This window comes from Escherichia sp. E1V33, from assembly GCF_004211955.1.
Classification (GTDB): domain Bacteria; phylum Pseudomonadota; class Gammaproteobacteria; order Enterobacterales; family Enterobacteriaceae; genus Escherichia.
Genome location: NZ_RHJI01000011.1, coordinates 115,344 through 201,177 on the forward strand (window position 1 = coordinate 115,344; position 85,834 = coordinate 201,177).

At 51.2% G+C, this 85,834-nt stretch carries 89 protein-coding genes, 1 other RNA gene and 3 pseudogenes (1 of these 93 running past the window's edge); 37 read left to right on the forward strand and 56 right to left on the reverse strand.

What is annotated here, in order from left to right; translation table 11 throughout:
- Together D9742_RS12025 and D9742_RS12030 are read right to left on the reverse strand one after the other, a co-directional pair.
- Nucleotides 1-455 carry the 5' portion of a U32 family peptidase gene (locus D9742_RS12025; RefSeq protein ID WP_130237044.1) on the reverse strand. 424 nt of this gene lie to the left of the window's left edge, so only the first 455 of its 879 coding nucleotides appear in the window; its start codon is at nt 453-455; its stop codon lies off the left edge, out of view.
- Between the two features lie 8 nt (nt 456-463).
- Nucleotides 464-1,459, reverse strand: a complete 996-nt coding sequence (locus tag D9742_RS12030) for a peptidase U32 family protein (RefSeq protein ID WP_001309783.1) — start codon at nt 1,457-1,459, stop codon at nt 464-466.
- A gap of 208 nt (nt 1,460-1,667) precedes the next feature.
- Here D9742_RS12030 and D9742_RS12035 point away from each other — a divergent pair, with 208 nt between their 5' ends.
- Nucleotides 1,668-2,192 (forward strand): SCP2 domain-containing protein, encoded by a 525-nt coding sequence (locus D9742_RS12035; protein WP_046081285.1) that lies wholly within the window; start codon nt 1,668-1,670, stop codon nt 2,190-2,192.
- On the forward strand, nt 2,186-2,689 hold the full coding sequence (locus D9742_RS12040) for an N-acetyltransferase (RefSeq protein WP_000908553.1): 504 nt from the start codon (nt 2,186-2,188) through the stop codon (nt 2,687-2,689). The genes D9742_RS12035 and D9742_RS12040 overlap by 7 nt, the downstream gene beginning before the upstream one ends.
- Here D9742_RS12040 and yhbQ read toward each other — a convergent pair.
- Nucleotides 2,676-2,978 (reverse strand): DNA damage response exodeoxyribonuclease YhbQ, encoded by a 303-nt coding sequence (yhbQ, locus tag D9742_RS12045; protein WP_130237045.1) that lies wholly within the window; start codon nt 2,976-2,978, stop codon nt 2,676-2,678. The genes D9742_RS12040 and yhbQ overlap by 14 nt on opposite strands.
- A 50-nt stretch (nt 2,979-3,028) precedes the next feature.
- On the opposite strand from yhbQ, the gene D9742_RS12050 reads away from it, so the two are divergent.
- A complete protein-coding gene (locus tag D9742_RS12050) occupies nt 3,029-3,472 on the forward strand; it encodes a YhbP family protein (protein WP_130237046.1) in 444 nt (147 codons plus the stop codon).
- Here the strand turns inward: D9742_RS12050 and yhbO are convergent.
- The gene (gene yhbO / locus D9742_RS12055) at nt 3,452-3,970 is read right to left on the reverse strand and encodes a protein/nucleic acid deglycase (RefSeq protein ID WP_050867444.1); all 519 of its coding nucleotides are present in this window, start codon (nt 3,968-3,970) and stop codon (nt 3,452-3,454) included. The genes D9742_RS12050 and yhbO overlap by 21 nt on opposite strands.
- A 127-nt stretch (nt 3,971-4,097) precedes the next feature.
- Between yhbO and D9742_RS12060 the strand changes: the two genes are divergently transcribed.
- Together D9742_RS12060 and D9742_RS12065 are read left to right on the forward strand one after the other, a co-directional pair.
- Entirely contained in the window at nt 4,098-4,733 is a 636-nt protein-coding gene (locus tag D9742_RS12060; protein ID WP_130237047.1) for an NAD(P)H-binding protein, read from the forward strand.
- A gap of 72 nt (nt 4,734-4,805) precedes the next feature.
- Nucleotides 4,806-5,846, forward strand: a complete 1,041-nt coding sequence (locus tag D9742_RS12065) for a permease (protein WP_130237048.1) — start codon at nt 4,806-4,808, stop codon at nt 5,844-5,846.
- Between the two features lie 113 nt (nt 5,847-5,959).
- Here D9742_RS12065 and dolP read toward each other — a convergent pair whose 3' ends face one another.
- From dolP to lpoA, 4 genes are read right to left on the reverse strand one after another with little or no spacing between them, the layout of a single operon-like run.
- The gene (gene dolP, locus D9742_RS12070) at nt 5,960-6,535 is read right to left on the reverse strand and encodes a division/outer membrane stress-associated lipid-binding lipoprotein (protein WP_000646037.1); all 576 of its coding nucleotides are present in this window, start codon (nt 6,533-6,535) and stop codon (nt 5,960-5,962) included.
- Between the two features lie 9 nt (nt 6,536-6,544).
- Nucleotides 6,545-7,135: a DnaA initiator-associating protein DiaA gene (gene diaA / locus D9742_RS12075; protein ID WP_001158034.1), complete on the reverse strand. Its 591-nt coding sequence runs from the start codon at nt 7,133-7,135 to the stop codon at nt 6,545-6,547.
- A 19-nt stretch (nt 7,136-7,154) separates the two neighbouring features.
- Nucleotides 7,155-7,550, reverse strand: coding sequence for a YraN family protein (locus D9742_RS12080; protein WP_064529549.1), 396 nt, complete (start codon nt 7,548-7,550; stop codon nt 7,155-7,157).
- Nucleotides 7,508-9,544 (reverse strand): penicillin-binding protein activator LpoA, encoded by a 2,037-nt coding sequence (gene lpoA, locus D9742_RS12085; RefSeq protein WP_130237049.1) that lies wholly within the window; start codon nt 9,542-9,544, stop codon nt 7,508-7,510. The genes D9742_RS12080 and lpoA overlap by 43 nt, the downstream gene beginning before the upstream one ends.
- Nucleotides 9,545-9,608: 64 nt before the next feature.
- Here lpoA and rsmI point away from each other — a divergent pair, with 64 nt between their 5' ends.
- Nucleotides 9,609-10,472, forward strand: coding sequence for a 16S rRNA (cytidine(1402)-2'-O)-methyltransferase (gene rsmI, locus D9742_RS12090; protein WP_130237050.1), 864 nt, complete (start codon nt 9,609-9,611; stop codon nt 10,470-10,472).
- Nucleotides 10,473-10,521: 49 nt separating this feature from the next.
- Here rsmI and D9742_RS12095 read toward each other — a convergent pair whose 3' ends face one another.
- The 12 genes from D9742_RS12095 to kbaZ form a co-directional block, all read right to left on the reverse strand.
- Entirely contained in the window at nt 10,522-11,289 is a 768-nt protein-coding gene (locus tag D9742_RS12095; RefSeq protein ID WP_130237051.1) for a galactosamine-6-phosphate isomerase, read from the reverse strand.
- Nucleotides 11,290-12,081: a PTS galactosamine transporter subunit IID gene (agaD, locus tag D9742_RS12100; RefSeq protein ID WP_130204630.1), complete on the reverse strand. Its 792-nt coding sequence runs from the start codon at nt 12,079-12,081 to the stop codon at nt 11,290-11,292.
- The gene (agaC, locus tag D9742_RS12105) at nt 12,071-12,874 is read right to left on the reverse strand and encodes a PTS galactosamine transporter subunit IIC (RefSeq protein WP_000544489.1); all 804 of its coding nucleotides are present in this window, start codon (nt 12,872-12,874) and stop codon (nt 12,071-12,073) included. Before agaC ends, agaD begins: the two co-directional genes overlap by 11 nt.
- Before the next feature lie 38 nt (nt 12,875-12,912).
- Nucleotides 12,913-13,389 carry a PTS galactosamine transporter subunit IIB gene (gene agaB / locus D9742_RS12110; protein ID WP_130237052.1) on the reverse strand — a complete coding sequence of 159 codons (477 nt, stop codon included), beginning with the start codon at nt 13,387-13,389 and terminating at the stop codon, nt 12,913-12,915.
- Nucleotides 13,390-13,555: 166 nt separating this feature from the next.
- Nucleotides 13,556-14,416 (reverse strand): tagatose-bisphosphate aldolase subunit KbaY, encoded by an 861-nt coding sequence (gene kbaY / locus D9742_RS12115; RefSeq protein WP_113417123.1) that lies wholly within the window; start codon nt 14,414-14,416, stop codon nt 13,556-13,558.
- Nucleotides 14,417-14,428: 12 nt separating this feature from the next.
- On the reverse strand, nt 14,429-15,583 hold the full coding sequence (locus D9742_RS12120; protein WP_130237053.1) for an AgaS family sugar isomerase: 1,155 nt from the start codon (nt 15,581-15,583) through the stop codon (nt 14,429-14,431).
- Nucleotides 15,584-15,933: 350 nt separating this feature from the next.
- Nucleotides 15,934-17,067, reverse strand: a complete 1,134-nt coding sequence (nagA, locus tag D9742_RS12125) for an N-acetylglucosamine-6-phosphate deacetylase (protein ID WP_130237054.1) — start codon at nt 17,065-17,067, stop codon at nt 15,934-15,936.
- A complete protein-coding gene (gene agaF, locus D9742_RS12130; protein WP_000948824.1) occupies nt 17,064-17,498 on the reverse strand; it encodes a PTS galactosamine/N-acetylgalactosamine transporter subunit IIA in 435 nt (144 codons plus the stop codon). The genes nagA and agaF overlap by 4 nt, the downstream gene beginning before the upstream one ends.
- A gap of 17 nt (nt 17,499-17,515) precedes the next feature.
- Entirely contained in the window at nt 17,516-18,394 is an 879-nt protein-coding gene (agaE, locus tag D9742_RS12135) for a PTS N-acetylgalactosamine transporter subunit IID (protein WP_001295548.1), read from the reverse strand.
- Nucleotides 18,384-19,163 carry a PTS N-acetylgalactosamine transporter subunit IIC gene (gene agaW / locus D9742_RS12140; protein ID WP_000406214.1) on the reverse strand — a complete coding sequence of 260 codons (780 nt, stop codon included), beginning with the start codon at nt 19,161-19,163 and terminating at the stop codon, nt 18,384-18,386. Before agaW ends, agaE begins: the two co-directional genes overlap by 11 nt.
- A gap of 10 nt (nt 19,164-19,173) precedes the next feature.
- Nucleotides 19,174-19,647, reverse strand: coding sequence for a PTS N-acetylgalactosamine transporter subunit IIB (gene agaV, locus D9742_RS12145; RefSeq protein ID WP_001295547.1), 474 nt, complete (start codon nt 19,645-19,647; stop codon nt 19,174-19,176).
- Between the two features lie 22 nt (nt 19,648-19,669).
- Nucleotides 19,670-20,950 (reverse strand): tagatose-bisphosphate aldolase subunit KbaZ, encoded by a 1,281-nt coding sequence (gene kbaZ / locus D9742_RS12150; protein ID WP_130237055.1) that lies wholly within the window; start codon nt 20,948-20,950, stop codon nt 19,670-19,672.
- A gap of 248 nt (nt 20,951-21,198) precedes the next feature.
- Between kbaZ and agaR the strand changes: the two genes are divergently transcribed.
- Nucleotides 21,199-22,008, forward strand: a complete 810-nt coding sequence (gene agaR / locus D9742_RS12155) for an aga operon transcriptional regulator AgaR (RefSeq protein ID WP_000072187.1) — start codon at nt 21,199-21,201, stop codon at nt 22,006-22,008.
- Nucleotides 22,009-22,062: 54 nt separating this feature from the next.
- Here agaR and yhaV read toward each other — a convergent pair whose 3' ends face one another.
- The 3 genes from yhaV to garD all read right to left on the reverse strand — a co-directional run bounded on the left by yhaV (nt 22,063) and on the right by garD (nt 24,582).
- Nucleotides 22,063-22,527 (reverse strand): type II toxin-antitoxin system ribonuclease toxin YhaV, encoded by a 465-nt coding sequence (gene yhaV, locus D9742_RS12160; RefSeq protein ID WP_000347255.1) that lies wholly within the window; start codon nt 22,525-22,527, stop codon nt 22,063-22,065.
- The gene (gene prlF / locus D9742_RS12165) at nt 22,527-22,862 is read right to left on the reverse strand and encodes a type II toxin-antitoxin system antitoxin PrlF (RefSeq protein ID WP_130237056.1); all 336 of its coding nucleotides are present in this window, start codon (nt 22,860-22,862) and stop codon (nt 22,527-22,529) included. The genes yhaV and prlF overlap by 1 nt, the downstream gene beginning before the upstream one ends.
- Nucleotides 22,863-23,010: 148 nt before the next feature.
- A complete protein-coding gene (garD, locus tag D9742_RS12170) occupies nt 23,011-24,582 on the reverse strand; it encodes a galactarate dehydratase (RefSeq protein ID WP_001273756.1) in 1,572 nt (523 codons plus the stop codon).
- A gap of 374 nt (nt 24,583-24,956) precedes the next feature.
- On the opposite strand from garD, the gene garP reads away from it, so the two are divergent.
- From garP to rnpB, 5 genes are all read left to right on the forward strand, one after another.
- On the forward strand, nt 24,957-26,291 hold the full coding sequence (gene garP / locus D9742_RS12175) for a galactarate/glucarate/glycerate transporter GarP (protein WP_000599633.1): 1,335 nt from the start codon (nt 24,957-24,959) through the stop codon (nt 26,289-26,291).
- A 15-nt stretch (nt 26,292-26,306) separates the two neighbouring features.
- The gene (garL, locus tag D9742_RS12180; RefSeq protein WP_130237057.1) at nt 26,307-27,077 is read left to right on the forward strand and encodes a 2-dehydro-3-deoxyglucarate aldolase; all 771 of its coding nucleotides are present in this window, start codon (nt 26,307-26,309) and stop codon (nt 27,075-27,077) included.
- A 29-nt stretch (nt 27,078-27,106) separates the two neighbouring features.
- The gene (gene garR / locus D9742_RS12185; protein ID WP_130237058.1) at nt 27,107-28,000 is read left to right on the forward strand and encodes a 2-hydroxy-3-oxopropionate reductase; all 894 of its coding nucleotides are present in this window, start codon (nt 27,107-27,109) and stop codon (nt 27,998-28,000) included.
- A gap of 93 nt (nt 28,001-28,093) precedes the next feature.
- On the forward strand, nt 28,094-29,239 hold the full coding sequence (gene garK / locus D9742_RS12190) for a glycerate 2-kinase (RefSeq protein WP_130237059.1): 1,146 nt from the start codon (nt 28,094-28,096) through the stop codon (nt 29,237-29,239).
- A 32-nt stretch (nt 29,240-29,271) separates the two neighbouring features.
- Nucleotides 29,272-29,648, forward strand: an RNA gene (gene rnpB / locus D9742_RS12195) — RNase P RNA component class A.
- A 231-nt stretch (nt 29,649-29,879) separates the two neighbouring features.
- On the opposite strand, the gene tdcR is transcribed toward rnpB, so the two are convergent.
- Nucleotides 29,880-30,116, reverse strand: coding sequence for a transcriptional activator TdcR (tdcR, locus tag D9742_RS12200; RefSeq protein WP_240780493.1), 237 nt, complete (start codon nt 30,114-30,116; stop codon nt 29,880-29,882).
- A gap of 314 nt (nt 30,117-30,430) precedes the next feature.
- On the opposite strand from tdcR, the gene tdcA reads away from it, so the two are divergent.
- The 9 genes from tdcA to cyuA all read left to right on the forward strand — a co-directional run bounded on the left by tdcA (nt 30,431) and on the right by cyuA (nt 42,154).
- Nucleotides 30,431-31,369, forward strand: a complete 939-nt coding sequence (gene tdcA / locus D9742_RS12205) for a transcriptional regulator TdcA (protein ID WP_064529857.1) — start codon at nt 30,431-30,433, stop codon at nt 31,367-31,369.
- A 96-nt stretch (nt 31,370-31,465) separates the two neighbouring features.
- Nucleotides 31,466-32,455, forward strand: a complete 990-nt coding sequence (tdcB, locus tag D9742_RS12210) for a bifunctional threonine ammonia-lyase/L-serine ammonia-lyase TdcB (RefSeq protein ID WP_130237060.1) — start codon at nt 31,466-31,468, stop codon at nt 32,453-32,455.
- Between the two features lie 21 nt (nt 32,456-32,476).
- Complete coding sequence (gene tdcC / locus D9742_RS12215) at nt 32,477-33,808, forward strand: threonine/serine transporter TdcC (RefSeq protein ID WP_000107721.1); 1,332 nt, start codon at nt 32,477-32,479, stop codon at nt 33,806-33,808.
- Between the two features lie 25 nt (nt 33,809-33,833).
- Nucleotides 33,834-35,042 carry a propionate kinase gene (gene tdcD / locus D9742_RS12220; protein ID WP_130237061.1) on the forward strand — a complete coding sequence of 403 codons (1,209 nt, stop codon included), beginning with the start codon at nt 33,834-33,836 and terminating at the stop codon, nt 35,040-35,042.
- 33 nt (nt 35,043-35,075) lie between these two features.
- Nucleotides 35,076-37,370 carry a 2-ketobutyrate formate-lyase/pyruvate formate-lyase gene (tdcE, locus tag D9742_RS12225; protein ID WP_130237062.1) on the forward strand — a complete coding sequence of 765 codons (2,295 nt, stop codon included), beginning with the start codon at nt 35,076-35,078 and terminating at the stop codon, nt 37,368-37,370.
- A 13-nt stretch (nt 37,371-37,383) separates the two neighbouring features.
- A complete protein-coding gene (locus D9742_RS12230; protein ID WP_064529572.1) occupies nt 37,384-37,773 on the forward strand; it encodes an enamine/imine deaminase in 390 nt (129 codons plus the stop codon).
- 69 nt (nt 37,774-37,842) lie between these two features.
- Complete coding sequence (gene tdcG, locus D9742_RS12235; protein ID WP_130237063.1) at nt 37,843-39,207, forward strand: L-serine ammonia-lyase; 1,365 nt, start codon at nt 37,843-37,845, stop codon at nt 39,205-39,207.
- A 277-nt stretch (nt 39,208-39,484) separates the two neighbouring features.
- Nucleotides 39,485-40,816, forward strand: a complete 1,332-nt coding sequence (locus D9742_RS12240) for an amino acid permease (RefSeq protein WP_130237064.1) — start codon at nt 39,485-39,487, stop codon at nt 40,814-40,816.
- A 27-nt stretch (nt 40,817-40,843) separates the two neighbouring features.
- Nucleotides 40,844-42,154 carry a cysteine desulfidase gene (cyuA, locus tag D9742_RS12245; protein ID WP_130237065.1) on the forward strand — a complete coding sequence of 437 codons (1,311 nt, stop codon included), beginning with the start codon at nt 40,844-40,846 and terminating at the stop codon, nt 42,152-42,154.
- Between the two features lie 120 nt (nt 42,155-42,274).
- Here the strand turns inward: cyuA and yhaL are convergent, their stop codons facing one another.
- The gene (gene yhaL / locus D9742_RS12250; protein ID WP_130237093.1) at nt 42,275-42,439 is read right to left on the reverse strand and encodes a protein YhaL; all 165 of its coding nucleotides are present in this window, start codon (nt 42,437-42,439) and stop codon (nt 42,275-42,277) included.
- Between the two features lie 21 nt (nt 42,440-42,460).
- Complete coding sequence (locus D9742_RS12255; RefSeq protein WP_130237066.1) at nt 42,461-43,162, reverse strand: pirin family protein; 702 nt, start codon at nt 43,160-43,162, stop codon at nt 42,461-42,463.
- A 104-nt stretch (nt 43,163-43,266) separates the two neighbouring features.
- Between D9742_RS12255 and yhaJ the strand changes: the two genes are divergently transcribed.
- Nucleotides 43,267-44,163, forward strand: coding sequence for a DNA-binding transcriptional regulator YhaJ (gene yhaJ, locus D9742_RS12260; protein ID WP_130237067.1), 897 nt, complete (start codon nt 43,267-43,269; stop codon nt 44,161-44,163).
- Nucleotides 44,164-44,214: 51 nt separating this feature from the next.
- On the opposite strand, the pseudogene D9742_RS23670 reads toward yhaJ, so the two are convergent.
- The 13 genes and pseudogenes from D9742_RS23670 to exuT all read right to left on the reverse strand — a co-directional run.
- Nucleotides 44,215-44,313 (reverse strand): annotated as a pseudogene (locus D9742_RS23670) (hypothetical protein); the annotation flags it as partial.
- A gap of 57 nt (nt 44,314-44,370) precedes the next feature.
- A complete protein-coding gene (locus D9742_RS12265) occupies nt 44,371-44,739 on the reverse strand; it encodes a DUF805 domain-containing protein (RefSeq protein WP_130237068.1) in 369 nt (122 codons plus the stop codon).
- A gap of 282 nt (nt 44,740-45,021) precedes the next feature.
- The gene (gene yqjG, locus D9742_RS12270; RefSeq protein ID WP_130237069.1) at nt 45,022-46,008 is read right to left on the reverse strand and encodes a glutathionyl-hydroquinone reductase YqjG; all 987 of its coding nucleotides are present in this window, start codon (nt 46,006-46,008) and stop codon (nt 45,022-45,024) included.
- Between the two features lie 68 nt (nt 46,009-46,076).
- Nucleotides 46,077-46,175 (reverse strand): annotated as a pseudogene (locus D9742_RS23675) (hypothetical protein); the annotation flags it as partial.
- 78 nt (nt 46,176-46,253) lie between these two features.
- On the reverse strand, nt 46,254-46,646 hold the full coding sequence (locus D9742_RS12275) for a DoxX family protein (protein ID WP_000732240.1): 393 nt from the start codon (nt 46,644-46,646) through the stop codon (nt 46,254-46,256).
- Between the two features lie 186 nt (nt 46,647-46,832).
- Nucleotides 46,833-47,132, reverse strand: coding sequence for a YqjK-like family protein (locus D9742_RS12280; protein WP_130210382.1), 300 nt, complete (start codon nt 47,130-47,132; stop codon nt 46,833-46,835).
- The gene (locus D9742_RS12285) at nt 47,122-47,526 is read right to left on the reverse strand and encodes a phage holin family protein (RefSeq protein WP_130210384.1); all 405 of its coding nucleotides are present in this window, start codon (nt 47,524-47,526) and stop codon (nt 47,122-47,124) included. Before D9742_RS12285 ends, D9742_RS12280 begins: the two co-directional genes overlap by 11 nt.
- A gap of 2 nt (nt 47,527-47,528) precedes the next feature.
- Complete coding sequence (locus D9742_RS12290) at nt 47,529-47,834, reverse strand: YqjD family protein (protein ID WP_064529583.1); 306 nt, start codon at nt 47,832-47,834, stop codon at nt 47,529-47,531.
- A 37-nt stretch (nt 47,835-47,871) separates the two neighbouring features.
- Entirely contained in the window at nt 47,872-48,240 is a 369-nt protein-coding gene (yqjC, locus tag D9742_RS12295; RefSeq protein WP_130210388.1) for a DUF1090 family protein YqjC, read from the reverse strand.
- 146 nt (nt 48,241-48,386) lie between these two features.
- A complete protein-coding gene (mzrA, locus tag D9742_RS12300; protein WP_130237070.1) occupies nt 48,387-48,770 on the reverse strand; it encodes an EnvZ/OmpR regulon moderator MzrA in 384 nt (127 codons plus the stop codon).
- Between the two features lie 3 nt (nt 48,771-48,773).
- Complete coding sequence (gene yqjA, locus D9742_RS12305; RefSeq protein ID WP_064529586.1) at nt 48,774-49,436, reverse strand: DedA family general envelope maintenance protein YqjA; 663 nt, start codon at nt 49,434-49,436, stop codon at nt 48,774-48,776.
- 344 nt (nt 49,437-49,780) lie between these two features.
- Nucleotides 49,781-50,557, reverse strand: coding sequence for a transcriptional regulator ExuR (exuR, locus tag D9742_RS12310; protein ID WP_130237071.1), 777 nt, complete (start codon nt 50,555-50,557; stop codon nt 49,781-49,783).
- A gap of 129 nt (nt 50,558-50,686) precedes the next feature.
- Entirely contained in the window at nt 50,687-51,985 is a 1,299-nt protein-coding gene (exuT, locus tag D9742_RS12315) for a hexuronate transporter ExuT (protein ID WP_001226463.1), read from the reverse strand.
- Nucleotides 51,986-52,467: 482 nt separating this feature from the next.
- Between exuT and uxaC the strand changes: the two genes are divergently transcribed.
- The 3 genes from uxaC to D9742_RS12330 all read left to right on the forward strand — a co-directional run bounded on the left by uxaC (nt 52,468) and on the right by D9742_RS12330 (nt 56,016).
- Complete coding sequence (gene uxaC / locus D9742_RS12320) at nt 52,468-53,880, forward strand: glucuronate isomerase (RefSeq protein WP_130237072.1); 1,413 nt, start codon at nt 52,468-52,470, stop codon at nt 53,878-53,880.
- 14 nt (nt 53,881-53,894) lie between these two features.
- Nucleotides 53,895-55,382 (forward strand): altronate dehydratase, encoded by a 1,488-nt coding sequence (uxaA, locus tag D9742_RS12325; RefSeq protein WP_130237073.1) that lies wholly within the window; start codon nt 53,895-53,897, stop codon nt 55,380-55,382.
- Nucleotides 55,383-55,464: 82 nt separating this feature from the next.
- The gene (locus D9742_RS12330; RefSeq protein ID WP_000128138.1) at nt 55,465-56,016 is read left to right on the forward strand and encodes a YgjV family protein; all 552 of its coding nucleotides are present in this window, start codon (nt 55,465-55,467) and stop codon (nt 56,014-56,016) included.
- Between the two features lie 3 nt (nt 56,017-56,019).
- Here D9742_RS12330 and sstT read toward each other — a convergent pair whose 3' ends face one another.
- The 5 genes from sstT to D9742_RS12355 form a co-directional block, all read right to left on the reverse strand.
- Entirely contained in the window at nt 56,020-57,264 is a 1,245-nt protein-coding gene (gene sstT, locus D9742_RS12335; protein ID WP_130237074.1) for a serine/threonine transporter SstT, read from the reverse strand.
- 397 nt (nt 57,265-57,661) lie between these two features.
- Nucleotides 57,662-58,627, reverse strand: coding sequence for a TerC family membrane protein Alx (alx, locus tag D9742_RS12340; protein WP_001098820.1), 966 nt, complete (start codon nt 58,625-58,627; stop codon nt 57,662-57,664).
- 282 nt (nt 58,628-58,909) lie between these two features.
- Nucleotides 58,910-59,896 carry a Gfo/Idh/MocA family oxidoreductase gene (locus D9742_RS12345; protein WP_130237075.1) on the reverse strand — a complete coding sequence of 329 codons (987 nt, stop codon included), beginning with the start codon at nt 59,894-59,896 and terminating at the stop codon, nt 58,910-58,912.
- Between the two features lie 78 nt (nt 59,897-59,974).
- Nucleotides 59,975-60,667 (reverse strand): vancomycin high temperature exclusion protein, encoded by a 693-nt coding sequence (locus D9742_RS12350; protein WP_075330404.1) that lies wholly within the window; start codon nt 60,665-60,667, stop codon nt 59,975-59,977.
- Nucleotides 60,668-60,743: 76 nt separating this feature from the next.
- Nucleotides 60,744-61,247 carry a M48 family metallopeptidase gene (locus D9742_RS12355; protein WP_130237076.1) on the reverse strand — a complete coding sequence of 168 codons (504 nt, stop codon included), beginning with the start codon at nt 61,245-61,247 and terminating at the stop codon, nt 60,744-60,746.
- Between the two features lie 84 nt (nt 61,248-61,331).
- Between D9742_RS12355 and rlmG the strand changes: the two genes are divergently transcribed.
- The 3 genes from rlmG to higA all read left to right on the forward strand — a co-directional run bounded on the left by rlmG (nt 61,332) and on the right by higA (nt 63,480).
- Complete coding sequence (rlmG, locus tag D9742_RS12360) at nt 61,332-62,468, forward strand: 23S rRNA (guanine(1835)-N(2))-methyltransferase RlmG (protein WP_000018704.1); 1,137 nt, start codon at nt 61,332-61,334, stop codon at nt 62,466-62,468.
- 284 nt (nt 62,469-62,752) lie between these two features.
- The gene (gene higB / locus D9742_RS12365; protein WP_000550189.1) at nt 62,753-63,067 is read left to right on the forward strand and encodes a type II toxin-antitoxin system toxin HigB; all 315 of its coding nucleotides are present in this window, start codon (nt 62,753-62,755) and stop codon (nt 63,065-63,067) included.
- Entirely contained in the window at nt 63,064-63,480 is a 417-nt protein-coding gene (higA, locus tag D9742_RS12370) for a type II toxin-antitoxin system antitoxin HigA (protein ID WP_000560266.1), read from the forward strand. Before higB ends, higA begins: the two co-directional genes overlap by 4 nt.
- A gap of 44 nt (nt 63,481-63,524) precedes the next feature.
- Here higA and fadH read toward each other — a convergent pair whose 3' ends face one another.
- From fadH to ebgR, 7 genes are all read right to left on the reverse strand, one after another.
- Nucleotides 63,525-65,543, reverse strand: a complete 2,019-nt coding sequence (gene fadH / locus D9742_RS12375; protein ID WP_130237077.1) for an NADPH-dependent 2,4-dienoyl-CoA reductase — start codon at nt 65,541-65,543, stop codon at nt 63,525-63,527.
- A gap of 524 nt (nt 65,544-66,067) precedes the next feature.
- Nucleotides 66,068-68,419: an alpha-glucosidase gene (gene ygjK, locus D9742_RS12380; protein ID WP_130237078.1), complete on the reverse strand. Its 2,352-nt coding sequence runs from the start codon at nt 68,417-68,419 to the stop codon at nt 66,068-66,070.
- 16 nt (nt 68,420-68,435) lie between these two features.
- Nucleotides 68,436-69,506, reverse strand: coding sequence for a protein YgjJ (gene ygjJ / locus D9742_RS12385; RefSeq protein WP_000767654.1), 1,071 nt, complete (start codon nt 69,504-69,506; stop codon nt 68,436-68,438).
- Nucleotides 69,507-69,639: 133 nt separating this feature from the next.
- Nucleotides 69,640-71,073, reverse strand: coding sequence for an amino acid permease (locus D9742_RS12390; RefSeq protein WP_021577980.1), 1,434 nt, complete (start codon nt 71,071-71,073; stop codon nt 69,640-69,642).
- A 62-nt stretch (nt 71,074-71,135) separates the two neighbouring features.
- Nucleotides 71,136-71,585, reverse strand: a complete 450-nt coding sequence (locus D9742_RS12395; protein WP_001219954.1) for a beta-galactosidase subunit beta — start codon at nt 71,583-71,585, stop codon at nt 71,136-71,138.
- Nucleotides 71,582-74,674, reverse strand: coding sequence for a beta-galactosidase subunit alpha (ebgA, locus tag D9742_RS12400; RefSeq protein WP_130237079.1), 3,093 nt, complete (start codon nt 74,672-74,674; stop codon nt 71,582-71,584). Before ebgA ends, D9742_RS12395 begins: the two co-directional genes overlap by 4 nt.
- 183 nt (nt 74,675-74,857) lie before the next feature.
- The gene (ebgR, locus tag D9742_RS12405) at nt 74,858-75,841 is read right to left on the reverse strand and encodes a transcriptional regulator EbgR (protein ID WP_130237080.1); all 984 of its coding nucleotides are present in this window, start codon (nt 75,839-75,841) and stop codon (nt 74,858-74,860) included.
- Nucleotides 75,842-76,059: 218 nt separating this feature from the next.
- On the opposite strand from ebgR, the gene D9742_RS12410 reads away from it, so the two are divergent.
- Nucleotides 76,060-76,392, forward strand: a complete 333-nt coding sequence (locus D9742_RS12410) for a tRNA-binding protein (RefSeq protein ID WP_000450588.1) — start codon at nt 76,060-76,062, stop codon at nt 76,390-76,392.
- Nucleotides 76,393-76,433: 41 nt separating this feature from the next.
- Here the strand turns inward: D9742_RS12410 and ygjG are convergent, their stop codons facing one another.
- Complete coding sequence (ygjG, locus tag D9742_RS12415; RefSeq protein ID WP_001297164.1) at nt 76,434-77,813, reverse strand: putrescine aminotransferase; 1,380 nt, start codon at nt 77,811-77,813, stop codon at nt 76,434-76,436.
- A 417-nt stretch (nt 77,814-78,230) separates the two neighbouring features.
- Here ygjG and aer point away from each other — a divergent pair, with 417 nt between their 5' ends.
- Entirely contained in the window at nt 78,231-79,751 is a 1,521-nt protein-coding gene (gene aer, locus D9742_RS12420; RefSeq protein WP_130237082.1) for an aerotaxis sensor receptor Aer, read from the forward strand.
- 153 nt (nt 79,752-79,904) lie between these two features.
- Here the strand turns inward: aer and nfeR are convergent, their stop codons facing one another.
- The gene (gene nfeR / locus D9742_RS12425) at nt 79,905-80,528 is read right to left on the reverse strand and encodes a DNA-binding transcriptional regulator NfeR (RefSeq protein WP_021577978.1); all 624 of its coding nucleotides are present in this window, start codon (nt 80,526-80,528) and stop codon (nt 79,905-79,907) included.
- A gap of 276 nt (nt 80,529-80,804) precedes the next feature.
- Between nfeR and nfeF the strand changes: the two genes are divergently transcribed.
- Nucleotides 80,805-81,569, forward strand: coding sequence for an NADPH-dependent ferric chelate reductase NfeF (nfeF, locus tag D9742_RS12430; RefSeq protein WP_130237083.1), 765 nt, complete (start codon nt 80,805-80,807; stop codon nt 81,567-81,569).
- Between the two features lie 219 nt (nt 81,570-81,788).
- On the opposite strand, the gene D9742_RS12435 is transcribed toward nfeF, so the two are convergent.
- From D9742_RS12435 to D9742_RS12445, 3 genes are read right to left on the reverse strand one after another with little or no spacing between them, the layout of a single operon-like run.
- Complete coding sequence (locus D9742_RS12435) at nt 81,789-82,802, reverse strand: tyrosine-type recombinase/integrase (protein WP_130237084.1); 1,014 nt, start codon at nt 82,800-82,802, stop codon at nt 81,789-81,791.
- Nucleotides 82,803-82,807: 5 nt separating this feature from the next.
- Nucleotides 82,808-83,356 (reverse strand): hypothetical protein, encoded by a 549-nt coding sequence (locus D9742_RS12440; RefSeq protein WP_130237085.1) that lies wholly within the window; start codon nt 83,354-83,356, stop codon nt 82,808-82,810.
- A gap of 24 nt (nt 83,357-83,380) precedes the next feature.
- Nucleotides 83,381-83,995 (reverse strand): phage repressor protein CI, encoded by a 615-nt coding sequence (locus D9742_RS12445; protein ID WP_130237086.1) that lies wholly within the window; start codon nt 83,993-83,995, stop codon nt 83,381-83,383.
- A 100-nt stretch (nt 83,996-84,095) separates the two neighbouring features.
- On the opposite strand from D9742_RS12445, the gene D9742_RS12450 reads away from it, so the two are divergent.
- From D9742_RS12450 to D9742_RS12470, 6 genes and pseudogenes are all read left to right on the forward strand, one after another.
- Nucleotides 84,096-84,332 (forward strand): hypothetical protein, encoded by a 237-nt coding sequence (locus D9742_RS12450; RefSeq protein ID WP_063069726.1) that lies wholly within the window; start codon nt 84,096-84,098, stop codon nt 84,330-84,332.
- Between the two features lie 34 nt (nt 84,333-84,366).
- Nucleotides 84,367-84,876 carry a phage regulatory CII family protein gene (locus tag D9742_RS12455; RefSeq protein WP_130237087.1) on the forward strand — a complete coding sequence of 170 codons (510 nt, stop codon included), beginning with the start codon at nt 84,367-84,369 and terminating at the stop codon, nt 84,874-84,876.
- Between the two features lie 7 nt (nt 84,877-84,883).
- Nucleotides 84,884-85,039 (forward strand): annotated as a pseudogene (locus tag D9742_RS23435) (phage filamentation protein Fil family protein); the annotation flags it as partial.
- 11 nt (nt 85,040-85,050) lie between these two features.
- Nucleotides 85,051-85,275, forward strand: a complete 225-nt coding sequence (locus D9742_RS23790; RefSeq protein WP_346477267.1) for a hypothetical protein — start codon at nt 85,051-85,053, stop codon at nt 85,273-85,275.
- A gap of 22 nt (nt 85,276-85,297) precedes the next feature.
- Entirely contained in the window at nt 85,298-85,639 is a 342-nt protein-coding gene (locus tag D9742_RS12465) for a DUF5347 domain-containing protein (protein WP_130237089.1), read from the forward strand.
- A 67-nt stretch (nt 85,640-85,706) separates the two neighbouring features.
- A partial coding sequence (locus tag D9742_RS12470; RefSeq protein WP_130237090.1) for a DUF2732 family protein occupies nt 85,707-85,834 on the forward strand: 128 nt, incomplete at its 3' end.

Sequence of the window (85,834 nt, forward strand, 5' to 3'; positions counted from 1 at the left end):
TGGGTAAGCAGATTCACCAGCCAGTCGCGGGAAAGTTCCACCGGCATACACCAGCGCATCATGCCTTGTTTGAGCAATATTTTCAGCGTCACCGCGTTGTAGCAGTTCAGCGCGTGCCCGGCGACGAACGGCAGTTTGCGTTCAGCGCACATATTCACCACGCCGAGATCGCTGGCTTCAATCAGAAACTCACCGTTCTCAACATAGCGTTTCAGTTCGCCCAGTTCGGAGGATGCCTGCACCAGCGCCAGCGTGGAGAGCACAATCTGCTTGCCACTTCCGGCGAGCGATTTTGCCATCTCCAGCCAGTCGCCAACTTTGGTTGCCCGACGCTTGCTGCATACCGCTTCACCAAGATAAATCACGTCGGCGCTGCTGGCGGCGGCCTGCTGATAAAATTCTTCCAGCGTCTCTTTTGGCCAGTACCACAGCACCGGTCCTAAGGAATATTTCATTGCTTTTCTCACTGCCATTTACGGTGATACGCGCCAAGGGTGGTCTGCGTGCCTTCGGACATCGACCCGAGCGTCTCCATCCACGCGCTTTGCGGTACGAAGTTTTGCGGATCGGCCTTACAACGGTCGATAGCCTGACGCCAGACTTTCGCCACCTGGCTGACATACGCCGGGCTACGCTGGCGGCCTTCAATTTTCACCGAAGCAATATTCGCCGCCATTAGCTCAGGCAGCAGTTCCAGGGTATTGAGACTGGTTGGTTCTTCCAGCGCGTGATAGCGCTCACCGTCCACCAGATAACGCCCTTTACACAGCGTCGGATAACCTGCGTTTTCGCCGTCCTGATAACGGTCGATCAGCACTTCGTTCAGGCGGGATTCCAGCCCCTGCGGCGTTTGTTGCCAGCGCACGAAACGGGCCGGAGAACACGCGCCCACGGTGTTGGGCGACTCACCTGTCAGATACGACGACAGATAGCAACGGCCTTCCGACATAATGCACAAGCTGCCGAAAGCGAACACTTCCAGCGGTACAGGGGTAACCCGTGCCAACTGTTTCACCTGATGAATCGACAACACGCGCGGCAGCACCACGCGGGCAACGTCAAAATGGCGATGATAAAAGTGAATCGCCTCTTCATTGGTCGCCGAAGCCTGCACTGACACATGACGCTCAATATGCGGGTATCGCTCGGCGGCGTATTCCAGCATGGCGAGGTCGGCGAGGATCAGCGCGTCGGCACCCAGTTGTGCCGCCATATCCACGGCACGCTGCCAGCGGGCGTAACCGTCCGGGTGCGCAAAAGTGTTAATTGCGATGTGAAGTTTGCGGCGATGTTGATGGACAAAACTCACCGCTTCCTGCAATTTTTTCTCGGTAAAGTTAAGGCCGGCGAAGTGACGGGCGTTGGTATCATCTTTTAGCCCGATATAAACAGCATCTGCGCCGTTTTCGATGGCCGCCTTAAGCGCCGGGAGATTTCCGGCAGGGCAGAGCAGCTCCATAATTTTTCCTGAAGGTTGCGCAGTCAAAGCGCAAAAATGTTAACGAACTGGGATTTTAGTTAACCTTGCTGCGACAATTTTTGATTTAAGGCAGTTAAAGTTGTATTGGTGGTAGCAGCAATTTCATATGGAATTGTTGATTTATACCGCTATGTTATTTTTCCAATATGGCAAAATAGGATGATTGTTGAAACAGGGAGTAAAACTCGTGTTGGATAAACTGCGTTCCCGCATTGTGCATTTGGGGCCATCTCTGTTGAGTGTACCGGTAAAACTGACGCCATTTGCGCTAAAACGCCAGGTTCTTGAGCAGGTCTTAAGCTGGCAATTCCGTCAGGCGCTGGACGATGGCGAGCTGGAGTTCCTTGAAGGCCGTTGGTTAAGTATTCATGTGCGTGATATTGACCTGCAATGGTTTACCTCGGTGGTGAATGGCAAACTGGTCGTTAGCCAGAACGCGCAAGCTGATGTGAGTTTTAGTGCCGACGCCAGCGATCTGCTGATGATTGCGGCGCGTAAACAGGATCCGGACACGCTCTTCTTCCAGCGTCGGCTGATGATTGAAGGCGATACGGAACTGGGGCTGTATGTAAAAAACCTGATGGACGCCATTGAGCTGGAGCAAATGCCGAAAGCCTTACGCATGATGCTGCTGCAACTGGCGGATTTTGTTGAGGCGGGAATGAAAACCGCGCCTGAAACCAAACAGACATCGGTAGGTGAACCATGCTAATTCGAGTAGAAATTCCCATTGATGCGCCGGGTATTGATGCCCTGCTGCGTCGTTCATTCGAAAGCGATGCGGAAGCGAAGCTGGTTCACGATCTGCGTGAAGATGGCTTTCTGACGCTGGGGCTGGTGGCGACAGATGACGAAGGTCAGGTCATTGGCTATGTGGCATTCAGTCCGGTTGATGTGCAGGGTGAAGACCTGCAATGGGTCGGCATGGCACCGCTGGCGGTAGATGAAAAATACCGTGGACAGGGGCTGGCACGCCAACTGGTCTATGAAGGACTCGATTCGCTTAATGAGTTCGGCTATGCCGCAGTGGTGACGCTGGGCGATCCGGCGCTGTACAGTCGTTTTGGCTTTGAACTGGCGGCGCATCACGATCTGCGTTGCCGCTGGCCGGGAACTGAAAGCGCCTTCCAGGTACATCGTTTAGCGGATGACGCGCTGAACGGCGTAACCGGGCTGGTTGAGTATCACGATCACTTCAATCGCTTTTAATCTCCTGGGTTTGCAGACTGCTTAACAGCTCTGCAAACCCTGCGCCTTCCGCTACCAGACGCTCTTTTTGCCGTTTGGTCAGTTGCTTAACGCGATATTCCGCCCGTAGTGCCAGCGAACGGTCGCCCACTGGTGCGGAAAACGCCAGCGTCAGTTCACCTTTTCCACGTAGTGCTTTCGCCCCTTTGCCGCTCTGATGTTGTTGATAGCGGCGTTCGACATCCGTGGTGATCCCGGTATAAAGCTTATTGTCGGCGGTACGGATCAAGTAAAGAAACCAGGGTGTCATCGTCTGCGTCACATGTTAAGGTCAGGCCCACAGTATAAAAGAGAACAGCAATGGAAACACTTACTGCCATCAGCCGTTGGCTGGCAAAACAACATGTTGTCACCTGGTGTGTGCAGCAGGAAGGGGAACTCTGGTGCGCTAATGCCTTTTATCTTTTTGATGCACAGAAAGTCGCCTTCTACATTTTGACGGAAGAAAAAACGCGTCACGCGCAGATGAGTGGGCCGCAGGCGGCAGTTGCCGGAACGGTAAACGGTCAGCCGAAAACGGTAGCATTAATTCGCGGCGTGCAGTTTAAAGGTGAGCTCCGCAGGCTGGAAGGTGAGGAAAGCGACCTTGCGCGCAAGGCGTATAATCGTCGCTTTCCGGTTGCCAGAATGCTGTCGGCGCCGGTGTGGGAAATCCGGCTAGATGAAATCAAATTCACCGACAACACGCTGGGCTTTGGTAAAAAAATGATTTGGCTACGCGACTCAGGCACCGAGCAGGCGTAACGCCTCGCGGTTAAACGCTGGCAGATCGTCCGGTGTGCGGCTGGTAACCAGCTGATCTTTATCAACCACGACCTCCTGATCGTAAAATTCCGCGTCCGCATTTTTAACATCAATAATAATCGGTTTTACTGCGGTCAGTTTGCGCCCCCGAATCACATCGGCGCTGATCAGCAGCTGCGGACCGTGACAGATGGCGAAAACAGGTTTGCCGCTATTCACAAAATCACGGGTAAAGGTGACAAAACGGTTGTCGCCACGCAGATAATCCGGTGAATGACCGCCCGGTAGCAACAGGGCATCAAACTCCGCTGGCGTCACTTCATCGATGGATTTATCGATGGTCACGCTGGCTTCTCCTTTTTTGCCTTTCACCGTTTTACCCGCTTGTTTTTCAATGGTAATCACTTCGTGTCCGGCTTTACGGAACTCGTCTGCGGGTGAAGTAAATTCTGAATCCTCAAATTCATCAGTGATTAAAACGGCAATTTTCTTACTCATGCTTCCTCCGCGTTGTTGCATTGGATGAGGCGAATTTCCCACAATCGGGGATAATTACCTCATGGTCTATTAAGCCTGGTGCATGAGCCGTGGAGCGCAAGGCAGACAATTCTGTAAAGGAGCGAAGATGAGTCAGGTACTGATTACAGGTGCAACGGGGCTGGTGGGCGGTCACCTGCTGCGGATGTTGCTTAACGAACCGAAAGTTAACGCCATTGCTGCGCCGACGCGACGTCCGTTGGGCGATATGCCCGGGGTGTTCAATCCCCATGATCCGCAACTGACCGACGCGCTGGCGCAGGTCACCGATCCCATCGACATTGTGTTTTGTTGTCTTGGCACCACGCGGCGGGAGGCAGGGAGTAAAGAGGCGTTTATTCATGCCGATTACACGCTGGTAGTGGACACCGCATTAACCGGGCTGCGGCTCGGTGCGCAGCATATGCTGGTGGTCAGTGCTATGGGGGCTAATGCCCACTCGCCGTTTTTCTATAACCGCGTCAAAGGGGAGATGGAAGAAGCATTAATTGCCCAGAACTGGCCGAAATTGACCATCGCTCGCCCGTCGATGTTGCTGGGTGATCGAAGCAAACAGCGGATGAACGAAACGCTTTTTGCGCCGCTGTTCCGTTTACTGCCAGGAAACTGGAGATCCATTGATGCGAGAGACGTGGCGCGGGTCATGCTGGCAGAGGCGATGCGGCCTGAGCATGAAGGCGTGACGATTTTAAGCTCTTCAGAATTACGCAAAAGAGCTGAATAATTATTCCCAAGAATTGATAGTGGGCGTAACATTCACGCGCTCAATTATCATAACTTATTCCTGGGGAATGCTATGACTGGTCAGTCTTCATCTCAGGCGGCAACGCCCATTCAGTGGTGGAAACCCGCGCTTTTCTTTCTCGTTGTCATTGCCGGACTCTGGTATGTGAAATGGCAACCTTACTACGGCAAAGCGTTTACTGCAGCCGAAACCCACAGTATCGGTAAATCTATCCTTGCGCAGGCGGATGCTAATCCGTGGCAAGCGGCGTTGGATTACGCGATGATCTATTTCCTCGCGGTATGGAAAGCGGCAGTGCTGGGGGTGATCCTCGGTTCGTTGATTCAGGTGCTGATCCCACGCGACTGGCTGCTACGCACGCTTGGGCAGTCGCGCTTTCGCGGCACGCTGCTGGGAACGCTGTTTTCGCTGCCTGGCATGATGTGTACCTGCTGTGCGGCTCCGGTCGCGGCGGGGATGCGTCGCCAACAGGTATCGATGGGCGGCGCGCTGGCATTCTGGATGGGGAATCCGTTGTTAAACCCGGCGACGCTGGTGTTTATGGGGTTTGTCCTCGGCTGGGGTTTTGCGGCGATTCGTCTGGTGGCCGGGCTGGTGATGGTGTTGCTGATTGCGACGCTGGTGCAAAAATGGGTGCGTGAAACACCGCAAACGCAGGCACCGGTCGAAATTGACATACCGGAAGCACAGGGCGGTTTTTTTAGCCGCTGGGGCAGGGCGCTATGGACGCTTTTCTGGAGTACGATCCCGGTTTACATCCTTGCAGTACTGGTGTTGGGTGCCGCTCGCGTCTGGTTATTCCCCCATGCCGATGGTGCTGTCGATAACAGCCTGATGTGGGTGGTGGCGATGGCGGTAGCAGGATGCTTGTTTGTCATTCCCACAGCAGCAGAAATTCCGATTGTACAAACGATGATGCTGGCAGGTATGGGAACTGCTCCGGCGCTGGCATTGTTGATGACGCTTCCTGCTGTAAGTTTGCCGTCACTGATTATGCTGCGCAAAGCATTTCCGGCGAATGCCTTATGGCTGACAGGGGCGATGGTGGCAGTATCTGGTGTGATTGTCGGCGGGCTGGCGCTGTTGGTTTGATTTGAGTGAAAACATGTCGGATGCGGCGTAAACGCCTTATCCGACCTACGGTTTGCATCGTTGTAGGCCTGATAAGACGCGGCAAGCGTCGCATCAGGCATTACAAGGTGCTGCTATTTAATAAACGTAAACGCTGTGGTCACACGCTTTACGCCGCTTACCCGGCTGGCAATATCTGCCGCCGCTTTCGCTTCACGTTCAGTCACCAGCCCCATCAGGAACACTTCACCATTTTCGGTGGTCACTTTCACGTTGGACGATTTCACCAGATCGCTGGTTAAGAGCTGCGAACGTACTTTGGTGGTGATCCACGTATCGTTAGACGCTTCGCCCAGACCAATCGGCTGGCCCTGACGAATCTCGTTATATACTTCATTCGCGCCGTCTACGCCCATTGCAATCTGTTTTGCACGAGCCGAAAGCTCAGAGTTTGGTGACTGCCCAACCAGCAGCACCTTGCCCTGATAGGCCGTTACATTAATGCGCGCTTCTTTCTTAATCTGTTCGTCTTTTGACAATGCGCTGTTCACGCGCACTTCCAGGGTACCATCGTCCACCTGGGTGCCGACACTGCGAGGGTCAGTTGCGGCTTTGGTACCCACAGCAGCAGTACCCACTACGGCCGCAGCAACGCAACCTTGCAACAGCAGCGCGGAAATAAGGACTGCGATTGGCGATAATGCCTTCATGTATTCTCCTTAATCATCCTGGTGAGGGAAAAGCGTGTTATCGATCAGATCGCACAAACAATTTACCGTCAGCATATGCATTTCCTGAATGCGAGCACTGCGATGCGAAGGGATGCGAATTTCTACATCCTGTGGCCCTAACAAACCTGCAAGTTCACCACCATCATAGCCGGTCAATGCCACAATGGTCATATCACGCGTAACGGCGGCTTCAACTGCTTTAACAATATCGCGGCTGTTGCCACGAGTAGAAATGGCTAACAATACGTCTCCCGCATGCCCCAGCGCCCGTACCTGTTTTGCATACACTTCATCATGTAAGCGATCGTTGGCAATCGCCGTTAAGACAACATTATCAGTATTTAGTGCAATGGCAGGTAAGCTGGGCCGCTCCGTTTCGAAACGGTTGATCATGCTGGCAGCAAAATGCTGTGCGTTGGCAGCGGAGGTTCCATTACCACAACAGAGGATTTTGTTGCCATTGAGCAGAGACTGAACCAGCGTCATGGCTGCACGGGAGATGGCATCCGGAAGCGCCTCTGCTGCCGCAATTTGAGTTTGAATGCTTTCAGTGAAGCAAGCTTTAATTCTTTCTTGCACGCTAATCCTTAAACCTTAATTATGAGTGGTCATTAAAGGCATCCTTAATCCACTCAACCTCATTCCCGGTGAAGGCTACCACATCGAACCGGCAATCCACAGTATCAAAACTCCCATTATGACGCGCGAGCCACAAGCGGGCAGTCTGTAATAATTTGTGTTGTTTGCTGCGGGTCACACTGGCTGCCGCGCCGCCGTAAAGGGCAGAGCGGCGGTAGCGCACTTCGACAAAAACGGTAGTCTGGCCTTCACGCATTATCAGATCGATCTCGCCGCCACGCTCGTTCACGTTAGCGGCGACAAACCGCAGTCCTTTGCCTTCCAGCCAGCGACGCGCTTGTGCTTCCCATGCGTCGCCGGTCTGTTTAGTGGTTAACTGGCGGGGACTACCTGACCTTGTTGGTACTGTAGCCATGATAACTTCCTGTTAATCACGCAATCCGGGTTAGCCGTCAGGCTTCCGGTATTACCGTTGATTTCAAAACCCTGAACCTGGCGCATTTGTGAGAAATGATTTGCCAGCGACCATGCATCAACACCCATTGCATACATGCGAGCCAGCGAATAATCGTTATTCACTGCGCTTAGTGCCTGCTGCATTAACGGTAGATTACCGCCTGCCAACATCGGGATCTCGCTGTACTGTAATCCTTCCATCTCAAGTCGGAAATCAGGTCCTGCGGAGCCTTGTGCACTGCGGGAACTGGCGTACAGCGTTGCGCCGCTATGGCTGCCGTTACGCATGGCGATCATCGGTTTGACGAAAGCGATTTCGCCCGGCGTTGCCACAATGTACACCGCATCGACACGACCACCATTGTTGGTGAACTGGTCATCGGTTGGCGTGGTTTGCAGCGTTGGATTGTTGGTCGTCATGCCGGAGTCGGTTGTCGCTCTGGGAGTGATCGGGCTACCCGTTAAAGCAATACCAGAACCGCCGTTCACACCCGCGCGTAATTCGCTGGTGGAGCCAAATTTTTGTTGCAGAACGGTGCCGCCACCCAATTTCTGCCACTCTTGCGCGAAGGCGTTTGCTACGCGATCGCCAAGCGAACTGCGCGGGATCAGCACCAGCGGCGCCTGTTTCCCATGGTCACGAATATGACGTGCCGCATCGCGCGCTTCATCTTCCGGCGATAGCGCGAAGTAACAGATATTAGCGCGGTTTTCGATATTTTCCGGCTGATTCAGCGCCAGTACGTTCAGTGGCGTGTTGCTCTTCAGCAACTCCTCAACGTTATTTTTCAGCAGCGGACCGACCACAATGCTCGCGCCGTCCTGCTGAACCTGGCTTAAGATCTGGCTAAGCGGTTGTGATGAGGTATCGTAGATTTTCAGTTCTGCGGATGGATTCGCTGGCGCGCTTACCGCCGCAGTACTTGCCGCAGGGGCGCTTACAGGCACCGGCTGCGCTGCGGTTTCTTCACCCGTTAGATCGCTAACCGAGGCTTGTGCCGGGCTGGCAACGCCATCCACGGTTTGTGGCTGGGGTTGTTCTGCTACGTCAGCGGCAGGCGCGGTAGCTACCTGGGCCGCCACTGGCTGAGTGCCAATGTTTTTCGCCGCTTCAAAGCCTTGCTGAATTGTGCGACCAAATACCGCAGCCTGACCATTCAACGGCAGCAGCAGGGCGATTTTATTGGTTGACGCTGGTTTGAAAGCTTTTACGTTTACCAACTGCGTTGGCAGCATTTTCGCGCCCGGGTTGTTCGGATAACGTTTTTGCCAGTCGGCGATCCCGGCTTTCATCATGTTGGGATCGTTACGGTTATCAAACCAGACGCGTTGCAGATCCAGCCAGCCTTGCAGGATATTTTCGTCGGCGTTAATCACCAGCGTATTCGCCTGCTGTTGGGTCATGGACGATAGCGCCTGCCAGGTAGCGTCAATATTCTGTTGCTTTTCCTTCGCGCCGAGCAGAGGTTCCTGGGCGACTAACGCACGCAGTAATTCAATGGAAGGACGTCCCTGGCTGGCATCGATTTTCGCCTGCCAGTAGCGCGCCTGCTGATTTTGTTCTAAATCGGTCGGCGTGATTTTTGCCAACAAGGTCTGTGCGCCAGTAAAATCTTTTTGCGCCAGCTTGATTTCTACCGCCAGTAGCGTTTTCTCGCGACGCTGGGCATCGTTTAGTTCTTGCGGCAGCTGATTAAACAACTCCACCGCTTGCCCGGTTTTGCCTTCTTTCACCAGTGCACGAATGGCGAGTAATTGCCAGTTGATCCTGGTATCATCAGAGCTTTGCTGCATCTGTTGTAGATAAAAGGCAGAATCAGCCTGCGCCGTGCCCTGCATATAAGCAGTGGACTGATCGGGAGTATGGGTGCCACAACCGGCGAAAATCAGGGCGGCCAGAACAACAGGCAGACAACGCGCGGCTTTCAAACGAGAAAATGTTGAGGGTACCATAATGTATCCAGTGATATTTTTTTTACGCAATGCTCAATATTAAATCGGCAATACGGACGACACAATGAAACAACACCAATCGGCGGATAATTCTCAAGGCCAGCTCTATATTGTACCTACGCCAATCGGTAATCTGGCGGATATCACCCAGCGTGCGCTGGAGGTATTGCAGGCCGTTGATCTGATTGCCGCCGAGGATACCCGTCATACCGGTTTACTGCTGCAACATTTTGGCATAAACGCCCGGTTGTTCGCGCTTCATGACCATAATGAACAACAAAAAGCCGAAACGCTGCTGGCGAAGTTACAGGAAGGGCAAAACATTGCACTGGTTTCCGATGCCGGGACGCCGCTGATAAACGACCCTGGCTACCATCTGGTGCGTACCTGCCGTGAAGCGGGGATTCGCGTGGTGCCACTACCGGGGCCGTGTGCTGCCATCACTGCGTTAAGCGCCGCGGGTTTACCATCAGATCGTTTTTGTTATGAAGGCTTCCTGCCTGCCAAATCAAAAGGCCGCCGCGATGCGTTGAAAGCCATTGAAGCGGAGCCGCGCACGCTGATTTTTTATGAATCGACCCACCGTCTGTTAGATAGCCTGGAAGATATCGTTGCGGTATTAGGCGAATCGCGCTATGTGGTTCTGGCGCGTGAGCTAACCAAAACCTGGGAAACCATTCACGGCGCGCCCGTTGGCGAGCTGCTGGCGTGGGTCAAAGAAGATGAAAACCGTCGCAAAGGCGAAATGGTGCTGATTGTCGAAGGCCATAAAGCGCAGGAAGATGACCTGCCTGCTGATGCCCTGCGCACGCTGACGCTGCTACAGGCAGAACTGCCGCTGAAAAAAGCGGCGGCGCTGGCCGCAGAAATTCACGGCGTGAAGAAAAATGCGCTGTATAAGTATGCGCTGGAACAGCAGGGAGAGTGATTACAGGCGTTGCAGCAGGAATAGCGCTGCAACGCCTGTACCAGGCGAGTTAACGACGACACATTTCATCAATCACACATGTGAAATGGTTATGCAGCCATAAAAATGAAGCCGGGATAGCGGTAGAGACTTTAGCCGTGAGAAAACGTTCTGTCGCATCCTGCTTTCCTTCGCCAGTCACCAGTAACAAAACCTCGCGGGCATTGAGAATATCCTTCAGGCCTAAGGTGATCCCACGAGTCACGGGGCGACCCGCGGTTTTTAACATCTCATGTTGCTGTGTTCTGGCATCAAGTTGACTGATATGGCAGGCCGGTTGCAGGTTTTCTCCCGGTTCGTTCAGCCCAAGATGACCGTTTTTCCCCAATCCGAGAACGCATAAATCCAGACCGCCTTTGCGCGCAATCAGGTTCGTTACCCGTTCGCACTCTGTCTCATTTATCTCTTCGGAGCGAAAGCTGATGAGCTGGTCTTCACGTAGCCCCAGCGGCTGCACGATATGCTGTTGCAGAAAAGTTTCGCAGGTACCAGGCATCGTTAATGGCAGATCCACCCATTCGTCGAGCTTCACGAAGGTGAGCTGGCTGACATCAACCTGCTGCTGGTGGATTTTTTCTACCAGATAATGATACGTCAGTAATGGCGTGGCTCCGGTCGCCAGGCAAATCACGGCATCCGGTTTGCTACGGATCACAGCCAATAAATATTCGCTGGCTCGTTCACTTAACGCCGTATAGTGTTCAACTTGCTGAAGGGTTTGCACAGGATGAAATTCCTTAAGTAAAGAGGCACCGCCAGACGCAGTGCCTCGTTCCATTTACAAAATGCCGAATGCGGAACAAACAATAGAGAGCACAAAAGTCACGCCGATTAACAGCACCGGATGCGCTTTTTTCACCCGCAGGAAGTAATACATCAGCAGGGTGTAGGCCATCGGTAAAATGTTCGGGAAGACTTTATCGAAGAAATCCTGTTGCAGCGCGACGCTGTGGGTACTGTCGATGGCAAACGATGTCACCACGTTAATATGCACATACGAAGCGATCAGCCCGCCAATTACCGTGATCCCGAGGATGGTTGCCGAACGGGCGATCATCTGCGAGTTCTCTCGCACTTTATCGATCGCCTTCACGCCGACCGAATAACCCACGTGGGTCCAGCCGACGCGGAGGAAAAAGATAATCAGGTACACGGCGAAGAACAGAATCGGCCCCAGCAGGTTTCCCTGGCTGGCAAATGATGAGCAAATTCCCGCCATAATCGGCAACAAAGTAAACCAGAAAATCGCATCGCCAATCCCGGCGATTGGGCCAAACAGCGCCACTTTCAGACCTTTAATGGTGTCGCGGTTTTCGCCTTTCTCCTCCATCGAAATTAACAATCCCATCAGGAATCCGACCAGATTCGGGTGGGTATTAATAAATTCGAGGTTATCTTTCATCGCCGCGCTTAAGCCCGGTTTGTCGTCCTTATAAATCTTTTTCAGGATCGGCAACATCGCCCAGGTAAAACCGCCCGCCTGCATCCTTTCGTAGTTAAAGCTCGCTTGCAGCAGCGACGAACGAAAGCCCAGACGGGTGATATCTTTTTTACTGATTTCAGATCCCATTGCTGTAGTCCTCTTCTTCATTTTTACTGGCAACGGGCTGCGGTTGCGCTTGCTGCCGGGATTTCGCATTGAAAAACTCATACACCGCAAAGCCTGCGCCCAGTACGGCAACCGGCAACAGGTTGCTGACCTGGATGTAGCAAACAAACAGGAAACCGGCGATCAGGTAAGGGATATATTGCGCTTTGAACATTACACGCAGCAGCAAGCCAAAACCAACGGCAGGCAGAATACCGCCAGCCACTTCAAAGCCGTGGGTCAACCAGGCGGGCATCGCTTTCACCAGCGCCTGCATCGCCCCTTGTGCCAGGTAAGTACAGAGGAAAGCAATCACCGCATACGCTGAAGCGACGATGAGCATCGTTGTCCAGTTAAGTCGGGAAAACGCTGCCGTATCCGCTTCTTTCGCGCATTTATCGGCTTTGGTCATAAATAATGAGAAAGCAGAATAGAAGAACAGAATGACGTACTGCATTAACAAACTAAACGGTAGGCCAAGACCAATTGCCGTTTTGGCATCAACGCCCGTAGACCATGCAATGACGGTGGTCATCAGACCCGCCATAATAGGGTTGGGCGGCTGAACACCACCTGCAGGGGTTAATCCGGCGAAAGCCAACTCTGTCAGACCACCGGTAATTAAGCCAGTCTGAATATCACCGAGAATAGCGCCAGTTAGGGTACAAACTATTATCGGGCGGAATAAAAATAAGGCTTCCAGCCAAAAATCAATCCCCAGAACGAAAACTAACGCCGCCAGGGATAATCCCTGAAGTAGGGTTATTTCATGCATTTTTATTACCTCAAACCAATATTAAGGCGATTTTAGATTTAGTCAGGGATTTGTTCTTTTTGATCTCCAGGGACGTCCTGAATGAAAACATTCACGCCACGTTGTTTAATAAAACGTAAGTCCGCGAGATCCTGGTCATCGACATAAACTTTACTGCTGATTTGCTTTTTCCCTTCCGAGAAATGCATATTGCCGACGTTGACATCTTTCAGGTCAATGCCACCTTCTACCAATTTACGTACCGTTTGTGGCGTACGGCAAATCAGGAAGATCTTCTGATGCGGTGCAGCTTTGCCGATGACGTTAATGGTTTTTTCGATAGTAAAGAAACGAATGCCAAAGCCGTAGGTTTCTGCGGTAATACCCATTAATTTCTGTTGAATATCATCGTTAGCGACAACATCATCCACGACTACCAGCAGATTCGCACCGATGGTGGATGTCCAGGTCACGCCAACCTGACCGTGAACCAGACGGTTATCAATACGGGTTAAGAGAATATTTAGACTGCTCATTGTGTAATCCTCACCATAAAGTTGAATAATATAATTTTTTTAAATATATTATTGTTGCGATATTGTACTGATGTATTTATTAAGGTTTAGTCATCTCCTTTTCCATTAAGGCACTCCCCGATATTAATCGGGAAGTACATTGGGATAAATCATAAAAAACTAATGATTACGCGGAAATTCGATTCGCTGAACCACAGACATTAATTTTATTTCTGACGACTTCTTTCATCGCATCCATACCGACGCGCATATAATAACGAGGATCATTACCCTGCGGATTTTCCGCGAACCAGGCTTTTACCGCGCCGGCGAAGGCTATTTTTAATTCTGTGGCAACGTTCACTTTTGTGACGCCAAGTTCAATAGTGCGACGGACAAATTCATCCGGAACATCGCTGGCACCATGTAGCACCAGAGGAACATCCACCACTTCACGAATTTCCGCCAGCCGCTGGAAATCAATCTTCGGCGTTTTGCTGTATAAGCCGTGCGCCGTACCAATCGCTACCGCCAGGCTGTCGACGCCAGTCAGTTCGACAAAGCGTTTAGCTTCTTGTGGATCGGTCAGGAATGCACTTTCGACGTCAACGCTCATGTCATCTTCAACACCGCCCAGGCGGCCCAGTTCTGCTTCCACGCTGCAATCCTGTGAGTGGCAGAAGTCAACAACCGATTTCACCAGCTTCACGTTCTCGGCAAACGGGAAGTGGCTGCCGTCGATCATTGCACTGCGCACACCTGCGTGGACTTTACGGCGAATATCATCCAGCGATTCGTGGTGGTCGAGATGCAGCGCCAGTGGCATGTTGTAGGTTGTGGAATAGGCGCTGCACAGGGCGTAGATCTCTTCCAGCGCGATATGTTTAAAGGTCCCCGGCGTTCCGGCGAGGATCACCGGCGATCGCATTTCACTGCACACTTCGAGGATCGCCTGGATCGTCTCGGCGTTATGAATGTTAAAAGCAGGCACCGCGTAGCCATTGGCCTGGGCGTCCTGTAACAGATATTTAGTGGAGATAATGCTCATAATGCGATCCTCTTATGCCTGCCACGGATGAATGATTACGCCTTGCACCACGCGGTTAACGGTGCCACTGGCTGATGGGGTATCCGGCGTATTGCCCATGTGCAGCGACTGCATCAGTGCAAACGTCTGGGCGTACATCAGGAAGCAAAATGCCTGCTCAACGTCGATAAAGTGACGTGACGGTGGCAGGATAATATGTGGACCGGCAGCGACGATGTCGCTGCTTTCCGCGGCGATGGCGATTACACGCATTGCCTGGTTGTCACGGCGAAGTTCAGCCAGCAGATCAAGATCATACTGACGGGTGTAAGGGTGGCTGGAGACAAATACCACCACCAGTGTTTCGTTATCGACCAGCGATTTTGGTCCATGACGGAATCCGGTTGGAGAATCATAAAAGGACGCCAGTTTACCCGCCGTCAGTTCCAGCACTTTCAGCGCCGACTCGCGTGCTGCGCCCTGTAAGCCACCGCTGCCGAGATAAACGATCCGTTTCCACGGTGCGTAACCAAACACACCTTCGCTGAAATCGCCCAGTGAGGTCAGGATCGCCAGGCAACGATCCGCCACGTCGCGGAAGGTTTGGCTGTTGATCGTCTCAGGTACGAAAACCGCGAGGCAGCTGGCCATCATGGTGGTAATGCTGCTGGTCATCGCAAAGCCGCGATCGTGCGTTTCTGCGGGCATCAGCAGGGCAAACGCGTTGTCGCTGTTGATCGCGTTTTGGTAAAGAGCGCCCGCTTCGTTGCAGGTGATCGGCAGGTGATAGCACTCGGGTACAAATTGATTTGCCAGTTCTACGGCAGCGACGCTTTCCGGGCTGTTGCCGGATCGACCGAAGGAGATCAACAGCAGCGGATGAGCTGGGTTCAGGTAGTCCATTGGATTGGTGACCAGATCGGTGGTTGGTACAGCGCTGAAGTTTTTACCGGTATGGCTGGCGAGCCACGGTGCGATGATGTCACCGATAAATGCTGAGGTTCCGGCTCCGGTCAGGATGATCCGCAGATTCTCTTTGCGCAGTAACGGTTCAAGGAAGTTATTGAGCGCGGAACGTAGCGCGTCGATGTTGGTGAGTGAACGGATCCATGCGCGAGGCTGATGGCGGATCTCTTCTTCAGTCCATGTACCGGTTGCGGCGGCAGCAGGGGTGTAATTTTCTGGCATAACTCAATCCTTAGTCTGATGAACTTGACGTCGGGCGTTGTCGCTTTCACTTGCCTTTCGTTTCATTTCACTTGGTGATGTCTTTCGTTGATTAAAATCTATAGAAAAGAAACCGAAAGTTCAATGGAGAAAAATGAAATAAAACGAAATCTGTGATCATTGAAAGAAAAGACAAGGGAAGATTAAAGAATTGCGTAATGACATCGCTATGTTCACCGATTGCCGGATGCGGCGTATCGTAGGTCGGATAAGACGCGTTAGCGTCGCATTCGACACCGCTGCACAGATCAAAAAGAAAGAAAAAGAAAGGCCTTACGGGGGAAGTGAAGGCCCAATAAAGGAGCAAACTATCAAAACGAAGCTAATTGACCCTGAATCCAGATTTGTTGCACATGCAGCCCGCTATCCAGCGCAACGACGCTGGCGCGTTTGCCCGGTTTAAGCGATCCCAGAACACCATCAACACCCAGCATTCGCGCCGGATGCAGCGATGCCATATGAATGGCTTCCGCAGGCGTTACGCCCGTCAACTCGACCATGTTGCGCACTGCCGCATCAACAGACAGCGTACTGCCCGCCAGCCCACCGGACGCGGTACGGACAACGCCACCGTGCATCTGCACTTCTTCGCCACATAACGTATAGCGACCATCCGGCATCCCGGCTGCTTGCATCGCGTCGGTGATCAGCACGATTCTCTCTTCCGCACAGCAACAACACAGCGACATCGCCGCCGGATGTACATGATGACCATCGGCTATCAGTTCCAGCCAGGCGCGCTTGTCCGTTAATCCCGCGCCAACCATTCCCGGTTCGCGATGATGTAAACCTGTCATCCCGTTATAGCAATGCACCAGGCCGTCGGCACCAGCATCAAACGCGGCGCGAGTTTGTTGCCAGGTCGCCGCGCTATGCCCCAGCATCACTCGTACATTTTGCCGTTTAAGATGGCGGATGGCCTGCAATGCCCTTTCTTTTTCCGGTGCCAGCGCTACCACGCGTAAGGTGTGCTGAGAAACGGCAATCAATTGATCCAGCTCGGCAATTTCCAGCTCGCGGAACAGCTCTGGGGGATGCGCGCCTTTATTCTGCGGCGTGAAGTACGGTCCTTCGAGATAACTCCCCAGCACTTGCGCACCAGGTCCGCCGCGTTGGCAACGTTGCGCAATACGTTTCAGCGCCGCATGAATGGTATTAAGCGGCGCGGTTACGGTAGTCGGCAACCAACTGCCGACACCTTCGCGTGCCTTGTGCATTGCCAGCTTGTCGAGCACATCCGGCGCGTCATCCATTACATCAACGCCCGCACCACCATGTACATGGGTGTCGATGTAAGCGGGGCAGAGCAGTTCCGCATCGCGTTCAGTCACGCCCACTGGAATCGGTTCGATTGCTACGATTACACCGTCAGTAATGCGCAGCTGATGATCATCAAGCCAGCCCTCTTCAGTCAGCAGCCTTCTGGCGCGCAGAACTTGTGTCATATTCCTTCCTCGACCGGACATTCCTCATGGCAGCGGCCTAACTCGTCCACCAGACTGGTCAGCCCACGGTGCCCACACTCCAGTGCCTGTACACGGAATTCTTCACCGCTTAACCCTTCGCGCTCCAGCACCATCTCCAGTAGCAGTTGCAAATTGGTGCCGGTGATCACTTCACAGCCCGGTTTTTGCATCGCCAGCGTTGAAGCTACGCGAAACGGCGTGCCGCCCAGCAAATCCGTCAGAAAAACAATGCCGTCTTCACAATCCAGTTGGGCGATGGCCTCTTCAAGCTGCGATGTAAGCAGCGCGGTGCTTGAGGTTTCCGGAAAATCGATGGCGATAAACTGCGATTGCTCACCGAGAATTTGCTTCATTGCTTTTTCCATGCCGCTGGCAAACCCGCCATGCCCTGTCAAAATAATACTTAACATCTAATACCTCATTGTATTTAAAGGAAATGGCAGAATTTACCGACGATGCCGAGAACCACGGTAACCGCAATCAGGCGTAGCGGACTCCAGCCGCGACGTACCAGCCAGAACATGGTCAGGGTATAGACCAGCGGTAAGAAGGCAGGCATCAGTTTGTCAATAACATCAGCCTGTAACTTAACCACTGCGTCGCCCGCTGTGATTTCCAGCGTGGTGCTTAAACGAACATAGGTTGCCACCAGCGCACCGATTACCGTCATCCCAACGATAGACGCAGCATGGCCGACTTTTTTGGTATTCGCTTTAATGAGTGGAATCGCCGCCACGCCCATGCGGTAAGCATAATGCGCCAGACCAAAACGCAGCCCCAGGTGTACCACGTTGAACAGCACAATAAAGACGACTGCACCAAGAATGGAGCCTTGCAATGCCAGACTGGCTCCAATCCCGCCACAAATCGGCAGTAGCGTTAGCCAGAACATTGCATCGCCAATCCCGCCGAGCGGCGCACCGACGGCAATTTTGGTGCTCTGAATACTGTTAACGTCCTGCTTAGAACGCTCCATCGCAAGGATAATGCCGATAACAAATGTCACCAGAAACGGATGGGTATTGAAGAAACCCATATGCCCCTTCATGGCGCGCGCCAGGTCGCGTTTATTAGTGTGGATCTTTTTCAGAGCAGGCAGCAGACCGTACAACCAGCCGGAAGCCTGCATACGTTCGTAGTTAAAAGACGCTTGTAACAGCATGGAACGCCAGGCGACGCGGTTGATATCTTTTTTCGTCAGCTCCGCGCCAATGCTCTGATCTTCGTATACGTTTTCATTGACGCCAGTCAGCAATGTTTCTTCGTTTTCACTGACGTTCGGCAGGGTGGTTTGATTAGATGCCATCTTCAAATTCCTCTTTCTGTGCCGCAGGTTGAGTCGGTTCAGGAGATTTACGCAGCAGGTCGATCAGCGCCATAGCCAGCGCGGCGGCAGCAATAGCCAGCACCGGTAACTTGAGCCAGGCGGCGGCAACGAAGCCCAGGATGAAGTAGGGGATGTAGACGTTTTTCATCATGATTTTCAGCAGTACGGCAAAACCGATTGCTGGCATGATGCCGCCCGCGACGCCGAGGCCGTCGATTAATCGTTGCGGCAAGACATCAATGATGGTTTTTGCATGTTCCGCACCGAAGTAGATAGGCAGGAAAGCGCAGAGAAAATAGAAAGTGCCGAGTGCCAGCAGTGCCAGATAGTTCACGCGTTCAATGCCGCGAGTATCGGCGTTCTCCGCCATCCGGTCGCAGCGGGACATCACGCCAGACATCACCGAGAACAGGAAGGTAATCCCCATCTGTACTGCAACAGCGAAAGGTACGGCGACACCGACCGCGACATCGGGTTTCACGCCAGTAGTAATGGCAAACGCCGTGCCGACGATAGTACCGATAATCACGTTAGGCGGCTGTGCGCCCGCCAGCGGGGCCAGCCCCATCCACACCAGTTCCAGCGTACCGCCGGTTAAAATACCGGTATGCAGATCGCCAAGTACCAGCCCGACTAACGGGCCGAGGACCACCGGGCGGTGCATATGGGTTAAGCCGTTAAACATATCCAGGCCAGCGATAAAGGCGATAATGCCCAACGCGAATGCCTGCAACAGACTGATTTCCATGATGAATCCCTCAAAGTAATTTAAAGAGGTCCACAGCAGGCTCTGTCGGGACGCCCTGAACGAAGCATTCCACCCCAGCGGCTTTCAGGTCGTTAAATGCTGCGATATCGCCCGCATCCACAGAAACCGTTTTGGCGATTTGTTGCTTGCCATTGGCGTAGTGCATATTGCCAACGTTAATGCGATTCACCGGAACGCCACCTTTCACCAGCGTCAGGAAATCGGCAGGTGTTTTACATACCAGCAGGATTTTCTGTCGATCGGCGGCGCGATGAATGTTGTCGATAACTTTTTGCAGCGTCCAGAAACGTACGGCGATCCCTTCTGCCAGTACCATTTCCATCAGGTTTTGTTGTACCGGATCTTCGGCAACCTCATCGTTGGCTACCAGCACCAGATTTGCCCCCGCAAATCCGACCCACTGAACGCCGACCTGACCGTGAATCAAGCGTTCATCAATCCGGCTTAAAACAATATTTGGCATAGCGTGTTCCTCTTTGTTTTGCTTATTGGCCTTCACAGGCTGTGTGGTACTGCGCCAGGATGTCCTGAATATGGTTGATAATGAGTTCCCGTGGCGTTGGCTGCAGCTCGCCGGAGCGAACTTTCACGTACTGCAATGGCAGATACTGGCTGATCAGCGGCAGCGGAATTGGTGAATCCGCCAGATTACGTACCAGATGAGCGAAAGCGTCATCAATCTGGCTGTCCGGCCAGTAATAGCGCACGCGATCCGAGTAGCTATAACCACGCGCCAGACGACGCGCGTTGCCGTCACCGTGGTAGTGGCTTTGCCAGTATTCCGGGCGGTCGAGCATCACGTTTTCCAGCACCTGACGCAGACCAGAACAGGCTTTTGCTGGCACCAGTTCTTCTTCAATCGCTGCCAGAGAGAACAGAGCTTCACGCAGGGCGAAGGTCAGCGCTGGGCCAACTTTCAGAATGGCAAAGTGGTCAATCACCAGCTGGCGCAGCGATTGCGGCGTTTGATAATCGGTAGAGTGCGCTTCGAAAATCAGCGTTTCGTAGTTTTCGACCATCTGGCTTAAGGCGGTCGCTTTGGCGGGCTGATAATCAATAACGTTGGTGTGATCGAATTCGACGCCGGGTTGAACCACCAGGGCAATGATGCGTGGCCAGATGGCATTCAGACCCTGCTTTTCAAAGGCGTGACGATGGGCTTCCAGCGTGGCGCGGGCGGCATCCGGCGTGGTGACCGCCAGCTCGCTTAAGGTTTCATGCGCGCCGCCAGGCACCGGAACTTCGGTGCCTATGACATACACCAGATCGGCCTCGCCAAAATGTTCACGGCAGGTTTCTTCCGCCACTTTCGCCAGACGAGCGGCGCGTTCGGCAACGATGCCATCAGTTAAGGGAACCGGATCGTCCTGACAGGACATGCTGCAATCAAGGTGAATTTTTTTGAATCCTGCCGCGACGTAGCTTTTAATCAAATCATCGGCATTGGCCATCGCCTGAGCGGCAGGCAGGTTTTGCCAGCGGTTTGGCCCCAGATGGTCGCCACCCAGAATCAACGCGTCCTGTGGGAAATTCAGCGAGTCAGCAAGCTGGCAAACAAAGCCGCGAAAATCGGCGGGCGTCATTCCGGTATAACCGCCGAACTGGTCCACCTGATTGGACGTCGCTTCAATCAGTAGCGGAGTTTGGTTTGCACAGGCGTAGCGGATTGCAGCTTCCAGCACCAGCGGATGTGCGGAACAAACGGCATAAATCCCATTTGTTTTGCCCTCTTTATGCTGTCTCACCATTTCTGTCAGATGTTTCACTTTCCTCTCCAGTTTAGATTACTGCAACTTTAATCTTTCGTTTTGTTTCAATTGATACTGCGACATGGTGAGATAAAAATAAAACGAAAGATAATAGTTTTCTGATCTGATTCACAAAAGAAACATAATGAAAGCCACTGAAACGAGAGTAGCTTGCGCCAATGGGCAAGGTGGGCTTGCATTTGCTTAATAGAAAGGCGTTAATAGGCAAAACGAAATGAAACGAAAGTTTTACGAAAGGACTTACTATGAGTAATACCGACGCTTCAGGTGAGAAGCGAGTGACAGGCACCAGCGAGCGACGAGAACAGATCATTCAGCGTCTGCGACAGCAAGGGAGTGTGCAGGTTAACGATCTGTCGGCATTGTATGGCGTATCTACTGTGACGATCCGCAATGATCTGGCGTTTCTGGAAAAGCAGGGGATCGCTGTGCGTGCCTATGGTGGCGCGTTGATCTGCGATAGCACGACGCCGTCAGTCGAGCCATCAGTGGAAGATAAAAGCGCACTGAACACCGCGATGAAACGCAGCGTTGCGAAAGCTGCCGTTGAGTTGATTCAGCCAGGTCATCGGGTGATCCTCGATTCCGGGACCACCACTTTTGAGATTGCCCGTCTGATGCGCAAGCACACTGACGTAATTGCGATGACCAACGGTATGAACGTGGCTAATGCGTTGCTGGAAGCGGAAGGCGTTGAGCTGCTGATGACCGGCGGGCATTTGCGCCGTCAGTCGCAATCTTTTTACGGCGATCAGGCTGAGCAATCGCTGCAAAATTACCACTTCGATATGCTGTTTCTTGGTGTAGATGCGATCGATCTGGAGCGCGGCGTCAGCACGCATAATGAAGATGAAGCCCGTTTAAACCGCCGGATGTGCGAAGTTGCGGAACGGATCATCGTGGTCACCGATTCCAGTAAATTCAATCGTTCCAGTTTACATAAGATCATTGATACTCAACGTATCGACATGATCATTGTTGATGAAGGCATTCCTGCGGATAGCCTGGAAGGGCTGCGAAAAGCTGGGGTTGAAGTGATTCTGGTCGGGGAGTGAGAAAGGGTGCCCGCTGGTCAACACGAATGCGTTCGGCGGGCATTGTGAACACCATCAATGGGTTTCTTCTGTCTCTCGGGTGAGGGTTTCCCAGTCGGCAGGAGGATGTCCTCTTTTTAACATTTTACTGAATACGGTATAGGCATCTGTTTTTTTACCGTAGGTGCGCAGCGTGTTTTCATCGTTCATCCATCCCAGAATGATGACTTTCTCTTTTTCACTGTAACGAAAGAAGAGACGATAGCGACCAGCACCAAATTTTACCCGTGACCAGTCTTTATTTTTCCCAGAGCCTAACGACTTGCCATGACGGAATGCCGGTGATGATGGATTGACCGTGATATGCTCCTCAATCACTTTATGGACCACCGCCAATAACTTTGTGGCAGCTTTTCTCTGATAATTTTCAGGATCTTTTCCCTTTAATGCCTCGACTTCGGCAACTAAAGCATCGTAGGTTTCCTGAAAACAGGGATGAGCATATAGCGCCCAACCATTAACCCTTTGTGGAAAATCCATTATTCGTCGTCGCCAATCTCATCGTCAATGTTGACGTCCATGCCAGCGACAAGTTTCTTTCCTTGTTGAGTGTCGAATGGACGAGTTTTTTGCGGGTTGTTCTGGATATCTGCATCCAGAAAACGCAAAAATGCATTCATAGTATGATCCTCCTGTTCATCTCCCAGTCGGCACATAAATACTTGCCCACCAGGCAGAATTTCGTAATGAATGCTGTCCAGGCCTGGCTTCAGTTTTAAGGCCTCACGCACTGGCGCGGGGATAGTTGTTTGTCCGCGTATCGTGACCTTTGATTCAGTGGTCAGTACAGCGTGAGAGCGAGCATTAGCGGGCATGATTCACTGTCCTTTTACAGCCTGTTTTCTGCTCAAATTATAAGCTTGAACTAAGGTAATGCAAATGCATTATTAATGGACGTGGGGGCTTTAAACAATAAAAACATGGCACTAAGGCCATGTTTTGCGAGGGACGTTCCAAAAGAAATCAGGTCACCGGTGCCGGGTTAAACACTGCCAGCTGGTTATGCAGCCCCCATTGATCCGAGAAGGTTTTCTTCTTCCCGCTGGCGACGTCGAGAATAAAGTGGAACAACTTCCAGCCCACCTCTTCAATGGTCTCTTCGCCGGTAGCGATAGTGCCCGCGTTAATATCCATTAAATCAAACCAGCGGTTCGCCAGCTCGGTGCGGGTCGCCATTTTAATGACGGGGACCGCCATCAGACCGTACGGCGTACCGCGACCTGTTGTAAACACTTGCACGGTAATACCCGAAGCTACCTGTTGGGTGCCGCAGACAAAATCGCTGGCTGGCGTTGCTGCGTAAATTAATCCACGTTTTGTTGGGCGTTGACCAGGCGACAGCACTTCAACAATTGCACTTTTACCCGATTTAGCAATGGAGCCGAGCGCTTTCTCTACCACGTTTGCCAGACCGCCTTTCTTGTTGCCCGGCGAAGGGTTGGCGCTGCGGTCGGTTTTTCCCATATTGAGATAGTTATCGTACCACTCCATCTCCTCCAGCAGCCGTTTGCCGACCTCTTCGTTCACTGCGCGTGGTGTCAGTAGATGGATCGCGTCACGCACTTCCGTTACTTCTGAAAACATCACCGTTGCGCCGCAGCGCACCAGTAGATCAGACGCATACCCAACCGCCGGGTTTGCCGTTACGCCAGAAAACGCATCGCTGCCACCGCACTGCATGCCGACAACCAGTTCTGAAGCCGGACAGGTTTCTCGCTGACGTTGATTCAGCTTGTGCAAATGGCGTTCGGCGACCTGCAAAATATCCTCGACCATGGACTGAAAGCCGACATGCTTTTCATCCTGCAAACTGACAATGCTGGCGCTTTCTACTGGAATAGCTTGCACATCATCCGTTCCAGTCAGCAGGCGCTCAGGCTGCAACTTTTCACAACCCAGGCCAATCACCATTACTTCGCCGCCAAAGTTAGGGTTCAGCGAAATATTGTGAATGGTACGGATAGGCACAACTGCCGCCGGTGCGTTAATCGCCACGCCACAACCGTACAGGTGATTCAGCCCCACTACGCCATCGACGTTCGGGTATTTTGGCAACAGATCGCGCTCAATGATTTTTACTACGTAATCCACCACGCCTGCCACACAGTGGACGCTGGTGGTAATGCCGAGCAGGTTTTTGGTGCCCACGCTGCCATCGGCATTGCGATAGCCTTCAAAGGTGTATCCTTCCAGCGGCGGTAAGGGTTCCGGGACTTTGGTTGCCAGTGGCAGCGTGTGTAACGGTGGCGCTTCCGGTAGTACAACCATTGATTCGTCGATCCAGCTTCCGCGTGGGATTGCGCGTACGGCGTAACCAATCACTTCGCCATAACGAATAATTTCACCATTAGCCGGAATGTCCAGCAATGCGACTTTATGCCCCTGGGGAATATGTTCAATTAATTCCAGCCCATCCGGAAAACGCGTTCCTGCTTTCAGGCCATTATCATTAACAATAATTGCCACATTATCTGTGTCGTGAACTTTTATATAAAACGCAGTTGGCGTTTCTTGTCTGATTTCGATGTTGGCCATTGTGCAATATTCTCCAGCCAGGGGTTATTAAAATGAGGACCTGGTCTCATTTAAAAATAAATGACTTCATTGGGTGAAATAAGAATGTCAGGAGTTTAAACGCAGAAATGTGATCAATGTCAATCATTTCAGGGATTGCAGTGCCGCCCGGCAAGGTAAAGCGCAAATCTGTGCTTTAGCGCGCAACCTTATGTGCATATGCTCAAAATAATATTCAAATGGTATTAATTAAACTAGCATTTGCACAATGATTATTATTCTCGCGCTGCTTATACTAATTCCCGAGTTCATTGTCGTTACGGCATAAATGAAACTCATAAATAACACCTTCCCCATAATAATAAAAATCAGCATAAGTACCCGAGGTAAATAAAATGATTCTGGACACCGTTGACGAAAAAAAGAAAGGCGTGCATACCCGCTATTTAATATTACTGATTATTTTTATTGTTACCGCCGTTAACTACGCCGATCGTGCAACGCTGTCTATTGCTGGTACCGAAGTGGCAAAAGAGTTGCAGTTAAGTGCGGTTTCGATGGGTTACATCTTTTCTGCTTTTGGCTGGGCCTACTTGCTGATGCAAATCCCCGGCGGCTGGCTGCTTGATAAGTTTGGCTCGAAAAAAGTTTACACCTATAGCCTCTTTTTCTGGTCGCTATTCACCTTCCTGCAAGGCTTTGTTGATATGTTCCCGCTGGCCTGGGCAGGGATCTCCATGTTCTTTATGCGCTTTATGCTGGGGTTTTCGGAAGCGCCATCATTCCCGGCGAACGCCCGTATTGTCGCCGCCTGGTTCCCGACGAAAGAACGTGGTACTGCCTCCGCCATCTTTAACTCGGCGCAATATTTCTCGCTGGCGCTCTTTTCGCCGCTGCTTGGCTGGCTGACTTTCGCCTGGGGCTGGGAGCACGTCTTTACCGTTATGGGGGGGATTGGTTTTGTGCTGACGGCGCTGTGGATAAAGTTGATTCATAACCCGACAGATCACCCACGTATGTCTGCGGAAGAGCTGAAGTTTATCTCTGAAAATGGCGCGGTGGTCGATATGGACCACAAAAAGCCGGGCAGTGCGGCAGCAAGCGGACCCAAACTGCATTACATCAAGCAATTGCTCTCTAACCGCATGATGCTTGGCGTATTTTTCGGACAATATTTTATCAACACCATCACCTGGTTCTTCCTCACCTGGTTCCCGATTTATCTGGTGCAGGAAAAAGGCATGTCGATTCTGAAAGTGGGTCTGGTCGCCTCGATTCCGGCACTGTGTGGTTTTGCGGGCGGCGTGCTGGGAGGTGTCTTCTCGGATTATCTGATCAAACGCGGTTTATCCCTGACCCTGGCACGTAAGCTACCGATTGTGCTGGGAATGTTGCTGGCTTCCACCATCATCTTATGTAACTACACCAACAACACCACGCTGGTGGTCATGCTGATGGCGCTGGCTTTCTTTGGCAAAGGATTTGGTGCGCTGGGCTGGCCGGTGATTTCTGACACCGCGCCGAAAGAGATTGTTGGCCTCTGTGGCGGCGTCTTTAACGTCTTTGGCAATGTTGCCTCCATTGTCACTCCACTGGTGATTGGCTACCTGGTAAGTGAACTGCACTCCTTCAATGCAGCACTGGTCTTCGTGGGATGTTCGGCGCTGATGGCGATGGTCTGCTACCTCTTCGTGGTTGGCGACATTAAACGTATGGAATTGCAGAAATAAGCAAAGGTATAAGCGATGAATAACGATGTTTTCCCGAATAAATTCAAAGCCGCACTGGCTGCGAAACAGGTACAAATTGGTTGCTGGTCAGCACTCTCTAACCCGATTAGCACTGAAGTTCTTGGTTTGGCTGGGTTTGACTGGCTGGTGCTGGATGGCGAACATGCGCCAAACGATATTTCCACATTTATTCCGCAGTTAATGGCCCTGAAAGGCAGCACCAGCGCGCCAGTAGTGCGAGTGCCGACCAACGAGCCGGTAATTATTAAGCGTCTTCTGGATATCGGTTTCTATAACTTCCTGATTCCTTTTGTAGAAACAAAAGAGGAAGCAGAGCAGGCTGTGGCATCGACGCGTTATCCGCCAGAAGGCATTCGCGGCGTCTCCGTTTCTCACCGCGCCAATATGTTTGGCACGGTGGCGGATTACTTCGTTCAGTCAAATAAGAACATCACTATTCTGGTCCAGATTGAAAGTCAGCAAGGCGTAGATAACGTCGATGCCATTGCTGCTACCGAGGGCGTAGACGGCATCTTCGTCGGTCCCAGCGATCTGGCTGCGGCATTAGGTCATCTCGGCAATGCCTCACACCCGGATGTACAAAAAGCGATTCAGCATATTTTTAACCGTGCCAAAGCGCACGGCAAACCCAGCGGTATCCTCGCGCCGGTCGAAGCCGATGCGCGTCGTTATCTGGCATGGGGCGCGACGTTTGTGGCTGTCGGCAGCGATCTCGGCGTCTTCCGCTCTGCCACTCAGAAACTGGCTGATACCTTTAAAAAATAACCACCACCGCAACAAGAGAGATGATTGATATGACTATGAAAGTTGGTTTTATTGGCCTGGGGATTATGGGTAAACCAATGAGTAAAAACCTTCTGAAAGCAGGTTACTCGCTGGTGGTTGCTGACCGTAACCCAGAAGCTATTGCTGACGTAATTGCAGCAGGTGCAGAAACAGCGTCTACGGCTAGAGCGATCGCTGAACAGTGCGACGTCATCATTACCATGCTGCCAAACTCTCCTCATGTGAAAGAGGTGGCGCTGGGTGAAAATGGCATTATTGAAGGCGCGAAGCCAGGTACGGTATTGATCGATATGAGTTCTATCGCACCGCTGGCAAGCCGTGAAATCAGCGAAGCACTGAAAGCGAAAGGCATTGATATGCTGGATGCTCCGGTTAGCGGTGGTGAGCCGAAAGCGATTGATGGCACCCTGTCAGTGATGGTGGGTGGCGACAAGGCTATTTTCGACAAATACTATGACTTAATGAAAGCGATGGCGGGGTCTGTGGTACATACCGGGGAAATCGGCGCAGGCAACGTCACCAAACTGGCCAATCAGGTCATTGTTGCGCTGAATATTGCCGCGATGTCAGAAGCGTTGACGCTGGCAACTAAAGCGGGCGTTAACCCGGATCTGGTTTATCAGGCAATTCGCGGTGGACTAGCGGGCAGTACCGTACTGGATGCGAAAGCGCCAATGGTGATGGACCGTAACTTCAAGCCAGGTTTCCGTATTGATCTGCATATTAAGGATCTGGCGAATGCGCTGGATACCTCCCACGGCGTTGGCGCGCAACTGCCGCTGACGGCTGCGGTTATGGAGATGATGCAAGCGCTGCGTGCCGATGGTCTGGGAACAGCAGACCATAGCGCCCTTGCGTGCTACTACGAAAAACTGGCGAAAGTCGAAGTTACTCGCAAATGACGTCGTGCCCGGATGGCTTATTGCTATCCGGGCCTGGAATCCAGGCCGAATAAGAGAAACGCCCCCCGGCGTCATGTGGTAACAGGCAAAGGTATGAAAATCGTAATCGCCCCAGACTCTTATAAAGAAAGTTTATCAGCCAGCGAGGTTGCGCAGGCGATAGAAAAAGGATTTCGGGAAATTTTTCCTGATGCACAGTACGTTTCTGTTCCTGTTGCCGACGGTGGCGAAGGAACGGTGGAAGCGATGATTGCAGCCACCCAGGGGGCTGAACGTCATGCCTGGGTTACAGGGCCGCTGGGCGAGAAAGTGAATGCCAGTTGGGGGATCTCCGGCGACGGCAAAACCGCGTTTATCGAAATGGCGGCGGCCAGTGGGTTGGCGCTGGTGCCACCGGAAAAGCGTGATCCGCTGGTAACCACTTCACGCGGCACAGGGGAGTTAATCCTGCAGGCGCTGGAGAGCGGCGCCACAAGCATCATTATCGGTATTGGCGGTAGCGCCACCAACGATGGCGGTGCAGGGATGATGCAGGCGCTGGGAGCGCAGTTAAGCGATGCCAATGGCAATGAAATCGGTTTTGGTGGCGGCAGTCTTAATACTCTGAATACCATTGATATCACTGGCCTCGATCCACGTTTAAAGAATTGTACGATTCGCGTCGCCTGCGATGTCACCAATCCGCTGGTGGGCGACAGTGGTGCTTCGCGGATCTTTGGCCCGCAAAAAGGGGCGAATGAAGCCACGATTGTCGAGCTGGACAAGAATCTCTCTCACTATGCTGATGTCATCAAAAAATCGCTGCATGTTGATGTGAAAGACGTTCCCGGTGCAGGTGCGGCGGGCGGAATGGGTGCGGCGTTGATGGCTTTTCTTGGCGCGGAGCTAAAGAGCGGCATTGAGATTGTGACTACGGCGCTCAATCTGGAAGAACATATTCATGATTGCACGCTGGTTATCACCGGAGAAGGGCGCATTGATAGCCAGAGCATCCATGGCAAAGTACCGATTGGGGTGGCTAATGTGGCGAAGAAATACAATAAACCGGTAATTGGAATTGCGGGTAGCCTTACGAAGGATGTCGGCGTTGTGCACCAGCATGGTATCGATGCCGTATTCAGCGTGTTAAACAGTATTGTTACGCTGGATGAAGCTTTCAGCGGGGCTTATGACAATATTTACCGAGCTTCGCGCAATATTGCTGCAACACTGGCGATTGGAATGCGCAACGCGGGGTGACAAGGGCGTGTAAACCCTCTATACTGCGCGCCGAAGCTGACCAGACAGTCGCCGCTTCGTCGTCGTCCTCTTCGGGGGAGACGGGCGGAGGGGAGGAAAGTCCGGGCTCCATAGGGCAGGGTGCCAGGTAACGCCTGGGGGGGAAACCCACGACCAGTGCAACAGAGAGCAAACCGCCGATGGCCCACGTGAGTGGGATCAGGTAAGGGTGAAAGGGTGCGGTAAGAGCGCACCGCGCGGCTGGTAACAGTCCGTGGCACGGTAAACTCCACCCGGAGCAAGGCCAAATAGGGGTTCATAAGGTACGGCCCGTACTGAACCCGGGTAGGCTGCTTGAGCCAGTGAGCGATTGCTGGCCTAGATGAATGACTGTCCACGACAGAACCCGGCTTATCGGTCAGTTTCACCTATTTTTAACGAAAACCCGTCAGTGCAAACTGGCGGGTTTTTGCTTTTGCGCAGCGGTAAGATGAATGACTGTCCACGACGCTATACCCAAAAGAAAGCGGCTTATCGGTCAGTTTTCTTTTTTTCTGTATAAATACTCTTTTTTAACCACCCTTGTTGTCTCACCGGATTACTTACCATCAAATATGAATTATTAGTTTTGTGATCATCAACACAAAATGCTATCCGCGCATTATGAGGCCAGCAGAAACCATGGGAAACGATTGCATTCACAAAATGACGTCCTGCTATGATGGTAATAATTGACGTTAATCAATTGTTCGAGATGATCAATATCTGTATTCGACTTTTTAAAATATTGATAAAATAAATGTTTTGCGACCAACAAATTCCGCGAAAAAATGTGACGCGGCGCATTATTTACCTGTAAATATGATTTGTTTATAATAAAATTTGATAACTTGCTCATTAAATTTAACTTAAAATTCGCCTGAGAAATACACGATATTTGCTTGAAATATCGTCGCAGTACATTTTTTAATAAGCCATATAAAGCGTATTGTTATCGCCATAAAATATGGTTATCCCCCCCTTTGTTTTTTGATAAAAGTCAGGCTTTATGCTGATTTTATTATGTTAACTCATTGATATTTAATAATTATATTGATCTAAGTAGATGCCTGGAAAGCAATTGGAAGTTAATTTGTGAGTGGTCGCACATATCGCATTCATTCCATTTTGATACACTTCATGTCGTCAATGAGGTAATTAATGCAGGTCGATATGAGTACTATTCTTCTTCCTAAAACGCAGCACCTGGTAGTCTTTCAGGAAGTCATCAGAAGTGGCTCTATTGGATCGGCTGCAAAAGAATTAGGTTTAACTCAACCTGCTGTAAGTAAAATCATTAACGATATTGAAGATTATTTTGGCGTGGAATTAGTGGTGCGGAAAAATACCGGTGTAACGCTGACACCAGCCGGCCAATTGTTACTCTCACGTTCCGAATCCATTACCCGCGAAATGAAAAATATGGTTAATGAGATAAGCGGTATGTCCTCTGAAGCCGTTGTGGAAGTCTCATTTGGTTTTCCTTCGCTAATTGGTTTTACCTTTATGTCCGGGATGATCAACAAATTCAAAGAGGTGTTCCCGAGAGCGCAGGTCTCAATGTATGAAGCACAGTTGTCCTCGTTCTTACCTGCTATCCGCGACGGACGCCTGGATTTTGCGATTGGTACGTTAAGTGCAGAAATGAAGCTTCAGGATTTGCATGTTGAGCCGCTGTTCGAGTCCGAGTTTGTGCTGGTAGCCAGCAAGTCCCGAACATGCACCGGCACTACCACGCTGGAGTCGTTGAAAAACGAACAGTGGGTGTTGCCGCAAACTAATATGGGATACTACAGCGAACTTCTCACCACGTTACAAAGAAATGGCATCAGTATTGAAAACATCGTTAAAACCGACTCAGTCGTGACGATTTATAATCTTGTTCTCAATGCTGATTTCTTAACCGTGATTCCTTGTGATATGACTTCACCTTTTGGTTCTAATCAATTTATTACTATTCCGGTTGAAGAAACATTGCCCGTGGCGCGATATGCTGCGGTATGGTCAAAAAATTATCGTATTAAAAAAGCAGCATCGGTTTTGGTGGAATTAGCCAAAGAGTATTCATCTTATAATGGGTGTAGACGAAGGCAATTAATAGAAGTTGGTTAGTTATTTGTTTTTTCTCAAACATAAATAATCCACCTGTCTTTTTGCGGGTGTCGGTTACGGTTACCTACATATTTAATTCAGGTTAAGAGGTTTATAATGCATATTACATACGATCTCCCGGTTGCTATTGATGACATTATCGAAGCAAAACAACGACTGGCTGGGCGAATTTATAAAACAGGCATGCCTCGATCCAATTATTTTAGTGAACGTTGCAAAGGTGAAATATTCCTTAAGTTTGAAAACATGCAACGTACTGGTTCATTTAAAATTCGTGGCGCATTTAATAAATTAAGTTCTTTAACCGATGCGGAAAAACGCAAAGGTGTGGTGGCCTGTTCTGCGGGTAACCATGCGCAAGGGGTTTCGCTCTCCTGCGCAATGCTGGGCATCGACGGGAAAGTGGTAATGCCAAAAGGCGCACCAAAATCCAAGGTCGCGGCGACATGTGACTACTCTGCTGAAGTTGTTCTACACGGCGATAACTTTAACGACACCATCGCCAAAGTTAGCGAAATTGTCGAAATGGAAGGCCGTATTTTTATCCCACCTTATGATGATCCGAAAGTGATTGCCGGTCAGGGAACGATTGGCCTGGAAATTATGGAAGATCTCTATGATGTCGATAATGTGATTGTGCCAATTGGTGGTGGCGGTTTAATTGCTGGTATTGCGGTAGCGATTAAATCTATTAACCCGACAATTCGTGTTATTGGTGTGCAATCAGAAAACGTTCACGGCATGGCGGCTTCTTTCCACTCGGGAGAAATAACCACGCACCGAACTACCGGCACCCTGGCGGATGGTTGTGATGTCGCCCGCCCGGGTAATTTAACTTACCAAATCGTTCGTGAATTAGTCGATGACATCGTGCTGGTTAGCGAAGACGAAATCAGAAATAGCATGATTGCCTTAATTCAGCGTAATAAAGTCGTCACCGAAGGCGCAGGCGCTCTGGCATGTGCTGCTTTGTTAAGCGGTAAATTAGACCAATATATTCAAAACAGAAAAACCGTCAGCATTATTTCCGGCGGCAATATCGATCTTTCTCGCGTCTCTCAAATTACCGGTTTCGTTGACGCTTAATTATCTCGTTGAGGATAGGATATGAGTACTTCAGATAGCATTGTATCCAGCCAGACAAAACAATCGTCCTGGCGTAAATCAGATACCACATGGACGTTGGGTTTGTTCGGTACTGCCATTGGTGCCGGCGTGCTGTTCTTCCCTATCCGCGCAGGTTTTGGCGGACTGATCCCGATTCTTCTGATGTTGGTATTGGCATACCCAATCGCGTTTTATTGCCACCGGGCGCTGGCGCGTCTGTGTCTTTCTGGCTCTAACCCTTCCGGCAACATTACGGAAACGGTGGAAGAGCACTTTGGTAAAACTGGTGGCGTGGTCATCACGTTCCTGTACTTCTTCGCGATTTGCCCACTGCTGTGGATTTATGGCGTTACTATTACCAATACCTTTATGACGTTCTGGGAAAACCAGCTCGGCTTTGCACCGCTGAATCGCGGCTTTGTGGCGCTGTTCCTGTTGCTGCTGATGGCTTTCGTCATCTGGTTTGGTAAGGATCTGATGGTTAAAGTGATGAGCTACCTGGTATGGCCGTTTATCGCCAGCCTGGTGCTGATTTCTTTGTCGCTGATCCCTTACTGGAACTCTGCAGTTATCGACCAGGTTGACCTCGGTTCGCTGTCGTTAACCGGTCATGACGGTATCCTGATCACTGTCTGGCTGGGGATTTCCATCATGGTTTTCTCCTTTAACTTCTCGCCAATCGTCTCTTCCTTCGTGGTTTCTAAACGTGAAGAGTATGAGAAAGACTTCGGTCGCGACTTCACCGAACGTAAATGTTCCCAAATCATTTCTCGTGCCAGCATGCTGATGGTTGCAGTGGTGATGTTCTTTGCCTTTAGCTGCCTGTTTACGCTGTCTCCGGCAAACATGGCGGAAGCAAAAGCGCAGAATATTCCAGTGCTTTCTTATCTGGCTAACCACTTTGCGTCCATGACCGGTACGAAAACAACGTTCGCGATTACACTGGAATATGCGGCTTCCATCATCGCACTCGTGGCTATCTTCAAATCTTTCTTCGGTCACTATCTGGGGACGCTGGAAGGCTTGAATGGTCTGATTCTGAAGTTCGGTTATAAAGGTGACAAAACCAAAGTGTCGCTGGGTAAACTGAATACTCTCAGCATGATCTTCATCATGGGCTCCACCTGGGTTGTTGCCTACGCCAACCCGAACATCCTCGACCTTATTGAAGCCATGGGCGCACCGATTATCGCATCCCTGCTGTGCCTGTTGCCGATGTATGCCATCCGTAAAGCGCCGTCTCTGGCGAAATACCGTGGTCGTCTGGATAACGTGTTTGTTACCGTGATTGGTCTGCTGACCATCCTGAACATCGTATACAAACTGTTTTAATCCGTAACTCAGGATGAGAAAAGAGATGAATGAATTTCCGGTTGTTTTGGTTATTAACTGTGGTTCGTCTTCAATTAAGTTTTCCGTGTTGGATGCCTCGAACTGTGAAGTATTAATGTCAGGTATTGCCGACGGTATTAATTCGGAAAATGCATTCTTATCCGTAAATGGAGGAGAGCCAGCACCGCTGGCTCACCACAGCTACGAAGGTGCATTGAAGGCAATTGCGTTTGAACTGGAAAAACGGAATTTAAATGACAGTGTGGCCTTAATTGGCCACCGCATCGCCCACGGCGGCAGTATTTTTACCGAGTCCGCTATTATTACCGATGAAGTCATTGATAATATCCGTCGCGTTTCTCCACTGGCGCCGCTGCATAACTACGCCAATTTAAGTGGTATTGAATCGGCCCAGCAATTATTTCCTGGTGTAACTCAGGTAGCGGTATTTGATACCAGTTTCCACCAGACAATGGCCCCGGAAGCGTTTTTATACGGCCTGCCGTGGAAATATTACGAAGAGCTGGGCGTGCGCCGCTATGGCTTCCACGGCACGTCTCACCGCTATGTTTCCCAGCGCGCGCATTCTCTGCTGGAACTGGCGGAAGATGATTCCGGCCTGGTGGTAGCGCATCTAGGCAATGGCGCGTCTATTTGCGCGGTTCGTAACGGGCAGAGTGTTGACACCTCAATGGGGATGACGCCGCTGGAAGGGCTGATGATGGGGACGCGCAGTGGTGATGTCGACTTCGGCGCGATGTCCTGGGTGGCCAGTCAAACCAACCAGAGTCTTGGCGATCTGGAACGCGTGGTGAATAAAGAATCGGGACTATTGGGGATTTCCGGTCTTTCTTCCGACCTGCGTGTACTGGAAAAAGCCTGGCATGAAGGTCATGAACGTGCACAACTGGCAATTAAAACATTTGTTCACCGTATTGCCCGTCATATTGCCGGACATGCTGCCTCATTACATCGCCTGGATGGAATTATATTCACCGGTGGAATAGGTGAGAATTCAAGTTTAATTCGTCGTCTGGTTATGGAGCATTTGACTGTATTAGGCGTAGATATTGATACAGAAATGAATAATCGCTCTAACTCCTACGGTGAGCGAATTATTTCCAGTGAAAATGCGCGCGTCATTTGCGCCGTTATTCCGACCAACGAAGAAAAAATGATTGCGCTAGATGCAATTTATTTAGGCAAAGTTAAAGCACCCGCAGAATTTGCATAATTTAGTTGAAGTATTGTAGAGAGATTATTTTTCATGAAGGTAGATATTGATACCAGCGATAAGCTGTACGCCGACGCATGGCTTGGCTTTAAAGGTACGGACTGGAAAAACGAAATTAATGTCCGCGATTTTATTCAACATAACTATACACCGTATGAAGGGGATGAATCTTTCCTCGCCGAAGCGACGCCAGCCACCACGGAATTGTGGGAAAAGGTGATGGAAGGTATTCGTATCGAAAATGCAACCCACGCGCCGGTTGATTTCGATACCAATATTGCCACTACCATTACTGCCCATGATGCAGGTTATATCAACCAGCCGCTGGAAAAAATCGTTGGCCTGCAAACAGATGCGCCACTGAAACGTGCGCTGCATCCGTTCGGCGGCATCAACATGATCAAAAGTTCATTCCACGCCTATGGCCGTGAAATGGACAGCGAATTTGAATACGTGTTTACCGATCTGCGTAAAACCCATAACCAGGGCGTATTTGATGTTTACTCACCGGATATGCTGCGCTGCCGTAAATCTGGCGTATTGACTGGTCTGCCGGACGGTTATGGTCGTGGACGTATTATCGGTGACTATCGTCGCGTGGCGTTGTACGGCATCAGTTATCTGGTCCGTGAACGCGAACTGCAATTTGCCGATCTCCAGTCTCGTCTGGAAAAAGGGCAAGATCTGGAAGCCACTATACGTCTACGTGAAGAGCTGGCAGAACATCGTCATGCGCTGCTGCAGATTCAGGAAATGGCGGCAAAATACGGTTTCGACATCTCTCGTCCGGCACAGAATGCACAGGAAGCGGTGCAGTGGCTCTACTTCGCTTACCTGGCGGCAGTGAAATCGCAAAACGGCGGCGCGATGTCGCTGGGCCGTACGGCATCGTTCCTCGATATCTACATTGAACGTGACTTCAAAGCTGGTGTGCTCAACGAGCAGCAGGCGCAGGAATTGATCGACCACTTCATCATGAAGATTCGTATGGTGCGCTTCCTGCGTACGCCGGAATTTGATTCGCTGTTCTCCGGCGACCCGATCTGGGCAACGGAAGTCATCGGCGGGATGGGGCTGGACGGTCGTACACTGGTGACCAAAAACTCCTTCCGTTATCTGCATACACTGCACACCATGGGGCCAGCACCGGAACCTAACCTGACCATTCTGTGGTCAGAAGAATTGCCGATTGCCTTCAAAAAATATGCGGCACAAGTCTCCATCGTCACTTCTTCTTTGCAGTATGAAAACGATGATCTGATGCGTACTGACTTCAACAGCGACGATTACGCGATTGCCTGCTGTGTCAGCCCAATGGTGATTGGTAAGCAGATGCAGTTCTTCGGCGCACGCGCTAACCTGGCGAAAACGCTGCTGTACGCAATCAACGGCGGGGTGGATGAGAAGCTGAAGATTCAGGTCGGCCCTAAAACAGCACCACTGATGGACGACGTTCTGGACCACGACAAGGTCATGAACAGCCTCGACCATTTCATGGACTGGCTGGCAGTGCAGTACATCAGCGCGCTGAACATCATCCACTACATGCATGACAAGTACAGCTACGAAGCTTCACTGATGGCGCTGCACGATCGTGATGTTTATCGCACCATGGCATGCGGTATTGCGGGCCTGTCGGTGGCGACGGATTCACTTTCCGCAATTAAATATGCCCGCGTGAAACCGATTCGTGACGAAAACGGCCTGGCGGTCGACTTTGAAATCGACGGCGAATATCCGCAGTACGGCAACAACGACGAGCGCGTAGACAGCATTGCTTGCGACCTGGTTGAACGCTTTATGAAGAAAATTAAAGCCCTGCCAACCTATCGTAACGCCGTACCAACTCAGTCGATTCTGACTATCACTTCTAACGTGGTGTACGGCCAGAAAACCGGTAATACGCCGGACGGTCGTCGCGCCGGAACACCGTTCGCGCCGGGCGCTAACCCGATGCATGGTCGTGACCGCAAAGGTGCCGTGGCCTCATTGACGTCGGTGGCGAAACTGCCGTTCACCTACGCTAAAGACGGGATCTCGTACACCTTCTCGATTGTGCCTGCGGCGCTGGGCAAAGAAGATCCAGTACGTAAAACCAACCTTGTCGGCCTGCTGGATGGGTATTTCCACCACGAAGCGGATGTCGAAGGCGGTCAACACCTCAACGTCAACGTAATGAATCGGGAAATGCTGCTGGATGCCATCGAGCACCCGGAAAAATATCCTAACCTGACAATCCGTGTCTCTGGCTACGCCGTGCGCTTCAACGCACTGACCCGTGAACAGCAGCAGGATGTGATTTCACGTACCTTTACCCAGGCGCTTTGATGCCGGAGGATGTATGAAAAAGATTATCGAAACGCAACGTGCGCCAGGCGCAATCGGCCCGTATGTTCAGGGAGTTGATTTAGGCAGCATGGTCTTCACCTCCGGACAAATTCCGGTTTGCCCGCAGACCGGGGAGATCCCTGCGGACGTGAAAGATCAGGCGCGTTTAAGTCTGGAAAACGTCAAAGCGATCGTGGTTGCTGCCGGGCTGACCGTTGGCGATATCGTGAAGATGACGGTGTTCATTACCGACCTTAATGACTTTGGCACCATCAATGAAGTCTACAAGCAATTTTTTGACGAGCATCAGGCGACCTACCCGACACGCAGCTGCGTGCAGGTAGCGCGTTTGCCGAAAGATGTGAAGCTGGAAATCGAAGCTATTGCGGTACGTAACGCATAAAGCTCCTGAGTGGGGCGATCGCAAGGTCGCTCCGCTCCTCTTCACGAACGGCAATCCGAGGGTGTGGATATGATTAGTGCATTCGATATTTTCAAAATTGGGATTGGTCCCTCCAGTTCTCATACCGTGGGGCCAATGAATGCCGGAAAAAGTTTTATCGATCGACTGGAGAAGAGCGGCTTATTAACCGCGACAAGCCACATTGTGGTCGATCTTTATGGATCGTTGTCACTGACGGGCAAAGGTCACGCCACGGATATCGCTATCATCATGGGACTGGCAGGAAATAGTCCGCAGGACGTTGTTATTGATGAGATACCTGCATTTATTGAATTAGTGACGCGCAGTGGAAGGTTGCCGGTGGCAGCAGGCGCGCATGTCGTTGATTTCCCAGTGGCAAAGAACATTATTTTCCATGCGGAAATACTGCCCCGTCATGAGAATGGGATGCGGATTACTGCCTGGAAGGGACAAGAAGAGCTATTAAGTAAAATTTATTACTCTGTCGGTGGCGGGTTTATTGTTGAAGAAGAACACTTCGGCCTGTCGCACGATGTCGAAACCCTCGTACCTTACGATTTCCACTCAGCAGGTGAACTGCTGAAAATGTGTGATTACAACGGTCTGTCTATTTCTGGCCTGATGATGCACAACGAGCTGGCGCTACGCAGTAAAGCGGAAATTGATGCCGGTTTTGCCCGTATCTGGCAAGTGATGCACGACGGTATTGAACGTGGGATGAACACCGAAGGCGTGCTGCCTGGTCCGCTCAATGTGCCGCGCCGTGCCGTAGCGTTGCGTCGCCAGCTGGTTTCCAACGACAATATCTCTAACGATCCGATGAACGTAATCGACTGGATCAATATGTTTGCTCTGGCAGTCAGCGAAGAAAACGCCGCTGGCGGACGCGTTGTGACAGCACCAACTAACGGCGCTTGCGGCATTATTCCTGCAGTGCTGGCCTATTACGATAAATTCCGCCGCCCGCTCAATGAGCGCTCCATCGCCCGTTTTCTACTGGCGGCTGGTGCTATCGGCGCGCTGTATAAAATGAATGCCTCCATTTCCGGTGCGGAAGTGGGCTGTCAGGGCGAAATTGGCGTGGCCTGTTCAATGGCGGCGGCAGGGTTAACCGAACTGCTGGGCGGCAGCCCGGCGCAGGTGTGTAATGCGGCGGAAATCGCGATGGAACACAACCTGGGACTGACCTGCGATCCGGTTGCCGGGCAGGTGCAAATTCCGTGTATTGAACGCAATGCTATTAATGCTGTTAAAGCCGTGAACGCCGCGCGGATGGCAATGCGACGCACTTCTGCACCGCGCGTTTCTCTCGATAAAGTTATCGAGACGATGTACGAAACCGGCAAAGATATGAACGATAAATACCGCGAAACTTCACGCGGAGGACTGGCCATTAAAGTGGTCTGCGGCTGATATCTCATCCGCGTTCATCCTGGGGTGCACAAAATGTGCACCCTTTTTTATTGTGATCTGCCGCAAATAGAGAATAACCGTTCTGCAATTATTAATTTGATAGAAAATTATTATCCATCCCTGTTATTTCGAAGTCTTGATAGTGAAGATTTTCTCTGACCTCACGAGTATCATTTCTTTATTCTAATTACTCGCCTGCAAAAAACGTTGACCGCGTATCGCCTTGATGCGGCACGAAAAAAAATAATAAGCCCTACAAAATATTGAGCGAGAACTTATGGAAATTGCAACGAATAAAGGCGTCATTGCAGACGCTTCGACCCCGGCGGGTCGTGCTGGAATGAGTGAAAGCGAATGGCGTGAAGCTATCAAATTCGACAGTACTGACACCGGTTGGGTGATTATGAGTATTGGGATGGCGATTGGCGCGGGGATAGTTTTTCTCCCTGTGCAGGTCGGATTGATGGGATTGTGGGTATTTTTGCTCTCTTCAGTGATTGGCTACCCGGCAATGTATCTGTTTCAGCGATTGTTTATTAATACGCTGGCGGAATCTCCAGAGTGTAAAGATTATCCGAGTGTTATTAGTGGTTATTTGGGTAAAAACTGGGGCATTTTGTTAGGTGCGCTTTACTTTGTGATGCTGGTTATTTGGATGTTTGTTTACTCCACCGCCATCACTAACGATAGCGCCTCCTATCTGCATACTTTCGGCGTGACGGAAGGATTGCTGTCTGACAGTCCGTTTTATGGCCTGGTACTGATTTGTATTCTGGTAGCGATCTCTTCACGCGGCGAGAAACTGTTATTCAAAATTTCGACCGGCATGGTGCTGACCAAACTGCTGGTGGTCGCGGCGCTGGGTTTATCGATGGTAGGGATGTGGCATCTGTATAACGTCGGTTCGCTGCCGCCGCTGGGGCTGCTGGTGAAAAACGCCATTATCACACTGCCGTTTACCTTGACCTCGATTCTGTTTATTCAGACGTTAAGCCCGATGGTGATTTCCTATCGCTCGCGAGAAAAATCGATCGAAGTAGCGCGACATAAAGCGTTGCGGGCGATGAACATTGCGTTTGGGATCCTGTTTGTCACCGTCTTTTTCTACGCTGTGTCGTTCACGCTGGCGATGGGACATGACGAAGCAGTAAAAGCCTACGAGCAGAATATTTCCGCGCTGGCGATAGCGGCCCAGTTTATTAGCGGCGACGGCGCAGCATGGGTGAAAGTGGTCAGCGTCATCCTCAATATCTTTGCCGTAATGACAGCGTTCTTTGGCGTCTATTTAGGCTTCCGCGAAGCAACGCAAGGGATCGTAATGAACATCCTGCGCCGCAAGATGCCAGCCGAGAAGATTAACGAAAATCTCGTTCAGCGCGGCATCATGATTTTCGCCATTTTACTGGCCTGGAGCGCCATCGTACTGAATGCGCCAGTGTTGAGCTTTACCTCTATCTGTAGCCCCATTTTCGGCATGGTAGGGTGCCTGATCCCGGCGTGGTTGGTCTACAAAGTACCGGCATTGCACAAATACAAAGGTGCCTCTCTGTACCTGATTATCGTCACCGGTTTGTTGCTTTGCGTTTCTCCGTTCCTGGCATTTTCATGATTTACCTGAAATTTTAAGGTTTTTATTATGTTTGATTCGACTTTAAATCCGTTATGGCAGCGTTACATCCTTGCAGTTCAGGAGGAAGTAAAACCGGCGCTGGGATGTACTGAACCGATTTCACTGGCGCTGGCGGCGGCGGTTGCTGCGGCAGAACTGGAAGGTCCGGTTGAACGTGTAGAAGCCTGGGTTTCGCCAAATCTGATGAAGAACGGTCTGGGCGTCACCGTTCCCGGTACGGGAATGGTGGGGCTGCCGATTGCTGCGGCGCTGGGAGCGTTAGGTGGGAATGCCAAAGCTGGGCTGGAAGTGCTGAAAGACGCAACTGCGCAGGCAATTGCCGATGCCAAAGCAATGCTGGCGGCGGGGAAAGTCTCGGTCAAGATCCAGGAACCATGTGATGAAATCCTCTTCTCACGCGCCAAAGTCTGGAACGGCGAGCAGTGGGCTTGTGTCACTATCGTCGGTGGGCATACCAACATTGTTCATATTGAGACGCACAATGGCGTAGTGTTTACCCAACAGGCGTGCGTGGCAGAGGGTGAGAAAGAGTCACCGCTGGCTGTACTGTCCAAAACGACGCTGGCAGAGATCCTGAAGTTCGTCAATGAAGTCCCGTTTGCGGCGATCCGCTTTATTCTCGATTCCGCGAAGCTAAATTGCGCGTTATCGCAGGAAGGTTTAAGTGGTAACTGGGGGCTGCATATTGGCGCGACGCTGGAAAAACAGTGTGCGCGCGGTTTGCTGGCGAAAGATCTCTCCTCGTCAATTGTGATTCGTACCAGCGCGGCATCCGATGCGCGTATGGGCGGCGCTACGCTTCCGGCTATGAGTAACTCCGGCTCGGGTAACCAGGGGATCACCGCAACAATGCCTGTGGTGGTGGTAGCAGAACACTTCGGAGCGGATGATGAACGGCTGGCGCGTGCGCTGATGCTTTCGCATTTGAGCGCAATTTACATCCATAACCAGTTACCGCGTTTGTCTGCGCTGTGTGCTGCAACGACGGCTGCAATGGGCGCCGCCGCCGGGATGGCATGGCTGGTGGATGGTCGTTATGAAACCATCTCGATGGCGATCAGCAGTATGATCGGTGATGTGAGCGGTATGATTTGCGATGGCGCGTCGAACAGTTGCGCGATGAAGGTTTCGACCAGTGCGTCGGCGGCGTGGAAAGCGGTGTTAATGGCACTGGATGATACCGCCGTGACAGGCAATGAAGGGATTGTGGCGCATGATGTTGAGCAGTCGATCGCTAACCTGTGCGCGCTGGCAAGTCATTCAATGCAGCAAACGGATCGGCAGATTATCGAGATTATGGCCAGTAAGGCCAGGTAAGCGCCGGATTTCGGATGTCGTACCTGGTGCCGGATGTGATGCTGGCCGGCCTACGGGGTGTGCAATTTGTTGGTTTTGTAAGCCGGATAAGGCGTTTACGCCGCATCCGGCAACCTGTTTTTACGCGGTAGCTTCATCCTCGGCTAACCGTGTTTCGGCGTCGGCGACTATCGCCTCCAACTCACTCAACATCTCTTCATAGCCAAAACTTTTGGTAGCGCGGGTGGTTTCTTTCGCTGCAACGGACTTCACTGGCTGACGTTTCTTCGTCGATTTTTTACTCATCATCTTCTCCCTGTAAAAAAACTAGACGGGTAAATCTATCAGCAAAGCGCGCAGCGGGGAATCAGCAACGAGTGTAATGTTAGCCTCGTCACGAATAAATGCGCCATCACCGCAGGTCAGCGCAGCTTTCTCTTCGTGATGCGTAATCGCATGAAATTGACCGTGGATCGATTGCAAATAAGCGCGCGGACCGTGCAGTTGAAAGTTCGCGCTTTCTCCCTCGGCGAGCACAATATGATGCAGCCACACTTGCTGGCGCAGTTGCAGGCTACCTTTCGCGCCATCTGGCGAGGCGATTAATTGCTGCTTGCCCATGTTAAGCGCCAGTTTTTGAATCAGCGGATTCTCCCGTTGCGGGCAAGCATCCAGCCAGAGCTGCATTCGCGTTAACGGTTTGTCCTTGCTGATATTATGTTCGCTATAACTCACGCCCGGCTGAGTAGAAAGCAATAAGGCTTCACCGGCGCGCGCCTGAACATGATTGCCTTCGCTGTCCCGATACTCTGCTTCTCCGTCGAGAATCACATTCAAAATATCAACTTTGGGATAGGTACGTGGCTGGAAGGCGGCACCTGGAGCCAACACTTCCTGGTTAAGCACGCGCAGGGAGGCATAGCCTAACAATTTAGGGTCGAAGTAGTGTCCAAAGGAAAAAGTATACCGGGCCTGCAACCATCCGTAGTCTGCTTGTCCACACTGCCTGGCAGTTCGGGTAGTAATCATAATTCTTGACCTCTCTTTACTTCCTTTTATGGTAAGGGGCTGGACGCTACATTGTTAGCCAGATATTCTGCCCGGTATGTTCAAATTTCCTGAATGAGAACGAAATGGCCAAAGAAAGGGCGTTAACGCTGGAAGCACTAAGGGTTATGGATGCGATTGATCGCCGTGGTAGTTTTGCGGCGGCGGCCGATGAGCTGGGACGCGTGCCTTCCGCGCTTAGCTACACCATGCAAAAACTGGAAGAAGAGCTGGATGTGGTGCTGTTTGACCGTTCGGGCCATCGCACTAAATTCACCAATGTCGGGCGAATGTTGCTGGAGCGGGGACGCGTTCTGCTGGAGGCGGCAGATAAACTGACCACCGATGCCGAAGCCCTCGCGCGTGGTTGGGAAACGCATCTTACCATTGTGACTGAGGCGCTGGTGCCTACGCCTGCCTTTTTCCCGTTGATCGACAAACTGGCGGCGAGGGCTAATACCCAACTGGCAATCATTACTGAGGTGCTGGCGGGGGCGTGGGAGCGGCTGGAGCAGGGGCGAGCAGATATTGTTATCGCGCCGGATATGCATTTTCGTTCCTCGTCGGAAATCAACTCTCGAAAGCTTTACACCCTGATGAACGTCTACGTGGCCGCGCCTGATCACCCGATTCACCAGGAGCCGGAGCCGCTCTCAGAAGTGACGCGCGTGAAATATCGCGGAATTGCAGTGGCAGATACTGCTCGTGAACGCCCGGTATTGACCGTACAGTTACTGGATAAACAACCGCGCCTGACGGTCAGCACCATTGAAGATAAACGTCAGGCATTGCTGGCGGGGCTTGGCGTCGCAACGATGCCGTACCCAATGGTAGAAAAAGATATCGCTGAAGGACGGTTGCGTGTAGTCAGCCCGGAATCGACCAGCGAAATCGATATTATTATGGCCTGGCGTCGCGACAGTATGGGGGAAGCAAAATCCTGGTGTCTGCGGGAAATTCCAAAGTTGTTCGCCGGAAAATAAACGATTAAGCACCTTTTGCAAGGTGCTTTTGGCTGCAGACAAACGCAAAACTGCCTGATGCGCTACGCTTATCAGGCCTACGCAATTACTGCAATATATTGAATTTTGAAGATTTTGTAGGCTGGATAAGGCGTTTACGCCGCATCCGGCATAAACAAAGCGCACTTTGTTAACAATCTAAAGCACCTTTTGCAAGGTGCTTAATTATTATTCCTGTTCCAGTTTTGGATCAGGTCCAAAGCGGTTTTCGCCTGGCGTCCCTGGCTGGCAGTTAAAGATGATGATAATCAGCCAACCGATAAACGGAATTAAGAACAGCAGCACCCACCACGCCGAACGGTCGGTGTCATGCAGGCGACGGAACTGTACTGCCCACCACGGCAAAAACACCAATATGCCGTAGATAGTCGTCAGGATGCCTTCGCCACCGGCACGTTGCCAGCCCAGCATTTTATCCAGCAGCCCCAGCACGAACGTAAAGATGATGTTGACCAGAATAAACATCCAGTACTCTTTGCGCCGTGCACGTCCCCGGAAACCGACATAATTTTTTAGTACTTTCAGATACCAGTCCATTTTTGCCTCAATTTTGCTCAATCACTTGTTTTTAAAGCAGCAAATTAAGAATAGACATGAATGAATTTGCAGTAAATATTATCGAGATGAATTAATAAGGCGCTGTGAAGGATAAGGGCAAGCGCAAAATCGCCAGATGCGCTACGCTTATCTGGCCTGGGCGGGTTCTGCAATATATTGAATGTACAATGTTTTGTAGGTCAGATAAGGCGTTCACGCCGCATCCGACATTACAACACGCACTTAGCCAACTACAAGAGGCACCACGAAGGGTGCCTTTGTTTACCCGAAGCGAACATCCCGCCCGTGTGGTTCATCGAGATCCTGCCACGGACCAATCGAAATAATTCCCGTTGGGTTGATGGTTTTATGGCTGCGGAAGTAGTGATTACGGATGTGGTCGAAATTGACGGTTTCGGCAATTCCCGGTATCTGATAGATATCGCGCAGGAAGCCATACAGGTTAAGGTAATCGCTGATACGGTGCTTATCGCACTTAAAGTGGGTGACATACACCGGATCAAAACGGACCAGCGTGGTCCAAAGGCGAATATCGGCTTCGGTTAGCTGGTTACCTGTCAGGAAGCGATGCTGCCCTAATATCTGTTCCAGTCGCGCCAGATATTCAAACACTTTCACCACCGCCTCGTCGTAGGCTTCCTGGCTGGTGGCAAAACCAGCTTTATAGACGCCATTATTTACGGTGTCGTATATCCAGCCATTAAGTTCGTCAATTTTCGTTTGCAGGGCTGGTGGGTAATAATCGCCCGCTTTCGCGCCCAGCGCATCAAACGCGGTATTGAACATGCGGATGATTTCTGCAGATTCGTTGCTGACGATGGTGTGGTTCTTTTTGTCCCACAGCACGGGAACAGTAACACGTCCGCTGTAGTGTGGATCGGCGTGGAGATAAAGCTGATACAGGAATTCATGTTGATAGAGCGTATCGCCGGTTGCCCCCGGGAAACTGTCATCAAAGGTCCAGCCGTTTTCCAGCATCAGCGGGTTCACCACGGATACAGAAATAAACGGTTCCAGTCCTTTGAGTTTACGCATGATCAGCGTGCGGTGCGCCCACGGGCAGGCGAGTGAAACATAGAGATGATAGCGATCTTTCTCTGCGGCAAAACCGCCTTTACCAGTGGGGCCTGGCGCGCCATCGGCAGTGAGCCAGTTACGAAATGCGGAAGCTGAACGTTGAAATTTACCGCCAGTGGATTTGGTGTCATACCAGGTGTCATGCCAGACGCCGTCAATCAGTTGACCCATTTTTCTCTCCTCCAATAGCAAAAACGAGGAGCGGTTCTCCTCGTTTGAGACTGATGGCAACGCAAAACTGCCTGATGCGCTATGCTTATCAGGCCTACGAGGTTCTTGCAATATATTGAATTTGCATGTTTTTGTAGGCCGGATAAGGCGTTCACGCCGCATCCGGCATGAACAACGCGCACTTTGTCAACAATCTGAAACGAGGAGTTTCCCCCTCGTTTTTTACCGATAAGTATAGCGCGTGCTTACCACTTTTTATTCAGCAGACGGTCGATGCTATACGCGCCCGGTCCGGTAATTGCCAGCAGCAGGAATCCACCAGAAATTGTCAGGTTTTTCATAAACATCAGCGAGTTGACGCCTTCGGCAAAGTTGCTGTGAAATAAAAACGCCGTCAACAGTGTAAAGCCAGCGGTAAACAACGCGGTGGTGCGAGTCAGGAAACCAAACAGGATTGCCAGACCACCACCAAACTCAAGCAGAATCACCAGCGGGAGCATAAAGCCCGGGACGCCCATTGCTTCCATATATTGTTGAGTACCAGCGTAGCCAGTAATTTTTCCCCAGCCTGCGGTAATAAACAGAATCGGCATTAAAATACGCGCTACCAGTACACCAACATCTTCTAATTTTTTCATCATACTCTCCACTGCGCCACTCAGGCTGCTGATTGTTTTTTTGTGCAAGGGCGCGGTATTAGCGTCATTGCTGTCGATGGAGAGAATCATAAACGTGGTGAATGATGATTGTTAGCAAGGAAAACTGTCAAAAATTTTCAAAAAATTTGAGGGATAAGGCCGGAGTAGTTCCGGCCAGAGAGGAAGTTAACCGCGAAGCTGTTGCTGATTGAGGGTGGTTTTAACCAGACGCCATGCGCTCCAGACGCCAAAACCGCGTCTGGCCCAGCGGACCAGCATATTCGGATGACGAATAGTCCAGATAGCCATCACGCTGCTGCCGACCAGCGCCCAGGAACGCAGGCTCAACAGCATATTCCAGCGGCGATCATAGGCACCCGTTGCCTCCAGCCAGTCACGCCGACTGGCGGAAAGATCCAACCGTTGCTGCTGGATCTGACGAAGCAGTTGTGCCTTACGTTGTTCACGTTCGACTTTACCGCTCACGGGACTCCTCCTCGAGAAGTTGTCGATCGTTTGCCAGTTCGTGACGCGTATGGCGCAACAATGTGGATTTGCGCGACTTGCGTAACGTCCAGATACCGCCGATGAGTGCCAGAAGCAGCAGCACCACAGTGGTGGCAATCATTGCATTCAGGCGATATTGCGGATCAACGGCCCAGATAATCAGCACCATCAGGCTCATAAGACCAAATGCAGCGAAAAGCATCGTCAGGCCGAGCATCAGTAAAAGCTGAAAGATATTGGCTTTTTCTTCTTCCAGCTCAACCACTGCCAGCCGCAGACGCGTCTCCACCATTTCGACCATGATGGTGACAATTCGCTGCCCGATGCCCAGAACGCTTTTACCGGGCCCTTGTGCGTGATGAGTGTCCGCCATAATTAACGACGCGACAGCAGAACGCCCAGCACTACGCCGATGGCTGCACCAATACCAACCCCCGCCCACGGATTTTCACGCACATACTCATCGGCACGCGCTGCCGCAACACGGGTTTGTTTGGCAATCGCATCACCAGTTTCACCCAGACGATAGCGACTCTGCTTCAGAGCCTGTTCCGCTTTGCTACGAATCTTACTCAGTTCTTCTTTTGACTTTTCACCAGAGGAGCTGAGAACCTCTTCCAGCGTATCGGACAGGGATTTCAACTCAGCACGCAGGTGTTCCGTAGTGTGTTCTTTCGACATAGTTTTCTCCAGGTGAGTAAGTAGTAACTATTGGGGATTAGTAGTCGCGCGCTTCCAGCTTTTTCAGCTCTTCCTGCGCTTCTGCCAGTTTCCGTTCGCGTTTAGCAATCTTATCCGCATCGCCTTTTTGTTTCGCCTCGGCTAAATCATGCTTGCGTTCCGCCACTTCATCTTTCTGCTTCGCGATTTTCTTTTGATGATCGGCACGCAACTGGTTATCTGAACAATTCGCCCGCACTTCACTAAGGGCTTTGTTCAGGCCATTGATACGATTCTGGTTTTGGTGTTTTTCGGCATAGCTGATCTCCTTAAGGATATTTTGCTCCTTTTCCTGACAAAGGGTAGTGGCATAACTACTGACACTAAGAGCAAAAAGAGAAACAGCTAAAGCGATGCGGTATTTCATTCTTGAACCTTCCATTGTGACTCGGACCCATTACAGAGGAACGATTGTCCAGACAACGAGGCGGTGGTATTAACCACCGCCTTATTAATCATAGACAGTAACGGTGAAATCACCAAAGTGAGTGATATATTTCGGATAACAGGAAGCTATCCGAAGCGATGAGAATTGTCCCGCAGCCGGGTCAGCCATTGCATGGCCTGATTATTATCGTCCTGCTGCGCAATGATGTAGCCATGAGGCAATGTTCTGTCGAGGACCGCTTTGGCGGCGGCACTTTGATCGCTGGAATCAAACGTAATCAACAGAGTGTCATTCTTAGGGGTGATGCTTTTGAAAGGAATGCCATGAGCGTCAAGGTGATGCCAGATGGAAAAACCGTCCGGCATCGTCGTTCCTTGATGAACGGCACGGATCGCCAGCGTGGATTCTTGTTGACGAACCGCAGACCAGGCCAGCAGCAGTGTGCCAGCCAGCAGTATAGCAGCGCCGAACCAGGCTAGCTGGCGAAGCGACATGCGAGGTATTTGCATCCTTTACCCCCGATTTCCATATTTCTTTTTCCATAACACAACCAGAGAACCTGCCAGGCCGAACACCAGCAGCACCACCGGGAGCAGCATCAGGCATGACATCAGCTGGTCCTCATACTTTAAAAATACCGGCGTCTTGCCGAGCATGTAACCTAAGGTTGTCAGAATCAACACCCACAGCAGGCCACTCATCCAGTTGAAGAACTGAAAGCGGGCATTATTCAGACCTGACAGTCCGGCAATAGTCGGCAGTAATGTTCTGACAAATGCAATAAAGCGACCAATTAACAGCGCAGATAAACCGTGTTTATGAAAAAGGTGGTGTGCGCGTTGGTGGTAGTGCGCGGGTAAATGGGATAGCCAGTTTTGTACGGTGCGGGTGTTTCCCAGCCATCGCCCCTGTATGTAGCTGACCCAGCAACCGAGGCTGGCCGCAACAGTGAGCAGCATAATAGTCTGCGGGTAACCCATTGCGCCTTTGGCAATCAATACACCAACCAACACCAGTAAGCTGTCGCCTGGTAAAAAGGCCGCTGGAAGCAAGCCGTTTTCGAGGAACAAAATCACAAATAAGACAAAATACAACATGCCAATCATCGATGGATTGGCCAGGGTTTCAAAATCCTGCGCCCACAGGGCTTGCAGCAATTGGGTCAAAAGTTCCATTCATTATTCCTGGTGAATCGGTTAACGCCACGCCGGTTTTAAATGATGCACACCCGTCAGGTTATTGCTGTTGTTGTATGTATTGCGGGTCGAGACACCAATACGGCCTGAACTATTCCCTGTTAAAACGTGAGATAAGAAAACATCTAATAGCATAAATTCAAATTGAATCTAATTGTAACAAAGGTCAACGTTGTTCGTTATCAAAATTACATGTCCGTGGAGTCTGATTTTGCTGATTGCGGAGGAGGGTGGCGAGAGGATTTACACAGGCTGACACTTTATACTTTTCGCTTACTGATAAAGCGAACAGGCGCGTTGCAGCGCCTGTCAGAAGCGGAAGCTTATTTGCTGCTGTTGGCTGCAGTATCAAGATGAACGACAGGATTCTCGGCGAACAAATAGCGGTCGGCATTGAACTCAAAATCGTCACTGGTTTCGTTAAACAACATAATTTTGGTATTTTCCAGATGCTGCCACATTGCAAGTTTGGCAGCATGAGGATCTTTGCGTATCAACGCTTTGAGGATCTGATCGTGGTCATCACACCAGTTATCGACGGTACGGGAATCAATGTGCTCGTGCAGTTTTTTCCAGTACGGGTTATGACTACGCTGGGTCCACATTTTTTCAACGATAGCCGCCAGGGCGGAGTTCTGCGTCGCCAGAGCTACCTGAATGTGGAACTGCAAATCCCACTCGGAATCACGGAAGCATTGTTCGCCGCGCGCCTGCTCCTGGATGGCCATCAGTTTCATGATGTCCTGTTTCGTTACCTGAGTTGCCGCAAACTCGGCAATATTGCTTTCGATAAGTTGACGTGCCTGGAGCAGCTCAAACGGGCCGTAATTGGCAAATTCCATATTCGCGTCAGCCGCCTGCTGATGGCGAGGCTGGTTGGAAACCACATGAATTCCCGAGCCTTTGCGCACTTCTACATAGCCCTCGACTTCAAGCATGATGATGGCTTCACGAACCACGGTGCGGCTGACGTTTTTTTCATCAGAAATAAAACGTTCGGCGGGCAGTTTGTCACCCACCAGATAGACGCCCTGCTCGATGCGTTCTTTCAGGTCAGCGGCGAGCTGTTGGTACAAACGGCGTGGTTCAGTGATTTCCATATGCGCTCCAGGCATGATACGGCAGACTATATTTGTTATACCACTTTTGCGAGTTTAGCTCTACTCGCAGTGATGAAAAAGCCGCCTGAGAAGGCGGCTTTGAAGGGAAACTAAAACTTACAGTTAGCGTTAATGTTGCGGTGCGGGATCGTTATGTGTTTCCTGCGCCACCTCAATCGCCGGTTTGTTCTGCAACACGGTCCAGATAACCAGCGCACCTAACAGGTCGAACACTGCCAGTACTGCAAACAGCGGGCTGAAGCCGATGGTGTCAGCCAGTGCACCAACAACCAGCGCAAACAGCGTACTTGCCAGCCATGCAGACATCCCGGTCAGACCGTTTGCCGTTGCCACTTCGTTACGACCAAACACGTCAGAAGAGAGGGTAATCAGCGCGCCAGACAGTGCCTGGTGAGCAAAACCACCGATACACAGCAGCATAATTGCGACATATGGGTTGGTGAACAGACCGATCATACCTGGGCCAATCATCAGCACCGCACCCAGTGTTACCACCATCTTACGGGAAACAATCAGGTTCACACCAAACCAACGCTGGAACAGCGGCGGCAGGTAACCACCGAGGATACAACCAAGGTCAGCAAACAGCATCGGCATCCAGGCGAACATCGCGATCTCTTTCAGGTTAAAGCCGTAAACTTTAAACATGAACAGCGGGATCCACGCGTTAAAAGTACCCCAGGCTGGTTCTGCCAGGAAACGCGGCAGCGCGATACCCCAGAACTGACGGTTACGCAGAATCTGACCAACGGACATTTTCTTCGCCGTGCTCACCTGGTGCTGGGCTTCCTGACCATTAATAATATAGTCGCGTTCTTCATCGGTCAGATGCTTCTGGTCGCGCGGATGTTTATAGAAAATCAGCCATGCCATCGCCCAGATAAAGCTCAATGCACCGGAGATGATAAATGCCATCTGCCAGCTGTGCATCACGATTGCCCAAACCACCAGCGGCGGCGCAATCATCGCACCAATTGAGGAACCAACGTTAAAGTAACCTACTGCGATGGAGCGTTCTTTCGCCGGGAACCATTCGGAACTGGCTTTCAGACCTGCAGGGATCATTGCTGCTTCTGCCGCACCAACCGCACCACGGGCAATCGCCAGACCGCCCCAGCTACCAGCCAGTGCGGTTGCGCCACAGAATACCGCCCACAATACGGCAAACATTGCGTAACCGATTTTCGTCCCCAGAACATCCAGTACATAACCCGCTACAGGTTGCATGACCGTATATGCAGCAGAATAGGCTGCGATGATGTAGGAATACTGTTGGGTGGAGATGTTTAACTCTTCCATCAGAGTTGGTGCAGCTGCCGCCACAGTGTTACGCGTCAGGTAACCGAGCACGGTGCCGAGCGTCACCAATGCGATCATGTACCAACGTAACCCTTTAATTTTACGCATGTAAAACCTCATCGTTTTGTTATATCCGCAATAAGCGCGGTCATCATCCTGCCTGGGGCAGAGGATGTTAGTTACGACCGGATGACCGAAAAAAAACCGGTACACCCCGAACGCTGCCATGAAAGTTTCGTGCTAATTCGGCTTCCGTACCGGTCAACCCAATTCATCTAACAAATGAAAGAATCGGCAATTTGCATTCCGTCGACTTATGATTCGCGACGGCAGAAAGATAACTTGTCATACAACTTTAAAAGGTGAGAGCCATCACAAATGTGGGAATATTTGTGTGGGCATTACTGGATGAGAGTGAAGCCAGAACTGGCGCGGCTTGCAGAGGGATTTACCACTTTGAGAGTAATTTTTTTAACTACGTTTATTGATCTAACTCACGAAAATATCCTCGGGCTCTGGAAATTGGTGTGATAACTTTGTCAGCATCGCACCTTAAGCAAGCTAGCTCACTCGTTGAGAGGAAGACGATAATGACTCCGTTTATGACTGAAGATTTCCTGTTAGATACTGAATTTGCCCGCCGTCTGTATCACGACTACGCAAAAGACCAGCCGATTTTCGACTACCATTGCCATTTACCGCCGCAGCAAATCGCAGAAGACTACCGCTTTAAAAACCTGTATGACATCTGGCTGAAAGGTGACCATTACAAATGGCGCGCAATGCGTACCAATGGGGTTGCTGAGCGCCTGTGTACTGGTGATGCATCTGACCGTGAGAAGTTTGATGCCTGGGCGGCGACCGTTCCGCACACTATCGGTAACCCGTTATACCACTGGACGCACCTCGAACTGCGTCGTCCGTTTGGCATCACAGGTAAACTGCTGTCTCCGTCTACTGCGGATGAAATCTGGAACGAATGTAACGAACTGCTGGCGCAGGACAAATTCTCCGCGCGCGGTATCATGCAGCAGATGAACGTGAAAATGGTCGGCACCACCGATGATCCGATCGACTCTCTGGAACATCACGCAGAGATCGCCAAAGATGGTTCTTTCACCATCAAAGTGCTGCCGAGCTGGCGTCCGGACAAAGCCTTCAACATTGAACAGGCGACCTTTAACGACTACATGGCGAAGCTGGGTGAAGTTTCTGATACCGACATTCGCCGTTTTGCTGATCTGCAAACTGCTCTGACCAAACGTCTGGATCACTTCGCCGCTCACGGTTGTAAAGTCTCTGACCACGCGCTGGATGTGGTGATGTTTGCTGAAGCGAACGAAGCGGAACTGGACAGCATCCTGGCTCGTCGTCTGGCAGGTGAAACTCTGAGCGAGCATGAAGTCGCACAGTTCAAAACTGCGGTGCTGGTGTTCCTGGGCGCCGAATATGCACGTCGCGGCTGGGTACAGCAGTACCACATCGGCGCGCTGCGTAATAACAACCTGCGTCAGTTTAAACTGCTGGGGCCGGATGTAGGTTTTGACTCCATCAACGACCGTCCGATGGCGGAAGAACTGTCTAAGCTGCTTAGCAAACAGAACGAAGAAAACCTGCTGCCGAAAACCATTCTGTACTGCCTGAACCCACGCGATAACGAAGTACTGGGTACTATGATCGGTAACTTCCAGGGCGAAGGTATGCCAGGCAAAATGCAGTTCGGTTCCGGCTGGTGGTTTAACGATCAGAAAGACGGTATGGAACGTCAAATGACCCAACTGGCACAGCTCGGTCTGCTGAGCCGTTTTGTTGGGATGCTGACTGACAGCCGTAGCTTCCTGTCGTATACCCGTCACGAATATTTCCGCCGCATTCTGTGCCAGATGATTGGCCGCTGGGTGGAAGCGGGCGAAGCACCGGCGGACATCAACCTGCTGGGCGAGATGGTGAGAAATATTTGCTTTAACAATGCGCGTGACTACTTCGCCATTGAACTGAACTAAGGTCTGGGGTTGATATGCAATACATCAAGATCCATGCGCTGGATAACGTCGCGGTCGCGTTAGCGGATTTGGCGGAAGGCACTGAAATCAGTGTCGATAACCAGACCGTTACGCTGCGCCAGGATGTCGCTCGTGGACATAAATTTGCGTTAACGGATATCGAAAAAGGGGCCAACGTCATTAAATATGGCCTACCGATTGGTTATGCATTGGCGGATATTGCCGCAGGTGAACACGTTCATGCCCACAATACGCGCACGAATCTGAGCGATCTGGATCAGTATCGCTATCAACCTGATTTTCACGATCTGCCTGCGCAAGCGGCAGATCGCGAAGTGCAGATCTATCGTCGTGCTAACGGTGATGTCGGGGTACGTAACGAGCTGTGGATCCTGCCAACCGTGGGGTGTGTCAACGGCATCGCGCGGCAGATCCAGAACCGTTTTCTGAAAGAGACGAACAACGCTGAAGGTACTGACGGCGTGTTCCTCTTTAGCCACACCTACGGTTGCTCGCAGTTGGGCGACGATCACATTAATACCCGTACCATGCTGCAAAACATGGTGCGTCATCCGAACGCAGGCGCCGTGTTGGTCATTGGTCTGGGTTGTGAAAACAATCAGGTTGCCGCGTTCCGTGAAACGCTGGGTGATATCGATCCTGAACGCGTTCATTTCATGATCTGCCAACAGCAGGATGATGAAATTGAAGCGGGGATCGAACATCTGCATCAGTTGTATAACGTCATGCGCAACGACAAGCGTGAGCCGGGTAAACTCAGCGAACTGAAGTTTGGTCTGGAGTGCGGCGGTTCCGACGGTCTTTCCGGTATTACTGCTAACCCAATGCTGGGGCGTTTCTCTGATTACGTCATTGCTAACGGCGGCACTACCGTGCTGACTGAAGTACCGGAGATGTTTGGCGCAGAGCAGTTGCTGATGGACCATTGCCGTGACGAAGCAACGTTTGAAAAACTGGTCACCATGGTCAATGACTTCAAGCAGTATTTTATTGCGCATGACCAGCCGATCTACGAAAACCCATCACCGGGGAACAAAGCGGGCGGTATCACCACGCTGGAGGACAAATCACTTGGTTGTACCCAGAAAGCGGGTTCCAGTGTCGTAGTTGACGTGCTGCGTTACGGCGAACGTTTGAAAACGCCTGGCCTGAACCTGTTAAGCGCGCCGGGTAACGATGCAGTAGCGACCAGCGCACTGGCCGGTGCGGGCTGCCACATGGTGCTGTTCAGTACCGGTCGCGGCACGCCGTACGGCGGATTTGTGCCGACGGTGAAAATCGCCACCAACAGTGAACTGGCGGCGAAGAAAAAACACTGGATCGACTTTGATGCGGGTCAGCTGATCCACGGTAAAGCGATGCCGCAGTTGCTGGAAGAATTTATCGATACCATCGTTGAGTTTGCCAACGGTAAGCAAACCTGCAACGAGCGTAACGACTTCCGCGAACTGGCGATCTTCAAAAGTGGCGTAACGCTGTAAAGTCGAAATAAGTTGTTAATAAAAAACGGCGTTTCATAATGTGAAGCGCCGTTTGCTTTTCCATACCTGCTAAGGATTTATCATGACCGCGTATTGGCTGGCCCAGGGCGTGGGTGTCATCGCCTTTCTGATTGGTATTACAACATTTTTCAACCGTGACGAACGTCGCTTTAAAAAGCAGCTTTCGGTCTATAGCGCCGTTATTGGCGTGCATTTTTTTCTACTGGGCACCTATCCCGCCGGTGCCAGTGCCATCCTTAATGCCATTCGTACGCTGATTACCTTACGCACGCGCAGCTTATGGGTAATGGCGATTTTTATTGTGTTGACAGGCGGAATTGGCCTCGCGAAGTTCCATCATCCTGTCGAACTATTGCCGGTTATCGGCACGATTGTCAGTACCTGGGCGCTGTTCCGCTGTAAAGGGCTGACCATGCGTTGCGTGATGTGGTTTTCAACGTGTTGCTGGGTGATTCACAACTTCTGGGCGGGGTCGATAGGCGGCACGATGATTGAGGGTAGTTTTCTGCTTATGAATGGCCTGAATATCATTCGTTTCTGGCGGATGCAGAAAAGGGGAATTGATCCGTTTAAAGTAGAGAAAACCCCTTCCGCCGTAGACGAAAGGGGTTAAACATTAATTACGCAGGGCGCTATTTGCCAGACGATCGTCTTCCGCCTGGCAAGCTGCCGCAGTGAACAGCACGTCAGTTGAAGAGTTCAGCGCGGTTTCGCAAGAGTCCTGTAATACGCCGATGATAAAGCCGACGGCAACCACCTGCATGGCGATATCGTTCGAAATACCGAACATATTACAGGCCAGCGGGATCAGCAGCAGAGAACCACCTGCCACGCCGGATGCGCCACAGGCACACAGAGAAGCCACCACGCTCAACAGCAGCGCTGTGGGCAGATCGACCGGAATACCCAGCGTATTAACCGCAGCCAGCGTCAACACGGTAATGGTGATTGCTGCGCCCGCCATATTGATGGTGGCACCCAGCGGAATAGAAACGGAATAGGTATCGCGATCCAGATTCAGCTTTTCACACAGCGCCATATTCACCGGAATGTTCGCTGCAGAGCTGCGGGTGAAGAAGGCATACACACCGCTTTCACGCAGGCACAGCAGCACCAGCGGGAACGGGTTACGACGAATTTTCCACCATACCAGCAGCGGGTTAACTACCAGCGCCACCAGTAACATACAGCCAACCAGCACGACCAGCAGTTGCGCGTAGCCCCACAGTGTGGAGAAACCGGTGGTTGCCAGGGTAGAAGAAACCAGACCAAAAATACCGATCGGTGCGAAGCGAATCACCAGTTTCACCATAAAGGTAACGGCATTCGACATATCATTGACCAGGTTTTTGGTGGTCTCGTTACCGTGACGCAGTGCGAAACCAAGGCCAATTGCCCACACCAGAATCCCGATATAGTTACCTTTCAGCAAGGCGTCGATAGGGTTGGAAACCATACTCAATACCAGTCCACGCATCACTTCTACAATACCTGACGGCGGCGAAATATCGCCCGCGCTACTGGACAAGTGCAGGGTAGAAGGGAAGGCAAAGCTGAAGACTACTGCGGCCAGAGCAGCTGAGAAGGTGCCCAGCAGATAGAGGAACAAAATAGGGCGGATATTGGTTTTCTGCCCGTGCTGGTGGTTAGCGATGGAAGCCATTACCAGCATCAGCACCAGAATTGGTGCGACAGCTTTCAGTGCGCCGACGAACAAAGTACCTAACAGACCGACAGCTTCCGCCGCGGGTTTTGAGATCCATGCCAGAAGAATCCCCAGAACAAGGCCGACCAGGATTTGTTTTACCAGGCTGCCATGAGCCAGACGCCGGAATAGCCCCGGTGAACGTTGCGTAGTCATTTTTCGATCCTTTCATTGTGTTGTCGCACATCCCTGGTGCGTTCTGTCGACGCATCTTTCAGGATGTAACAAAGTGTTTGCAAGGTCGAGTATAAGGAAAGTTACAGCTTCGGGAAGCGAAAAATACTGGATTTTAAAGAGAGGTCATATTTTGCAACTTAATGGTTACATTTATTTGACATAAAAATAAAGCCCAACGTGTGGCTTCCAGACTGATGGCAACGTCAAAAAAGTACTCGGTCAGTCCCCTCGCCCCTTTTGGGGAGAGGGTGAGGGGAACAGGCCAGCATCGGTGCGAAAAATTACCCTCACCCCAACCCTCTCCCTGTGTGGAAGGGAGAGGGAGAAAACGGTGCTCATGTTGATGACAGGGTACACGGCTTAGGCAGATTAAAAATCATCCAACCCGCTGTTTATCATGCCGATAATTCACCCAGGCGTTGATAATGAACGTCATCACCAGAATGCCAAACACCACGCCCAGCGAGACGGCGATCGGAATATGGTAGAAGTCGACAATCAGCATCTTGATACCGATAAACACCAGAATCACCGCCAGACCATATTTGAGCATCGAGAAACGTTCTGCTACACCTGCCAGCAGGAAATACATCGCACGCAGGCCGAGGATCGCAAACAGGTTTGAGGTCAGCACAATGAACGGGTCAGTGGTAACAGCGAAGATAGCCGGAATGCTATCCACGGCGAAAATCACGTCGCTCAACTCCACCAGAATCAGCACCAGCATCAGCGGCGTGGCATACAACAAGCCATTCTTACGCACAAAGAAATGCTCGTTGTCGATGGTGTCGGTCATACGCAAATGACCGCGTAGCCAGCGTACCAGCGGCTTGTCGCCAATACCTGATTCATCTTCATGGGCGAGCGCCATCTTCACGCCGGTAAACAGCAGGAAGGCACCGAAGATATACAGGATCCAGTCGAACTGCGAAATCAGCCAACTGCCAGTGAAGATCATGATGGTACGCAGAACAATCGCCCCGAGTACGCCATACACCAGCACGCGCCGTTGTAACGCTGCCGGGACAGAGAAATAGCTGAACAACATCAGCCAGACAAAGACGTTATCGACCGCCAGAGATTTCTCAATCAGATAACCCGTGAGAAAAGCCAACGCCTGTGGGTCCGCGACTTCGCGTCCCTGAGTCTGGACTAAATACCACCAGAAAGCGGCATTAAACAGTAAGGACAGCGTCACCCAGACCAGAGACCAGGCCGCAGCCTGTTTCATGGTCATGGCATGTGCCCCACGACGCCCCTGCAACAACAGGTCGATAGCCAGCATAATGGCGACAACAACAGCGAATCCGCCCCATAGCAACGGCGTGCCGACAGTATTCATAGAAGTTCCTTACACATAAAAAAACGGCCAACGTCGGAAGACGTCAGCCGCTGCTTTTTATGCATAGACCTCGCCTTCCGGCAAGGTCTCACTTACAACAAAAAAGGAATACGTCTGCGTATTCCTTTTGGGTTGCCCGGTGACCGGATGTGGTTTTTCACACATCGTAATGACGATCGACCGGCAATGAAGTTACTCCCCTTTGCAGGTAACAAAGTATGACAGACCATTCACCCAGTCAATGGTCTGTTACATGCCTTTTACACTGCTTTACGGTAACAATTATTGTTTTACGCTATCTGCTGGAAAAATCACCCCGGTCTGGCGGCGGATCTCGGTCAGCAGTTTGGCGGTGATGCGACTGACCGCCAGCCCCGGATGATCCACCAGATGCTCATCCACCAGGGTAGCGAACAGTTCAGCCTCATAGAGCATGGTATTAATATGCTGCGGTTGGGTGAGATCCTGCATCTGGCTGCCGCGCGGCACAAAGCAAACTTTTTGGCATTCGGAGAGTTTTTCAATCACCAGCGACCCTGCTTCGCCCTGAATCTCGCTTGCCAGAACAGAATCACTCACTTTTGAGTGCTGCAAGGTGACGCTAAAGTCGCCGTAATCCATCACCACCACGCCGTGAGCATCCACGCCACTTGCCAGCAAACTGGCGGTCGCCTGCACGCTTTTCGGTTCGCCAAACAGTGCCACGGCAGAGGCCAGGCAGTAAAAGCCGATATCCATGATCGAGCCGTTAGAGAACGCTGGATTAAAGGTATTGGGATTTTCGCCGTTCAGATAACGTTGATAACGCGAGGAATACTGGCAATAGTTGAAAAAGACTTTACGTAGCTTGCCAACTTTCGGCAGCGCCTGGCGTAACAGATGAAAGTTAGGCAGGCTGGCCGTTTTAAATGCCTCAAACAGCACCACCTGATTTTCACGCGCGCAGGCAATGGCTGCATCCACTTCCGCCAAATTTGACGCCAGTGGTTTCTCACAAATCACATGAATTTTGTGGCTCAGGAAAAGTTGTGTCTGGGAAAAATGCAGGGCGTTCGGGCTGGCAATATACACCGCGTCAATAGCGTCACTTTCCGCCATTGCTTCCAGCGAAGTAAACAGATGCTCGACAGAAAACTCATTGGCGAAGTGCTGGGCCTGTTCAAGGCTGCGGGAATAAACGGCGGTTAACTTATATTTACCGCTTTCATGTGCGGCCTCCACGAACTGGTGAGTGATCCAGTTCGTACCAATCACGGCGAAACGTATCATAACGCGTGGATACTCCATAAAGGGATTCTGCCGTCAATGTAGCACGCCTTTTTCATCTTCGACGTGCGCGGATACGCATTATTTCTGCGCCGGACAACCATGCTCACTAAACGGACCAATAATGACCGACGGCCCGAGATATTTTGGCTGACGATGGAAGATTTTCGCGTCAATCACCGCGCTGATTCTGGCGAGTTTCTCCCGTAACTGAGTATAAAAACCGTGCTTCATATTCAGGTCTGGTGCGTTAAACCCGATAGCATCGATGCCGTATTGTTTTGCCAGCCAGATGGCGCGTTGATTATGAAATTCCTGCGAGATAATGGTGATATGGTTCTCCCCAAACACTTTATTGGCACGCACCACTGAATCAAGCGTTGAGAATCCGGCATAGTCACAGAAGATCACTTTTGCCGGTACGCCCTTTGCGATCAAAGCCTGCTGCATGCCTGAGGCTTCATCGTAATTTTTACGTCCGTTATCGCCACTGACCAGCAGCCATTTCACTTTTCCTGCGTGGTACAACTCTGCGGCGGTATCAATACGTCGGGTAAAATAGCGATTACCCGGTCTTGCTCCCAACAGTAAACCCACGTTACGTGCCGGAATAGCGTTGACGTCACTCCAGGTGAGTTGTTGGCTGGCATTGACCATTGCCCGATCGGCGATAAAAATCGTCGCGCCTGCCACAAGCAACAGAACACAAGCAATTTTGAGAGTCCGGCGAGAAAAACAAATGCGGCGAAGAAGGCGGGCAAATGCGCGCAGCATGGTCGTTATCCTTAACGATAGAGGGGAGGTCGATTTTAGGCGCTAAAGGAGGAAAAGATAGCGCCTGAGAGCATTTTCAGATTTTGTCCTGCTCAAGCGTAAGCTGCGTCAGCCATAGACGGGTGTCGAACTCAAGCTGGTGGTACTGTGGTTCCATATGGCAGCACAACTGGTAGAACGCTTTGTTATGTTCTTTCTCTTTCAGATGCGCCAGCTCGTGCACCACGATCATGCGCAAAAACGGTTCCGGCGCGTTACGAAACACGGTGGCGACGCGAATCTCCGCCTTCGCTTTCAGCTTGCCGCCCTGCACACGAGAAACAGCGGTATGTAACCCGAGCGCGTTTTTCAGCACGTGGATCTTATTGTCATACATCACTTTATTGATCGGCGGGGCATTACGCAGAAACTGATTTTTCAGATCCTGGGTATATTGCCACAGCGCCTTATCGGTGGCGTAGTCGTGCGTTCCCGGATAGCGTTTTGCCAGCACTTCGCCCAGACGCTGTTCGTTAATCAGCGTGCGCACCTGGGAAAGCAACTGCTCGGGGTAACCCTGAAGATAAGTAAGATTGCTCATAACCGCCCACGAAAAAGAGAAAAAGGGTATACTCACGCACCCTTTTCAGGGGCAACGTCGAAATTTTATCATTCAGGAGGGCCGATGAGCCACTTAGACAACGGTTTCCGTTCACTGACACTACAACGTTTCCCGGCGACGGATGACGTTAACCCGCTACAGGCGTGGGAAGCGGCGGATGAATATTTGCTGCAACAGTTGGACGACACAGAAATCCGCGGCCCGGTGTTAATCCTGAATGATGCTTTTGGTGCGTTAAGCTGTGTGCTGGCGGAACATAAGCCGTACAGCATTGGCGACTCATACATCAGCGAACTGGCGACGCGCGAGAATTTACGCCTTAACGGGATTGATGAATCGAGCGTGAAGTTTCTCGACAGCACCGCCGACTACCCGCAACAGCCGGGCGTGGTGCTGATCAAAGTACCGAAAACATTGGCATTGCTGGAACAACAACTGCGTGCGCTGCGCAAAGTGGTCACACCACAAACACGTATTATTGCCGGTGCCAAAGCCCGTGACATCCACACTTCCACGCTGGAACTATTCGAAAAAGTGCTCGGCCCGACCACCACCACGCTGGCCTGGAAAAAAGCGCGCCTGATTAACTGCACTTTCAATGAACCGCCGCTGGCCGATGCGCCGCAGACCGTTAGCTGGAAGCTGGAAGGTACTGACTGGACTATCCACAACCATGCGAATGTCTTCTCCCGCACCGGGCTGGATATCGGCGCGCGCTTCTTTATGCAGCATCTGCCAGAGAATCTCGAAGGTGAGATTGTCGATCTCGGCTGTGGTAACGGCGTTATTGGCCTGACGCTGCTTGATAAAAACCCGCAGGCGAAAGTGGTGTTTGTCGATGAATCGCCGATGGCGGTTGCTTCCAGCCGTTTGAACGTAGAAACCAACATGCCAGAGGCGTTGGATCGCTGCGAGTTTATGATCAACAACGCGCTCTCCGGCGTGGAGCCTTTCCGCTTTAATGCTGTGCTCTGCAACCCGCCGTTTCACCAGCAACATGCGCTGACCGATAACGTCGCCTGGGAAATGTTCCACCACGCTCGCCGCTGCCTGAAAATCAACGGCGAGCTGTATATCGTTGCCAACCGCCATCTGGATTACTTCCATAAACTGAAGAAGATTTTCGGCAACTGCACCACTATTGCGACGAATAATAAATTTGTGGTGCTGAAAGCAGTGAAGCTGGGACGTCGTCGGTAAGGTTGAGAACAACCTGCCGGATGCGGCGTAAACGCCTTATCCGGCATACGTTCAGTACGTTACCCCCATGTCGGATAAGACGCGGCAAGCGTCGCATCCGGCAATGTCTGCCCAGTTCTGGAATCGCGCTTCCATAAAACAAAAAATCCCTGTCACCATCCTCTACATTCTCTTGTTTAGCGTTTTTCTACGTTTATTCTTCCGTCACACAGATAAATTCATCCGTTGCCAATCTGTCAACGGATGTTATCATATTGCCAATTTGTCAACTGACGTGATGAAGAATGCACCTGATAACTCAAAAAGCATTGAAAGATGCTGCGGAAAAATACCCGCAACATAAAACGGAGTTGGTGGCTCTGGGGAACACGATTGCTAAGGGATATTTCAAAAAACCTGAGTCATTAAAAGCAGTATTCCCATCTCTGGATAACTTCAAATATCTGGATAAGCATTATGTTTTCAATGTTGGGGGCAATGAATTACGTGTTGTAGCAATGGTCTTTTTTGAATCGCAAAAGTGCTACATACGTGAAGTTATGACGCATAAAGAATACGATTTCTTTACCGCTGTTCATCGTACTAAGGGGAAAAAATGATTGCGATTGCCGACATCTTGCAAGCAGGAGAAAAGCTAACTGCTGTGGCACCTTTTCTGGCGGGTATTCAGAACGAGGAACAATACACCCAGGCGCTGGAACTGGTAGATCATCTGCTGCTCAACGATCCTGAAAACCCCTTACTGGATCTGGTGTGTGCCAAAATAACCGCGTGGGAAGAATCAGCGCCCGAATTTGCGGAATTTAATGCCATGGCTCAAGCCATGCCTGGCGGTATAGCCGTGATTCGTACCCTTATGGATCAATATGGTTTAACCCTTTCCGATCTGCCGGAAATTGGCAGTAAATCTATGGTGTCACGCGTTTTGAGCGGGAAGAGGAAATTAACGCTGGAACACGCTAAAAAATTGGCAACGCGATTCGGCATTTCTCCCGCCTTGTTTATTGATTAACGCGACGTGCCGGATGCGTTGCATCCGGCACTTCAAATAACGATTTAAATCTCCAGCGCCAGCCGTGTTCCCTGGGCAATTGCCCGTCGTGCGTCCAGCTCCATAGCTACATCGCAGCCGCCAATTAAATGCACGGTTTTCCCGCTATCAATCAGCGGTTGCGCCAGCGTGCGGTTTGGCTCTTGCCCTGCGCAGATCACCACATGATCCACGGCTATTATCTGCGTTTCGCCGTTGATCACCACATGCAGCCCGTCATCGTCGATCTTCTGGTAACTTACGCCAGGGATCATTTTCACGCCGCGCGAGAGTAGGGTGGTGCGATGGATCCAGCCCGTAGTTTTGCCCAACCCTTGTCCTGGTTTGCTGGTTTTGCGTTGGAGCATCACAATCTGCCGTGGGCTACGGGGGATCTGCATGCCTTGCGGACTCAAACCTCCGGCCTGTTGCAGGCTACTGTCGATTCCCCACTCATTACAGAACTCGGCGATATTCTGGCTGGTGGATTCGCCCGGCTGACTTAAATACATCGCCGTATCAAAACCAATCCCGCCACAACCGATAATGGCAACTTTGTTGCCCACCAGCGCTTTGTCGCGCAGTACATCGAGATAACTCAGCACCTTCGGATGATCGATCCCGTCGATAGGCGGAACGCGCGGCACGATCCCGCTGGCGAGGATCGTTTCATCGAATTCCTGTAACTGATCCGCTGTTACGGTGTGATTGAGTTTCAGAGTCACGCCCGTTACTTCGATCATCCGCCGGTAGTAGCGCAGCGTTTCGTAAAACTCCTCTTTGCCGGGGATCTGTTTGGCGATATTAAACTGCCCGCCAATCTCACTGTGCGCGTCAAACAACGTTACCTGATGACCACGCGCCGCCGCGTTAATGGCAAACGCCAGCCCTGCCGGACCAGCACCGACCACCGCCAGATTTTTTTTCTGTACTGCGGGAAGGATCGGCATTTTGGTTTCATGGCAGGCGCGAGGATTCACCAGGCACGAGGTGACTTTGCCAACGAAGATCTGATCGAGACAGGCCTGATTGCAGCCAATACAGGTGTTGATCTCATCGGCTCGGCCTGATTGCGCTTTTGACAGCAGCTCCGCATCAGCAAGAAACGGTCGCGCCATCGACACCATATCGGCATCGCCGCGCAAGAGAATATCGTCGGCAACCTGCGGATCATTAATCCGGTTGGTGGTCACCAGCGGCAACGAGACGTGACCTTTCAGTTTGCGCGTGACCCAGCTAAATGCGCCGCGCGGCACTGGCGTGGCGATGGTCGGAATTCGCGCTTCATGCCAGCCTATTCCTGTGTTGATAATGGTTGCGCCCGCCGCTTCAATGGCCTGCGCCAGTTCTACCGTTTCGGTAAAAGTCCCGCCGCCTTCGACCAGGTCGAGCATCGACAGCCGGTAGATAATAATGAAGTCGTTGCCGACGCGCTCGCGCACCGCACGCACTACTTCGACGGCAAACCGCATCCGGTTGCGGTAATCGCCGCCCCACTGGTCGCTACGCTGATTGGTGCGCAGAGTCAGAAATTCGTTGATCAAATACCCTTCGGAACCCATTACCTCTACGCCATCGTATCCAGCCTCCCGCGCCAGTTGCGCACAGTGGGCAAAATCGTCGATCAGTTGCAGAATCTCTTCATGGGTGAGTTCATGAGGAACAAAGCGGTTGATTGGCGCTTGTAGTGCGGACGGCGCGACCAGATGCGGCTGGTAGCTGTAGCGCCCGGTATGCAAAATTTGCAGGGCGATTTTGCCGCCTTCCTGATGTACCGCTTCGGTAATGGTGCGATGGTGTGGGATCTGGCTGGCGTCGTTGAGCATTGCGCCACCTTCCATGCCAACGCCTGTTAAATCTGGTGCAATGCCGCCGCTAACAATCAGCGCCACGCCGTGACGGGCGCGTTCGGCATAAAACGCAGCCAGCCGTTCAGCACCGTCCGGGTATTCCTCCAGCCCAGTGTGCATTGAGCCCATTAACACGCGGTTTTTTAACGTGGTAAAGCCTAGATCAAGCGGGGCGAACAGCGACGGATAGCTCATAAAATTGTCCAGTATGTAAAATAATTGTTATGTGGTCGGATGAGTTCTAATTTAGCCGTCGCCGGAGAAAAGGGAAAAGGGGAGTGCGGGGTTTGTGATGGGATTCAAAAAGAATACGCCCGGTGGTAACGCCGGATGCGACGCTTGCCGGGTCCTATCCGCCTGGGGGATTGCACATGTAGGGCGGATAAGGCGTTCACGCCGCATCCGCCAGTGGCGTGGTGCAGATGCCGGATGCGACGCTTGTCGCGTCTTATCCAGCCTACGGGAACGAACATGTAGGGCGGATAAGGCGTTCACGCCGCATCCGCCAGTGGCGAGGTGCAGATGCCGGATGCGACGCTTGTCGGGTCTTATCCAGCCTACGGGAACGAACATGTAGGGCGGATAAGGCGTTCACGCAGCATCCGCCGGTGGCGCGGTGCAGATGCCGGATGCGACGCTTGTCGCGTCTTATCCAGCCTACGGGAACGAATATGTAGGGCGGATAAGGCGTTCACGCCGCATCCGCCAGCCGTTGCAAATTATTGCTTACGGAAAAAATCGTTATACAACATATACAAATGTGCGGCACTCCAGGAGAAATTTGGTGCGCCTTGCTGTGCGCCAGTGAGCGGGTTGTAATTCTCCTGAATTGGGCCATCGGCGGTTAACCCTTTGGCGTGCCGGAAGAACGTATCCGCCAGTTTCAGGGCATCATCGCGATAACCGTAACGCTCCATCCCTTTCAGACCAAACCAGAACTGATCCACCCATACGCGCCCGCGCCAGTAGATATCCGCGCCAAAGGCCGGATTGGTTAACGCCGCCGTTCCCAGCGGAACAAAGGTATTGAACTCTTTAGGATCGAGCATCACCTTCACCACCGCGTCGGCATTGGCCTGCGTTGCCGCACCGTTAAACAGCGGTGACCAGCCTTCCGGCCCTTTACCGCGCTCGACAATCGGTTTACCCGCACAGCCGTTCGGCAGCGGTTTATCTTCAATGCGCACGTCATAGTAGAACTGTGTAGTCGGGTCGAACATACAGGTGTTGATGTAGTCCGCGAGCTGCTGTGCCAACTGGCGATAGCGTTTGGCCTCTTCCGGCTTACCGAGGATGGTTGCCATCTCTGCCAGATAATGGTTATCGCTGTACATATAGCTGGCCTGATCCACCGACTCCTGCAATAGCGAGTAGCCCAGCAACGTTCCGTCCTGACTGCGGTTTTCGGCGAATTTCACCGTCCAGTCGCTACGTTTGCCGCCGTTAGCGACATATTTATCCAGCTGTTCTTTGTCGATAAACCCAAAGACGGCGGCATCATCACGGCCCGATTCCCACGACGCAGCGACCTGTGCCGGAATTTCCAGACTGTCGTACTGGCCTTTCTCCACCACGCGGGCGTAGTTGTTCAGTCCAGACTGCGTCTCTTCTTTGTCACCTTTTTTTACCGTAAACAGCATCTCGCCGCTCTCGGTGTTGTGGGCTTTATCGCGGGTCGCGCCATATTCCGGCACGCCGTTGCCGTTGTGATCGCGGTTACGTAACCACCAGTCGTGATAGGCCACCAGTTTCGGGTACATCTCTGCCAGCCAGGCTTTATCCTGGGTGACGTTATACACTTCCATCACCGACCAGGCGGCAAGGCTGGGTTTGGTATTACGTTCGTTCCAGTTGCCGCCATCGCCACCACGCTCGGGGCTAAGGTTCCACGCTATCAGGTCGGGGACAAAGCCCACATCCTGCGGACGCACGCGGTCGCCGGGCTGGATCTGCCAGGAGAAGACAGCGCGGATATTCTCTTTGGCGATATCCGGATTGAAATGTGCCATCGCAAACGCCTGCTTCCAGGTATCCCACGGCCAGGTCTGATTGCCGGAGAACCAGCGTCCGGTCACCGACGGCGTGACGGTGTTATATTTCACCGCCCCGCCCGGTGAGCGCCAGTTACCGTTGAGCGTCTCGATTGCTTTTACCGCGACGCGCGTCTGTTCCGGCGTCGCATCCGGATTGGTTAACCCTTTCTTCAGATACTCTTCCCAGCGTTGCTGCGAGGCGGTGAGATAAAACGCCGGACGCGCCAGAATATCGCGGATTTGCATCTGCTCTTTGCTAACTTCCTGAGCGGTCAGCAGATGGGAATAGGTGGTATAGAGCGTCGTCGAACCGTTGATATGCGCTTTACTGGTAAAGCGATTGCCGTTGATTTCAGTCTGTACTGGCAGGGATTTATGCACCTGATATTCCGATTCGCCGGAAGTCAGCAGATCCCAGGTGGCGCGCACTTTGCCAAAGGTGACTTTCAGGCCATCACGGGTGGCGCTGATTTTGCGCTGATAGTCAGGGTATTCGCCAGCAATGGTTTTATCGGAAAGCGGTTTTCCTTCTTTAGCTTCCAGTTTTTCCAGCAGTTCGCCGTCCCACACCAGATCCAGCGGTTTATTGCTGGTGATTTTGGTTTCCAGTAGTGACGTGCGCGACGTGGCGAAGCGAAGAGTCATTTCGACCTGCACATCTTTTGCTGTCAGTTTTTGCACCAGCGCGCCGGGAATACTGTATGCCTCCAGCGTGAAGTCGACTTTCTTGCCGTCCTGCCAGACGGTCAGGCGGTCGAAATTGCTGGCCATAAAGTTGATGTACTCTTCCGTCAGCAGCGCAACGCCTGGAAAACCGCCCATGTTGTTAGGGCCGTCTGGCAACAGATGACCATGCCAGGCTCCGAGATCGAAAAACGGATTAAAACGCTGGTGATCGTCGTAATCGTAATCCTTCATGTACTGCGGCGCGCCAGTACGGTTAATCACGTTTTTATAATTGTCGGCGTTAGCGGCATGGGCGGAAAAACTTATCAGCAGAGCGCAGGTTACTGGCGTTAAAATAGTTTTGATTTTCATGAAATTACAGTCCTTATTACCAGTAGAAATATTGCATCAGGAAGATTTGGTCGCTGGGATCGTTAGAGGCATTTTTCATGTAGAAGCGGCTATCAAAAGCCGTTGCGAAACGTCCGCCGCCATATTCGTACCAGATACCAAACTGCATGAAAGAGGTGGTTTCATCGTCAGCGTGGTCAGGGCGATGTTTGGCGTAGGTGTAAGCGGTGGAGAGATAAACGCCCTTTAACGCTTCATACATGGCGCTCACCATCATCCCGCTTTCACTTCCCGGTACGTCCAGCCCGTCGGCGCGTCCGGTATGGTGCCAGGCGCGAGCGGCAAAGTTAGGGGTAAGCAGGCCCGTGAGATAGAGTTGTCCTGTGCCGTCGGTAATTTCCAGACCATTCATCCAGGTGATGCCTTCGGCAAGGTCATACTGGATGTAACCGTTCATCATTGCCGGATAGGTGTATTTGTCGTCGTAGCGATCGTACTTGCCAAAATGTAGCCATGCTTTGCTTTCGTCATGATGTCCGGCAGGTGTGGCGGTGACGCTATAACGAAAGTTGCCGCTTAAGTTCTGCACCTTCAGCGCGGTCATAATGTCGCGGGTATTGGGAATGACGTAGCCCAGATCGGGGGTGAAGTCGCCCCACCATTGCAGGTCATCCAGCGAGGAATCCTGACGCAGACTGAGCATGATTTCGGTGCCATCATTAGTACGATAACCACCATAGAAACGGTTAATCCCGCCTTCGAAACCGCCCCAGCTATGGTCAGGCACCCAAGCATTACCGTCGTGGTCGGCCTGTACGGTCCAGCCTTCGCCGTAAATCAGGCCGAACCAGGAGCCGTACTTCATCTCCAGGCCACCTTCAATATAGGTGCCGTCGCTGTATTTATGTTTATTCTCACCCTCTAAATCCATATATCCACCAACCCCTAATTCACCGTAAAAACGAAATGAAGGAGAAGATGTCGAGGTAATTGCGGGTGTTTTTGTGTCGTCATGTTCTGCCGGACGTGCTTCTTCTCCTGCCGCAGAAAAGGCGTAGCAAAACGGCAGAGCAAGTAATGCTCTGCATGGTGCAGTGATTAATTTCATTGTGTTAATCCATGAGCTAAAGAAAAAGTACAGCCTTTTATCGTTGTAATTATAAAAATATAAAGGCAGAAACTATTTTCCCTCTCCCCATCCAGGAAGAGGGAAAATGCCTGCTCATTTTTTATTAGTCTGCTTAATCAACATTGCTGGCTGGCGTCGCTTCAATATGGCGCTCTTCAGCCGTTAATCCCTTTATATATTTACTGTATTTCCACCACGCAAAGCCGAGGAAGATAACAATACCGCCGACGTTATAAAAAATGATGGTCAGAATATTCGCGCCAGTCGGGAATGTCGAAGCGACAAACCCTACGGAAAATATCGCAATCAGCATTGAAACAACGATAATACCGGTGCGGCGGGAGCCCATACGGAAATCGCGTGGCAGGTGATCTAATTTGGCGCGTAAATTCAGGTAAGCCAGCATGATGAATAACGGCGGAAGCATGGACGCTGCGGCGGTCATATTAATAATAGTATTCATCAGATCCTGCACAGTATTGGAACCGAGCATCGGGATAATCATCAGCGGGATGACGATCAGGAACTGGATCCACGCTGCGCGCGCCGGAACGCCGTTTTCGTTCAGTTCGACGGTTTTCTTACCAAAGATGCCTTCCGGGATTTCGGAGAAGAAAATTTTCACCGGCGTTGCGGTCCACATCAGCAGGGAACCGAACATCGCGGTAAAGGACACCAGACCGACAAAGCGATTCATCAACGCTTCCGGCAGACCAAAATACGCCGCCATGCCGTGGAATACCTGCACCGATCCGCCAGTAAATTTCAACTCTTTGCTGCTGACGAAGACGTTAATCAGCACCGAGGAGACGGAATATAGTACGCCGATAAAAATCCCGGCGAGGATGATCACTTTAACGAACGATTTCGAACCGCCTTTGACGTCGTTAACGTACACCGCGACGGACTCCGCGCCACCTGCGGCCATAAAGATCCAGGTGGTAACGCCGAGGAACGCCCAGTTGAAGTTCGGGATCATCGCGTCAACGGTGATGGGGTCAGCAGGCTGTACGCCGCCAACCAGCGCCGTACCTGCCAGTAAAATGTAGGAGAGCGTTAACAGCAGCATCAGCGTTGAAGTGACGGAGGTAATTGGCCCCAACATTTTCGCCCCGTTGGTGGAAACCCAGGTGGAGAAGGCGAACAGCACCATACTGATAATGGTGGTGGCAACCGGCGTCATAATATATTCGTAGCCGAGGAAGGCATACGAAGCATAAGCAATAACGCGCGGCAACAGCGAGGTGAAAAAGAACAGGTTTACGAACCAGTAGGTATAGGCAGTAATAAATGCCCAACGTCCGCCCAGCGAACTTTTTACCCACGCGTAGACACCGGCTTCTGAGTTTTTATTTAACGAAACAAATTCTGCGATGATCAGACAGAAGGGAATAAAATAAAAAATCGTCGCGAGGAAAAACATCGGTGCCGAGGCCAGTCCAAGCTCAATATTATTATTGATAACGTTGTTAAAGCTGTAAACGGCGGCAAAAGTCAGCGAGAGCAAGCCGAATTTGCCGATTGTATTACGTTTGGTATCAGACATAACACATCTCCGAAAATGAGTAGGGTAGCGGTGGCGGCAAACTCCTTTTGCCGCCGTAGTTGTTATTTGTTATGGAAATAACCATCTTCGATGGTGACTTTGAGAACCACTTTTTTGACCGCGTTATTGCAGATAAACCGATATGCTTCATGGATATCGCAAATAACGATTTGCCCTTCGTGGACCTCTACGGTTTCTCCGCAGCCTTTTAAATATTCGCGGTCAGTTTCGTCACGATAATATTCCACTACCTGTAATGTCTCTTTCGGCGCATATTCAATTTTTTGCTGCCCTTGCAGGTAGTAATGCACTTCAAAATAGCGTCGATGCCCGGTAAATAGCGCATCGGTCGCGGAGTCTGTCTCCACGCGGTAAGTCAATGAGTCACCGATGGAGTGGGCGACGCCAGGCTGAATGTTGTCGATATTTTCAATCGCTTCAACGCAGCGTTGCCACTTCTTACCAGAGGCGTAAATCTGGCGGAACTGTTCTAAGTTATCGATGATCCTCATTGCTTATTCTCGCTGTGCAAATTTGTGGAAAAGAACCCTGCGCCGAACTCATACGACGCCAGGCTTTGCGCGGTAGCTTCTCCGCCAGAAACCGGCAGCAACGTAAAGCCGTAGCTGAAGTCACGGAACCAGACGCGCCAGGAGTCCAGCACCTCGCTGCCCCAGGAGTTGGAGCCGAGGCCAAGCAGCTGGTGGTCGAGATTCAGGGTGATGTCATCACTGCGCTGCAGCTCGTTACAGTGCTGGGCAGCGTGGATGTTTTCCTGGGTATAGTGCCAGGCGCTGAAGTTAATTGGGCGCTGCGGAACCACCAGCAGACCGTTGCCGTGGCGGTTAGTCAGTGCCGTCCAGCGGACATGCTGACGGTTGCCGTTGTTCTGCGGGAAGGGATAGTTCTCGAACATGGCATCGACGGTGCTGCGCCAGATATCGATGATGTTAGCCTGTTGGCTGTCGGCGTAGTTTTCGCCCGGTCCACGACCGTAATACGCCACCTGATCGTATTCGCCGTTAATCCCCATGGTGAAACCGATGCACGGAATGATGTGCGGATAGTCGCCGTAACGCTCGCCGGAAAGCGCCACGTTAACCTGGCCATCGGCAGCGATGCGCCAGATGTAGGTACAGCGCATCCCGAAGTCAAACACCGGCGGTGCTATAACCGTGCGGCTGATGATCAACACTTCACCATCGCTCTGTTCTACGGCAAAGTCGCGCAGATGTTCCTGCATGATCTGCAAATGATTCGGTTGCCACAGCCCTTCGTACTCCTGCTTGTGGTTGTCGATCATCGGCTTGAAGAAGTTGATCTTTGGCTCGCGGGTCAGCAGCGACTCGCCATTTACCTGCCAGGATGTCGGTTTGCCACTCATTTTTGAGAAGGTGATCGCGAAGTTGTAGCCGCGAACGGTGCAGCTCAAACGATCGTCTTCCAGCGTCAGCGGACGCGCATTATTTGGTGCGAAAGGCACTGGCTGCGCGGTGTTTTCCTTCAGCGGAAACTGATAAGTGGCTATAGGGTGTCCGGCTTCGCTGTAGCGGGTGCGGGAATCTTTGGTCACCGTAATGTTGAGGAACGCTTCGCGGGCGTCCAGCTGCGGCAGCGTGATCTGCAAGGGGGCTTCGCTGTTCGGCGCAACGTCGCGCAGTTTAATCTGCTGCGTCGCGAGCGTTTCACCTTCGGCGCGCACCTCTGCGTGCAGGGTGTAGTCATCAAGCGTGGTAAACCACAGTTTATTTTCGACTTTCAGCTCGCCGCGAGTCAGATCCAGCGCGTGGATTTTTACCGGCGCGATAACCTGTTTGTACTCTTTCAGGCCTGGTCCCGGCGTCTGATCGGAATAGATCAAACCATCAAGACAGAAGTTATAGTTGTTGGGATAGTCGCCGTAGTCGCCGCCGAATTTATACCAGACATTGCCGTTGTCATCCAGCGCCTGGATCCCGTGGTCGCACCACTCCCAAACATAATGTCCCTGAATACAATCGTGCTTATAGAAGACGTTCTGGTACTCCGTCAGCCCGCCCGGTCCGTTCCCCATCGCATGAGCATATTCACAGATGATGCGCGGCTTCGGATGCGGGTATTCACCAAACTCATTCATCAGCGGCACGCGGGTGTACATGGTGGAAATAATATCGACCACTTCAGCATCGCGATCTTCTTCGTAATGCACCAGTCGCGTGTCATCCAGCGCCTTCGCTGCGTGGTACATCGCGCGGATGTTACAGCCATAGCCGGATTCATTGCCCAGCGACCAGATGATGATCGACGGATGGTTTTTCTGCGCGTGAATATGTCGAACAATGCGCTCGACGTAGACTTTTTCCCACTGCGGATCGTCGGTAATACGGCTGATATCGCCGACATTAGCAAAGCCGTGCGATTCGACGTCGGTTTCCGCCATCACAAACAAGCCGTAGATATCACACAGTTCGTAAAAACGCGGATCGTTCGGGTAGTGAGCGGTACGCACGGAGTTGATGTTGTGCTGCTTCATCAACTGGAGATCTTTCTCGACGCGATCCATTCCAACGGCGCGGCCTTTGCGATGATCGTTGTCGTGACGGTTGACGCCGTGCAGCATCACATAACGGTTATTGATCCAGAACAGACCGTCGCGCACTTTGATATCACGGAAGCCAACGCGTTGTGGTACCACTTCCAGAACGTTGCCGTCGGCGTCTTTCAGCGTCATGACCAGATGGTAAAGATAAGGGGATTCTGCTGACCATTGCTGGGGCTGTTCGACAGTAAAAGCAAAGCTGGCGCTGGTCAGTTTTTCAATTGCCAAATGATCAATGGCGCTGCTGTGCACCACGCGTTCGCCATCAAACAGGGTATATTCCAGCGTCGTTGCGACAGGGGAGGCGGCGAGATTTTCCAGCACCACTTCGCAGGAAAGCGTGGCATCGCAATAGGCTTCGTCAAAGTCGGTACGAACGGTGAAATCGTTAATATGCGTGAGTTGTTTTCCGATCAGATAAACATCGCGGAAGATCCCCGCCGACCACCACATATCCTGGTCTTCCACGTAGGTAGAGTCCGCCCACTGCATCACGCGCACACACAACAGGTTGTCGCCGGTTTTAACCATCGCGCTGATGTCAAACTCTGCGGTCAGGCGACTGCCCTTGCTGAACCCCACATACTGACCGTTAACGTAGACTTCAAAATAAGTTTCGACGCCGTCAAATTTAATCAGCGTCTGTTTACCCTGCCAGCCGTCACTGAGGGTGAAAATACGTTGATAGGCACCGGTTGGGTTATCGCTGGGAACAAACGGCACATCGATGGGGAACGGAAAACCTTCGTCGGTATATTGCAGTTTGCCGTGACCTTCCATTTGCCACATGGCGGGGACGGTAATATGCCCCCAGTCAGCCATTAACTCAGAGGTGAAGGCTTCAGGCACTTGCAGCGGGTGGTCAAAAAAATGGAAATTCCACTGACCGCTTAAGGGCAGAAACAGGCTGCTGGTTTCGCGGGCAAAGGTACGCGCTTGCGCAACAGAATCATATGAAAAAAAGTACGCACGCGGCGCAAGTCGGTTTTCGTGGGTGAGCTGAATGTTTTCCCAGCGATTCATAGGGCCTCCCGGTAGAGAGAAATCGGAACCATTCATGGTGATGGTAGTTTGTGTAATTGCTGGGGAGTTTAGTAAAATTTTTACTAAAAAGTAGCAGGTGAATGCATTTACTTTAACTGGATCACGAAAATAAACGGCAGCACTGTCCGGCAAAAACGATTGCCGGACAGTGTGTAAGGGGATTTAACGGGTCGTGCCGCGCAGTTTTAATTTGCTGGGAACGAAGACTAACAGCGGCAGCGCGCGACCATCGCGGGCTTTTTCATACACCAGGTTTACGCCCTGACTTCCCATCATTTCGGAATGGATGCGCACGGTGGAGAGCGGCGGAAAGGTAAATCGCGCGGTGGGGATATCATTAACGCTGATAAGCGAAATATCCTGTGGGATGTTCAGACCACGTTCATGAATCGCCCGCAGTACGCCGATAGCAATGGAATCGGAAGCAACAAACAGTGCCTTCGGATAGTCTTCCCGCGCCAGCATCTGTTTTGCCAGTTCATAACCCGACGAACTGGAAAAACCGCCGCGCCAGATATCCTCTTCGCGTACTACTTGTTTCAGACGGCCATATTCCGCAAAGGCGACCTCACGAATATCCGCCTTGCCAGGCTCATCTTCACCGCCAATAAAACCAATGCGATTAACGCCCTGGTTGATATAGAAGTCGATGATTTCTTTACTGATGCGTGCCAGATCGATATCTACCGCATCGTAACCGCTGCCGGGTTCGTGAAAGTCGATAAAACAGATATTGTCGGTCAATGCGCTGGCAGCGGCGCGCAGGGAGGGTGTGGGTTTGCCGACAATCAAAATGCCGGTGACGTTTTTAATGTCTGGCAAACCGCTGTGTTCATAACAGTTGGTGAGCTCGATGCCCAGCTTTTCACATTGGGTTTCGATGCCGTGTCGGATTGCCAGATAGTAAGGATCGTTGATCTCCAGCTCTTGTTGGTAGCTGTAGATAGCCAGTATATGGTGCTGGTTGACTGCGCCTGTCTGTAGCTTACGGGCGCTGCTGGTCTTGTACTCCAGCTTTTCGGCGATCTCGAGAATGCGATGTTTCGTCTCTTCTTTCACATTCAATGTCGGATCGTCATTTAAGACCCTGGATACTGTCGCCAGGGATACGCCAGCTTCGATTGCGATGTCTTTTAGTGTTGCCATGTTTACCTTTTTTACTTTCCCTGATGTGCGTCCCCATTGTAGAGGAAGTGCTTATCGGGTCACCTCTTTTCAGTAAATAAAGCGCGTTTCTTTGACGCTGTAACGGTAACACAGCGGCTTACGAATGTGATCACGCCTGCATTCTCCATTTTTAGCCTACAGGATTGAGAAAAACTTTTGCTATAGTTTAGTAAAATTTTACCCGAAGGGAGGAAGCAATGGAAACCGTGGCTTACGCTGATTTTGCACGTCTGGAAATGCGCGTCGGAAAGATTGTGGAAGTGAAACGCCATGAAAACGCCGACAAGCTGTACATCGTACAGGTTGATGTGGGGGAAAAAACGCTGCAAACCGTGACCAGCCTGGTGCCGTACTACAGCGAAGAAGAGCTGATGGGGAAAACGGTGGTGGTCTTATGCAATCTGCAAAAAGCTAAAATGCGCGGTGAAACGTCGGAATGCATGTTGTTGTGTGCGGAAACCGATGACGGCAGTGAAAGCGTGCTGTTAACGCCGGAGCGGATGATGCCTGCGGGCGTACGTATCGTATAAAAAGATCGGATGGCGACGTCGTATCGCCATCCGATTTGATATTACGCTTCTTCGACACTTACTCGCATGGCCGCCAGCGCCTTACGTGCCGCTTTGATCACCAGTTCACACTGTTCAATGGTCAGCGTCAGTGGCGGTTCAATGCGGATCGTTTTGGCGTTATTGAGCGTTCCGGCCACCAGTACGCGCTGGCGGAACATCTCGCTGGCAAAGTTATAGCCGATTTCGTTATCAACAAACTCAATCGCCATCAACATCCCTTTACCACGCGCTTCCTGTACCAGATCGGGATATTCCCGCGCCAGTTGACGGAAACCGTCCAGCAACATATCGCCTTTTTGTTCAGCCTGAGCCGGTAAGTTCTGCTCCAGCAACACATTGATGGTCGCCAGCGCCGCCGCACAGGCCAGCGGGTTGCCGCCAAAGGTGGTGGTATGCAGGAATGGGTTGTCGAACAGAACTGAAAACACCTCTTCAGTGGCGATGGTTGCGCCAATCGGCATCACGCCGCCGCCGAGGGCTTTTGCCAGACACAGAATATCTGGCTGCACATTCTCATGCTCGCAGGCGAACATCTTGCCCGTGCGCCCCATGCCCGTTTGTACTTCATCAAGGATCATCAGTGCGCCGAACTCATCGCACAGCTTACGCACGGCGGTGAGATAGCCCGGCGGCGGCAGAATTACGCCACCTTCGCCCTGAATCGGTTCGAGGATCACCGCAGCCACATCATCACCGGTTTTTTTGCACTCGTTAAGAGCCGTGCGCATGGCTTCGATATTGCCAAACGGCACATGACGGAACCCTGGCAGCAGTGGCATAAACGGTTTGCGGAAGGTCGATTTCGCCGTGGCCGACAGCGCGCCAAGTGATTTACCGTGGAACGCGCCGCTGGTGGCAATAAAAGTAAATTTGCCGCGCGGCGACTGATAAGCCTTCGCCAGCTTCAGCGCCGCTTCAACGGACTCGGTGCCGCTATTACAGAAGAAGCTGTATTTCAATTTACCGGGCGTTAGCGCAGCAAGAGTTTTCGCCAGCATCGCCCGTAACGGATCGAGCAGCTCCTGGCTGTGCAGCGGTTGTTTCGCAAGTTGATTCTGTACGGCGGAAACCACAACTGGATTACGGTGCCCCACGTTGAAAATTCCAAAACCTCCCAGGCAGTCGATAAACTCCTGTCCCTGGGTGTCGACAAGCGTATTTAAACCTCCCGCTTGCCACTCTACGGCTCCGTAATCCCCGCCGGCGGTAACAGATTTGCGATACTCTAAAAACCCCGGATTGACATGCTCTTTGAAGTATTCAATCACCTCTCGGTTAAGTGCTTTCATCTCCTCATGATCCAGCGTTCGCTTCTCAATGAGATTCAGGGCGTGGGCGCTGCACGCTAAAGCCGATGCGCTCGAAGGTAACCTGTTCAAAATATGCTCCGGAGGCTCGCGTATCACATGATACCGATTTAAGTATTGCAGGGATTGCGCCACTCCGGCTGCGATCGCGAAAATCGGGATAAACACAAACCTCATTATCATTTATGTAACACTTAATGCTAAATGTTAACTATTGGCGTTATTTTGCACGATTTTATCGGGGGTGAATTTTGCTATCGCTGCGCAAATGCACTCTTTCAGGGCAATAAATGCCTGATTTTTGGGCAAGATAATTAACGGCTTCGGATAATAACAGAATGAAAGTATTTTAAATCAAGGGATTAGGGGTTGTGCTTTAATTGCAAATTGCGATCTAAATCAAATTAAAGTGCTAAAGATAACCGCGCCGGGGCCGACATAACTTCCGACAAGAAGTTAACAACCATATAACCTGCACAGGACGCGATTATGTCTTCTCATCCGTATGTCACCCAGCAAAATACTCCGCTGCCTGACGATACTACCCTGATGTCCACTACCGATCTGCAAAGCTATATCACCCACGCCAATGATTCTTTCGTGCAAGTGAGCGGCTATACCTTGCAGGAGTTACAGGGCCAGCCGCATAAGATGGTGCGTCACCCGGATATGCCAAAAGCGGCGTTTGCTGATATGTGGTACACCCTGAAAAAAGGGGAACCCTGGAGCGGTATCGTGAAAAATCGCCGCAAAAATGGCGACCATTATTGGGTGCGAGCGAATGCGGTACCGATGGTGCGCGAGGGAAAAATCAGTGGCTATATGTCGATTCGTACCCGGGCGACGGATGAAGAGATCGCGGCGGTGGAGCCGCTGTACAAAGCGCTGAACGCCGGACGTACCGGTAAGCGTATTCATAAAGGCCTGGTGGTGCGTAAAGGCTGGCTGGGTAAACTGCCTTCATTACCGCTTCGCTGGCGGGCGCGTGGGGTTATGGCATTGATGTTTATCGTGCTGGCGGCCATGCTTTGGTTTGTTGCTGCCCCGGTGGTGACGTATATCCTCTGTGCGTTAGTGGTATTGTTGGCAAGCGCCTGTTTTGAATGGCAGATTGTCCGCCCGATAGAAAATGTTGCCCGTCAGGCACTGAAGGTGGCGACCGGAGAACGTAATAGTGTTGAGCATCTGAATCGCAGCGATGAGCTGGGGCTGACATTACGTGCGGTAGGGCAACTTGGCCTGATGTGTCGCTGGTTGATTAATGATGTCTCAAGCCAGGTTTCCAGCGTCAGAAATGGTAGTGAGGTGCTGGCGAAAGGCACTGATGAACTGAACGAGCATACTCAGCAGACGGTAGATAATGTCCAGCAAACGGTAGCGACCATGAGCCAGATGGCGGCGTCGGTGAAACAGAACTCAGCGACGGCTTCGGCTGCCGATAAACTTTCTATCACTGCCAGTAATGCGGCGGTGCAGGGCGGGGAAGCAATGACCACGGTGATCAAGACGATGGACGATATCGCCGACAGTACCCAGCGCATTGGCACCATTACTTCGCTGATTAACGATATTGCGTTTCAGACTAATATCCTGGCCCTGAATGCGGCGGTGGAAGCGGCGCGTGCCGGAGAACAGGGCAAAGGTTTTGCGGTGGTGGCGGGGGAAGTGCGTCATTTAGCCAGCCGCAGCGCCAATGCTGCCAACGATATTCGCAAGCTGATTGATGCCAGTGCTGATAAGGTGCAATCCGGTTCGCAGCAGGTACACGCCGCCGGACGGACGATGGAAGATATTGTGGCCCAGGTGAAAAACGTCACCCAATTGATCGCCCAGATTAGCCATTCAACGCTGGAACAGGCCGATGGGCTTTCCAGCCTGACCCGTGCGGTGGATGAGCTTAACCTGATCACTCAGAAAAACGCCGAGCTGGTGGAAGAGAGTGCACAGGTGTCGGCGATGGTGAAACACCGCGCCAGCCGACTGGAAGACGCGGTGACAGTGCTGCATTAATCGGTATGCCGGATCCGGTATTTGATACACGATGCCTGATGCGATGCTGGCGCATCTTATCAGGCCTACGGGGTGTGTAGCGGGTGTAGGCCGGATAAGGCGCGTCAAGCGTCGCATCCGGCAATTGCACCGCGCCACTGGCGGATGCGGCGATTAATCCAGTTGCGTAATATCAAAAGCGGCGCGGTCGATCACCGCAATGATCTTTTTTATTTGTGCATCAGTGATATCGCTCTGGTTGACGCGTAAATCCAGCACCGCTTTAAAATTATCCAGCGCCCGCTTCATTTGCGGGTTCTGACGCAGCGCAGCGCCAACGCAACGCGCTTTGATGCGTTCTTCAATCATCTCCACTTGTTCGCGGTTTTCTTCCAGCCACTGCGCGCCCTGTTCGGTCAGCGCAATCTGCTTTTTGCCGCCTTCTTCTTCGCGGATGGTAATCAGCGACTGCTCCTGCAGAAAATCCAGCGTTGGGTAGATGACGCCCGGGCTTGGGGTGTAATTCCCCTGGGTCAGATTTTCAATCGCTTTAATCAACTCGTAACCGTGGCTGTCATCGCGCGAGAGAATATCCAGAATCACCAGACGCAATTCACCGTGACCAAAGAAACGTTGCCGACGACCGCCGCCGCGACCGTGGCGACCACCGCAGCATTGACCGTGTTCATGCTGATGTCCATGCTCGCAGCGCTCGTGTTCTGACTTCTCACCTTTGCAGCAGCCTTCATGGCGTGGCTGGCCTTCATGTTTACAACACCCTTCGTGATGATGGCTCATATCAGCCTCCTTTTGCTTAATTAGATATATCTAATTTATATCTGATATGAGCATTACTGCAAGTACAAAAATGATTTTTAAACGTGGATTCATCTCACACGTAGGCCAGGTAAGGCGTTCATGCCGCATCCGGCAGCCTTGCTATGGTGCTGAATGCCTTCACATACTTCAGATATATCAGTTCTACAAATCGCTTGCATTTATCATGATTAACAATCATTATCATTTGTGATTTATATTTAGATATATCTGATTACCATCACGAAGGCGATAACAATGAATAACTCCCCCCGCTACCCGCAGCGCGTTCGCAATGATCTGCGCTTCCGTGAACTGACTGTGCTACGCGTTGAGCGTATCAGCGCCGGTTTTCAGCGCATTGTCCTCGGCGGCGAGGCGCTGGAAGGTTTTACGTCTCGTGGCTTTGACGATCACAGCAAACTCTTCTTTCCTCAACCTGACGCTCACTTTGTGCCGCCAACGGTTACGGAAGAGGGCATCGTCTGGCCGGAAGGACCACGCCCACCGTCGCGTGACTATACGCCGTTGTATGACGAACTACGCCATGAACTGGCGATTGATTTCTTTATTCACGAAGACGGCGTCGCCAGTAGCTGGGCAATGCAGGCGCAACCGGGTGACAAACTCACGGTGGCTGGGCCACGCGGTTCGCTGGTGGTGCCAGAGGATTACGCGTATCAGCTGTATGTCTGCGATGAGTCCGGGATGCCCGCACTGCGCCGCCGCCTGGAAACGTTGAGCAAACTTGCCGTTAAACCGCAAGTTAGCGCGCTGGTTAGCGTGCGGGATAACGCCTGTCAGGATTATCTCGCGCACCTTGATGGTTTTAATATCGAATGGCTGGCACATGATGAGCAGGCGGTGGACATACGTTTGGCACAATTGACAATCCCTGCCGATGACTACTTCATCTGGATCACCGGCGAAGGGAAAGTGGTGAAGAATTTAAGCCGTCGCTTTGAAGCGGAACAGTATGACCCTCAACGGGTACGCGCAGCGGCTTACTGGCACGCAAAGTAATTGCTTTCCATATCAAAAAAGCAAAAAGGCTGACGATTTCTCGTCAGCCTTTGCGGTGTCTGGTGGCCCCTGCTGGACTTGAACCAGCGACCAAGCGATTATGAGTCCCATTTCAATTGCTGGAAAATCAATAAGTTATTTATTTTTCAATGAGTTGGAATGCTGAATATTGTTAAATGTTGTGCAATAGTGTGTAGCTCTGCTGCCATTTTGCTGCCATCACAACAGGTTCAGGGGGTTTAATGACACAGCTTCGTTTAGGTGGTCAGGTGCAAAATGTGCATAGCGCATTGTTACTTTGATATCTGTATGACCAAGGATACGTTGTAGAACTAGTATGTTCCCCCCACCCATCATAAAGTGGCTTGCGAACGTGTGTCGAAGCACATGCGAAAGCTGGCCATCAGGTAATTCAATTTTGGCCCTTTTTATTGCAGTTCTGAATGCGGAGTAGCATGGCTTAAACAGATGTTTTGATGTTCTGATGCGTGGAAGCATTTCGTATAGTTCATCACTTATTGGAACAGTTCTGTTTTTTTTCCCCTTTGTTTTGGTAAAGGTGATCTTCCCGGGACTGATTTGCATGCCAGACAGGGACTCAGCCTCACCCCAACGTGCACCAGTGGCTAGACAAATTTGTACGATCATCGACAGGTCTTTAGCTCTGCTTTTCTCGCACTCAGCAAGAAGCACTTTTACTTCTTCTACTGTCAACCAAGCTAACTCCGCTTCATCAATTTTGAATTCACGAACATTTTCGAGTGGATTAGGAGCCACCCAATCATCCAGACGCTTTAATTCATTGAACATTGCGCGGAAGTAAGCTAGTTCTAAATTCACAGTTCGTGGTGTGACGGCTTTTACTCTGTTGGAGCGAGTAATTTTCCCGCTTAAACGTTGCTCACGATAGCTGGCAAACAATTTCGCATTAAACTCACTCGCAAGAGGGTTACCCATTGCTATGCAAGCAAACTCCATCGTATCTTTTCTTTTCTGACCATCAGATAGTGTAATACCGTGCGCATTAAACCATGTATCAACAAGGTCAATTACACGTCGCTTATCTTTTTTTTCACCAAGCCACGGCTTTTCAATTGTTTGGTCTTTTATATATCGCTCAAATGCCAGTGCTTCCCCTTTAGTTGCAAACAGGCGGCGCACACGCCGCCCATCCCTACCGTTGGGGAAGACCTGAGCCTGCCACTTACCATTAGCGAGTTTTGTTACAGCCACGTTTTTTACCTTTGCGTGATTAACTCTTTAGCAAATATTGATAAACCGGGCTTACCTTCTTCAAGGTAACAGCACTTTTCAAATGCTTTGCTCCATTCACCATTGGCGGACATTAACTGGTCTTCATTCAATATATTGCTGTGTTTGTGGAGTAAATTCATTGCCTGCTTTTTTGTAATGCTAAAATCATATTTATCTTGCGTCATATACTCCACCTTTCGAGGTTGGGGAGTAATTGAAATTGGTAATACTGTGACTTTAACCCTGTCTGAAGGTGTTTGGTACAAAGTACGATATGCTGCGTAAATGGCTGCCTTGTCTGATTCGTACTTAATATCTTTCGTTGAACTCCCTGATAAAGTGCGCGGTGAGATTTGGATGTGTAAAGGCTTTTCAGACAAAATTTTGAAAGATGGAAAATCCTTACCGTCTACGGTATAAGTTGGATAATCGTTATAGTTTTCCATCAAGTCATTAATATTTTTGAATTGTTCAGGTGCTGCAATTGCAGCAAATGATGACAAAATTAAAGCGCCTGTGACTAAAACTCTCATTTATTCTCCTTACGATATTTAATATCAATCCACGTTATCTATTTTGCTTGCCACTTTCCCTAAAACTTTTACATCAGAGGCCGCACACTCAAATGATGCTGGGCCGTTTTCGACACGAACTCGCCCGCCAGGCAGCCGGTAAACCTGTCTGATGCTCGCAAAACCATCTATCTCAATCAGCCAGGTGCCGTCGTTGATCTCGCCTTTATATTCACTGACGAGATACGTCGTCGATTCAAATTTGACGAGAAACGGATTTGTGGTGTTTTGAGGTATTAGGCGTAGGTCATAACGAATCAAGGTTACGTTGTTTAAAATCCCATTTGTGATTTCATTTAATTGCAAAGTCAATCCGTGATCTTCATTTGGCATGGCTTCTGGGGTGCCCTTACCAGTAGTTAGCCAAATCAAGGGTATACCTGTGTCCAGATGGCAGGCTATAAGCCAGTCATATGGAAAAGTGTCACGCATCCAGCGGTTAGCCATTGTGCTTTGAGATACGCCGAGATGATCACATAGAGCTTGCCTTGTGCTAAATCCATAAGCCTGCAGAATGCGTGTTATGGCCTCTCTTCCCCCACTTTGAGATGGAAAATTGAATTTTGAAATTTCACTGGGGTTTTTTTTTGTGTTTGACATATCTCAATTGTGATCCTATTATCGATTTTGTGGTGTTCGGTATATGTGCGAATACATCCGAATAGTGAATTTTTAAACACAAACTGAGGAATAGTGCATCATGAAAAGTAATTTTTCAATGCGCCCCAGCATCAACCTTGTGATATCTGAGCCATTCATCACACTGGATGAGTTCTGTCGCCGTACTGGTTACAAGCCTAGCTATGCCCGTCAAATGATCCGGGAAAACCGTCTGCCCATCAGGAAAAAAGCCGGAGTTAACAGCCTTATCGAAATCAACATGTTCGCGTTGACGATGGAAGCGGCCCAAGGCTGCGAAGTCGCAATGCAAGCCTGATAGTTCCATTTTGGGATAGAAAAGGGTTTACATCATGTTTGATTATCGTGTTTCCAAACATCCGCATTTTGATGAAGCCTGCCGGGCTTTCGCACTGCGTCACAACATGGCGAAGCTGGCAGCACGCGCGGGAATGAACGTCCAGACGCTGCGTAACAAGTTGAACCCGGAACAATCGCATCAGCTCACGCCGTCAGAAATCTGGTTGCTTACCGATCTGACTGAAGATTCAACGCTGGTAGATGGTTTTCTGGCACAGATTCATTGTCTGCCATGTGTTCCGATTAATGAGGTGGCAAAAGAGAAACTGCCGCATTACGTCATGAGTGCAACTGCTGAAATTGGGCGTGTCGCGGCAGGTGCGGTTTCTGGCGATGTAAAAACCAGTTCAGGTCGTCGTGATGCTATCAGCAGCATTAACTCTGTAACACGACTGATGGCGCTGGCTGCTGTTTCATTGCAGGCCCGTTTACAGGCTAATCCTGCGATGGCGAGTGCAGTTGATACCGTGACTGGCCTTGGCGCTTCATTCGGTTTGCTGTGAGGTGCTTATGCTGACGAAAGAACCATCATTTGCATCGCTGCTGGTAAAGCAAAGTCCGGCAATGCACTACGGTCACGGCTGGATCATGGGTGAGGATGGAAAACGCTGGCATCCATGTCATTCACAAGATGAATTGCTGTCTGAATTGGCCTCGAGGAAACGGAGAAAGTCAAAATGTATGCAACGGAAAGTGAAGTGGTTTATCAGTTTCGTTACAGAGGGGAGAGTTATTCAGTACCTGAAGATGATTTGCTCTGTTGTTATCCGTCGTTGTCGGGCGATGGCAGCTACTTTTTCACGCTAAAGGATGGGACGTTTTTACGGGGAGAGCAGGTTAAAGAGATGATACGAGAAAATGTATCTCCTCTTGAGCGTTACCGTAAGAACAAAGAACGATAGTTGCGTTTTGGGGATATGAATTATGGCAATTAATGGCGCTGCGGCGACTGTTCCATTAAGCCCCGGTGAACGCCTGAATGGACTTAATCACATTGCGGAGTTAAGGGCGAAAGTTTTTGGCCTGAATATTGAGTCAGAGCTTGAGCGGTTTATTAAAGATATGCGTGATCCACGGGATATCAATAATGAACAAAATAAACGGGCACTGGCTGCCATATTCTTTATGGCAAAAATTCCAGCTGAACGTCATAGCATCAGCATTTATGAGCTGACCACTGACGAAAAGCGGGAGCTGATTAAAGCAATGAATCATTTTCGTGCAGTGGTGAGCTTATTTCCCAGACGGCTAACCATGCCGAATTAACCAACTAATGAAATTAAAGGCGTAAACCCGCCGGGTATTCCTTTATCTAAATTCAGGAGAATTGAGTATGCGTAATATTGAAACCCTCACGACTAAAACCGGACCGGATGACGCAGGGCTTAATATTTTACTGACAGAGGCTCGTCTGGAAGAACGCCGGGCAAGGGCTGAAGTAATGGCAGCTCGCCTTGATAG

Coding starts and splice junctions, on each gene's coding strand:
- D9742_RS12030 (WP_001309783.1), bottom strand. CDS start 1,459: ATGGAGCTGCTCTGCCCTGCCGGAAATCTCCCGGCGCTTAAGGCGGCC.
- agaC (WP_000544489.1), bottom strand. CDS start 12,874: ATGCATGAAATAACCCTACTTCAGGGATTATCCCTGGCGGCGTTAGTT.
- tdcR (WP_240780493.1), bottom strand. CDS start 30,116: ATGAGCAAGTTATCAAATTTTATTATAAACAAATCATATTTACAGGTA.
- D9742_RS12390 (WP_021577980.1), bottom strand. CDS start 71,073: ATGTCTGATACCAAACGTAATACAATCGGCAAATTCGGCTTGCTCTCG.
- ebgR (WP_130237080.1), bottom strand. CDS start 75,841: ATGGCAACACTAAAAGACATCGCAATCGAAGCTGGCGTATCCCTGGCG.
- yqjC (WP_130210388.1), bottom strand. CDS start 48,240: ATGAAATACCGCATCGCTTTAGCTGTTTCTCTTTTTGCTCTTAGTGTC.
- D9742_RS12265 (WP_130237068.1), bottom strand. CDS start 44,739: ATGGACTGGTATCTGAAAGTACTAAAAAATTATGTCGGTTTCCGGGGA.
- uxaC (WP_130237072.1), top strand. CDS start 52,468: ATGACTCCGTTTATGACTGAAGATTTCCTGTTAGATACTGAATTTGCC.
- D9742_RS12450 (WP_063069726.1), top strand. CDS start 84,096: ATGAAAAGTAATTTTTCAATGCGCCCCAGCATCAACCTTGTGATATCT.
- agaV (WP_001295547.1), bottom strand. CDS start 19,647: ATGCCAAATATTGTTTTAAGCCGGATTGATGAACGCTTGATTCACGGT.
- ygjK (WP_130237078.1), bottom strand. CDS start 68,419: ATGAAAATCAAAACTATTTTAACGCCAGTAACCTGCGCTCTGCTGATA.
- D9742_RS12345 (WP_130237075.1), bottom strand. CDS start 59,896: ATGATACGTTTCGCCGTGATTGGTACGAACTGGATCACTCACCAGTTC.
- garK (WP_130237059.1), top strand. CDS start 28,094: ATGAAAATCGTAATCGCCCCAGACTCTTATAAAGAAAGTTTATCAGCC.
- D9742_RS12060 (WP_130237047.1), top strand. CDS start 4,098: ATGAGTCAGGTACTGATTACAGGTGCAACGGGGCTGGTGGGCGGTCAC.
- mzrA (WP_130237070.1), bottom strand. CDS start 48,770: ATGCAAATACCTCGCATGTCGCTTCGCCAGCTAGCCTGGTTCGGCGCT.
- higA (WP_000560266.1), top strand. CDS start 63,064: ATGATTGCGATTGCCGACATCTTGCAAGCAGGAGAAAAGCTAACTGCT.
- garD (WP_001273756.1), bottom strand. CDS start 24,582: ATGGCCAACATCGAAATCAGACAAGAAACGCCAACTGCGTTTTATATA.
- yhbO (WP_050867444.1), bottom strand. CDS start 3,970: ATGAGTAAGAAAATTGCCGTTTTAATCACTGATGAATTTGAGGATTCA.
- D9742_RS12395 (WP_001219954.1), bottom strand. CDS start 71,585: ATGAGGATCATCGATAACTTAGAACAGTTCCGCCAGATTTACGCCTCT.
- ygjJ (WP_000767654.1), bottom strand. CDS start 69,506: ATGAAATTAATCACTGCACCATGCAGAGCATTACTTGCTCTGCCGTTT.
- garR (WP_130237058.1), top strand. CDS start 27,107: ATGACTATGAAAGTTGGTTTTATTGGCCTGGGGATTATGGGTAAACCA.
- sstT (WP_130237074.1), bottom strand. CDS start 57,264: ATGACTACGCAACGTTCACCGGGGCTATTCCGGCGTCTGGCTCATGGC.
- D9742_RS12440 (WP_130237085.1), bottom strand. CDS start 83,356: ATGAGAGTTTTAGTCACAGGCGCTTTAATTTTGTCATCATTTGCTGCA.
- agaR (WP_000072187.1), top strand. CDS start 21,199: ATGAGTAATACCGACGCTTCAGGTGAGAAGCGAGTGACAGGCACCAGC.
- aer (WP_130237082.1), top strand. CDS start 78,231: ATGTCTTCTCATCCGTATGTCACCCAGCAAAATACTCCGCTGCCTGAC.
- nfeR (WP_021577978.1), bottom strand. CDS start 80,528: ATGAGCCATCATCACGAAGGGTGTTGTAAACATGAAGGCCAGCCACGC.
- D9742_RS23790 (WP_346477267.1), top strand. CDS start 85,051: ATGTATGCAACGGAAAGTGAAGTGGTTTATCAGTTTCGTTACAGAGGG.
- ebgA (WP_130237079.1), bottom strand. CDS start 74,674: ATGAATCGCTGGGAAAACATTCAGCTCACCCACGAAAACCGACTTGCG.
- agaE (WP_001295548.1), bottom strand. CDS start 18,394: ATGGCATCTAATCAAACCACCCTGCCGAACGTCAGTGAAAACGAAGAA.
- agaW (WP_000406214.1), bottom strand. CDS start 19,163: ATGGAAATCAGTCTGTTGCAGGCATTCGCGTTGGGCATTATCGCCTTT.
- D9742_RS12290 (WP_064529583.1), bottom strand. CDS start 47,834: ATGTCGAAAGAACACACTACGGAACACCTGCGTGCTGAGTTGAAATCC.
- kbaY (WP_113417123.1), bottom strand. CDS start 14,416: ATGAGCATTATCTCCACTAAATATCTGTTACAGGACGCCCAGGCCAAT.
- yqjG (WP_130237069.1), bottom strand. CDS start 46,008: ATGGGTCAACTGATTGACGGCGTCTGGCATGACACCTGGTATGACACC.
- rlmG (WP_000018704.1), top strand. CDS start 61,332: ATGAGCCACTTAGACAACGGTTTCCGTTCACTGACACTACAACGTTTC.
- D9742_RS12120 (WP_130237053.1), bottom strand. CDS start 15,583: ATGCCAGAAAATTACACCCCTGCTGCCGCCGCAACCGGTACATGGACT.
- D9742_RS12455 (WP_130237087.1), top strand. CDS start 84,367: ATGTTTGATTATCGTGTTTCCAAACATCCGCATTTTGATGAAGCCTGC.
- exuR (WP_130237071.1), bottom strand. CDS start 50,557: ATGGAAATCACTGAACCACGCCGTTTGTACCAACAGCTCGCCGCTGAC.
- dolP (WP_000646037.1), bottom strand. CDS start 6,535: ATGAAGGCATTATCGCCAATCGCAGTCCTTATTTCCGCGCTGCTGTTG.
- yhaL (WP_130237093.1), bottom strand. CDS start 42,439: ATGAGTAAAAAATCGACGAAGAAACGTCAGCCAGTGAAGTCCGTTGCA.
- D9742_RS12275 (WP_000732240.1), bottom strand. CDS start 46,646: ATGAAAAAATTAGAAGATGTTGGTGTACTGGTAGCGCGTATTTTAATG.
- garP (WP_000599633.1), top strand. CDS start 24,957: ATGATTCTGGACACCGTTGACGAAAAAAAGAAAGGCGTGCATACCCGC.
- tdcC (WP_000107721.1), top strand. CDS start 32,477: ATGAGTACTTCAGATAGCATTGTATCCAGCCAGACAAAACAATCGTCC.
- uxaA (WP_130237073.1), top strand. CDS start 53,895: ATGCAATACATCAAGATCCATGCGCTGGATAACGTCGCGGTCGCGTTA.
- yhbQ (WP_130237045.1), bottom strand. CDS start 2,978: ATGACACCCTGGTTTCTTTACTTGATCCGTACCGCCGACAATAAGCTT.
- fadH (WP_130237077.1), bottom strand. CDS start 65,543: ATGAGCTATCCGTCGCTGTTCGCCCCGCTTGATCTAGGCTTTACCACG.
- D9742_RS12410 (WP_000450588.1), top strand. CDS start 76,060: ATGGAAACCGTGGCTTACGCTGATTTTGCACGTCTGGAAATGCGCGTC.
- rsmI (WP_130237050.1), top strand. CDS start 9,609: ATGAAACAACACCAATCGGCGGATAATTCTCAAGGCCAGCTCTATATT.
- D9742_RS12050 (WP_130237046.1), top strand. CDS start 3,029: ATGGAAACACTTACTGCCATCAGCCGTTGGCTGGCAAAACAACATGTT.
- D9742_RS12445 (WP_130237086.1), bottom strand. CDS start 83,995: ATGTCAAACACAAAAAAAAACCCCAGTGAAATTTCAAAATTCAATTTT.
- D9742_RS12240 (WP_130237064.1), top strand. CDS start 39,485: ATGGAAATTGCAACGAATAAAGGCGTCATTGCAGACGCTTCGACCCCG.
- tdcB (WP_130237060.1), top strand. CDS start 31,466: ATGCATATTACATACGATCTCCCGGTTGCTATTGATGACATTATCGAA.
- nfeF (WP_130237083.1), top strand. CDS start 80,805: ATGAATAACTCCCCCCGCTACCCGCAGCGCGTTCGCAATGATCTGCGC.
- D9742_RS12080 (WP_064529549.1), bottom strand. CDS start 7,550: ATGGCTACAGTACCAACAAGGTCAGGTAGTCCCCGCCAGTTAACCACT.
- D9742_RS12465 (WP_130237089.1), top strand. CDS start 85,298: ATGGCAATTAATGGCGCTGCGGCGACTGTTCCATTAAGCCCCGGTGAA.
- lpoA (WP_130237049.1), bottom strand. CDS start 9,544: ATGGTACCCTCAACATTTTCTCGTTTGAAAGCCGCGCGTTGTCTGCCT.
- D9742_RS12285 (WP_130210384.1), bottom strand. CDS start 47,526: ATGGCGGACACTCATCACGCACAAGGGCCCGGTAAAAGCGTTCTGGGC.
- yhaJ (WP_130237067.1), top strand. CDS start 43,267: ATGGCCAAAGAAAGGGCGTTAACGCTGGAAGCACTAAGGGTTATGGAT.
- D9742_RS12330 (WP_000128138.1), top strand. CDS start 55,465: ATGACCGCGTATTGGCTGGCCCAGGGCGTGGGTGTCATCGCCTTTCTG.
- nagA (WP_130237054.1), bottom strand. CDS start 17,067: ATGACACAAGTTCTGCGCGCCAGAAGGCTGCTGACTGAAGAGGGCTGG.
- D9742_RS12040 (WP_000908553.1), top strand. CDS start 2,186: ATGCTAATTCGAGTAGAAATTCCCATTGATGCGCCGGGTATTGATGCC.
- exuT (WP_001226463.1), bottom strand. CDS start 51,985: ATGCGTAAAATTAAAGGGTTACGTTGGTACATGATCGCATTGGTGACG.
- tdcE (WP_130237062.1), top strand. CDS start 35,076: ATGAAGGTAGATATTGATACCAGCGATAAGCTGTACGCCGACGCATGG.
- tdcA (WP_064529857.1), top strand. CDS start 30,431: ATGAGTACTATTCTTCTTCCTAAAACGCAGCACCTGGTAGTCTTTCAG.
- agaD (WP_130204630.1), bottom strand. CDS start 12,081: ATGGGATCTGAAATCAGTAAAAAAGATATCACCCGTCTGGGCTTTCGT.
- D9742_RS12095 (WP_130237051.1), bottom strand. CDS start 11,289: ATGGAACGAGGCACTGCGTCTGGCGGTGCCTCTTTACTTAAGGAATTT.
- alx (WP_001098820.1), bottom strand. CDS start 58,627: ATGAATACTGTCGGCACGCCGTTGCTATGGGGCGGATTCGCTGTTGTT.
- D9742_RS12255 (WP_130237066.1), bottom strand. CDS start 43,162: ATGATTACTACCCGAACTGCCAGGCAGTGTGGACAAGCAGACTACGGA.
- D9742_RS12350 (WP_075330404.1), bottom strand. CDS start 60,667: ATGCTGCGCGCATTTGCCCGCCTTCTTCGCCGCATTTGTTTTTCTCGC.
- D9742_RS12355 (WP_130237076.1), bottom strand. CDS start 61,247: ATGAGCAATCTTACTTATCTTCAGGGTTACCCCGAGCAGTTGCTTTCC.
- higB (WP_000550189.1), top strand. CDS start 62,753: ATGCACCTGATAACTCAAAAAGCATTGAAAGATGCTGCGGAAAAATAC.
- yqjA (WP_064529586.1), bottom strand. CDS start 49,436: ATGGAACTTTTGACCCAATTGCTGCAAGCCCTGTGGGCGCAGGATTTT.
- yhaV (WP_000347255.1), bottom strand. CDS start 22,527: ATGGATTTTCCACAAAGGGTTAATGGTTGGGCGCTATATGCTCATCCC.
- cyuA (WP_130237065.1), top strand. CDS start 40,844: ATGTTTGATTCGACTTTAAATCCGTTATGGCAGCGTTACATCCTTGCA.
- agaB (WP_130237052.1), bottom strand. CDS start 13,389: ATGAGCAGTCTAAATATTCTCTTAACCCGTATTGATAACCGTCTGGTT.
- D9742_RS12065 (WP_130237048.1), top strand. CDS start 4,806: ATGACTGGTCAGTCTTCATCTCAGGCGGCAACGCCCATTCAGTGGTGG.
- D9742_RS12230 (WP_064529572.1), top strand. CDS start 37,384: ATGAAAAAGATTATCGAAACGCAACGTGCGCCAGGCGCAATCGGCCCG.
- tdcG (WP_130237063.1), top strand. CDS start 37,843: ATGATTAGTGCATTCGATATTTTCAAAATTGGGATTGGTCCCTCCAGT.
- garL (WP_130237057.1), top strand. CDS start 26,307: ATGAATAACGATGTTTTCCCGAATAAATTCAAAGCCGCACTGGCTGCG.
- agaF (WP_000948824.1), bottom strand. CDS start 17,498: ATGTTAAGTATTATTTTGACAGGGCATGGCGGGTTTGCCAGCGGCATG.
- prlF (WP_130237056.1), bottom strand. CDS start 22,862: ATGCCCGCTAATGCTCGCTCTCACGCTGTACTGACCACTGAATCAAAG.
- tdcD (WP_130237061.1), top strand. CDS start 33,834: ATGAATGAATTTCCGGTTGTTTTGGTTATTAACTGTGGTTCGTCTTCA.